Consider the following 115,343-nt stretch of genomic DNA (forward strand, 5'->3'; position numbering starts at 1 on the left):
GGTATTCACGTACGTCACCCCGGTTGTCGACGAGCTGCTCGGGGATTTTCTTCTGGCTGTTGAATGCCATGTGCCAGGAGAAGGAGCGGTACTGCGCGGCGGGCAGTTTCCGCCCCGGGAGGGGGTAGTCCATGTGTACGTAGGACTTGACCTGATCGGGGAATTGCGAGGCGTACTGGAATCCGACTCCGGCACCGAGGTCGTGCGCGACCAGGTCGAATTGCTTGAGCCCGATCCGGTCGCGCAGCAACCCGTGGACATACCGCGCCAGCGTCTTCTTGTCGAAACTCGGCGGGGCTCCCTCGCTGTCGCCCAGGCCGGGGAGGTCCAGTGCGTAGACCGTATGGTGCTTGGCGAGAGCGGGCATGATCTTGTGCCACTCGTACCAGGTCTGCGGCCAGCCGTGCAGAAGCACCAGGGCGGGGCCGCTACCGCCCGTGACGTAGTGCATGCGCACGTCGCGGACCTTCGCGAACGCGTGCTGGAACGTCTTGCCGACGTCTCGGCCACTCTTCGTGGCCGCGTCGTACGAAGTCGGCGAGGCGTTCGCGGAAGAGGCCGCGGCCGGGGGCGAGGCCGCGACGTCCGGGGCGTTCCATGCGAGGGCGCCGCCCGTGCCGACCGCCAGGACGAGTGCGCCGGTGCCGAGTACGCGATACCACGGGAGACGACGGCCGAATCGCTGTGTCTGTGTCATGCGCCGACAGTCGCACCCGCTGTTGCGCGACTGCGCGGTTTTTTGCAGGATTGCAAAACCCGCCCGGACGGAGAGGCCGGAATCGTGTTGGACGATGATGAGGCGGTGCTCCGGAACGTCGGCCCGAGATTGCGGTCGCTCCGCCGGACCCGTGGCGTGACGCTGACCGAACTGGCCGCGCAGACGGGCCTTGTCCCCAGCACCATCTCCCGGATCGAGCGCGGACAGACCCGCCCCACACTGGAACAGCTCCTCCCGCTCGCCCGCGCCTATGCGGTCCCGCTGGACGAACTCGTCTCGGCGCCCCCGACCGGCGATCCACGGGTGCATTTGCGCCCGGTCCGCAAACACGGGCTGACGTTCGTGCCGCTCGGCATGCCGACCGGCGGCCTACAGGCGTACAAAGTCCTCTACCCCCCGGTGTCGCAACTGCCGCCCCCGCAGTTCCATTCGCATCCCGGCCGGGAATGGTTCTACGTGCTGAGCGGGACGGTGCAACTCGTACTCTCCGGCACCCGCACGGAATTGACAGCCGGTGAGGCGGCGGATTTCAGCACGGATGAGCCGCACTGGATCGGCAATGCCAGAGACGACATGCCCGCCGAGACCATCGCCATCTACGGGAAGCAGGGCGAACGCGTACACATCACCGATGTCTGACGAGCCTCAATTCCTAGGGCCGATTCCGACGCCAGGGGGCCGGCCGCATACGAGGGCGCATCCATGAATGACAACGCCCCCGATACGGATACACCCCTCAAATTCCCGGATTCACCCCGGAGTCGACTGGTTACGCGGGGCGACCGAGAGCGCCTCATTTATCGTCGGGGCAGCGTTGCCCGTTGAACCAATTTCACCGACACCTCGTTGTACGGACCGAAGAGGTAAGTGGGGAGCCGCTCTGGCGGCCTGCCAGGCGAATACTCCACTGCCGGAACCCATTGGCGGCAAGGGGGCGACCAGCCGTGACCACTCCACAACAACCTCCCATCCCGAAGGACCCACAACCGGACTATTCCGACGTCGGATCCGATGGATATGTTTCGGATGACGCGGCCTCCTTCACGGAGGAGCCGGAGCACACAGACGCCACTGTCCCGGAAGCCGTAATACAACAGGCGCAGGATACGGGGCGGGCCACCACCTGGACCCCGCAGCCGGGGACGGGTTTCGGCTCCTCCAAGTACGGTCCTCCTCCGGACCAGCTTCCGGTGGCCAGAACCGGGCCTTTCGCAGGCGCCCCGCGCACCTACAGGGAGGACCAGGCGCCGCTGTACGACTGGCGTCCTCCGGCGGACCCGGCCATCAGTTTCAGCCAAGGGATCCCCGCCAAGAACGGTCTGGCTCCCCGGAGTCTCCAGCAGCACCAGAACCGGCCCTCGGATTCCGCGTTGGTCAGCCTCACCCGTAACCCGGATCCGAAGGCCAAGCCCTCCTGGGCCCAGGACCCGGTCTCGGGTGTCTCCCACCGGCGCACCGTACTCGGCCCCGGCGGCTACGACTTCGTGACCTCCCTTGCCGCGCCGAGCAAGGTCGAGCGGGGGGAAGTCGGCCAGTGGAAGGGGGTGAAGCCCGAATTCGTCGCCAGGATCGAGTCGTTCGACCGGAACAACAACCAACTCTGGACGAAGGACAACCCGAACGCCTCTGACAAGGTAAAAGCCAGACTCATGCAGCTGGACCACGAGGCGACGCCGGACCGCGTCCATCAGGCGGCGGCGCGCGCCATGCGCGGCCAGGCAACGGCATACGACCAGTTGCGCCACCTCTACGCAGAGGCTTACGCCGAGTTCTCCGAGAAGCGCGGCGAGCCCGCCGCGCACGGCGCGCGCGCCCAGGAGGACGGCAACATGCGTGCGTACGCCGAGTGGTGGCAGGCCCACCGTCAGGACCCGACCATCAAGGGATACGCCGATACGTGGAAAGCCAAGTACGGCCGGGACGACTCTCACTCGAATGTGGCGAGTGCCGCCTGGGCGTCCCGGAGGACACTGGGCCCATCGGGGCGACCGCCCCACGCCACCGCCTCGGGCGGCCTGCGCAGGGGTCCGCAGGGCGTCTCGACCGCCCAGCTCTTCCCGCGCGAGCGACCCCCGGTGTCGAACGCGAACCCGAACGCGAACCCGAACGCGAACAGCGGCAACAAGCGCAGGAGGCTCAAGTAGACGGTGCCGTCACCGGCGCCCCGACGCCCCGCGCCTGGCTGCTCCGGCGGGTCCACACCCGACGTGGCCGAAGCTCGCCCTGGCATGCCGCTTCCCCCTCAGGTTCTGAACCGTTCCCCCTCCACTTCCGTTGCACGTTGCGGGTCCGTATGAACTGAGCGACCGGACAGGAGAACTTGGCCATGGCGGGACATCCGACTGACGGGCAAGGCGACAGGCCGCCGAAGCCGACCGGCTTCCGAAAAGCCCTCAAGGGAATCTTCGGCAGAAGCAAGAAGGCCAAAAGAGAAGCGGCCACCGAAATAAAGCCGGCCACCCTGAGCCCGGAAGAAGTTCGGCGGATGGAGGAACTCGCCGAGGCGCAGGCAGGACCGTCACCGCGCGACAGCACAGAAAGTCAGGCGCCGGGCACCAACGCGCCCTACGATCGAAGTGCCCAATCCACTCCTGACCAACTCGCGGCGTGGAACGGATTCTCCGCGGCCTCGATGAGACCGGCTTCCGGCCAGGCGAACCCGCCGACTCAGGCCGCCGGCTCTTCGGCCGCAGCGGGGCCCCCGCCCAGGGCGAAGCCCCTTCACGGTGGCACGCCCTCGAAAGGCGCGAAGAGGTCGCGCTGAAAACCCTCGTCCGCATCGATCACACGGGCCGGGATCAGGCCGGGTCCGGTGCCGGGCGCAGCCGGGGAAATGAGGGGACGGCGGCCAGGAAGACCAGCGTGGTCAGGATGTAGGGCCAGGTGAGGGTGTGGCCGCCGAAGGGGGAGAAGAACGAGGTGACGGCGACGGTCAGCACCGTCGAGGCGGCGGCGCCGACGGCCGCGTACAGCAGGCTCCAGGCGCCCCGCTGAAGGAAGACCGCGCCCAGCGCCATGGCGACGAGCACCGCGTTGTAGCCCATCAGCCCTTCGCTGACCCCCGGGGTCGGCGCGCCCAGTGCCCACGCCGTGGCGATGCCGACGACGCTGCCCAAGCACGCGGTCAGCCCGGCCACCACGTCGGCGACGAAGATCCCCAGCAAGAAGAGCAGGCCCACGTACCACTGCGGCATCAAGAAGATCTGGCCGACGTTGGCGAAGAAGGCGTGCACCGCGTCGCCCCAGTCCAGCGTGGCGGGCCCGGAGGCGGAGCGGGGCAGCGCGGAGAGGGAGGAGCCCTCGTGCCAGACGCGGCGGAACCCGGGCGCCGCGATCGTCACCACGCTGGCTATCAGGCAGAACGGCAGCGTGAAGGTGGGCATCGACCACGGGCGGAGCAGGTTGACCAGCGCGCCGGTCACCACGGTCGCCACGGCCGCGCCCGCCACCGCCATCACCCACGTCGAGGCGTACCCGGGCCCGAGGAAGACCGCGAACGCGACCGCCACGAGGCACCCGTTGAACCCTTCGAGCCCCGCGCCGATCCGCTCCCGCTCGACACCCAGCGCGTACGCGGCGGCCGTGCCCACGACGGTGCCCACCAGCGCGTACAGCCCGTACTGCCATCCGGCGGCGAACAGCGCGGCGACGAAGAAGACGCCGCATGCGGCGTTCGGCATGAAGTCCACCTGCGCGATACCGCGCAGCACTACGTAGCCGAACCGGAGCGGTTGGCGGCGCCCGGCGGCGGGCACGGGGAGATCCCACGAGAGGACACGGCTCATGAATGTAACGTACATGTGTCTAGTACGGGGTCCAGCCCGGGGGTCCGACGGCGCCACAGGCGGGTGGCAAGCCCGGCAGGCCGTCGGCGGGGCTACGTCGGCCGCCGGGCACGGGCCGACGTGCCGGGCTCCGGGCGGCGGGCTCCGGGCTCCGGGCGGCGCGCGGCGCGCCCTCAGCGCAGGCCCAGGCAGGGCAGCCAGGTGCCGCTCGCGCCGGTTGACGTCAGGACCGCGGCCAGCGCACCGCCCACCCCGGTGAGCAGCCCGGTGCGCTCCCGCCCCAGTGCGCGCAACTCGTCCTCCGCGGCCAGCAGATGGCGCAGCATGCGGGCGCGCAGTTCGGTGGCGGCGCTCAGCGCGGCATGCCGGTGGAAGGCGTCCGCGACGGCCAGCACCCCGGCGGCGCCGTGGCACAGTCCGAGCCGGTCCCCGGGGTGGTCGCCGAAGAGGTGGAAGCCCTCGTGGTAACCGTCGGCCAGCGAGGTGAAGGCATCGGCCGCCCATCCGGCCGTCTCCCCGTCGCCCAGCGCGTCGGCCGCGTCCCACAGCGCCCAGGCGACTCCGGGCGTGCCGTAGCACCACGCCTGGCGGGCGTCCGCGCCCGCCAGCAGCGGGGCGTCGTCGAGTCCGGCGCCGCTCCAGGTGCGGATGTCCCGGGCGTCCTCGTAGGACTCGCGCCGCAGCCAGTGGCAGATGTGGACCAGCGCGCCGGCCAGTTCGGGGCGCGGCCCCAGCCGCCGTACGGCGGCGGAGAGCGCCGAGGCCACCCCGGCGACGCCGTGGCCCATCCCGGTGTTGATCCGCCCGTGCAGCCAGCCCAGCAGGGCGTGTCCGGGGTAGTGGGCGCGCAGTCCGGGCAGTTCGGCGGCGTCGCAGAGTGCGGCCAAGTGGGCGGCGAACGGGGCGAGTTCGCACGCTCTCTCCGCCTTTCCCGGGCCCGCCCCGGGGCCCGCTTCCGTACCCCCTCGCGGACCCGCTTCCGGGCCCTCGGTGGTGAGGGCGAGGAGCGTGCCCGCGGGGCCGAGGATCAGGTCGTAGTCCGGGAAGGTGACGGCGCCGTAGCGGCGCGGCTCGCCGACGGGACGGTCCAGCAGCCGCTCGTGCAGCCGGTCGGCGACGCCGCCGACTCCCGGGTGGAGCGCGGCCGAGGCCCGCAGCCCGACGAGCGTGCCCGACAGCCCGCCGTCATACAGCCCCAGGTGTCCGGGCCCTCGACCGGCCCCGCGTACCCAGACGGCGGTCGCGCGCGCTGCCACGGCCCGCTCGTCGGGCCCGCCCACCTCGGCGAGCAGCCGCGCCAGTACGGGGACCCCGGGGTCCCCGGGGTGTTCGAGATGCGCGGGATCGGGTGGGGACGGCGTGACGGGACGTTCGGATGGGTCCGGTGCGACGGGTCGTTCGGATGGGGCTGGTGCAACGGGGCGTTCGGATGAGGCTGGTACAACGGGGCGTTCGGATGAGGCTGGTGTGACGGGGCCGCCGCCCGTGCGGGCGTCGTCCGCACGCCCGCCGTCCACACGCCCGCCGTTCGCGCGGCCCTCGTTCGCACGGACCGCCAACCTCCCTGCCCCCTGGGCGAGTTGGCGGTGTTCGTGTTCCTGGTGCTCCCGTCGTACCCGGTCGGCCCACGCGTCCAGGGCCTCGACGGCGACGCGCACCGCCATCGCCCGCGCCCGGTCCCGCGTGCTCGTGTCCGGAAGGGCCTGCTGTGACATCGCGTTCCTCCCCTGACGTCCGTCGGTCGCGCTCTCGCGCGGGGGCCCGCCCCGGTGCGGGGCGCCGGGGCGGGCCGGCGAGCACGGTGAGGTCAGCAGATCACCGCGGTCTGGCAGATCACGATGGAGCAGAGGTTGCTACAGACCCCGCTGTCCACGGACGTTCCCGGCAGGTCGGTCTCCATGATCCTGGCGTCGAGGTCGTCGATGAGGCTGTCGAGGTTGATTTCGGTCGCGCCGAGCGGCTCGGGCATGGTGATCTCCTTTTCCTTGTCACTGCGGTTGTGGTGTCCACCCCGGCGCACCGTCGTCTGGCGGCCGTGGGCCGGAGGGGTCGGGCACGCCGCGCCAGGCGGCGTGAGCCAGGCACGCCAGTTCCGAAGCTGTGCGGTCGTGCGGCAGGCGCAACAGCAACTCCCCGGCCACACCTTCGAATGCGCGGCCTTCGTCGGTGCCGTCGTCCGTGTCGGCGTCGGCGTCTGGGTCCGGGCCACGAGCGGGGCCGGGACCACGGCGGCGGTCGCGCAGCGCGGGTGCGTCCGGGCCCGGCAGCGCCTCCTCGAAGATCAGGTCCTCACCTGGACTGGCCTGGCACAGCCGCTCCAGCGCCTGGAACACGGGCAGCGCGGCGAGGTCCACCGGGAGCGGCTTGGCGGCGGGCTCCGGCCGTACGTAGGCGAAGCGCGGCAGCCCGGCCGAACGGCGCAGCCTGGCGAGCGCCGTGACCTTGGCCGCCTCCGGCTCGCCGGGGCGCCACAGGTCCGCCCGGGGCACCCGCCACTGCGCGGGGCTGACGACCAGCACGCCGCCGACCGTCAGCCGGGGCACGCGCGGCGCCCGGGGGAACGCGGCGGCCAGCCCGTCGAGTTGTACCGCGTACGAGGTGGCCGGGTGGCCCGCCGCGGTCAGCAGCCGCAGGAGCCCGTCGTAGGGGGGAGCCGGGGTGCGGGTGGCGTGGTGCACAGGTAGGACCCGCACCCCGTCGGCCTCCGCGATCAACACATCACCCGCACTGCGGAGGGTGAGACGGTCGAGCGGGAGGTGTGTGGCGGCGGCCGGAAGGCCGGAGCGGGAGCCCGCCTCGGCCGGACCGCCGATTCCGGCGCGGGACTCGCTGCCGGTGCCGGGGTAGTAGAGCGCGGTGTTGGGGTCGCCCGTGCACCAGGAGGTGAGCACCGGGCGCCGTACGGCGTTGGCGGCGGCCTCGGCCAGCGGCGGCAGCAGCACCTCGACGAAGCGCACACCGGCCTTCCGCTCGAAGGCCGCCAGGAAGTCGCGGTAGACGGCGGGGTTGCGGTACGCGGCGGCGTCGGCGTGCCCGGCGCCGCTCCCCTGCTCTCCCCCGTGCAGCGCGGAGAGCGCCTCGGCGAACCGCGCGTCCACCATCCCCGCGGGCGAGACGGTCTCCAGCACGGCGAGCGGCCCCGCCCCGGCATGCGGGCCGGTGCCCGTACCGGGGCCGGTCGGCGCGGCTGAGGGGGCTGAGGGGGCTGACACAGCTGACGGGGTGGACAGGACCGGCGGGAGGGGCGGGAGGGGACGCAGCAGGCAGTCCGCCGGCCAGGCTTCCAGTACGCCCGGAACCCGGGGCGCACCCAGCGCGTCGAGCAGCGCGACGTCCAGATCGACCTCTTCCGCGTCCAGGTGTGCGCCGATGTGGGCCAGCAGCCGCCCGTACCCCGAGTCGGAGGTGCGCGCGGGCTCCCACCCGCCGTAGCGGGTCCGGCCGCGCGGGGCGGGTGCCGGGCCGCCGTCGCCCGGCAGGTGCTCGGCCATGATCTGTACGACGAAACGGGGTTCGGGGCCGATCGAAGCGGCCTCCTCCCACTCCCGCCATCTGGCGCCCGGGGGCCTGTCCCGGGTCCGCAGCGCCGCGAGCCGCCGGGCGAGCCGCACTCCTTCGGCGACCCGCGCCACGGCTCCGCGGCTCGGCCCGGCGCCTGCCGCCAGCCTCCGGTAGGAGTCCAGGAACCAGCCTCTGGGCTCCCGTTGGCCTCCGGTGACCAGGGGCGGCAGCGGCTGCGGGGCGTCGGCCCGGGGGCCGGGGACGGTCTCCGGGCGGGATCCGGCGGCGGCCTCCCCACGGGATCGCGGCGCGGCCGCGGGGCCGGACCCGGGCGCGGCCCCGGAGTAGCGGCCGGGCGCGGCCCCGGAGTGGCGGCCGGGCGCGGCCCCGGAGTGGCGGCCGGGCGCGGCCCCGGAGTGGGGGCCGGGCGGGGAGGACAGCTGCCGGAAGGAGGCGGGCTTGTAACTCCCTCCGGCAACCGTCCAGTCGAGCTGCCGGGCCTCGGGACCCGCGCAGACCTGGAGGGCACCCATTCGGTGCAAGTGGGCGAGGAAGCCGCGCAGTACGGTCCGCTCGGCGGAGCCGGTGAGGGATTCCTCCAGTCCGGCCAGGGCACGGGGCCCGGCCCGGAGCAGGCTGATGACCGCCTCCAGCGGCGGAGTGCGGCGCAGCGCGAGCCGGCGCAGCCGGGCGCCCTGCACGGTCGGGTCCACGACCCAGCAGTGGAGGTGTCCGGTGCCCGGCTCGCCCACGAGGTGGTGCAGCGGCGCGAGCGCGATCGATGTCCCGGGGCCGGCCGCGCGCAGATCCGCGTTCCGCAGGTCCGTCCACAGCAGATGGACGTTCTCCGTCATCCGCGCGGCGACCTCCTCCAGCGCCGGCGCACCGTGCAGCAGCGCGGCAGGACACTCCGCGTCCGGCGAGCGGGGCCCGGCGGTGGGCTCGATCGCAGACTCGGTGGCGGGTACGGTCGCGGGTTCGGCGTGTACGGGCACGACGGCGAGTTGCCCGATCCAGTCCCGGGGTGTCGTCTTGGCGGCGGCCCGGCCCAGCGCCCGCCACAGGTAGCCGGTTCCCTTGCGCTGCCGCTTGCCTTCCCACGGTTCGCCCGCCGCCGCGCGCCGCTCCAGGTCGGCGACGACGCGGGGCGAGGCGCGCTCCACGAAGTCCCGCAGTACGGGATCCGAGCGGAACAGCGTCACCAGCAGCGTCCCGGCGCGCTCGCGCTCGGCGGCGACGACGCGCTCGAAGCGGTCGTGTTCGCGGCACAACGAGGCGGCATCGCGGGCGAGTTCGTCCAGTTCGCGGGCCAGCGCGGGCGCCAGCGGCGCGATCCCCTCGCCCACCAGGCGCCGCGCGGCCGTGTCGCCAGGGCCCGCGGGGTTCTCGGGGGTTCCGGGGGTTCCGGGCGCGGTGCCCGCGTGCAGCGTACGGCGCAGCGCGAGCACGGCCCGCCGCTCCTCGACGGCGAGCCGGTCGTCCGGCACCACCTCTTCGCCGAGTCGTGCGCCCAACTCCCGTGCTCTGTCCGCGAGTTCTTCGTCCTGCTCACACAGGTGCAGGGCGCGCTCGAACACGCTCGCGTTCCCCACAGCCCCCCACACCCCCATCCCGGCCCCGCCCGCCCGGACCAGTCCGAGAGCCCCTACCGGCTCCGAGTCCACCCGTGCTCCGGCGCACAAGGCGGAGGAGTCGGACGGGGCGGACAGGGCGGGTGAGGCGGACGAGGACCGCGCGCCCGGCCCGGCGCGGGTCTCAACTCCGTGCGGCGACATACCGGCTCCCCTCGTCGGCGAGCGCGTCGGCCAACAGCCCTTGCCGGGCCAGGGAGACGAGGCCGCGGTTCCAGTGGAAGACGGTGAAGTACGCGGCGGCCACGCGGGGGCCGATCGTCGCCTCGCCCGCCTCGAAGTAGCCGGTGCGCCACCGGTCCGCCGCCAGCAGCATGGCCTCGGCATGACGGGCGAGGGTGGCTCCGCGCGCGGACGGGAAGTCCTTCAGCGCGTCCTCACGCGTCATCCGCCAGCGCTCCACGATGCCCTGGGCCGCGCGCTGCCGTGCGGACCGGTCCGTGTCGGCGAGCGCTGCGGGGCGCACGCCCCGGCCGGCCTGAGTGCGAATGATTTCCCACACGCCCCGGTGCTCCCAGCCGACGATGCCGAGGCCGGTGAAGACTTCCCGCAGCAAGAGCAAGGAGTGCCGCCACCCGGTCAACTGACCCTGCTTTCCCGGGTGCTGGAGGTGGTGGTCCAGCCAGGCGAGCGAGTCGAGCGTGAACAGGTCGTGTACATACGGCATGGAGGCGTGGCCGCCGAACAGATAGTGCTCGGGCTCGTAGACCACGCACACCGGCGCCGCACTCAGGCATTCACTGCGCGCGAACCGGCGCGACAGCGCGGAACGCAAGGGTTCCGCCTCACCTGTCGAAGCCTCGAAGCGCACGCGAATGCCGGGCTGTTTGTGCATGAAAAAGAAATTCCGCGCCCGTTCCGAACCGAGGAATTCCCGTGCCGTGGAGACGAGTTGGCCGTAGAGGAAATGGCGGGCCTCCGCTCCCGGCACCGGCCGGAGATTGAGCTGCACCCACGCCGCGGACCGTCCGGTGTCCCGTAGCGCGGCGCGTCCCCCGGCCAGAAAGAGCCGACCGCGCGCACGGGCCACCCGAATCCGGCCCGTGAGCAGGTCGTCGGCCTTCGTCAATTCCCGCCCCCTTCGTGGAAATTCTTCTCACGAAAGGCGTTCCCCGCATGAGCTTGGATGAATAACTGATCCGGGTTCTTCATATAATGGACGGGTGTGCGCCGGAGCACGGAATCCGGGAGTCCGGGCATCCGGGCCCGGGGGTCGGGGCGGGGGTCGGGGGCCCGGCAGCTACCGCGAGGCCGTGGACTCGCGGGGAGCGAGGGCGTCGCGGGCGGGCGCCGCCAGGGCCGCCGCCTTCGCACGTGCCGTCGCCGCGACGGCGGCCTCGCCCAGTTCTTCGGCCAGCCGCGCCCGCCCGAGCCAGTTGTAGGGGCTGCTGGGCCGCAGCTGGAGCCGCTCGCTGAGCAGGGTGCGCGCCAGCGCGCACCGCTTGGCGCGCAGCGCCGCCTCGACCAACGTGCGCTGTACGGCGTCCCGTTGGGCGTGACTGCCGCCGAACGTCTGGAGCCGGTGGCGAAGCGGCAGCAGCAGGTCAACGGTGTCTTCGTACCGCTCCTGCGCGAACGCGACCAGCGCCCGGCACACCGGCAGCCCGATCTGACCGGTCATGGCGTGGTTGGTGACTCCGGGCCGGGGCCGCGCCGCCCATTCGGCGCGCTCGTGGACCAGCGCCTCGGCCTCGCGCAGTCGGCCCGCACCGAGGTAGGCCATGACGGCGTGCGTGTCGTTGAAGGCGTAATGCGGGCCGTCGCCGCGCGCGGCCCACGCGTCGGCAAGCGGGCCCCACCGGTCCCCGATGGCCTCGTGCGCCCCGTCGAGGCCCAGCCGCCACAACAGCGCGGAGGCGTCCAGCAGTTCGAGGGCGAGTCCTTTGGAGTCGGCGTGCTGGAGGCTGGCGTCGTAGATCTCCACCGCACGGGCGGGATCCCCGGCCTCCAGCGCGTAGAGGGCGTAGTGCCACCAGTTGTGCACGGCCATCATGTTGCCCGCGCCCCAGTCGTGGACGCGGGCGTCGAGGTAGCAGATGCCCTCGGCGAACCGGCCCTGCATCTCCAGCGCGTGCACGACGGCGTGGATGCCCCACACGTCCCCCGCGTTCCGGGCGACGGCGGACAGCGCCACCTGCTCGGCCCGCGCGTACTGCCCCGACTCCTCCAAGCCGAAGCCGAACATGCCCAGCAGCGGCCCGTAGTGCGGATCGTCCTCGTCCCATGCGGACAGCGCCCCGGCGATACGGTCGCGCAGCCGGTCCGCGTTGCCGGTGAAGTAGTCGATCTGGTGTCCGACGACGAGCGCGAGGGTGTCGCACGGCCAGCGCACCGACAGTTCCCACAGCAGGTCCCCGGCGCGTGCCAGGTCTCCCGCGAGCCATACGGATGCCACCTGGAGGTGGGCCCGCTCGCGCGCGGTGAACGCGCTCTGGTCCGCGCCGGCCCGGAAGCGCGCGAACTCCTCCCGGGCCACGGCCGCCGGGCCGGGTTCGGTGCCCAGCAGTCCCATGTACGCCGCGAAGGCGTGCCCCATCGGGCTCTTCGGGGCCACCTCGCGCAGTGCCCGTACGGAGTCGGCGACATCGCCCCGGAAGAACAGCAACGAGTCCACCGCCCTCGCGTAGAGGCGAGCCGCCTCTCCCTCTCCGCCGCCGCAGCTCATCTCCGGCTCCCGCCGGTCCCGCCCCCGGCCCCGACCCCGACCCCGATCCCGTCGGCCGGGGTGTTCAGCCTCCCCCGCGCCCGCGTCCGCCTCGCCCGCGCCGTGCCCCTTGTCCGCGTCCGCCGCGCCCTGTGAACCCGCTGCGATCACTGCCGTTCCTCCCGCCGTCGCCGTCGTCGTCCGGGGTGGACTTCCCGTGCCGCCGCTCGCGCATGTGCCGCGCGGGCTCATGCTGCCCGGGCGGGTGACGGGCGGGCCAGTGGCCGGGGCGGGTCAGGTGCGCGGGCAGCGCCGTGGTGGAGTCGCCCCGCGCGGCGGCCAGTTGAGGCTGGGTCAGGAAGAGGGCGCCGGTCAGGTCGGCGCCGTGCAGCGCGGCGTCCCGCAGGTCGGCGCCCAGCAGGTCGGCCGTACGCAGGTCGGCGCCCCGCAGATCGGCGGCGATCAGCAGCGCACCCCGCAGCGCCGCACCCCGCAGCCCGGCGGCCCGCAGCCGGGCGCCCGCCAGGTCGGCCCGCCGCAGGTCCCGCCCTCCGAACGGTGCGCGTACCCGTGCGCTCACCGCCTCCAGCACCGCTCCGGCGCGGGCCCGCAGGGCGTCCACATCGACGGCCAGCAGCGCGTCCGCGTCCCCGTCCACCAGCGCGTCCACCTCGTCCCGCAGCTTCCCGGCGTCCTCCCCCGCCCTTCGCGGACTGCTGTCCGAGGCGCTGTCCGGACTGCTGTCCGAGGCGCTGTCCGGACTGCTGTCCGAGGCGCTGTCCGGGGTGCTGTCGGGGGAGAGGTCCGCGGCCTCGGTGAGGAGCCAGAGCAGTTCGTGGAGCCGGCGCGTCACCCGGAAGACCGCGAACATCTCCGGGCCCGGCGCGAGATCGGCGCGCCGGGTGAGCCGTTGGCCCGCGCCGTAGCAGTCGAAGACGGTGCACCCCTGGAAGCCGCTCTCGCGCAGCCGGGAGTGGATCCCGCAGCGGTGGTCCCCGGTCAGATGGGCGCACGCCCGGTCGGCGGGCTTGTTCACCGCGAAGTCCGCCGAGGCGCTGAAGGGCAGCGCCACACAGCACAGCCCCACGCACCGCTCACAATCCGCCCGCAGCCGCTCCATGCTCTCGCTCACACAGCCAACCTAACCCCGCCCCGCAGGCAGCCCCCGGTCCGGACGCATGGGCGCACCGGGCGCCAGAGGGACCTGGAAAAACGTCACCGGTTGAACCGGTGACGTTTTTCCAGCAGGGCCGGACGCCCGGCGCCCGGACCGAGGCGCGCGCCGCGATCTGCAAGCCCGATAAGGGCCCCTGCCTAGCAGATGCCGGGCGTAGTGCGCGATACTCCTGGTGATTGCCAGACCGGGAATCAGTCCGCCGTACGGCTGGGCGGGCGTTGGGGGTTTCTCCCACGCGGGCTGGCAATTGCCACAGAAAAGGAGGCAGCGCATTGCAGATGCGAGGGGCCGCCGCTTACGTTGACGCACATGCAGTCCTACACAATCGGCCAGGCCGCACGCCTGCTCGGGGTCAGCCCTGATACGGCACGCCGCTGGGCGGACGCCGGCCGGGTCACCACCCACCGCGACGAGAGCGGGCGCCGGCTCATCGACGGACGGGATCTGGCCGCGTTCTCCGTCGAGATCGGCCAGAGCGGGGACGACGACGAGGTCCCCTACACCTCGGCGCGCAACGCGTTCCCCGGCATCGTCACGGCGGTGAGGCTCGGCGACGTGGCGGCACAGGTCGAGATCCAGGCCGGCCCCCACCGGCTGGTCTCCCTGCTGACGCGGGAGGCCGTCGAGGAACTCGGGCTGGGGGTCGGCATGCAGGCCACGGCCCGCGTGAAGTCGACCAGCGTGCACATCGACACCCCCTCCCCCTGACGCTCCCTCCCGCCGGCACTTCCTCCCGCTGGCCTCCCCCACCGACCCCGCACCCGCTGGCCGCCGTCCGCTCTGTCTGGAGTTCCGCCATGCCGATGTCCCCGTTGATCCAGCGCCGCGCGCTCGCCACCGTCGCGGCCGGTGCCCTCCTCGTCACGCTCGCCGCCTGCGGCAGTGACGGCAAAGACGGCAAGGGGGGCAAAAGCAAGGCGCAGAGCAAGGGCGACAGGACCGAGCTGACCGTGCTCGGGGCCGCCTCCCTCACCGACGTGTTCACCGCGGCGGGCAAGGTCTACGAGAAGGAACACCCGGGCACGAAGGTGAAGTTCTCCTTCGCCGGGTCCCAGGAGCTGGCGGCCCAGGTCAAGCAGGGCGCACCCGCCGATGCCCTGGTCACGGCCGACACCAGGACCATGGACGGGCTCAGGGGCGAGACGGGCAAGCCGGCCGTCATCGCCAAGAACCGGCTCGTCATCGCCACCGGCAAGGGCAACCCGAAGAAGGTCAAGGCCCTCAAGGACCTGACCGACAGCAAGCTGAAGGTCGTGCTCGCGGCCCCCGAGGTGCCCGTCGGCCGCTACGGCAAGCAGGTACTGGACGCGCAGAAGCTGAAGGTCAAGCCGGTCTCCCAGGAGACGAACGTGCGCTCGGTCCTCAGCAAGGTCGAACTCGGTGAGGCCGACGCGGGCATTGTCTACAAGACGGACGCCGCCACCGCGCCCAACAAGATCGCGGCGGTCAGCATTCCGGACAGCCAGAACGCCGTCGCCTCCTACCCGGCGGCCACACTCAAGCAGTCCGAGCACGGCAAGGAGGCCGCGGCGTTCGTGAAGTGGCTCGGCACGCCCGAGGCCCAGAAGATGCTCCGCAAGGCCGGCTTCCAGAAGCCGTGAGCCCCGCGCCCCACAAGCCGCAGACGCGTGTGCCCCGTACACCCCGTACGCGCCCGCCCGTGGCGCTCGCCCTCCCCGCGCTGCTGGCGGTCGCGTTCTTGCTGATGCCGCTGCTGGGCATCCTCGCGCGCACGGAGTGGGGCGCCCTCGGCACCCATCTGACCAGCGACGGCGTCACCACGGCGCTGCGGCTCTCACTGCTGGTCTCCTTCAGCGCCCTGGCGCTCTCGCTGCTGCTGGGCGTGCCGCTGGCGTGGCTGCTGGCCCGGGTGGGCTTCCCCGGCAAGGCGCTGGTGCGCTCACTGGTGCTGTTGCCGATGGTGCTGCCGCCCACCGTGGGCGGTGTGGCGCTGCTGCTGGGGTTCGGCCGCCGGGGGCTGCTGGGTCCGTGGCTGGAGTCGGCCTTCGGGATCGTGCTGCCGTTCCACACCTCGGGTGCCGTGGTGGCGGCGACCTTCGTGTCGATGCCGTTCCTGGTCATCAGCCTGGAAGGCACGCTGGCCGGGCTGCGCCCCGCCTACGAGGAGACGGCCGCCTCCCTCGGCGCCTCGCCGGTCCGCGTGTTCTTCACCGTGACGCTGCCGATGGCCGCCCCGGGCCTGGCCGCCGGCGCGGCGCTCACCTGGGCGCGGGCGCTGGGCGAGTTCGGGGCCACCATCACCTTCGCGGGGAACCTCCCGGGGACGACGCAGACGCTGCCGCTCCAGGTCTATCTGCTCCTCCAGGACCAGCCGGAGGCCGCGACCTCCGTCTCCCTGCTGCTGCTCGTCATCGCCATGGCCGTACTCGTCGCGCTGCGCGGACGGTGGACCGGCGGGATGGCCCGCCCCGGCGGCGCAGGACGCGCCGCCATCCCCGCCGGCCCCGAGGACGGAGCCGGCACGCTCGATGACGCCCCCGCCCTCCCCGTCGAAGAACCCGCCACGCCGGTCGCCGACCCCGCCGGCCCCGCCGCACCTGCCCCGGAGGCGACCGCGCCCGCCCCAGGGGCGACCGCGCCCGCGCGCTGGCCCCTCCACGCGCGCGTCACCGGCTTCACCCAGCTCACGCTGGACGCCGAACCCGGGACCACCGTCGCCGTCGTCGGCCCCAACGGCGCGGGCAAAACCACCTTGCTGCGCGCCCTGCTCGGCCTCACCCCACGCGCCGGAGCGGAACTCACCCTCGGCGAGACGGACGTCACGGAGCTGCCGCCGCACCGGCGGGGCGTCGCCTGGGTGCCTCAGAACGGTGCGCTCTTCCCGCACCTGAGCGCGCTGTCCAACACGGCCTACGGGCTGCGCGTCCAAGGCGTCCCCCGCGCCGAGGCGCGCCGCGCGGCGGAGCGCTGGCTGGCGCGGCTCGGCGTCGGACACCTGGGCCACCGCAAACCCGCACAGCTGTCCGGCGGCCAGGCCCAGCGCGTCGCGCTGGCCCGCGCGCTGGCGGCCCGGCCCCGGCTGCTGCTCCTGGACGAGCCGCTCGCCGCGCTCGACCAGACGACGCGGGGCCAGGTGCGGCACACCCTGCGCCGCCACCTCGACGGTTTCGGCGGGGTGTGTCTGATCGTCACGCACGACCCCGTGGAGGCGGTCTCGCTGGCCGGCCGCGTGCTCGTACTGGAGGACGGCCGAGCCGTCCAGGACGCCGCACCGGCCGAGGTCACCCGGCACCCGCGCTCCCCCTGGGTGGCCCGGATGCTGGGGCGCAACGCGCTGGCCGGTACCGGGACGGGCGCGTTCGACGGCTCGCTCGCGCTGGCGGACGGCGGACGGCTCGTGGTCGCGGAGCCCGTGGCGGAGGGCGCGCGGGTTCTGGCCGTCATCGCACCGGAGGCCGTCGCCGTCCACCGGGAGCGCCCCGGCGGAAGCCCTCGCAATGTGTGGCCGGGGACGGTACGGGAGATCACCTCGGTCGGCAGCAGACTGCGGGTCCTGATCGCCCCCGGCCCGGCCGCCGGGCGCTCCGGATCACCGGCGCAGGAGGCACCGGTGCACGGCCCCGGCCTGGTGGCGGAGATCACCACCCAGGCGGCGGCCGAACTGGGCCTGTCGGAGGGCTCCGAGGTATTCACCAGCGTCAAGGCCACAGAGATCACCGTCGTGGCCGTCTGACCGCCGCCCCGGGCCCACCCGGCCGCGACCACCTCCCGCGGAGCGCGACGGCCGTCCCCGCCACGGCGAAGGCCACGCCCACCAGGAGAGCGCTGACCCACAGCGGACCCCGGTAGCCGAGGGAACCGCCGAGGGCCTGGCCACCGGCCCAGGGCCCGAGCGCGGCGCCCACGTTGAGCGCGGCAGTGGCGAAGCCTCCCGCGAGCGTGGGTGCCCGGCCGGCCGCGTACAGCACCTGCGAGATGAGTGTCGTACCGACCGCGAACGACAGCGTGCCCTGCGTCAGTACGAGGACGACGGTCGCCACGGCGCTCTGCGCGGCGAGCGCGAACACCGTCCAGCCGCCGAGGAGCAACGCCCCGCCGACGATCAGCACCGGCAGCGGACGGTGGTCCGCCAGGCGCCCGCCGAACGAGACGCCGAGGAAGGAGCCGACGCCGAAGAGCGCGAGCAGCGCGGGCACCCAGGCCGCGCCGAACCCGGAGACCCCGGTTGCCAGCGGCGCGAGATAGGTGAACGTGCAGAAGGTGGCACCGTTGACCAGCGCGCCCAGCAGCATGGTGACCAGGAGGCGCGGACTGCGCAGCGCGGCGAGTTCGTGGCGGACGCCGACGGCGGACACCGCACGTGCGCTCCCGGCACCCGCGTACGGCGCTCCCCCACCGGGCTCGTCAAGGGAGCGGAGCGCGAACACCGCCGGAAGGGAGACGAGCGCGACGGCCCAGAACGCCGAGCGCCATCCCCACGCCTGCCCCAGCAGCGCGCCCGCCGGCACACCCGCGACGCAGGCGAGGGTGACGCCGCTCAACAGGACGGAGGTGGCACGTCCCTTGGCATCCGGCGCGACCATCCCGGCCGCTGCCGTGAGGGCGACGGCGAGGAATCCGGCATTGGCGAGCGCTCCCACGAACCGGGTGCCGACGAGCACGGCGAAGCTGCTGGTGAGGGCCCCCAGAACGTGGACCAGCAGGAAGGTGACCAGAAAGCCCAGCAGCGCCCGGCGTCTGGGCCAGCGCCGGCTGAGCACCGCCATCAGCGGCGCGCCGACGATCATTCCCCCGGCGAACGCCGAGGTCAGCAAGCCGGCGGACGAGAGGGAGACCCCCAGGTCCCGGGCGAGGTCCGGGACGAGCCCGGACAACATGAACTCCGAGGTCCCCTGCGCGAACACGGCCAGCGCGAGGACGTACAGAACAAGTGGCATGAAAACTCCGCGAATTCCGCGATCACCATGGATCGCCGAGGAATGCGGCAGGCGCTCACGGCCAGGAGCAGGAGGAAGGACGGAAGCGGGATTCACTCACAGAGCCCACGCGACCGCGTACGTCTTCACGCGTACACACACGTCCACGGACATCCCCGCACGCCTTCGCGTCACGCGTGCCGCATCACGCAGCACACAGCACACATCAGGCATCACGCAGCACACGTGACACAGCACACGTCACAGATGACGAAGGGGCCGTCCGTCCGCATGTCATGCGAGGAGAAGTCGTCCAGCCGGGCAACGCGGCGCACCACCGCGGGAATCACGGCCCGTGCAGCGGGCCGAGGCAGACAGGCACGAAAGGGGCCACCGGATGACCGGTGGCTACCGTCTGGACGCCTCGGGACTGGACACGTCGCGCAGCCCATCACGTACCGCCCGGTCGTTCAAGTGGTTTCCCGGTGGCTACAGTGCCCGTTGCCATGACGGACTCGACGAACTTCCCGCACCCGCTCTTCGACTTCATCGCCTACACCGCCCGCCTCCGCGAGGTACGGCGGCACAACAACGCGACCGCACTGCGCAAGGAGTCGGTCGCCGAGCACTCCTGGCATCTGGCGATGGTCAGCTGGGTGCTGCACGCGGAGTTCGAGCGGGAGAGCGGGCTGTCGCTCGACCTGACCAGAATGCTGAAGCTGTGCCTGATGCACGACCTGGTCGAGATCGACGCCGGCGACCCCTCCGCCTGGTCCACGGACCCGGCGGGCACGGTGAGCCCCACGGACGCGGCGGACGCGACCGGCGGACCGGACGCGGCGAGCGCGAAGGCAGGCGCGACACCGGACACGACGGCGGACACGACAGCGGGCGCGACGGCGGACGCGGCCGACAAGGCCCGCCTGGAAGACGCCGTGGCGCACGAACGCTTCGGGGCACTGCCCGCACCGCTGGGGCCCGAACTGCTCGCGCTCTGGCGGGAGTACGAGGACGGCGAGACCCCCGAGGCCCGCCTCGTACGGGGCATCGACCGGCTGAACCCGGCACTGATGCGGCTGCTCACCGGGCAGGGCTGGGGCGATGTCGGCGCGGACGCCGCCGCGCTGGACCGGCTCCAACTGCCGCGCGTGACCGCGAGCGAGACCCTGACAGCGCTGTACACAGAGGTCCGCGAGGCCGCCGTCACCCGCGGCCTGCTCCCCCGCTGGCCCCCGCCCCCGCCCCCGCCCCCGGCCCCGGCTTCACGCGTCCGTCCGGGCGCCTCCGTCCGGGCGCTGCTGTCCGGTGCCGGCGTCCAGGTGCCGCTGTCCGGTGCCGGCATCCAGGTGCCGCTGTCCGGGACAGGCTCCGGCCACCCCGCCGACCTGCGAGGACGGTGAACGGCCGTCCGGGACAGCCCGTTCCGGTTCCTCTCTCGCCCGGCACAGCGCAGGATCGGCACCACGGGATCCGCCCGTCACCACGGCGGCCGGCCGTCCCTCACCGGCACGGGGGTGGGTGAGGGCAGGCCGGCCCCCGCAGGAGCCGTCCGGCCCCGTCGGCCCCGGCCCGACCGCGGCCACGCACGCGAACCTCAGCCGGTGACCGCTCGCGGACGTCGCTCACCAACGGGCTCACCAACAGTCGCGCCGATGTCGCGCGGCAGCGGGCTCGTGGCCGTCACTCACCGGCGGACTCGATGCGGAACCTCTGGTGGCGGCCGGACGCGCAGGGCTGTGCGACCGCCTCCGAGCCCTCGGCGGTGACGGGACGGGCGATGCCGACGCAGCGGCCGTCCTCGGTACGCAGCGTGAAGACCAGGCGGCCCTTCGCGCGGACGAGCCGGAAGACATCGGCGCGATTGCAGGTGTCCCAGGGCTCCAGCAGATCCTTGCCGGGCCCCGAGGTGAGGACCTTGAGGCAGCCGGTGCCGAACTCGGGGTGGTTCCACTCGACGCGGTGGCGGGCGGTGCCGGGCGCCGGGCGCAGCTCCGTCGTCTGCGGCGACGTCTGGCCGCATGGCCGCTGGACTGCGACCAGCGAGTCGTAGCGCCCGTCGCGGACCTTGCCGTCGGTCAGACACAGCCCCGGCGCGGTCAACGGACGCACTCGGACGGCGCCGCGCGGCACTTCGCCGTCGGCGCGCGCCGGCTCGGCGTCCGCCTCCCCGGACGACTCCCCCTCCGAGGACCCGTCCGCCGCGGGGGTGGTGCGGTCGGGCGGAGCGCCGGACTCGTCGCCGCGCACGCTGAGCACTCCCGCCGTGGCGGCGAGCAGGACGACAACAGCCGCCGGGACCAGCACCCGGGCCTGCCGAAGCCGCCCCCGTGCCCGCACCCGGGCCGGCCCCGTACCCGGACGGCGCGCGGACCCGCCGGCACCGGCACCGCCACCCCGGCCCTCCCCGCTCCGCCCGGCCTCTTCTTCCTGCCCAGCCCCTCCGGGGCCGCCACCGCCCTCCCCGGCGGGGTCGCCACCGCCCTCCGCGGCGGCACCGGCAGCGGCGACGGCCTGCCTCGCGCTGAGCCATGCCGCGACATCCTTCTCGCGCCCGCAGGCCCGGACGAAGGCGGTCAGCAGTTCAGGCCGGGGCAGCCGTCCGCCGCTGAGCATGTGGGAGAGCGTGCTGCGCGGCAGGTAGTCCCCCGCCGCGGTGGCCCGTTCTTCCAGCTGACGCAGGGTCAGGCCCGATTCCTCCTTCAGCTCCCGCAGCCGCTTCAAGAACGCGGGAACATTCCGTGCGGGGGGTGTGGCCGGTAAGTGGGGTGAGGCGGGGACGGGCTTCCCTTCGGCATCCATGCCGTACCCCTACCAGAACCACGCCCCGCCCGGCCACATGCCGTCGCGCCGCGTCCGAGACGACGGTCCGGCCCCGCCGCCTGCCTCAACGCGTGCTGTATGCAACGCTGTTGACGTGGAGTACCCGTGACGTTGAGCACCCGCGCGGTGATGTCGCGTGCCACCGGGGACGGGGAAGGCCACGGCGCCCGCCCCGTCAGGGTCCCCGGGGCGGCCGACGGGGGTCGCGGCGATAAGGGTGGAGCGGCGTTCGTCGGTCACGACGTCGCGGAGGAACTCGGTGTCCGCACCGGTCACACCGCACAAGGCCGCGCCTCGCGCCTGCATCTCCCGGGCGAAACCGTGCTGATGCCGTCATCGCGCACATTCGGGATACGGGCATATCCCCTTGGCAACATATGGAAGCATCAGTCACATCAGCCCCATGCGGGCTCCCCTGCAACACACGGAGCGGATATGACCGACATAGCCGACAACACACCTTCGGCCCTTCCGTTGATGCAACTCACCTCCGCCTTCTGGGGGTTCAAGACATTCGCCGCAGCAGTCGAACTCGGCCTCTTCACGCGCTTGGCCGACGGACGCGCCATGAGCTTGGAAGAAGCGGCAGACGAACTGGACATCCGGGAGCGGCCCGCGGACATGTTCCTGGCCGCCTGCGCCTCGCTCGGCCTGCTGGAAAAGGACGGCGAGAAATACCGCAACTCCGCTTTGTCGGAGGAGTTCCTCGTCGAGGGAAAGCCCCGCTACTTCGGGGGCTTCGTGCGCTACTGCGACCAGCGTGAATACCCGGTCTGGCACCGCATCGTCGACGCGATGCGCACCGACCGGCCGCTGACCTGGGACCCGGACTCGCATGGTTCGGTGTTCGTGGCCGAGAACCCCGTGATGATGGAGTTCTTCTGGGAGTCCCTGCACTCCATTTCGGCCTCCACCGCGCACGCACTGGCGGACGCCTACGACTTCGGCCCGCACAGTCGGCTGCTGGATGTCGGTGGAGGGTCGGCCGGGTATCCCGTACAACTGTGCCGGCGCTATCCGCATCTGTCGGCGACAGTGTTCGACCTGGAGCACGTATGCGCCATGGCCGAGCAGAAGGTCCGCGCGGCGGGACTGGAGAAGTCCATCGCCACGGTCGCGGGCGACTTCATGACGGATGAGCCGCTGCCCGGCGGGCATGACGTGATCCTGCTCAGCATGATCCTGCACGACTGGGATGAGACCACCAACCGCGCGCTGCTGCGGAAGTGCTGGGAGGCGCTGGCCCCCGGGGGCGCGATCGTGATCTGCGAGCTGCTGCTCAACCCGGAGCGCACCGGCCCGGCCTCAGCAGCGCTGATGGGCATGAACATGATCGTGGAGACGGAGGGAGGCAAGAACTACTCCGAGACCGAGTACCAGGACTGGCTCACCGATGCCGGGTTCGAGGAACCGCGTGTGATCCGGTTCGACACGGCGGGCGCCAACGGGGCCGTCGTAGCCCGCAAGCAGTGACCCCCGCCCTCGGCGCGCGGCCTCCCGCCACACCGCTCGCGCGGGCCACACCGCTCGGCGCGGCCACACCGCACGCCCGTGTCGCGCCGCGCCGCCACCCGCCCCGCGCGCCGAGGGCCCTGCCACTTCGGCCCTGCCGTGTCCCGGCCCGGTCATGCCCCGCCCCCGGGGGCCGTGTGCGACGCTGAGCAGCCGCCGGCCGGCCGGGACAGCGGCGCGAGCAACGGCGGTCAGCCGGAGAGACGGGAGCGGTCATGGCGTCAGAACAACGGTCCGGGCACCGGATCGAGGTCGAGCGGGGCAGCGAGCACGTGCGGGTGACGGTCGCCGGGCAGGTGCTGGCCGAGAGCAGCAGGCCGATGCTGCTCTCGGAGACGGGATACCCGGTCCGCTACTACCTGCCGCCCGAGGACGTGCGCACCGACCTGCTGACCCCGTCCTCGACGCACACCATCTGCCCGTTCAAGGGAACCGCCTCCTACTGGTCGCTGCCCGACGGCCCCGAGGACGTCGCCTGGGGCTACCCCGACCCCCTGCCTGCCGCGGCGGCGGTCAAGGACCACCTGTGCTTCGCGGACGTCGAACTGCTCTGACCCCGGAAGACCTCAAGGGAACAAGAGACTTCCAGTATTCCCGGAAAGGCGCGGCACTTCGCGTCGAATGCGCCGCCCCCGAAAGCCTGGACGGGACCCCTTCGCCCTCACCCGCATCTCCGGCCCCCAAAAGCCGGACGTCGCCGACGTCACAGCGTTCACGAAGAACTGCAGCAAGGGCGTCCAAGCCTCCAAGCAGTGCATCCGGCACTGGAACCCGCATCTCACACAGGGGTTGGAGACGTCGCCGCTGTGCGCGAACGGGTCGGGAGTCCTCGATGCTTCCGCTTCCGGGGGCCGGGGAAAGCGGGAAGGCGCTCTATCCGGTGAACGCGGTATCTGCCCATATGGGCCATTTCCTGTCTCTGAAAGAGGCGTGCTGGTTCTCGCCCCGGCGGGCGGCGCGGGGCCGCGGTGTTCAGTGAGGGCCTGGCCGCAGCGTGATCACGACCTTGCCGTGGACGTGGCGTCCGGCTTGCAGAGTCACGGCATCGCGGATCTCCTCGATCGGGAAGGTCGCGGCGATCGGCACGGTGATCGTCCCGGCGAGGAGCGCGTCGCAGATCTGCGTCATGGCGTCCGGGCTCGCGTCGAAACCACCGGCCGCGCGGACGCCGCCGGGGGGATGGGGGCCCGCGGCGATCGTCGAGATCCGCTCGGGCGGCACCCCGAGTGCGAGCGCGGTCTCGGCCGTTTCGGTGCCGAACAGGTCGGTTGCCGCAGTCACGCCCTCCGGGGCGAGGGTCCGCACCCGGTCCGCCAGTCCGGGGCCGTAGGCCACGGGCTCGGCACCGAACCGGCGCAGGAACTCGAACGTGCCCTGCGCGGCGGTCCCGATCACCCGGGCACCGGCGAGCTTCGCGAGCTGTACGGCGAACACGCCCACGCCGCCCGCCGCGCCGCCGACCAGGACGGTGTCGCCGGATCCCAGGCCGATCGCCGCCAACGCGGCGACAGCGGTCAGGCCGGCCACCGGAAGCGTCGCCGCCACCTCCTCGCTGATGCCCTCCGGCGTGCGCCAGAGCCACTCGGCCGCCTCCATGGGCGTCTTGACCACCACGAAATCGGCAACGGCCCGCCCCAGCGCGCCCCCGTGGACACGGTCACCCACGGCGAATCCCGTGGCCCCGGCGCCGACCTCGTCGACGACCCCGGCGAAGTCGTAACCGAAGCCGGAGGGCACGCTGATGCCGAACCGGGCCGCGGCCTCGGGCTGCGAGGCGATGCCCCAGTCCATGGGGTTCAGACCGGCGGCCGTGACGCGGACGCGGACCTCGTCCGGCCCGGCATGGGGTTCCGGAGCCTCCCGCAGCTCCAGCACTTCGGGGCCGCCGAACGCCTCGTAGACAACAGCTCGGCTCATGTGTACCTCCAGCAGACACAGTGACGGGACTTGGTCCCATCACCATACATGAGTGACGGCACCAAGTCCCGTGCCCGTACGATGGGGCCCATGGCCCGATGGCAACCCCACGCACCCGAACGACTGCTCGTCGCCGCCCTTGAACTGTTCGAGGAGCGGGGCTACGAGAACACGACGGTCATCGAGATCACAGAGCGCGCCGGGCTGACGAAGAGCACCTTCTTCCGGCACTTCCGGGACAAGCGAGAGGTGCTCTTCGGCGGAGGCGCGATGAGCGGACTGCTCGCCACCGGGATCGACACCGCACCCGCCGGGGCCGCCCCGCTCGAAGCGGTAGCGCATGCCCTGGAGGTGATCGGCAGGGAAGCCTTCACCTCCGATCGACGCGAGTTCAGCGCCCGGAGGTCGGCGGTGATCGCCGCCAACCCGGAACTGCGGGAACGCGAGGCACTGAAAAAACTCGGCCTCATCGCAACGATGACCGGCGCGCTCGAGCGCCGCGGCGTCCCCGACCTGACCGCACGCGTAGCCGCCGAACTGGGCGCGCTCGCCTGGGAGATCGCCTTCGAGCGCTGGAGGGGCACGGCCAGCCGCGACGACTTCGCCGAACTCGCGCGGCAGGCACTCACCCAAGTGCGAGCGGCCTGCGCCTTGTGCTGACGGCAGGGGCCGACGGTCCTGGCAGATCCCCCGCGGATCCCGCACCCGGGTCCGGCACCCGGGTCCGAAGCGCCGCAGGCAAACACGCGGCGCCCGCGTCTGTCCGGTCGGGGACAGCGGGCGCCGCGTCAGAATCCGTACTCCGTTGTACGGAAGCCAGGGAGGGAGCGGAAGTCAGGGAGCACGGGAGAGCCCCTGCTCCGCGGCGGGGGTCAGACCGTCAAAGAGCGGTCCGTGGGGCGGATGGGGGCGTGGAGGGTGCTGGGTTCGCCCGTGAGGTCGCGGTCCACGGCCTTGGCCGCCGAGCGGCCCTCGGCGATGGCCCAGACGATGAGGGACTGGCCGCGCCCGGCGTCACCGGCGACGTACACGCCGGGGACGTTCGTGGCGTAGGAGTCGTCGCGGGCGACGTTGCCCCGTGCGTCGAGTTCGACGCCGAACTGCTCGACCAGGCCGTTCTCGCGGTCGATGCCGGTGAAGCCCATGGCGAGGGTGACCAGTTGGGCGGGGATCTTGCGTTCGGTGCCGGGCTTGGGCTCCAGCTTTCCGTTCACCATCTCCACCTCGACCAGGTGCAGCCACTGGACGTTGCCGTCCTCGTCGCCCTCGAAGTGGGTGGTGTTGACGGAGTAGACCCGCTCGCCGCCCTCCTCGTGGGCGGAGGTCACCTTGTAGAGCATGGGGAAGGTCGGCCACGGCTGGCGGGCCGGGTCCCGCTCCTCGCCCGGCTTGGGCATGATCTCCAGTTGGGTGACGGAGGCCGCGCCCTGGCGGTGCGCGGTGCCGACGCAGTCGGCGCCGGTGTCGCCGCCGCCGATGACGATGACGTGCTTGCCCTCGGCGGTGATGGGCGGGGAGACGAAGTCGCCTTCCTGCACCTTGTTGGACAGCGGCAAGTACTCCATCGCCTGGTGGATGCCGTTCAGCTCGCGGCCGGGGACGGGCAGGTCGCGGGCCGTGGTGGCGCCCGCCGCGATGACGACGGCGTCGTAGCGCTTGCGCAGCTTCTTCGCGTCGATGTCGCGCCCGATCTCCACACCCGTACGGAACTTGGTGCCCTCCGCGCGCATCTGCTCGATACGGCGGTTGATGTGGCGCTTTTCCATCTTGAACTCGGGGATGCCGTAGCGGAGGAGCCCGCCGAGGCGGTCCGCGCGCTCGTAGACCGCGACCGTGTGGCCCGCGCGGGTGAGCTGCTGCGCCGCGGCCAGGCCGGACGGGCCCGAGCCGATCACCGCGACCGTCTTGCCCGACAGGCGCTCGGGCGGCTGCGGGGTGACGTCGCCGGTCTCCCACGCCTTGTCGATGATGGAGACCTCGACGTTCTTGATGGTGACCGGCGGCTGGTTGATGCCCAGCACGCACGCGGACTCGCAGGGCGCGGGGCACAGCCGTCCGGTGAACTCGGGGAAGTTGTTCGTGGCGTGGAGGCGCTCGGAGGCCGCCGTCCAGTCGCCCCGGTAGGCGTAGTCGTTCCACTCGGGGATGAGGTTGCCCAGCGGACAGCCGTTGTGGCAGAAGGGGATGCCGCAGTCCATGCAGCGTCCGGCCTGCTTGCTGATGATGGGCAGCAGGGAGCCGGGAACATAGACCTCGTTCCAGTCCTTGACCCGCTCCTCGACCGGACGGGACTGGGCGACCTCGCGGTCGGTGGTCAGGAAGCCCTTGGGGTCAGCCATTGGTCGCCGCCTCCATCATCTTCTCGTGGGTCTCGGACTCGGTGAGTCCGGCCCGCTCGGCGGCGTCCTTGGCGGCGAGCACGGCCTTGTAGGTGGCGGGGAGGACCTTGCTGAAGCGGGCGAGCGCCCCCTTCGGTCCTTCCCAGTCGGCGAGGAGCTTGGCGGCCACGGTCGAGCCGGTCTCCTCCTGGTGGCGGCGCACGGCCTCGTGCAGCCACGCCTTGTCCTCGTCGTCCAGCTCCTCGACGGCCGGACGCAGGCCCGCGTTGACGTTGGCCGGGTCCAGGTCGATGACGTAGGCGACACCGCCGGACATCCCGGCGCCGAAGTTGCGGCCCGTGGTGCCGAGGACGACGGCGGCGCCGCCGGTCATGTACTCACACCCGTGGTCGCCCACGCCCTCGGAGACGACCAGCGCGCCCGAGTTGCGCACGCAGAAGCGCTCTCCGACGCGTCCGCGCAGGAAGATCTCGCCGCCGGTCGCGCCGTAGGCGAGGGTGTTGCCCGCGATGGTGGAGAACTCGGCGAGGTGGTCGGCGCCCCGGTCCGGGCGGACGATCAGCCGCCCGCCGGACAGGCCCTTGCCGACGTAGTCGTTGGCATCTCCCTCCAGGCGCAGGGTGACGCCCCGGGGGACGAAGGCGCCGAAGGACTGGCCGGCCGAGCCGGTGAAGGTGAGGTCGATCGTGTCGTCCGGCAGTCCGGCGCCGCCGAACTTCTTGGTGACCTCGTGGCCGAGCATCGTGCCGACGGTCCGGTTCACGTTGCGGATGGCGATCTGGGCGCGCACGGGCTGGGCGGCCTCGGCGGTGTCCGCGTGCAGCGCGTCGGCGGCCAGCTTGATGAGCTGGTTGTCCAGCGCCTTCTCCAGCGCGTGGTCCTGGCCGACGGCCTGGTGGCGCACCGTGCCCTCGGGCAGGTCGGGGATGTGCAGCAGCGGGGCGAGGTCGAGGCCCTGGCCCTTCCAGTGGCTGACTGCGCGCGAGGTGTCGAGCAGTTCGGCGTGCCCGATGGCCTCGTCCAGGCTGCGGAAGCCCAGCTCGGCCAGCAGCTCGCGGACCTCTTCGGCGATGAACTGGAAGAAGTTGACGACGTATTCGGCCTTGCCGCTGTAGCGCTCGCGCAGCACCGGGTTCTGGGTGGCGATGCCGACCGGGCAGGTGTCCAGGTGGCACACGCGCATCATCACGCAGCCGGAGACCACCAGCGGGGCGGTGGCGAAGCCGAACTCCTCGGCGCCCAGCAGCGCGGCGATCACCACGTCGCGGCCGGTCTTGAGCTGGCCGTCGGTCTGCACGACGATGCGGTCGCGCAGCCCGTTGAGCAGCAGCGTCTGCTGGGTTTCGGCCAGGCCCAGCTCCCAGGGGCCGCCCGCGTGCTTGAGCGAGGTGAGCGGGGAGGCGCCCGTGCCGCCGTCGTGGCCGGAGATGAGGACGACGTCCGCGTGGGCCTTGCTGACGCCCGCCGCGACCGTGCCGACGCCGACCTCGGAGACCAGCTTCACGTGGATGCGGGCCTGCGGGTTGGCGTTCTTCAGGTCGTGGATGAGCTGGGCGAGGTCCTCGATGGAGTAGATGTCGTGGTGCGGGGGCGGCGAGATGAGGCCGACACCGGGGGTGGAGTGCCGGGTCTTGGCAACCCACGGGTAGACCTTGTGGCCGGGCAGCTGGCCGCCCTCGCCGGGCTTGGCGCCCTGGGCCATCTTGATCTGGATGTCGTCGGAGTTGACGAGGTATTCGGAGGTGACGCCGAAGCGGCCGGAGGCGACCTGCTTGATGGCGGAGCGCCGCGCCGGGTCGTAGAGCCGGTCGGCGTCCTCGCCGCCCTCCCCGGTGTTGGACTTGCCGCCGAGCTGGTTCATGGCGATGGCCAGCGTCTCGTGGGCCTCCTGCGAGATGGAGCCGTAGGACATGGCGCCGGTGGAGAACCGCTTGACGATCTCGCTCGCGGGCTCGACCTCGTCCACGGAGATCGGGTCCCGGCCGCTCTTGAAGCCGAAGAGGCCGCGCAGGGTCATCAGCCGCTCGGACTGCTCGTCCACGCGGGAGGTGTACTGCTTGAAGATGTCGTAGCTGCGCTGGCGGGTGGCGTGCTGGAGCCGGAAGACGGTGTCCGGGTCGAACAGGTGCGGCTCGCCCTCGCGGCGCCACTGGTACTCGCCGCCGATGTCGAGGGCGCGGTGCGCCGAGGCGATGCCGGAGGCGGGGTACGCCTTGGCGTGCCGGGCCGCGACCTCCTGGGCGATGACGTCCAGGCCCGCGCCGCCGATCTTGGTGGTGGTGCCGTGGAAGTAGGTGTCCACGAACGCCTCGTCCAGGCCGACGGCCTCGAAGACCTGCGCGCCCCGGTAGGAGGCGACGGTGGAGATGCCCATCTTGGACATCACCTTCAGCACGCCCTTGCCCAACGCGTAGATGAGGTTGCGGATGGCCTGCTCGGGCGCCATCTCGCCGGGGCCGGGCAGGAAGGTGCCGGCGCGGACCAGGTCCTCGACCGACTCCATGGCCAGGTAGGGGTTGACCGCGGCGGCGCCGTATCCGATGAGCAGCGCGACGTGGTGGACCTCGCGGACGTCACCGGCCTCGATCAGCAGCCCGACCTGGGTGCGCTGCTTGGTGCGGATGAGGTGGTGGTGCACGGCGGAGGTGAGCAGCAGCGAGGGGATCGGCGCGTGCTCGGCGTCCGAGTGGCGGTCGGACAAGACGATGAGCCGGGCCCCGGCCTCGATGGCGTCGTCGGCTTCCGCGCAGATCTGCTCGATGCGGGCGGCGAGGCCCTCCCCGCCTTCGGCGACCTTGTAGAGCCCGGAGAGCGTGGCGGACTTGAAGCCCGGCAGGTCACCGTCGGCGTTGATGTGGATGAGCTTGGCCAGCTCGTCGTTGTCGATGACGGGGAAGGGCAGGTTGACGCTGCGGCAGGAGGCGGCCGTCGGGTCCAGCAGGTTGCCCTGCGGGCCCAGCGGCGAGTGCAGCGAGGTGACCAGCTCCTCGCGGATCGCGTCCAGCGGCGGGTTGGTGACCTGCGCGAACAGCTGGGTGAAGTAGTCGAAGATCAGCCGGGGGCGCTCGGAGAGCGCGGCGATCGGCGAGTCCGTGCCCATGGAGCCGATCGGCTCGGCGCCGGCCCGCGCCATGGGGGCGAGCAGGACGCGCAGCTCCTCCTCGGTGTAGCCGAAGGTCTGCTGGCGGCGGGTGACCGAGGCGTGGGTGTGGACGATGTGTTCGCGCTCGGGAAGGTCGGCGAGCTTGATCAGACCGGCGTCGAGCCACTCCTGGTAGGGCTGCTCGGCGGCGAGGGCCGCCTTGATCTCGTCGTCCTCGATGATGCGGCGCTCGGCGGTGTCCACGAGGAACATCCGGCCGGGCTGGAGGCGGCCCTTGCGGACGACCCTGGCGGGGTCGATGTCCAGGACGCCGACCTCGGAGGCCAGGACGACGAGGCCGTCGTCGGTGACCCAGTACCGGCCCGGGCGCAGGCCGTTGCGGTCGAGAACCGCGCCGACCTGGGTGCCGTCGGTGAAGGTGACGCAGGCGGGCCCGTCCCAGGGCTCCATCATCGTGGAGTGGTACTGGTAGAAGGCGCGGCGTGCGGGGTCCATCGAGTCCTGCGACTCGGCGCTCTCCCAGGCTTCGGGCACCATCATCAGCACGGAGTGCGGCAGCGAACGGCCGCCGAGGTGGAGGAGTTCGAGCACCTCGTCGAAGGTCGCCGAGTCGGAGGCGCCCGGCGTGTTGACCGGGAAGATCCGCTCCAGCGTCTCGTGATCCCCGAACAGCCCGGAATTGAGCTGGGATTCGCGGGCGCGCATCCAGTTGCGGTTGCCCTGCACCGTGTTGATCTCGCCGTTGTGCGCGACGAAGCGGTACGGGTGGGCCAGCGGCCAGCTCGGGAAGGTGTTGGTGGAGAAACGGGAGTGCACCAGCGCGATCGCGGTCGCGAAGCGGCGGTCGGACAGGTCCGGGAAGAAGGGCTCCAGCTGTCCGGTGGTGAGCATGCCCTTGTAGACGAGGGTGCGCGCGGACAGCGAGGGGAAGTAGACGCCGGCCTCGCGCTCGGCGCGCTTGCGCAGTACGAAGGCGAGCCGGTCCAGTGCGATGCCGCTGCGCTCGCCGTCGGCGGCGGCCACGAACAGCTGCCGGAAGACCGGCATGGTGGCGCGGGCGCCGGTGCCCAGCAGCTGCGGCGCGACCGGCACCTCGCGCCAGCCGAGTACGCGCAGTCCTTCCTCGGACGCCAGCGTCTCGATGTGTGAGACGGCGTCGGCGGATGCGTGCTCTGCGGCGTGCTCGCCGTTCTCGGCCGGGAGGAAGGCGATCCCCACGGCGTAGGAGCCCGCCTCGGGGAGGGCGAAGGAGACGTTCTCGCGGAGGAAGGCGTCCGGAACCTGGAGCAGGATGCCCGCGCCGTCCCCCGTGTCGGGGTCGGAGCCGGTCGCGCCCCGGTGTTCGAGGTTGCGGAGCACCGTGAGGGCCTTTTCCACCAGCGTATGGCTGGCCTCACCGGTCAAAGTGGCCACGAAGCCGACACCGCAGGCGTCATGCTCGTACCGGGGGTCGTACATCCCCTGCTTGGCAGGGTGGTGGGCGGCCCAAGCCGCTGTCGGCACAGCACGCATTGGCGTCTCCCGTCGTCTCGTGGCAGGTGGTGCGTACCGAGGGACGACATTGGCCCTCACGTGGCAAAAAATTTTCACGCAGGTTACATGATGGCCGACTTCCCGAAAAGTGGATAGCCGCAGCTCAGCATGCGGACAAACGTACCGGACTCCCGGCACGGGGAAAGCGGCGCGAGGGGGCCCTTATGGGACCTGCGCGGAGCGGGGAGGGGGTGGGCCCCCGGTGATGAGCGGTGTTCTCAAGAAACGCCCCGGCGTCATTGCCGCGGCTTCACGGACTCCTGCCCAACGGCGCAACAAATGAAACCGTTGGGTAACACACGGATCATGCACCGCTCCGCGTACCGTGCGCCGTGATTCAGGTCACAGCGGGGGCGGCAGCACGCGGCAGATGTGCGTCTGCGCAGGTCACGGCGGGTGCGGTACGCGTGAACGGGCGCGCGGCCGGCCCGGGCGTGGGCCCGGCCGCCCCGGAAGAGCGCCTTCCGGCCGTGGGCCGGAGCGGCTCGGACTGGAGCGGGGCGGAAGCGGCTCGGGCGGAGCGGGGCCTCGTCCCAGGAGCACAGGCAGGGATTCCAGTTCGTTCTGGGTGAGCACCGGGCGGTTGCGGATACGGGCCGCGGGGACCGCCGGCCGCAGCCGGGGGAAGCGGGCGAAGAGCGCGGGCAGTGCGACCGACGCCTCCAGCCGGGAGAGCGCGGCGCCCGGGCAGATGTGCGGGCCGTGCCCGAAGGCCAGGTGCCGGATGGGGGCGCCGCCGCCCCGGCGGATGTCGAAGCTGTCCGCGTCCTCGCCGTGCTGCCCGCGGTCCCTGCCGATGGCGCGGTACGACATGACCACCCCCTCCCCCTCGCGCACGATCCGGTCGCCGACCTCGATGTTCTCCGTGGCGAACCGCATCAGCAGGTGCGTGGACGGCGACTCCCAGCGCAGGGTCTCCTCGATCACCGCGTCCCGGCCCAGCTCGCCGTCCAGCACGAGCGCGAGCTGGTCCGGGTGGGTGAGCAGGGCCCGTACCGCGCACAGGATGAGGCCGACGGTGGTCTCGTGACCGGCGGCGACCATCGCCTCCAGATTGCCGCGCACCTCCTCGGCGCTCAGCGGTTCGCCGCCGTCCTCCGCGAGGATGAGCGCACTGGTCAGGTCGTCGCCGGGGGCCTCGGTCTTCTGCTTGACCAGATCGTGGTACAGCTCATCCAGTTCCTGGAAGACGGTCAGCCGCTCGTCCTGGGGTGTCGTCGTCGAGAAGAACGCCTCGTACAGCTCGTGCAGCCGGGGCTCCAGCTCAGGGGCACCCGCGCCGCGATAGAGAGCGTGTGCGAAACGGCGGCGCGGTACGAGGACTTCGAGGAGGCGCTCCGGCCGCTGCGCGAGGCGGTGGCGCCGTTCGACACTGTCGGGCCCGACTACCGGCAGCCCTCACTGGGCGCCCGCCGCCCCTCGCGGCTGCACGCGATCGAGGAGTTGCCGATCGCGCTGGGCATGCTGCTGGTCGGCCGGGGCGACTTCCGGCACACGGTGCTCGGCTCGGTCAACTACGGGCGCGACTGCGACTCCATCGCCTCCATGAGCGGCGCGATCGCCGGCGCGCTCCACGGGGAGGGCGCCGTGCCCACCGAGTGGAGCGGCACGCTCGCCAGCGCCAGCAAGCTGGACCTGCACGCGCCCGCCGCCGCGCCCGCCACCGTCACCCGCGAGGTCTTCGCCCGCGACCTGGAGCGCCGCCAGGCCCACGAGGCGGCCTTCACCGCGCTGACGGGGGCGGCCCGATGAACGGGGGTCCGCCACACCCCGGCAGCGCCCCGGCGCGGGCGGAAGGAGGCGGCACCCCGCTGCGGCTCACCTGGGCGCAGCCCGAGGATCTGCTCGGGCACGAGCTGCGGCAGGCGGCGCTGGACGGCCGGGACGCGCGCGGTATCGAGCGCCGCTGGCTGGCCGCGGGCGGGCGCGCGGCGCCCGCGCGGGCCGGAGCCTCGCCCGTGGCCGCGAGCCCCGCGCTGCGCGCGCTGGCCGAGGAGCTGCTGGACGAACTGGCGGCGCTGCCCTCGCCGTTGGCGGCTTACGAGCCGACGGATCTGGACGCCGTCAAGGCGGCGTGCCCGGACTGGCCGGAGCGGCCGGACGGTCCAGTCACCGCGCAGGCGCCCTGGGCGAGCGCGCTGGCGGGGCGGCTGCACGCGGCCTGGCTGGGGCGGGCGGCCGGGTGCCTGCTGGCCAAGCCGGTGGAGAAGCTTCCGCTGGAGGTCATCCGGGCGCTGGCCCGCGCCACCGGCAACTGGCCTCTGACCGGCTACTTCACCGCCCGGGGCCTGGATCCGGCCCTCGCCGCCGCCCACCCCTGGAACCGGCGTTCGGCCACCACCTCGCTCGCCGAGAACATCGACGGGATGCCCGAGGACGACGACCTCAACTACCCGCTGCTGGGCCCTGCTGTTGCTGGAGCGGCACGGGCCGGGGTTCACCACGGGCGACGTGGCGCGGCTGTGGCTGGAGGAACTGCCGGCCGGGCGGACCTTCACCGCCGAGCGGGTCGCCTACCGCAACCTGCTCGCGGGCGTCGAGCCGCCGCACACGGGCGCGTACCGCAACCCGTTCCGCGAGTGGGTCGGCGCGCAGATCCGTGCCGACATCTTCGGCTGGACCCATCCGGGCGACCCGGCGGGCGCCGCCGGGGCGGCCTGGCGGGACGCGGTCCTCACGCACACGGCGAACGGCGTGTACGGCGAGATGTTCACGGCGGCGGCGCCGGCCCGCGCGGCGGGCGGCGGCCCAGGTGCGGACGTGGACGCGTGTGTGGCGGCCGGGCTCGCCGTCGTCCCGCCCGGCAGCCGGTACGCCATGGCCATCCGTACGGGCATCGCGGCGGCCCGCGAGGCGGCGAGCACCACCCCGGCCGGTTTCGAGCAGGTCGTCGACGGGCTCCACGCCGCGTACGGCGACCACCACTGGGTGCACGTGCTGCCGAACGCGGCCCTCCTGGCCGCCGCGCTCACCCACGCGGGCGGCGACTTCGACGGGACGATCCGCCGCGTCGTCTCCGGCGGCTGGGACACCGACTCCAACGGCGCGACGGCCGGCTCCCTGACGGCGCTGCTCGCGGGCACGCCCCGCGCGCTGCCCGCACGCCGGACGGCGCCCCTGAAGAACCGTCTGTCCACGAGCGTGGGCGGCATGAACGGCATCGGATTCGGCGAACTGGCGGCGCGCACCGCCCAGTTGTGCACCACACCCGCCGCCGGGGCGGCCATGCCCGCGCGGCCCACGGCCGGGGGCGCCCGGCCCGCATCCGCCGGGGGCGCCCGGCCCGCATCCGGGGGCACCCGGTCCGCATCCGGGGGCACCCGGTCCGCATCCGGGGGTGCCCGGCCCGCGCTCGCCGTCGTGAGCAGCGCCAATGTGGACCTGGTGGCGCAGGTCGCGGTGGCCCCGCGCCGGGGCGAGACCGTCGCGGGCCGGGGGTTCCGCACCGTGCCGGGCGGCAAGGGCGCCAACCAGGCCGTCGCGGCGGCCCGTTCGGGCAGCGCGGTGACGATGATCGGCGCCGTGGGCGAGGACGCCTTCGGCAGCGGACTGCGCGCGGCGCTCACCGCCTCCGGAGTGGACGTCACCGGACTGCGTACCGCCGCGGCACCCACCGGCACCGCGCACATCGTGGTGGACGGCGAGGGCGGCAACGCGATCGTCGTCGTACCCGGTGCCAACGCCACCGTCACCACCTTGACCGGTGACGACGAGCGGCGCATCGCCCGGGCGCGGGCCCTGCTCCTCCAGTTGGAGACGCCCCTCGAAGGCGTGCTGGGCGCCGCGTGCGCCGCCCGCGCCCACGGCGTGCGCACCGTCCTGACCCCGGCGCCCGTGCCCGCCGGGCCGCGGCCCCTGCCCGACGAGCTGTTCTCCCTCGTCGATCTGCTGGTCCCCAACGCGCACGAGGCCGCCGCCCTCTCCGGGAAGGAGGACCCTACGAGGCGGCGGGCGCGCTGCTGGAGCGGGTGCCGGAGGTCGTCGTCGCACTCGGCGCCGCCGGGAGCCTGTACGCGGCGCGGGGCGCCGAGCCGGTGACCGTACCGGCCGTGCGCGTGCGGGCCGTGGACACGACGGCGGCGGGCGACACGTTCGTGGGCGCGCTGTGCACGGCGTACGCGGAGGGCCGGAGCATGCCCGAGGCGATGGCCTGGGCCTCGGCGGCCTCCGCACTGGCCGTCCAGCGTCCGGGAGCCTCGTCCTCGATGCCGCGCCGCGCCGAGATCACCCGGTTCGCGGCGCGGACGGCGGACGCGGCACAGGGATGGCAGCGAGGCAGGCAGCGAGCGAGGCCCGTCAGCCCACCGTCACCCCGAACAGCGCCCCCAGCCCGTAGGTGACCGCGGCGGCGGCGCCGCCCAGCGCGAGCTGGCGGAGCCCGCTGTACCACCAGCTCCTGGCCGTGACCCGGGAGACGACCGCGCCGCACACGAAGAGCCCCACCAGCGCCAGCACCACCGCGGGCCACAGCACGGTGGCCCCGAACAGATACGGCACTACGGGCAGCACCGCGCCCAGGGAGAAGGACAGGAAGGAGGAGACGGCCGCGACGGTCGGGGAGGGGAGGTCGGCGGGGTCGATGCCCAGCTCCTCGCGGGCGTGTATCTCCAGCGCCTGCTCGGGATCCCGGTGCAGCTGCCGGGCGACCTCCAGCGCGAGCGCGCCGTCCACGCCGCGCGACTCGTAGAGCGCGGCCAGCTCCTGGACCTCCTCACCGGGGCTGCGCCGCAGCTCGCGCCGCTCCACCTCCAGTTCGGCCTGGACGAGTTCGCGCTGGGAGGCGACGGAGGTGTACTCACCGGCGGCCATCGAGAAGGCACCGGCCGCGAGCCCGGACAGCCCGGCGATGACGATCGTCTGCGAGGACGCCGAACTGCCCGCCACGCCGGTCATCAGGCCGAGGTTGGAGACCAGCCCGTCCATCGCGCCGAACACGGCGGGGCGCAGCCATCCGCCGTTGACGTCGCGGTGGGTGTGGTTGTCGCGGTGTGCGGCATGGGTCGGGTCTGAGACTCCGGCGTCGGACATGGCCGGTACGGCTCCTTCACGTCGGTCGGCGCTTACGCGATGACGCTCGCAGCCTAGGCACGAACATCTCTTTCCTGCCAGCAAGGAAGGCCGAACTTACCGCGCTGACCTGCCGCTTTACCGGATGGCGTGCGGCGGGCGTCCGGTGCGGCGGGCCCGGTCAGGTGGTGCGGCGGCCGGGCCAGGCGGGGCGGGCCTCGAGGTGGGCCCGCTCCCCTTGGCACCCGAAGAGGACGAGAAGTTCCACGGTCCTCTCGTCGTCGGGGCCGAGCCAGTGCGGGATGTGGGTGTCGAATTCGGCCGCCTCGCCGGCCTTGAGGACCACGCGCTGGTCGCCCAGGAGCAGCCGCAGCCTGCCCGCGAGGACGTAGACCCATTCGAAGCCCTCATGGGTCTTCATTTCCGGCTCCGTACCGGGCCTGGCGGGGATCAGCAGCTTGTTCGCCCGGACGCCGCCGGGGCGACTGAGCGGCACGTACGTCATGCCGTCGCGGGTGACCGGTTCGAGGTGGATGCGCGGATCGCCGGTGCGGGGTGCGCCGACGAGTTCGTCCAGAGGGACCGCGTACACCTCGGCGAGCGGCAGCAGCATCTCCAGCGTCGGCTTGCGCGTTCCGCCCTCCAGGCGGGAGAGGGTGCTCTCGTTGATGCCGGTCTCCTCGGCGAGTTCGGCCAGCGTTGTGCCGCGCCGTCGCCGCAGCTCCCGCAGGCGCGGCCCGACCGCGCCCAGGATGTCGCGTCTCGTCGTTCCCATACCCGCCGGATGCCGAAACGGCATGCGGCCTTGCAGCTTCGGCAGGGCAGGCGGCACCGTCCCATAAGCGGCGACCACACCGCCGCCAGGCCGGTGACCTGCCCCTTCTCCGCCCGGATCGAGGACTCCCGCGATGATCTCCGACGCCGAAACCGACTCAGCCACTCAAACCGACTCCGGCACCGGCACCGGCACCGGCAACCGGAAGGCGGACACGCCCCTCGTCGTCCAGCTCACGCACGCCGGGCGCATCTCGCACCCGGACAACAAGCACGGAGCGCCCACCCTCGCTCCCAGCGCGCTCGCCGCCGCGGGCACCATGCACACCCCGGCGGGGCCCGCCCCCTATCCGGTGCCTCGGGCCGTGCCCACCTCCGGAATACCGGGAGTGGTCGAGGAGTTCGCGCACGCGGCACGTGCCGCACGCGGCACGTGCCGCACGCGGGGCGGGCGTGGACGGCGTCGAAGTGCACGCCGCCAACGGGTATCTGCCGCACCAGTTCCTCTCCCCCGCCACCGACCACCGCACCGACGCCTACGGAGGCGACCCGCTCGCACGCGTCCGCTTCGTCACCGAGGTCGCGGACGCCGTCGGCAAGGCCATCGGCGCGGACCGCGTCGGCATCCGCGTCTCTCCCGGCATCAACCTCCACGGCGCCCTGGAAGAAGAGCCGCACGAGACCGCCGGCACCTACCAGGCCCTCGTCGACCAGCTCTCCGCACCGGGCCTGGCCTATCTGCACACCATCGGCGATCCCGGAGAGCCGCTCGTGAAGGACCTGCTGGACCGCTTCACCGGCAGCACCCTCGTGAACACCGGCTGGGAACCGGTGACCGATCCGGCCACCGCCACCGAGTTGACCGGCCCGGGCCGGGCCGATGTCATCGCCGTGGGCCGCCCGTTCATCGCCGACCCGGACCTCGTCACCCGCTGGCGGAACGGCCGGCCGCTCGGCAACGCCGATCCCGCCACCATCTACGGCGGCGACCCCCGCGGCTACACCGACCATCCCCGCTACGACCAGCCGGGCCACGCGGCACCCGTGTCCTGACGCACCGCGGCCGGGGCCGCCTACTCGTCGTCGCGCTCGCCCGCCCGCAGGGCCTCCTCCAGCTCGTCGAGGACGATGTGGTCCCGGTCCATGCGCCCGGTCCGGTAGGCGGCCCTGCCCACCATGTGCGCGGCGACCGGCGAGGTCAGCAGCTGGAAGACGCCGACCAGTAGCAGGGTGCTCAAGTCGATGATGTTGCGCAGCCACAGCCCGGCACCGATCAGGACGAGCAGCAGGCCCAGGGACTGCGGCTTGGTGGCCGCGTGCATCCGGGTGAGGACGTCGGGGAGCCGCCACAGCCCGATCCCCGCCAGCAGACACAGCACGGCGCCGCCCAGCATGAACGCGGCACCCGCCCCGTCCGCCACCTCGGTCCACCTCATGACGCCTCCCCCGTCGCCCCCGTCGCCCCGGCCCCGCCGTCCGCTGCCTTCGCTCCGTCCGCGCCGCTGCCGGTCTCCTCGCTCTCATCGACGTCCTCCGTGCCGGCCTCGTCGCGCAGCGCCATGAAGCGGGCGACGCCGACCGATCCGGTGAAGCCGAGGAAGGAGAGCACCAGCAGCGCGGGCAGGTAGTAGGCGTTGTGCCGCAGCGCCGTATGGACGCCGATACCGGCCATGACCACCGAGATCAGCGCGTCGAGCGCGACGGCGCGGTCCAAGGTGGTGGGGCCGAGCGCCAGCCGGAGGGTGAACATCAGCCCTGCGGCGAGCAGCAGTCCGGCGATCACGGCGAGGATCACCTCCACCGGCCGAACACCTCCTCGGCCGCCTCCGAGGCCCGGATCGCCGTCACATCGGCGGCGGTACCGAACGCGCGGACCACACGGGCCTCCAGCCGCAGCGCGTCCCGCCGCGCCCGCTCCCGCTCCGACTCCTTTCCGGCGCCGAGCACATGGAGATAGAGCGTGCCCGACCTGCGGTGCACCTCCAGTACGGTGCTGCCGGGCACGGCGGAGACGGCCACCGCCGTCGCGGTGAGCATCAGATCGCCGGGGCAGCGCATCTTGACGCCGAGCACCGCGCAGGGCGGTTTGCCGGGGGCCAGGATGTAGCGGTTGAGCCGCCAGCTGGAGATCAGCATGTCCAGCGTGAACCGCCCCGCGAACAGCAGGATCCCGACCGGGTGGGCGCGCGCCTGCTTCTCGATCGGCGGCAGCGGGAAGACGAACACCACCAGCAGCGCGACGAGCACTCCGGTGACCACGTTCGCCAGGGTGAGCGTGCCCCACAGCAGCATCCACAGCAGGGTGAGGCCGAGCACCATCGGCCACTGCGTCGCCCGCAGCCTGCTGGCCTCGGGCAATCGCTGAGGTGCCGTCATCTGTCCAACACCGCCTTCACATAGGGAGTACGGGCGATCAGTTCCCCGGCGGCCCGGTCGGTCAGCCCGAACATCGGTCCGGCCAGCACCGTGAAGGCGAGCCCGAAGACGACCAGCGCGAGGGTCGCGCCGGTCATGGTCACCGGCAGCACACTGCTGGTGGTGATCTCCTGGCCGCCGAAGGTCGCCGAAACCCTGCGCCGCGTCAGCCCGGCCGCGGCCCGCACCCCACCGCCGGGCCGGTGCCCCCGGTGGTGACCCCGGGCCGTACGGGGACCGCCCGGTGTGCGGCCCCCCTTCGCCGTCCCGCCCGCGTCACCGTCGCCGCCCGCGTCGGCACCGGCATCGCCGCCCGCGTCGGCGCCCCCACCCGCACCCGTATCCGCGTCCGCGTCCGTGTCCGCGTCGGCACACTGTCCCTCGGCCGCCGCCCGCCGGGCAGTACGCTCCGCCCGCTCCTCCGGCACGCCCCGCGCCCCCTCTTCCTCCGGGGAGTCGCCCTCCGCCGTGTCCAGGACCGTGCCCACCGCGCACATCTCGGGGGTCGCCGCGCGCCAGAACGCCAGGTTCCACGCCTTGGCCAGGGCGTAGAGGGTGAGCAGGCTGGTGACCGTGCCGCCCCCGACCAGGATGTAGGCCAGCGCACCCCCGTCGCCCACGCCGGCGCGCAGCAGGCTGAGCTTGCCGAGGAAGCCCGACAGCGGCGGGACACCGGCCAGATTCATCGCCGGGATGAAGAAGATGACCGCCAGCAGCGGCGAGAGTGTGGCGAGGCCGCCGAGGCTCTGGAGGTCGGTGGTACCGCTGCGCCGCTCGATGAGCCCGGCCACGAGGAAGAGCGTGGTCTGCACGGTGATGTGGTGCGCCACGTAGAAGACAGCGCCCGCGATGCCGCCGTGCGAGGCCAGCGCCACCCCGAACACCATGTACCCCATGTGGCTGACGAGGGTGAAGGACAGCAGCCGCTTCAAGTCGGTCTGGGCGACGGCGCCCAGGATGCCGACGAGCAGCGACAGCAGCGCGAGCACCATCAGCACGCCCCCGATCCGGTCGCCGGGGAAGAGCAGCGTCTGGGTGCGGAGCATGGCGTAGACGCCGACCTTGGTCAGCAGCCCGGCGAACACGGCGGTCACCGGGGCCGGTGCGGTCGGATACGAGTCGGGCAGCCAGGCGGCGAGCGGGAAGACAGCGGCCTTGATACCGAAGACGCCGAGCAGCGCGATCTGGATGACGGTGCTCACGTTCGCGGGCAACGCGTCCAGCCGCTCGGGCAGTTCGGCCATCGTGACGGTGCCGGTGGCCGCGTACACCATGCCGACGGCCGCCATGAACAGCACGGACGACAGCAGCGAGACGACGGCGTACGTCGCGCCCGCGCGGATCCGCGCGAGGGTGCCGCCGATGGTCAGCAGCACATAGCTGGCCGTCAGCATGATCTCGAAGCCGACGTACAGATTGAACAGATCTCCCGCCAGAAAGGTGTCCGAGACCCCGGCGACCAGCACCAGATAAGAGGGGTGGAAGACCGACAGCGGCGTCGTCTCGTCGTTGTCGGCCATGCCCTGGCCCACGGAGTAGACCAGCACGCACAGCGTGACCGCCGAGGAGATCACCAGCATCAGCGCGGAGAGCCGGTCCGCCACCAGCACGATGCCGACCGGCGGCGGCCAGCCGCCCGCGTACATCACCTGCGGGCCGTGCTCGTCGGCGGCGACCAGCAGCAACAGCGAGAACACCAGCACGGCCAGCAGCACCACCGCACTGATGATGCGCTGCACGCCTTCCAGCCGGGCCCCGATGGCCAGCTTCAAGCCTGCGGCGCACAGCGGCAGAATCACCGGCAGCGGCACCATGGAGGAGCCAACCGCCGCCACGGCGGCCGGGTCCGCTCCCCCGCTCATCGCCGCCCCGGCGAGCAGAGCTCGCTCTCTTTCCGCCGCGGGGCACCCTCTTCCCGCCGCAACGGCGGAGAACAGGCGAGCCCCGCTCGCCACCGCGGCGGAAAAAAGACAAGCCGCGCTCGGCGGGTCATCGGTCGGCCCCCAGGATGGTCTGCCACGGGTCGTCCTCCCCTTGGGTCTCCTCCGCCGTCTCTTCCGCGCGCGCCTGCCGCGCGCGGAACGCGCGAGCCTCCACGCGGGCCTCGGCGCGGGCCCGCCTCCGCATCTCGCGGTACTGGTCGCGAGCGCGCCCCAGCTTCTGGTACGCGAGTTTCTGGTGCGCGAGCCTCTGGTGCGCGCTGTGTTCCAGCGCCTCCCGCTCTTCCTCGTCGTGCGCCAGCGCACGGTATTCGTGGCGCCGCGCGCGATACGTGGCGCGCAGCCGTTCGCGTTCCTCGGCGTACTCGGCCCGGCGTACGACGCGCACGTCCTCGGTGTCGTCGGGCACGTCGTCGCTGCCGGACAGCTGCCAGGAGCGGTAGGCCATGGTCACCAGGAACGCGGTGAGCGCGAGGGTGATGACGATGGCGGTGAGGATGAACGCCTGCGGCAGCGGGTCGGCCACCTTGGCCCGGTCCGTGCCGGGGTAGAGCAGCGCCGCGTCCCCGGCCGGGCCCGAGGTGGCCAGCACAAGGAGGTTGACGCCGTTGCCGATGAGGACGGCGCCCAGCAGGATGCGGGTCAGGGGGCGGGTGAGCAGCAGGGCCGTGCCCGAGGCGAACAGCACGCCGCCGCAGGCCACCAGGGCGACGGTGCCCGTCATGTTTCCCCGTCTCCGCCCCGGGGGCCGGGCCCGGAGGGGTCCGGGGAGAGCTGGTCGTCCTGGCGTGCGCGAGCCCGCTTCTCGCGCTCGCGCTCCATGCGCCGGTCGATCTCGGAGCCGAGGCTGCGCAGGACGTCCAGGACGACGCCGAGCACCAGCAGGTAGACGCCGCTGTCGAAGAGGACGGGACTGGCCGCGTGGATCTTCCCGGCGAGCGGGAGATGGCCGTGCACGGTTCCCGAGGCCAGGACGCTGCCGCCGAGGAAGAGCCCGGCCAGCCCCGTTCCGGTGAGGATCAGCAGTCCCAGGCCGAGCAGGAAGCCGGCGTCCACAGGCGCGGCGGCGGCCAGTTCCAGCCGTCCGCCGGCCAGGTAGCGCACGGCGAGCGCCAGCCCGGCCACGAGTCCTGCCGTGAAGCCGCCGCCGGGCAGGTTCTCCGCGCAGAACAGCAGGTAGAGCGAGAGCACCACGATCGGGTGGAAGACGAGCCGGGCCATCACCTCGAACATCACCGAGCGGCCCTCGGGGGCCAGTGTGACGCTCGCCGCGAGCCAGGTGCGCCGGGGTGCGACGGGCGAGTGGCGCAGGGCGTGCCCGGCGGGTTCGGCGGGGAGCTTCCAGGCGTCCCTGCGTCCGACGGTGTGCCGGGCGGAGGCGTCGCCCAGTGCGACGCTCGCGGAGCCGGCGCCCTCTCCCCCGGCCGCGCCCGCACCGGCTCCGGTGCCCTCGGAGCCGGGCACCGGCAGTGCGACGGGCACGCGGGCGCGGCGGCGCAGGTAGACGAGGCTGGTGACGCCGATGGCGGCGACGGCCAGGACAGCGGATTCGCCCATGGTGTCCCAGGCGCGCAGGTCCACGAGGGTGGTGGCGACGATGTTCTTGAGGCCCTCGTGGGAGGTGGCGGCCAGCAGCCGGGGCCCGGTGGGGTCGGCGACGCGCGCGACGAGGGTGAGGTGGATGAGCCCGGCGACCAGCGCGCCCGCCGCGACGGAGAAGAGCAGTTGGACGGCCCGCCGCAGCCGCCACACCTGCGCCCCGTCGGGGAAGCGGGCGGGGAGTCTGCGCAGGACGAGCACGAAGACGATCAGCGAGACGGTCTCGACGGCGAACTGGGTCAGCGCCAGGTCGGGCGCCCCGTGGAGGACGTAGAGCACCCCGGCGCCGTATCCGGTGACGCCCGCCAGCACGGCCGCCTTGAGCCGCTGCCGGGCCATCACGCACAGCACTCCGACGGCGGCCACACCGATGGCGACGACGAGTTGGGGCACCGAGTCGTACCAGCGCGGCGGCGGCAGGTCCGACCAGGGCTTGCCGACCGCCAGCTGTACGCCTTCGAAGCCGAGCAGTACGACGAGTGCCGTACCCAGGTACACAGGCAGCGAGCCGCGCTGTACGAGGCCGGTCAGCTGGAGGGAGAGCCGCTCCAGGCTCCACAGGGAGCGGGCGAACACCTGATCGCCGTCCACCTGTGAGAGCGTGTCGCCGAGCGCGGCGAGGGGCCGGCCGGCGAGGAAGAGGGCGGCCCCCAGCACCCAGGCGAGGGCCGAGAGCCCGAGCGCCGGGCCGATGCCGTGCCACAGCGCGAGGTGGGAGGCGGGGCCCGTCGGGGGAAAGGTGTCGGCGTAGCGGGCCAGCAGTGGGTCGAGCGCCGCGACGCCGGGCCCGAGCGCCAGCCCGCACAGTGCGCACAGTGCGGGCGGCAGGAAGGTGAGGGCGCTGGTGCGGGCGCCGGGCGGCGCGGTCACCGGCTCCAGCGGCGGCGAGCCGCCCTTGCGGGCGAAGGCGCCCCACAAGAAGCGGAGCGTGTAGGCGGTGGTGAGCGCCGAGCCCGCGACCACCGCCGCCGGCGCGGCATACTCGGGGGCCCCGGCGGCCCCGCCGTGCAGGAGCGAGGAGATGGCCGCCTCCTTCGCGGCGAACCCGAGCAGCGGCGGCAGGCCCATCATGGAGAGCCCGGCGAGCGTGGCGGCAGCGCACAACCACGGCAGTGAACGTCCCAGTCCGGAGAGCCGGTTGAGGTCACGGGTGCCGGTGGCGTGGTCGATGACGCCGACGACGAGGAAGAGCGGCGCCTTGAACAGCGCGTGCGCCAGGATCATCGCCGTACCGGCCAGCGCCGCCTCCCGGGTGCCGTCGCCGACGAGCAGGGTGAGGAAGCCCAGCTGGCTGACCGTCCCGAAGGCCAGCAGCAGTTTCAGGTCCGTTTCGCGCAGTGCCCGCCAGCCGCCCAGCAGCATGGTCACGGCGCCGAGCACGAGGACGAGCGCCCGCCAGGGCACCACGTCGGCGAAGCCGGGGGCGAGCCGCGCGATCAGGTAGATCCCGGCCTTGACCATGGCCGCGGCGTGCAGATACGCGGAGACGGGGGTCGGCGCGGCCATCGCCCCCGGCAGCCAGAAGCTGAAGGGCCACACGGCGGACTTCGACAGCGCCCCCACCAGGACGAGCACCAGCCCGGCGGCGACGAGTCCGGAGGGGGGCGGCGGGTCGGCCAGCATCCGGGAGATCCGGTAGGTGCCGGCGGCGCGGCCCAGCATCAGGAAGCCGACGAGCATCACCAGCCCGCCGAGCGTGGTGACCAGCAGGGCCTGGAGGGCGGCGCGCCGGTTGGTCCTGCGTTCGGAGCCGTGGCCGATGAGCAGGAAGGAGAAGACCGTGGTGAGTTCCCACAGGACGTACAGGGCGATCAGGTCGTCGGCGAGGACGAGCCCGAGCATGGCTCCGGCGAACGCGGTCAGCGTCCCCGCGAACTCTCCGAGCCGCCGCTCGCCGGGCGCGAAGTAGCCGGCGCAGTAGACCATGACCAGCGCGCCGATGCCGCCCGCGATCAGCACCATGAGCAGCGCGAGCGCGTCGCACCGCAGTGCGAGGCCGACGCCGAGCGACGGGATCCACGGCCAGTGCGCGGTGAGCGCTCCCCCGTCGGCCCCGCCTGCCCCCTCGGTGAGGGAGCCCCATTGCGCCGCCGCCCACACCGCCGCCGCGCCGGGGGCCGCCGCGAGCAGCACGAAAGCCCGCGGGCCGAGCCACCGCACCAGCGGCCCGGCACCGCAGGCACCCGCGAAGTGGACGACGATCAACCACAGCACGCACAGAGAATTGCACACATAAGGTGTCAATTCGGACAGGCGACAGGCGGCCCGGGAGCCCCCCGCAGCGCGAACGCCGCGCACGGCGGGCCGCCATCGGCCGGACACCGCCGGGTTCCCGCCCGGCTCACCCGCCGTCGCGGCGAGGCCGCAGACCACCCACCGACGTCACACACACGAGCGGGGAGGGCCGTCGAAGTCCGACGACCCTCCCCGGCGGCAGTCCCGCAACAGCGTCTCGGCGCCTACGACTTGGGCCCGCCCACAGCCTCGTCCCCGGACTTGGCGCCGGGCCCGGGGACGGACGACGACGACTTCTTCGCTCCAGCGCCGGAGCCGCCGTCCCCGGACGCGGAGCCACCTGCCGACTCGGCGCCCTTGGCGGACTCGCCGGTCTTGGCAGACTCGGCACCCTTGGCGGAGTCGCCAGTCTTGGCGGACTTCCCGGACTTCCCGGACTTCCCGGACTTCGGCGCCCCCGCATCCTTCACGGGCTTGTCGGTCACATCCGGGGCCGCCCCCGCCGCCTCGCCCTCGACAGCGGCGTCGTCGTCGGCCGCGCCGGGCGGCACCGGCTCGACGATCTCCTCGCGGCCGGGCCGCTTCTTCGCGGAGATCACGATGGCGGCGACCGCGGCGAGGAAGACGACGATCGCCGTCCAGTTGTTCAGCCGCATCCCGAGCACGTGGTGCGCGTCATCGACCCGCATGTACTCGATCCAGAAGCGCCCTACGGTGTACGCCGCGACATACAGCGCGAAGGCCCGCCCATGGCCCATCTTGAAGCGCCGGTCCGCCCAGATCACCAGCAGCGCGACACCGACGCACCACAGCGACTCGTACAGGAACGTCGGGTGGTACGTCGCCAGGTCCGGGGTGTCGAGGGGGCGGTGCGCGGGGTCGATCTTGAGCGCCCAGGGCAGATCGGTGGCCCGGCCGTACAGCTCCTGGTTGAACCAGTTGCCCCAGCGGCCCAGCGCCTGCGCCAGCGCGACCCCGGGGGCGACGGCGTCGGCCCAGGCGGGCAGCGGGATACCGCGGCGGCGGCAGCCGATCCAGGCGCCGAGCGCACCGAGCGCGATGGCCCCCCAGATACCGAGACCGCCGTCCCAGATACGGAACGCATCGACCCAGTTACGCCCCTCACCGAAGTAGAGCTGGTAGTCGGTGATGACGTGGTACAGGCGGCCACCGATCAGGCCGAACGGCACGGCCCACACGGCGATGTCGGCGACGGTGCCCGGCCGGCCGCCGCGGGCGATCCACCGGCGCCCGCCGAGCCAGACCGCGGCGAACACGCCGAGGATGATGCAGAGCGCATAGCCGCGCAGCGGGAGCGGCCCGAGGTGAATCTCACCGGCCGACGGACTGGGAATAAAGGCAAGGGTCTCCATGGCCCCTCTGACGCTACCGTGCCCGGGCATGCCCCCGGCAATCAGCCCGCACAACGGCTCCATAACGTCCCCCTCCGCACACCGCGCGTCAGCTCTTCCGCTCGACCATCTGCTTCAGTTTGTCCGGGGTCAGCGGGTTGGACTGATCGCCGTAGACATCCTTGCCGTCCAGCAGGACGGTCGGCGTCGCCTGGTGCTTGGAGGCGCGGAAGTCGTCGTTGGAGCGCTTGACCCACTTGTCGTGCTTTCCGGTGGTCACGCACTTCCTGAAGGCCGCGCTGTCCAGCCCCTGGACCTTCCCGGCCAGTTGGAACAGCCGCTTGGTGCTGGCGAAGGTGTCATCCTGCTCGGCGGGCTGGTTCTGGTAGAGCACGTCGTGGTACTGGGAGAACTTCCCCTCGTCCCGCGCGCAGGCCGCCGCGTTGGCCGCCTCGCGCGAGCCGCTGCCGCCCATGTTGCCGTCGATGAGCGTGACCAGGTGGTAGTCGGCCTTGAGCTTGCCCGCCTTCTCCAGGCTCTTGACCGTGCCCCGGTACGTGTTCTCGAACTGGCCGCAGGCGGGGCAGCGGAAGTCCTCGTAGACGGTCAGCTTGGCGGGCGCGCTCGCCCGGCCCACGCTGATCGGCTTCGCCGACTGCCCGTCCGCCTCGCCGCCGCCCGTCTGGCTGGCGACGGTCACCCCCACCACGGCGGCGACCACCAGCACTCCCACGACAACGGCGCCGACCTTGAGGGTGCGGCGCCGCTTCTCCGACGTCTTCTGGCGCTCCTGCTCAACTCGCAGCCGCTCGCGGGCGGAGCGCTTGACTTCACTGTTCTTCTGGCTCATCACACCCGGAGCCAACGAGAGCGCCTCGCGCACGCGAGCCCGCCCATGCGCCATTTCACCCGAAAAGGGGAGACGGAGGAGACTGCGCTGCTCCGCCGGACGCCGGACGGTGACCGTCGTACCGGCGCCCGACCCGACGGAGACCTGGCCGCGCGGAGTGATGCGAGGGAGTGGGCCTCCGCAATGGCGCGGGCGCGGGCCGGCCCGGCTGCGTCACGAGCCGGCCCCGGCCCCGCACCACGGCTGAGCCCGCCCGCCGGGCGGGACCGAAGCGTACCCGGGCGGCCCGGCCACAGATCCGGCCGCGAAGATCCGCTCCGAAGCGGGCCCGGTACCGGCCGACGTGCTCGAAAACCGCCGTAACCGGCACCGGACCGCGACTGACTACCGCAACTCCCGAGGACCGGTCCGTCTTCCCGGCCCGGGGCTACACCCTTCGCACTCCGGCCGCCAACTCACCGGCGAGGGCCCGCACTTGGGCGAGCCCGGTCTCCAGGTCGTCGCCCGCGTCGAGCAGCCGCTTCACGAACGCGGAGCCGACGATCACGCCGTCCGCGAACTGGGCGACCTCGGCGGCCTGTGCGGGGTTGGAGACCCCGAGGCCGACGCACACCGGCAGCTGCGTCGTGGTGCGCGTGCGCGTGACCAGGTCGCGGGCCTCGCGGCCGACCGACTCCCGGGTTCCGGTGACGCCCATCAGGGAGGCGGCGTACACGAATCCGCTGCCCGCCGCCGTGATCCGCGCGAGCCGGGCGTCCTGGCTGCTGGGGGCGACCACGAACACCGTTGCCAGTCCGGCCCGTTCGGCCGCCTTCCGCCATCCTTCCGACTCTTCCACGGGAAGGTCGGGCAGGATGCACCCGGCTCCGCCCGCGGCGGCCATCTCCTCGGCGAACCGCTCGGCGCCGTAGCGGTCCACGGGGTTCCAGTAGGTCATCACGAGCACCGGTTTGCCGGTGGCCGCGTGTGCCTCGCGGACCGTGCGCAGTACGTCCGCGATCCGCACGCCGCCGCGCAGCGCGATGTCGTCGGCGGTCTGGATGACGGGCCCGTCCAGTACGGGGTCGCTGTGCGGCAGCCCGACCTCGACCACGTCGCAGCCGCTCTCCAGCAGCGCCGTGCAGGCGGCGATCCCGCCGTCCACCGTGGGGAATCCGGCCGGGAGGTAGCCGACGAGCGCGGCCCGGTTCTCGGCCCTGGCCTGCGCGAGGGCCGCGTTCAGAAGTTCGACGTTGCCGCTCATTCGCTCTTCCCCTGCTCCGCGTCGCCGCCCTTGCCGTCGTACAGGCCGAAGTAGCGCGCGGCCGTGTCCATGTCCTTGTCACCGCGTCCCGACAGGTTGACGAGTACGAGGCCCTCGGGACCCAGCTCCCTGCCCAGGTCGAGCGCGCCCGCGAGCGCGTGTGCGCTCTCGATGGCCGGGATGATGCCCTCGGTCTCCGAGAGCAGCCGCAGCGCGCGCATGGCCTCCTCGTCGGTGACGGGCCGGTACTCGCCGCGCCCGCTGTCCTTCAGATAGGCGTGCTCGGGGCCGATGCCCGGGTAGTCGAGTCCGGCGGAGATCGAGTACGGCTCGGTGATCTGGCCCTCGTCGTCCTGGAGGACGTAGGAGCGCGAGCCGTGCAGGATGCCCGGCTCACCCGCGGTCAGCGTCGCCGCGTGTTCGCCCGAGTCCACGCCGTGACCGGCGGCCTCGAAGCCGACCAGGCGTACGGACTCGTCGCCGAGGAAGGCGTGGAAGAGGCCGATCGCGTTGGAGCCGCCGCCGACGCACGCGGCGACGGCGTCCGGCAGCCGACCGGTCCGCTCCAGGATCTGGCGGCGCGCCTCGACGCCGATGACCCGGTGGAAGTCCCGCACCAGCTGCGGGAACGGGTGCGGGCCCGCGACGGTGCCGAACAGGTAGTGGGTGCGGTCCACATTGGCGACCCAGTCGCGGAACGCCTCGTTGATGGCGTCCTTGAGCGTCCGGCTGCCGGAGGTGACGGGGATGACCTCGGCGCCGAGCATGCGCATGCGCGCGACGTTCAACGCCTGGCGCTCGGTGTCGATCTCGCCCATGTAGATGGTGCATTCGAGCCCGAACAGGGCGCAGGCGGTGGCCGTTGCCACGCCGTGCTGGCCCGCGCCGGTCTCGGCGATGACGCGGGTCTTGCCCATCCGCCTGGTGAGCAGGGCCTGGCCGAGCACGTTGTTGATCTTGTGGGAGCCGGTGTGGTTGAGGTCCTCCCGCTTGAGGAAGACGCGGGCCCCGCCCGCCTCCCGCGCGAAGCGGGGCACCTCGGTCAGTGCGCTGGGGCGGCCGGTGTAGTTGACGAGCAGCTCGTCCAGCTCGGCGGCGAAGGCGGGGTCGGCCTTCGCTTTCTCGTACTCGGCGGCGACCTCGTCCACGGCCGCGACCAGTGCCTCGGGGATGAACTTGCCGCCGAAGGCGCCGAAGTACCCGGCGCCGCTGGGGATCTGACCCTCCGGGTCAGGGATGAAGTAGTCGGATGACATGCCGACCTCTCGGAAGAAGAGTGGTGAGGGGACGCTGACACGGCAGATCCTGACCCCGGCCGGGCCCCTTGAACGCACGCCACAACGGCCGGAGAGCCGACATCAGGGGCGAACAGGGGCAGGCAGGCAAACAGACAGACTGGCTGGCTGGCTGGGGTCAGATCGGCCTCAGCGCCATCGCGCGCCGCGCACCACGCCGGGCTCGCACCCGATGTGGTAGCGCACGGAACGCCCCCGCACGCGTCGCGCGGGCGCCCGGCACCCGCGCGGCCGGCACCCGCGTGCCAGCCCCGCGTGGGCGAGGGCGCAGAGAGGAGAGGTCACCACGGAACGTCAGCCCCTGCCGTGGCGGATGGCCGGATGGGTGCCGGCGGCGACGAGGTCGGCGACCGCGCTCTTGGGGTCCTTGCCGGTGACGAGGGATTCCCCGACCAGCACGGCGTCGGCACCGTCGTTCGCGTAGGCGATCAGGTCGTGCGGCCCGCGCACCCCGGACTCGGCGATCTTCACGATGTGGTCGGGGATCTCGGGCGCGATCCGCGTGAAGTTGCCCCGGTCCACCTCCAGGGTCTTCAGGTTCCGCGCGTTCACCCCGATGATCTTGGCTCCGGCGGCGACGGCCCGCTCGGCCTCCTCCTCGTCGTGCGCCTCGACCAGCGGGGTCAGACCGATGGACTCGGCGCGCTCGATCAGGGAGACCAGCGCCTCCTGCTCCAGCGCGGCGACGATCAGCAAGGCGACGTCGGCGCCGTGCGCGCGCGCCTCCCAGAGCTGGTAGGAGGAGAAGATGAAGTCCTTGCGCAGGACGGGGATGTCCACCCGGGCGCGGACGGCCTCCAGGTCGGCGAGCGAGCCGCCGAAGCGGCGCTGCTCGGTGAGGACGGAGATGACGGCGGCGCCGCCCGCCTCGTAGTCCGCGGCGAGCCCGGCCGGGTCGGCGATCGCGGCGAGCGCGCCCTTGGAGGGGCTGGAGCGCTTGACCTCGCAGATCACCCGCACCCCGGCATCGCCGCCGCCCTTGAGGGCCGCGAGGCCGTCCTTGGCGCTGGGCGCCTTGGCGGCGCGCTCCTTGAGTTCTTCGAGGCTGACGCGCGCCTGCCGCTGGGCGAGGTCTTCACGCACGCCTTCGATGATCTCGTCGAGCACACTCACCGAGCGGCCCCCTTCTTGGCTGGGTGCTGACCCCCACGAACCGTGCGGGGGATGGTCATGTACCGCACTGCGATGGTATCCGCCGAGGGACGGAGGACTCGCATCCGGTTGCCCGTAGTCCCACATCGCGGGACAAATCGCCGGGACGGTGAGCCGGCGGCCACGCTCCGGTCAGGGGGCCAGGGCCGCGCCGACGGGCGTGTTCCGGACAACCGTGAACGCGAGGAGCAGGGCGCCCGCCACCCACCCGTGCCAGGCGGTGAGCCGTACCGGGAAGGTGTAGCCGACGCCCCGTACGGCGGCGGCGAACCAGTGGACCCAGAAGGCGGCGAAGGCCGCGAACAGCAGCACGGCCGCCGCGTTGGCGCCGAGCGCGGCGGGCAGGTCCCCGTGCGCCACGGCGTGCGCGCTGCGCAGCCCGCCGCAGGCCGGGCAGTACAGGCCCAGGGCGCTCAGGAAGGGGCAGACGGGGTAGTGGCCCGGCCGGCCAGGGTCCACGGCGGCCACATACGCGAAGGCCGCGCCGACCCCGGTGAGAGCACCGAGGGGCGCGGCCGTGCGCGACGCCGCGTGCCCCAGCCGGGACAGCCGGTGCCGCAGCGCCGTGGCGTTCCGCCGTCCGGTCAGGAGTGCGCCTTGGCGTGGGCCTGCTTGTACGCCTGGAGCTCCTCGGCGGTCATGCCGTTCGACTTCTTCTGGCCCAGCCCCGCGGCGCGCATCAGGCCGCCGACGACAGCTCCGGCCAGCGTCAGGGCCAGCCCCGCGATCACACCGACGGGCTGCGCCACCACCATGAAGGCCGAGCCCACGCAGAAGCCGACGAAGGCGATGATCGAACCGGTCCAGGCGGCCGGGGTGTGTCCGTGGCTGTGCGCCATGAATGCTCCTTGATGAGTCACAACGTGAGGTGGGGCCACCCGGCCCGCGCAGTGCCCATTCTCCCCCTCCGGCGCCCGCACCCCGGCACGGGGGTCGCCCGTACGGGCTGCGCACCGGACGGTCGGCAGGTGCGGGGCGGGCCGTCGTACGCGTACGCGGCGCCCCGTCCGGCGCCGCGTGCCCCGTCGGTCGGTGCCGTGTGCCGCGTCAGGTGCCGTGTGCCGCGTCAGGCGGTGCCGTGGGTCGGGTCCTCGCCGCGGTCGAGGGCCTTCCACAGGTCCTCGGGCCGGTCGGGGTCGAAGCGCTGCGGCCGGGTGGCGCGCTGCCGCAGTGGCGTGCGCTCGTAGCGGGCGCTGCCCGACATGGACGGCCACACCCGGCTGTAGCGCAGCGCCAGCAGCCCGGCGACCAGCAGCAGCGCGCCGCCGACGGCCGAGATGTAGGGCCAGGCGGTCAGCTCGACGGCGCCCACGGTGCTGCCGGTCAGACCGCTGGTCTTGGCCGCCTCCTCGGTGAGCGCCCCGGTGTCGTCGGCGCCGAGCAGCGCGGAGGCGATGACTCCGGCGCCGGAGAGCGTGAGCAGCGAGGCGACGACGAAGCGGGTGGCGCGGCGTACGGCGAAGACGGCCACGAGCGCGGCGAGTCCGACCAGCGCGAGTGCGCTGGGCAGCCCCGTGACGTCGCCGCCCTTGGCGCGCACCGGTACCTGGCCCTGCGCGAACTCGGCGGTCGACTCGCTCCAGGTCTGCCCTGCGGCGACCAGCGCCAGCGCGGCGCCCACCGCGCCGCACAGCAGCGCGATGCCGAGCGCGGTGCGGGGGGCGCGCGAGCGTGCCGGGGCTTGCGCGTCAGCGCCCTCGGCGCCGTGCGCGCCGTCCGCGTCGGGAGCGGGGGTTGAGGAAGTCACCCCACCACGCTACCGCCCCCGGGCCCTACGCCCCTTGGGCAGGTGCCCCCAGCCGTCCGGCGGTGTGGACGGCCCGCAGCACGGCCGCGGCCTTGTTGGCGCACTCGGTGTCCTCGGCGGCCGGGTCGGAGTCGGCGACGACGCCCGCGCCGGCCTGGACGTAGGCGGTGCCGTCGCGCAGCAGCGCGGTACGGATGGCGATGGCGGTGTCGGAGTCCCCGGCGAAGTCGAGATATCCGACACATCCGCCGTAGACGCCGCGGCGGGTGGGCTCCAGCTCCTCGATGATCTGGAGCGCGCGCGGCTTGGGCGCCCCCGAGAGGGTGCCGGCGGGGAAGCAGGCGGTGAGCGCGTCGAAGGCCGTACTGCCTTGGGCGAGGCGGCCGGTGACGGTGGAGACGATGTGCATCACGTGGCTGTAGCGCTCGATGGACATGAAGTCCACGACCTCCACGCTGCCCGGCTCGCACACCCGTCCCAGGTCGTTGCGCCCCAGATCGACGAGCATCAGGTGTTCGGCGCGCTCCTTGGGGTCGGCCAGCAGCTCCTCGGCCAGCGCGTTGTCCTCGTGCGGGGTGGCGCCGCGCGGCCGGGTGCCGGCGATGGGGTGCATCATCGCGCGCCCGTCCTCGACCTTGACCAGCGCCTCGGGGCTGGAGCCGACGATGTCGAAGTCGTCGAAGCGCAGCAGGTACATGTAGGGGCTCGGGTTGGTGGCGCGCAGCACGCGGTAGACGTCGAGCGCGCTCGCCGTGCACGGCGTCTCGAACCGCTGCGAGGGCACCACCTGGAACGCCTCTCCGGCGCGGATGCGTTCCTTGATGTCCTCGACCCAGCCCTGGTAGGTCGCACCGGCCGACCGGGCGTCGGCGTCGGGGAGTTCGGAGGGCGGCAGCGCGACCGGCGGCACGGGGGCGGGGCGCGCGAGGTCGGCGGCCATGGCGTCCAGGCGGCGCACGGCGTCCGCGTACGCCTCGTCCACTCCGGTGTCCAGGTCGTTGTGGTTGATCGCGTTGGCGATGAGCAGGACCGTGCCGTCGCGGTGGTCCAGGACGGCCAGGTCGGAGGTGAGCAGCATCGTCAGCTCGGGAAGCCGCAGGTCATCGAGGGTGCCGCTGTCGCGGCCGACCTTCTCCAGGCGCTGGACGATGTCGTAGCCGAGGTAGCCGACCATGCCGCCGGTGAAGGGCGGCAGATCCACGCTGTGGTGCAGGTCGCGCGGGGTGTGCAGGGCCTCGACGGTCGCGCGCAGCGCTACGAGGGGGTCGCCGTCGGTGGGGACGCCGACGGGCGGGGTGCCCAGCCAGTGCGCCCGGCCGTCCTCGACGGTCAGCGCGGCGTCGCTGCGTACGCCGATGAAGGAGTAGCGCGACCAGGTGCGGCCGTTCTCGGCCGACTCCAGGAGGAAGGTGCGGGGGCGTTCGGCGGCCAGCTTCCGGTAGAGGGCGATGGGGGTGTCGCCGTCCGCCAGCACGCGGCGGGTCACGGGGATGACCCGCCGGTCCTTGGCCAGGGCACGGAAGACGTCGAGGTCGGGCGCGCAGCTCATGGCCCGTCACCCTACTTGCCCCGGGCCCCTCCTCCGCTCGGGCGGAAGTCAGCTCCCCCGCTCGGGCGGAAGTCAGCCGCCGAGCGGCAGCCGGTCCTCGTCGAAACACGTGCGCGCCCCTGTGTGGCAGGCGGCGCCGACCTGATCGACCTTGACGAGCACCGTGTCCGCGTCGCAGTCGAGCGCGACGGACTTCACCCACTGCACGTGCCCGGAGGTGTCCCCCTTCACCCAGTACTCGCGCCTGCTGCGGCTCCAGTACGTGGCGCGCCCGGTGGTGAGCGTGCGGCGGAGCGCCTCGTCGTCCATCCATCCGAGCATCAGCACCTCCCCGCTGTCGTACTGCTGGGCGATCGCGGGGATCAGGCCGTTGGCGTCGCGCTTGAGGCGCGCCGCGACGGCCGGGTCGAGGGGGGTCTCCTGGGCCATGCCCGCCATTGTCCCGCACCGGCCCGCGCACGGGACGAACAGCGGCCACGAACAGCGCCAAACACCGGAGAAAAACAGAACAAAACCAAACAAAGCGGTACGGGACAATCAGGCCCGGCACACGCCGCGCACAGACGCGCACTCCCCGCTCCGGCGCCGTACTCTTGCCGCATGTCTACCCATGCCAAGCGAGAACGCCTGCTGCTCGCAGACCTGTTGGAGACCCGAGGCCCCGATGCGCCGACCCTGTGCGAGGGGTGGACGACCAAGGACCTCGCCGCGCACCTCGTCGTGCGGGAGCACCGCGCGGACGCGGCGGGCGGAATCCTGATCAAGCCGCTCCAGGCCCGACTGGAGCGCGTGCAGGCCGAGTTCGTGGCCAAGCCCTACGACGAGCTGGTGCAGTTGGTGCGCAACGGGCCGTCGAAGATGTCGCCGTTCGCGCTCAAGCAGGTGGACGAGGCGGCGAACACGGTGGAGTTCTTCATCCACGGCGAGGACGTGCGCCGGGCCGGGCCGGACTGGTCCCCGCGCGAGCTGGACCCGGTCTTCGAGGACGCGCTGTGGCGCCGGCTGGAGCGGGGCGCGCGGATGTACGGGCGCAAGTCCCCGGTGGGGCTGGTGCTGCGGCGGCCGAACGGGCAGACCGCCGTCGCCAACCGCGGCACTCCGGTGGTGACCGCCGTCGGCGCGCCGTCCGAGCTGCTGCTGTTCGCCTCCGGACGGCAGGAGCAGGCGAAGGTAGAGCTGGACGGCGAGAAGCCGGCCATCGCCCGCGTCCAGGAGGCGAAGCTCGGCCTGTAGCCACCGGGGTCTGTAGTCGCCGGCCTTGCCCGCCCCGGTGTGCCCGGGTGCGCGCCGCAGCGCGCCTGCCGCGCCCCGGGTCGCACGCCGGAGCCGCCCCCGATGAGCCGCCCCGGGTCCACCCCGAGAAGCCTCGGGCGGCGCTGGGGGCGGCTTCAGGGTCTTCCCGGATGGAGCCGGGGCGCGGCGCCGGGAGGGTGGAGGTATGACTTCGCCGCCGCTCTCCCCCAGCCGCAGGATCCTGCTCACCGGTGTCGCCTCCGGTGCCGCGCTCGCCGCCGTGGGCACACCGGTCGCCGCGCACGCTTCCTCCCGCCGTACGGGAGGCGGGGCGCTCCCCCCGCCGGACGCCGGGGCGCTGCGCGCCGCGATCGACGAGTGGGGCGACCCCCGCTCCAGCGGGGCCCAGCTGCGGGTCAGCGGCTCGGCCGGGCGGTGGTACGGCACCTCCGGGGTCTCGGATCCGGCGACCGGACGGCCCCTGGGGCTCAACGACAAGGTGCGCGCGGGCAGCATCACCAAGGCGTTCGTGGCCACCGTCGCGCTCCAGCTCGCCGACGAGGGGCGGCTGCGGCTGGAGTCCCCGGTGCGCCACTGTCTCCCCGAGCTGCTGCCCGAAAGCTTCGGTTCGATCACCGTCGCGCACCTCCTCGACCACACCAGCGGCATGCCCGACCATGTGGGGCTGCCGGAGATGAGGACGACCGGGCAGATACTGCGGCACCGCTTCGACCGGTGGACACCGCGGCAGATCGTCGCGACGGCCACGCGCGGCCCGCTGAAGTTCGCCCCCGGCACCAGGCAGGAGTACCGGGGCATCAACTACGTCCTGGCCGCGCTGGTGATCGAGCAGGTGACGGGCCGGCCGTACGGCATCGAGGTGCGCGATCGGCTGCTGCGGCCCCTGCGGCTGGGCCACACGTCCTTCCCGTCGTCCTCCGGCTACGACCGCCGCATCCACGGGCCGCATGTGCACGCTTGTCTGGAGGCGGCGGACGGGTCGCTCGCGGATGTGACGGAGTTCGACATGTCCAGATCGTTCGCGGACGGCGAGATCATCTCCACCACCGGCGACCTGCACCGCTTCTTGTCCGCACTGTTCTCCGGGGCGCTGCTGCCCGAGCGGCAACTGCGCAGAATGTTCACGCTGCCGCCGAAGCACGTGACCATGCTCGACGGCACGCCCGCCCGCTACAGCACGGGGCTTCAGACGGCCACGGTGGGCGGGGTCACCTGGTGGGGCAAGACCGGCGAGCAGCACGGCTACGCCTCCGCGATGTTCGCCACCCGCGACCAGCAGCGCCGCCTGGTCTGGTCCTTCAGCCCGACAACGCCGGGCGCGGACCCGTCCCCGATGAGCGAGCGGATCGTGGGGGCGGCGAGCGGAGTTCCGGGGCGGTGACGATTCACCCGGTGAGGCCGCCGTCCGTCCGGTGAGGCCCGTCAGCCGTTCCGGGTGGCTGTCAGGCGTTCGGTGAGGCCGTCAGCCGTTTCGGGTGGCGCTCAGCCGTTCGGTGAGGATGCGCTGGAGTTCGCGGGCCGCGCGGGGCGGGGAGACGTCGCCGCGGTGCGCGACGGAGATGGTGCGGTGCAGGCCGGGCGCGGCGAAGCGGGTGACGCGCAGGCCGGAGCGGGCCGCGACCATGCTGGGGACGACGGCGAGGCCGAGGCCCGCGCGGACGAAGCCGAGTACCGCGTCCATCTCGCCGCCCTCGATGCCGAACACCGGCTCGAAGCCCGCCTCGCGGCAGGCGGCGACGGTCAGTTCGCGCAGGTCGTAGCCGCGCCGGAACATCGCCAGCGGGCGGTCGCGCAGGTCCTCGACGCGGATGCGGGCGCGGCGCACGGGCGCCGGGTCCTCGGGGGAGGAGACCACGACCAGTTCCTCGCGCAGCAGCTCGGACGTCGTCAGGGCCGGGCCTCCGGCGAGCGGGGTGATGATCAGGGCCAGGTCCAGCTCGCCTTCGGCCAGCACGCGCACCAGGTCCTGGGAGCCGTCCTCGTGCACCACCAGATCGACGCCGGGATAGCGGTCGTGGAAGGCGCGCAGTACGTCGGGGACGAGGCTGGCGCACAGGCTGGGCGGGGCTCCGAGCCGCACCCGGCCGCGCCGCAGCTGGGCGACCTCCTGCACTTCGCGGCGGGCGGTCTCGGTGTCGGCCAGCACGCGGCGGGCCAGCGGCAGCAGGGCCTCTCCGGCGTCGGTGAGGGAGATGTGGCCGCGCGCCCGGTGGAACAGCTCGGCGCCCAACTCCCTCTCCAGCGCCCTGATCTGCTGGGACAGCGAGGGCTGTGCCACATGTTCGCGCTGTGCTGCGCGGGTGAAGTGGCGGGTGTCGGCGACGGCGGCGAAGTAGCGGAGCTGCTGGAGCTGCATGGAGCCAGCATAGACAGCCGATAGCCGTCATCTATCGGATGCAGCATTCCTATGTCTTGGACTGATGCATCCCTCGGTACCTACCGTCAGGGACATGGCGACGGCAACGCGCACTCCGCGCTCCTCCCCCCGTACCCGCCCCCCAGCAGGGCGCGGCGGCGTGCTGCGCACCCTGTGGGGCTCGACGATCGGCAAGAAGGCGGTCATGGCCGTCAGCGGCCTGATGATGCTGATCTATCTGCTGGTCCACATGTTCGGGAACCTGAAGGTGTTCTTCGGGCCCGCCGAGATGAACGGTTACGCGCACTGGCTGCGCACCTTCGGCAGCCCCGTCCTGCACTACGAGTGGTTCCTGTGGGTCGCCCGGGTCGTCCTGCTGGCCGCCGTCGTCCTGCACGGGGTCAGCGCCTACCAGCTCAGCAGGCGGGACATCGCCGCGCGGCCCGTGAAGTACCGGCGCCGCCGCACCGACTACGCGACCCGCACCATGCGCTGGGGCGGCATCATCCTCGCGCTGTTCATCGTCTGGCACGTGCTGGACCTGACGACCGGCACCGTCAACCCGCGCGGCCAGGCCGGGCACCCGTACGAGAACATCGTCGCCGGCTTCCAGAACTGGTACGCCAACGCCATCTACATCGTCGCCATGCTCGCCGTCGGACTGCACATCCGGCACGGCTTCTGGAGCGCGGCGCAGACCCTCGGGGTGACCCGGCCGGGCGCGGCGCGCCTGCTCAAGGCCACGGCCACCGTCCTCGCCGTGGTCATCACGGCGGGCTTCCTCTCCGTACCGATCGGCGTCATGACGGGAGTGGTGAAGTGAGCACCCTCGACCAGGACGGCCGCGACGGCCGCGACGGCTATCAGGACTACCGCGACGGCGAGCCGCTCGCCGACACCCGGGCGCCCGGCGGGCCGGTGGCCGAGCGCTGGAGCCGGCGCCGCTTCGAGGCCAAGCTCGTCAACCCGGCCAACCGGCGCAAGCACACCGTCATCGTCGTCGGCACCGGCCTGGCGGGCGGCTCGGCGGGCGCGACACTGGCCGAACAGGGCTACCACGTCGTGCAGTTCTGCTACCAGGACTCCCCGCGCCGCGCCCACTCGGTGGCGGCGCAGGGCGGCATCAACGCGGCGAAGAACTACCGCAACGACGGCGACTCGGTGCACCGCCTCTTCTACGACACGGTCAAGGGCGGCGACTTCCGCTCCCGCGAGTCCAATGTGCACCGGCTGGCGGAGATCTCCACCGCCATCATCGACCAGTGCGTCGCCCAGGGTGTGCCCTTCGCCCGCGAGTACGGCGGCCTGCTGGACACCCGTTCCTTCGGCGGCGTCCAGGTCTCGCGCACCTTCTACGCGCGCGGCCAGACAGGTCAGCAACTTCTGCTGGGCGCCTACCAGGCGCTCTCCCGGCAGATCGCCGCCGGGAACGTGGAGATGCGTCCGCGCACGGAGATGCTGGACCTGATCGTCATCGACGGGCGGGCCCGCGGCATCGTCGCCCGCGACCTGCTCACCGGCCGCATCGACACCTACCTCGCGGACGCGGTGGTGCTGGCGACGGGCGGCTACGGCAATGTTTTCTACCTTTCGACCAACGCCAAGAACTCCAATGCGACCGCGATCTGGCGGGCCCACCGCAGGGGCGCCCACTTCGCCAACCCCTGCTTCACCCAGATCCACCCCACCTGCATTCCGCGCTCGGGCGACCACCAGTCGAAGCTGACCCTGATGAGTGAATCGCTGCGCAACGACGGCCGGATCTGGGTGCCCAAGGAGGCCGGCGACGCCCGCGCCCCGCAGGACATTCCCGAGGACGAGCGGGACTACTACCTGGAGCGGCAGTACCCCTCCTTCGGCAACCTCGTCCCCCGCGACATCGCCTCGCGCGCCGCGAAGAACGTCTGCGACGAGGGGCGCGGCGTCGGCCCCGGCGGCCAGGGTGTCTACCTCGACTTCGCGGACGCGCTGGCCCGGCTGGGCCGGGCGGCGGTCGAGGAGAAGTACGGCAACCTGTTCGAGATGTACGAGCGGATCACCGCCGAGGACCCGTACACCCGGCCGATGCGCATCTACCCCGCGATCCACTACACGATGGGCGGGCTGTGGGTCGACTACGACCTCCAGACCACCGTCCCCGGCCTGTTCGCGATCGGTGAGGCCAACTTCTCCGACCACGGCGCCAACCGGCTCGGCGCCTCCGCGCTGATGCAGGGCCTGGCCGACGGGTACTTCGTCCTGCCCGCCACCCTCGGCGACTACCTCGCCCGCCACCCGGCCCCGGCCACCGCCCAGGAGGCCATCGGCCCGGCACACCCCGCCGTACGCGAGGCGGTGGACGCCGTGACCGGACGGCTCGACGCGCTGCTGGCCTGCGACGGGGACCGCACCCCCGACTCCTTCCACCGCGAGCTGGGCGAGCTGCTGTGGAACGAGTGCGGCATGTCGCGCGACGAGTCCGGGCTGCGCAAGGCGCTGGAGCGCATCCCCGAACTGCGCGCGGAGTTCTGGGAACGGGTCAAGGTGCCCGGCTCCGGCGAGACGCTCAACCAGTCGCTGGAGAAGGCCAACCGGATCGCCGACCACCTGGAGCTGGCCGAACTGATGTGCCTGGACGCGCTGCACCGCACCGAGTCCTGCGGCGGCCACTTCCGCGAGGAGTCCCGCACCCCGGACGGCGAGGCGGCCCGCCGGGACGAGGAGTTCTCCTACGTCGCCGCCTGGGAGTTCACGGGTGCGGGCGAGGCGCCCGTGCTGCACAAGGAAGCGCTCGACTTCGAGTACGTACACCCCACCCAGCGGAGCTACACGTGAGTGACCCGAGCACGATCCCGAGTACGAGCACGGTCCCGAGTACGAGCAGGAGTACGAGTACGAACTCCGGCATGCGGCTGACCCTGCGGATCTGGCGGCAGCGGGACGCCGACGACGACGGCGCGATGCGGACGTACGAGATCGAGGACATCTCCCCCGACATGTCGTTCCTGGAGATGCTGGACACGCTCAACGAGACGCTGATCCTGCGCGGCGAGGAGCCGGTGGCCTTCGACCACGACTGCCGCGAGGGCATCTGCGGGGCCTGCGGCATGGTCATCAACGGCCAGGCGCACGGCCCCGAGCGCACCACCGCCTGCCAACTGCACATGCGGCACTTCGCCGACGGCGACACCATCGACATCGAGCCGTGGCGGGCCGCGGCCTTCCCCGTCGTACGGGACCTGATGGTGGACCGCTCCGCGTTCGACCGGGTGATCGGCGCGGGCGGCTACATCACCGCGCCGACCGGCGCGGCGCCGGAGGCGCACGCCACGGCCGTACCGAAACCCGCCGCCGACGCGGCCTTCACCCACGCCGAGTGCATCGGCTGCGGCGCCTGCGTGGCCGCCTGCCCCAACGGCTCGGCGATGCTGTTCACCTCCGCCAAGGTCAACCACCTGAACGTGCTCCCGCAGGGCGCCCCCGAACGCGAGAGCCGGGTGCTGGACATGGTGGACCAGATGGACGCGGAGGGCTTCGGCGGCTGCACCCTGACGGGCGCGTGCGCGACAGCCTGCCCGAAGGACATCCCGATGCCGTCGATCGCCGCGATGAACAGGGAGTACCTGCGGGCTGCCGCGAAGCACCGGTGACGGGTGGGAGTCATGGGACGGCAGCGACTGGGCGGGGCCTAGACTCGGGCGACGATGAGCAGCGACCGCCCCACCCTCCCCGAGCTGGCCCGCCAGGCGCTCTCCTCCGTCCAGCACGGCTACGACCTCCTGGCCCCGAAGTTCGACCGGACCCCGTACCGCACACCCGCCCCGGTACTGGACGCGACGGCCCGCGCCCTCGCCGATGTCGGCCCGTTCGCGGACGGGCTCGACCTGTGCTGCGGGACCGGCGCGGGCGCGGGGGTGCTCCGCGAGGTGTGCACGGACCGGGCGGTGGGCCTCGACTTCAGCGCGGGCATGCTCGCGGAGGCCCGGCGCCGGACGGCGACCACACCAGCTCCCGTACCGGGCCCCGCTCCGAGGTGGGTGCGCGGCGAGGCGCACGCGTTGCCGTTCCGCCGCGCGGCCTTCGATCTGGTCGTCAGCTTCGGCGCGTTCGGCCATTTTCTGCCCGCCGAGCGACCGCACCTGTTCGGGCAGGTACGTGATGTTCTCCGGCCGGGCGGCAAGTTGGCATTTCCGATGGCGGCCCCACCCCGTCCGGGCACGGTCGCGTACTGGACACTGCTCGGCTTCGATACGGCGATGCGCGTGCGCAACGCTGTGTGGCGGCCCCCGTTCGTCATGTACTACCGCACCTGGCCCCTGGCGGACGTACGCCGTGACCTGCGCGAGGCGGGCTTCGATGTCACGTTGCGGGCCCTGCCCGAGCTGGGCTTCCGCGAGGACGGCTCCCCGCGCTGCCGCCTGCTGGTGGCGACGCGGCGCGGTTGATTGTTCTGCCTGGTCGGGGTGTTGGCTACTTGCCGTGATCCGGGTGCCGCCGCAGCAGGACGGCACAGTCGGTGACCCGACTCCAGTCCCCCGCCGTACGCGCCGCCTCCCGCTCGCGCTCCAGCCGAGCGCACTCCGCGCAGTTCGCGTCTGCCGTCGTCACGACGTCGCCTCCGCCTTCCCGCGCGCCGCGCCGCACGCTTCCTCCAGTCGGCGGGCCATCGCACATGGCCCCTGGTATGTGCAGTCACCGCACTCTTGACGGTGCATCAGGTACACCCACTCCAGCTGCGCGACATCGGCCCAGCTGGGTGGCGACGAGACCTCGGCGGTCCTCCTGATCGCCGCCGCGCAGAGGGGACAGTCGTCCATCACGGGCGCGGACTCAAAAGCTTCACTCGTCGAAGCCGTTCTGCTGCTCATCCGCGCAACCTCCGCATCAGACCGGACTCAACTTCCCGTAGCAGGGCAGGCGTTGGCTGCGCGTAGCCCGCACGCGGCACCCACGCGGGGGCGAGCCGCCAGAACGCACGGGCCTCCGCGAGCGCGGCAAGCTCCGCTGTGGCCTCGTCGGCCGGACTCGCGGGGGGCGGTGGCCGTTTGCCCCGCACCCCTTCTCCCCGATCGCGCCCCACGTCCGTTTCGGACACGGCATACTCCTCTCCGTAGCGCTGTGACTACCAAGGGGATTCAGCGTGGCGGGAAGCAGGGAACCATTCAACCTGCCTGAGCGGGCGGACGAGGAGGCGACGGGCCGTTGAACCGCAAGGAATTGGACCCGGACAGCTCGCCGCAGGCGGCCTTCGGCGCACGCCTGCGCAGCATGCGGGAGGCACGCGGCTGGACGCAGGACGAGCTTGCGGTACGGATGGGGTATTCCAGTACGCACATCTCGTCCATCGAAACTGGTCGGAAACTCCCGACCTTGCGCCTCGCGCGCAGTGCGGATGTTGCCTTCGGCATCGTGGGCACCGTGGAGACGTTCGAGCGGCAGTGGCGGGAGATCCACCACGGGAGCCTGCTGGAAGGCTTTCCGCAGTACGTGGACTTCGAGAGCCGGGCGGCGGAGATCCGGGTCTACGAGGTGGGAGTCATCCCGGGCCTGCTCCAAACGCCGGAGTACGCAAGGGCCCTGGAACACGGCAGCGTCAAGCGGGGAGCAATCTCCGTCGAGCAGGCCGAGGAGCGGGTCGCTCTCATCGCGGAGCGGCAAGCGGCGCTCATCCGGACGCCGCCACCGCTGGTCTTCGCCGTACTGGACGAAAGCTGCATCAGGCGGCCCATGGGCGAACCCGCCATCATGAAGGCCCAGTTGGACCGCATCATGGAGTTCGCCGAGCAGCCGAACACCGTGCTTCAGGTCGCCCCGTTCGCCATGGGTGCTCGGCGTCCGTTCAATCTGCCGATAACGGTGCTGACGATGGCGGACCGCTCACTCATGTCATACGCAGAGTCCGCACAACGGGGCCATCTGGAACGGGACAACAGGTTCGTGCTGCCGATACTGACCGCCTACCATCAACTACAGGCTGAAGCGCCCTCGCAGGCGGAATCCATGGCCATCATTGACCAGTTGCGAAAGGACATCCAGTGACGACCGAGACTCCCCGCTGGCTCACATCCTCCTACAGCGGAAACGGCGGCCAATGCGTGGAGGTCGCCACCAACCTCGCCACCACCCACGGCACCGTCCCCATCCGCGACTCCAAAAACCAGACCGGCCCCACCCTCAACCTCCCCGCCCCCGCCTTCACCACCTTCATGGCGAGCGTCAAGGCCGGCGACTTCGGAGGCACCCAGTGACGACCGAGACCCCCCGCTGGTTCACATCTTCCTACAGCGACAACGGCGGCCAATGCGTGGAGGTCGCCACCAACCTCGCCACCACCCACGGGACCATCCCCATCCGCGACTCCAAAAACCGGACCGGCCCCACTCTCAACCTCCCCGCCCCCGCCTTCACCACCTTCATGGCGAGCGTCAAGGCCGGCGACTTCGGAGGCACCCAGTGACGACCGAGACCCCCCGCTGGCTCACATCTTCCTACAGCAACAACGGCGGCCAATGCGTGGAGGTCGCCACCAACCTCGCCACCACCCACGGGACCATCCCCATCCGCGACTCCAAGGACCGGACCGGCCCCACTCTCAACCTCCCCGCCCCCGCCTTCACCACCTTCATGGCGAGCGTCAAGGCCGGGGAAGTCGGAGCCGTCTGACGGGCGCGGCCCGTCCCATACCGCGAAGTTGCCCCACCGTGCGGACCACGGTGGGGCTTCTCGTTCTCCGAACCCGAGGGGGCGCCCCACCGGCCCGGCACGGACCAAGGCATGCCGAGACATGACTGGGACATGGACAATCCTTGCCCCTTGCCCGATGCAACTGCAAACTTGTGGACGCAAGGGACGCGCGGAGGGGCACGGCCGCGAAGACGGCCGTGACCTGCTCAACCAGCTGTTCGGCAAGTGGTCCTTGCTCGTCCTGGACGCACTGTGCGCGCCCCCCGGCGCTTCAACGAGCTCCGGCAACAACTGCCCGCCGTCACACCCAAGTCCTTGACCGCATGCCTGCGACGGCTGGAGCGCAACGGCATGGTCGAGCGCGTGGTCGTCTCCACGGAGCCGGTGGCGATCGAGTACGGCGTCACCCACCTGGGACGGACCCTGCAGTCCCCTCTGGAAGCCATGCTGGGATGGTTCGTCGAGCACCTCGCCGAAGTCGAAGCCGCCCGCTCCGCCTACGACCAGCGACATCCCTCCGGCTGACATTCCCGGTACGTCGCCGCGCGTACGGGATCCGCGTCACAGCCCGGGGCGCCAGGCGTCCACAAAGTCGTCCACCAGGGGGTGGGCCTCGGCCGGGCGGGTCGCCAGGACGACGCGGACCGGGTCGATGCCCTCGATGGGCACGGTGGTCAGGCCGGGGCGCAGTTGGGGCCGCCGGTCGCCGGCGGCCAGAATCAACACCGTCCGCTCCTCGGCCACCAGGTCGAGCTTGTCCTCGAACGACTCGTAGTCGATCGGCGCGCTGCGAGCCGGAACGCCGTCCGGGCGCGGCTCCAGGCGGGCGAAATCGCTCCATTCCGGAACCGCGCTCGGGCACTGCGGCAGAGCTTCCTCGCCAAGGTCCTCGACGGTTACCGACTCCATTCCGGCCAAGCGGTGGTCGGTGGAGACCACCAGAACCCGCGGCTCGGTCCACAGTTCGGTGAGGCGCAAGCGGTCGGCGGGAAAAGGCAGGGGAGCACGGGCGACCAGGGCGTCCACGCGGCGGTCGGTGAGGGCGTGGGCGTCGTTCCACTCCAGGTGGCGGGTGCGGACGCGGGCCGTGGGGTGCTGATGCCGCAGCCTGCGCACGGCGTGAGTGATCACCAGGTCCTCGACGTACCCGATGGTGAACTCGCGTGGAGTGGCGCCGTCGCGGGCGGCCAACTCGGCCTGGTGGGCCGCCTGGAGCAGCGCCACGGCCTGCGGCAGAAAGGCGCGACCGGCTGCTGTCAGCCGGCTGCCCTGCGGGGTGCGGTCGAAGAGGCGCACACCCAGATGTTCCTCAAGACGCTGGATCTGACGGCTCAAGGACGGCTGCGCGACGTGCAACGCCGTGGCGGCGCGGCTGAAGTTGGCGTGCTCCGCGACGACCGTGAAGTAGCCGACAAGCCGCATATCGAGGTCCGACCCGGGGATGTGCACGCTTCGAGCGTACCGACATGCACTGAACGCATGACGGGTTGCATAGTGAGTCTTGGACACCGTCGCCGGTCCGGGATTTGAATCAAGGCATGGAAAAGTACAAAGGAAAGCGCGCCCTCATCACCGGCGGCAGCAGCGGAATCGGCCTGTCGATCGCACGCATGCTGGCCGCCGAGGGCGCCCAAGTGATGGTCACAGGCCGCAATGAAGCCCCGCTCGAAGCGGCGAGCAAAGAGGGATTGATCGCGGTGCGCAGCGACGCCGCTTCACGTACCGACATCGACGCCTTGGCCGGGAAGGTCGAGGAGGCTTTCGGCCTGCTGGACGCGGTGTTCCTGAACGCGGGCATCACCGAATCGGCGTCGTTCGAGGCGACGACGGAGCAGACATACGACGCCGTTTTCGCAGCCAACACCAAGGGGCCCTACTTCACTTTGCAGCGACTGCTTCCGCTGCTCGCCGAGGGCAGCGGTGTGGTACTGACCACCTCGGTCTCCAACGTACTGGGGCAGCTGGACCACAGCGTCTACGCGGCGAGCAAAGCGGCCCTCCGGTCGATGGCGCGCACCTGGGCCCGCGAACTGCTGCCGCGCGGCGTACGCGTCAACGCGGTGAGCCCGGGGCCGATCGACACCGGAATTCTGCTGAAGAAGCTACCCGCAGAGGTGGTCGACAAAATGCGGGAGGATTTCGCCGCCCAGATTCCGATGAAGCGGATCGGACATCCGGAGGAAGTCGCGCGCGCCGCCCTTTTCCTCGCCTTCGGCGCGACCTACACCACCGGCGCCGAACTCGCGGTGGACGGCGGCGGCATCCAATTGTGACACCGCCTGCTTGAACGGCTCAGCCACGCAAGAGGATCTTGAACGGCTCAGCTACGCGGGATGCAGTCGGGGCCCAAAGCCGAGGGATCAGCGGGCGGAGGTGTACCTCCATATGCGCTGACCTCACTCGCCCCTCGTTCGGCAACGGCTTTGGGCCCTCCGCGTAGTCGCGCGGGGGCGTGTGCGGGCATGTGCGGCCATGCGCGGCCGTGTCGCAGCAGGCGTCGCGGCGGGGCACGGCCGACTGGAGTTCCCCCTCTTCCGGAGGCCGGCGGCCTCGGTCCGCGGAACGATCACGCCGCGACAGGCGCCCTGGCCCTGGTCGCCACCCCGGGCCGGTTCACAGCGCGATCACGATTTTGCCGTGAACATGCCTCTCGGCCTGCGTGGTCACGGCTTCGCGAATCCGCTCGGCCGGGAAGGTCGCCGCGATCGGCACCGTGATCTCGCCGGAGTGGATCGCGTCGGCGATCCGTTCCAGGGAACCCGGGCTCGCGTCAAGGGCGCCCGCCTTGCGCACACCGGGGGGCGGGGCGGGACCGTCGGCCACGACGGTGATCCGCTCGGGTGCCACCCCGAGCTTGAGGGCGGCCTCGGCCGCTTCCCTTCCGAACAGGTCTGCCGCGGCGGTGATCCCCTCGGGTGCCAGGGCCCGCACCCGGTCCGCCAGGCCGGGACCGTACGCCACGGGTTCGGCGCCGAGCCCGCGCAGGAATCCGGACGTGCGCTCCGAGGCGGTGCCGAGCACCCGGGCACCCGCGAGCTTCGCCAGTTGCACGGCGAAGATGCCCACGCCGCCCGCCGCCCCGCCGATCAGGACGGTGTCCCCGGTGCGGAGCCCGATCGTGGCGAGCGCGGCGGAGGCCGTCAGGCCGGACACCGGAAGCGTGCCCGCCACCTCGTCGCCGACGCCCTCCGGGGTGGGCCACAGGTTCGCCGCGGGCTTCTTGACCAGCACGAAATCGGCGACGGACCGGCCGATCGCGGCCCCGAACACCCGGTCGCCGACCGCGAATCCGGTGGCTTCGGCGCCCACCTCGTCCACCACTCCGGCGAAGTCACTGCCGAACCCGGCGGGCAAGGTGATGCCGAACCGCGCCGCCATGTCGGGCTGCGTGGTGATCTGCCAGTCCATCGGATTCAGCCCGGCGGCCGTGACCCGGACGCGCACCTCGTCCGGTGCGGCGTGCGGCTCGGGTATCTCCTCTACTTCGAGCACTTCGGGACCGCCGAATCGCCGGTAACGGACAGCTCTGCTCATCGGGACCTCTCTCGGCCAGTGACAGGACTTGGTCGCATCGACTCTACGTCAAGTGATGGGACGAAGTCCCGTACACTGCTTCCATGGCTCGCTGGCAACCCGACGCACCAGGACGACTCGCCGCCGCCGCGCTCGGCCTCTTCGAGGAGCACGGCTACGAGAACACGACCGTGATCCAGATCGCGGAGCGCGCGGGGCTCACCAAGAGCACGTTCTTCCGGCACTTCCCGGACAAGCGCGAAGTGCTCTTCGGCAGGCGCACGGTGGCCGATCTGCTCGTCGAGGCGATCACCTCGGCGCCGCCGGAGACCGGGCCGCTCGACGCGGTGGCGGAGGCCCTCGACGCACTCGGCCGGACGTTCTTCACCGTCGAACGCCGCGAGTTCAGCGCTCGGCGCCAGGCCGTGCTGAACGCCCACGCGGAACTGCGTGAACGCGAAGCCCTGAAAAGAATCGACCTCACCGCCTCGATGATCGAGGCCCTCGACCGCCGCGGAGTCCCGGACCTGACCGCGCGCGTGGCCGCGAAACTGGGCGCACTCGCCTGGGAGAGGGCCTACGACAAGTGGATCGGCACCGACAGCAGTGAGGGCTTCGGCGCGCTGGCACGGCAAGCGCTCGCCGAGGTTCGCGCGGCCTGAGCCGTGCGCCGAGGCGCGCATCGCGTCGTACGCAGACGTGCGCGTCGCACTCAGACGTGCGGAGTGGGACGGCGCCATGTGGCCGCCGCCCGCCCGGCCCCGGTCACTTGACCTGCACCGAGGTCCAGGACCGAGGCTTTGGCATGAACGAGGCAGAGGAGCAGTTCGGCATCGCGGATGTCGGTGAGATCCAGAGTGACGCGCAAGGATGCGGAGATCCGATCCACCGCCCCTGCGTCGACAGCGCCGAGGAACTCCTCTCGTCCACCGCAGCGCCAATCTCCCCCCACTCCGGACCCGGCCGCCCCCGCGGAATTCGTCACCGGTTGAGCCAGTGACGAAAAGACCCCCTGACGTCCGAGGCTCCGCGCAGGCTCAAGTCCTCCTACAGCGATACCGGCGGCCAGTGCGCGAGGTCGCCGCCTCCGACGGCAGGACCCACGCCCTTCCTTACCCGATTCCCGAACCCCCGGTATGAACCAGCCCGGTCAGGCAGCCGCGACGGTCAGGGCCTGGCCCGGCGGCTGGCAGCCCCTCTCGCATCCTCCCGGGCAGAGGCCGCAGAGCTACGGTGGTCCGGCTCGATACGGCCAGGGACAAGCCCCCGCGAGTCCAAAAAGGCGTTGAAGAGGAGGCCCCGCCCCGGGGGTGTCGTCCCGGCTCGTCGAGGACGGGACGGAACAGGGCGACGAGGACGCGTTCACGGCCTGCCATTCCGCCGGAAGAGTCTTGGTCGTCGCTGACAGCGTGCTGGAAGCCTGCGACGGCAACTCTGGAGAAGCCACGCCAAGTCTTTCTGGGAACGGCCGTGCCTCTGCCCGAGGTGTTCGGGCAGAGGCACGGGGAGTCAGCCCGAAGGAGCGGCGCCGGTACGCAGAAACCAACCGTCAAGCATCACGGGCGACCTGATCGCCCATCAACCCGCATGCTCTACGCGAGCGACGGATCCCCACGGAGGAACTCCCGGTGGTTCCGCCGTGGTTCGTAGAGTTCGTTCACCACGTCGAACAAGTCTATTGATTTCTGCCGGGCATCGGCCACGATGCGGTCCGGGGCATGTTGGTAGGTTCCCAGCGGACTGATCGTGTTCTTGATGAAGAACCTCTGGAGCGGGTACAGCCCGACCATGGGAAAGCTCAGTTCTGGGTGCTGCTGCTGAATGTGCTTGGCCACCTTGTTCGCGCGCTCGAACAGGACCCGCTCGGAATAGTTCTCCACCATGATTCCCAAGTGGCGGAATCCTGCCATGGCGGAGGAGGAGTGCCCTGCTCGCAGTTCCTCGACCAAGTAGGACAACCCCGCGAGTTCCAGCAGATCGCGGGGACGTGTCACCCCGAGCACCAGCGTCCACACCGGATCGTTGCCGGACGCGATCAACGACACCAATTCGGTAAGGTCGGGAACGCGGCCCGATGCCACGGCGGAACGGATAAAGCCGGCCAACTCTCCGAGCCCGGCCGAGTGTCGCACGGTCGGCGACGATATGGCACCGTCAACGAGGATCCGCGCGCGGCTGAGATCGGCGATGCGCTCATGACGCTCGTCCACGTGGTCAAACCATTTCAACACCAGCCGTGGGGTGATGAGTCCATGCCGCATCCACTCCAGTGGATAGAAATAATACTGCACGCGGGGAATGTCGATGGTTATCGATATCGGCACAGAATCGGGCATCGCACTGGCCAGATCGCTGACCGCGCCGGTAAGTCGCGTGATGGCCTCGTGTTCATAAAGGGAAATCTCGTCGTTGACAACGATGTCGCACACTTTTTGGGTGCAATGGTTTACTCCGTCCAATCGGACGATCGGCTGCCGTCCGTGATCGAGCTCGATGACCGCTGCTGCCGCACTGAACAGGCAAAGTCCGGTCACCAGGTTGACCTGGTCCACTTCGGTCATCCTCTGAGGCAGGTTGGCGGTTCCCTTGAGGTGCAGGTGGTGATCACGACGAGGGAACCTTGCCTCGGCAAAGGGCTGGATGTTGGGTTGACCCGACTTGAGCGTGTAGTGATAGAAGGCACTGTCCCCGGGCTGCACACTGTTCCCGCCCAGAAGCTGACCTATTGCATTCAGTCGATTTCGCGCCCTGGCAACACATTTGGACACTGAAGCCGGTACTGTCGTGGACCCCTCCGCGTGTGAATACCCCAGACCATCCAGCCCGGCTATCCGGTGGCTGACCACGGTGGAATCGAACCGCTGCCGGTGAAGCACGGGGCGCAGGCCGAGCCCATCGGCCGGGGCCGGATCGAGGATGGCGACAGAATGGCCCGGTCTTTCGGTGAAACCCTGGCCGGAGCGCCCCCCGGTATCGCTGTCCTCCACGCCGGAGGGCAGTCGAAATGCTTCCCAATCGGTCATTTGCATCACCCTGAAAAGGAGAAGGTAGACCGCACTTGTAGCGCAGCCTTGATCGGTAGACATTCACATGGTATTCGGACCGCGATCGCGAAAGGTCCTGGACGGCCCCGTTCTCCCGAGGCTGAGCCCGCGTCAGTTCAGCAAGCGCATGACCGCGCTGCGGCGCGAGGGCGCAGACCCCGTCCGGGCCGACCGCTGGTCGGTCGAGACCCGCTTGTGGAACAGGTTCGCCACCGAAGGGCCCCTTCCGTACGGAGGATCCAACCCTGTCTGTCGTCAAACGACCGGTTGACGAGACATAGCTGAGCGTCGGCGTACTCGCGGTGGGCGCGGACGGGTACCGGGCGCTGGTCTCCTACGGTGAGATCGCCCCGGGCTCCGGCAACCGGGGCGCGATCCTGGCCGTCGAGCGGGACGGGGCGCCGCCGGCCCGACCCCGGCCGGGCCGTGACCGGCGAGGTGACCGGTGGGCGCGACGTCAACGACGTCGTCGAGCTGGATGTGGTGCGCGCGTCGAGCCCGCCGGCTAACCCCGAGCGACCTCAGCGGTGTGCGCGGGGGTGTAGCGCTCGCCCCTCACCTGGTCGCTCAGCGGGTCCAGCGCGGCCAGCGCCTCGTCGTCCAGGGCGAGTTCCAGCGCGGCGGCGTTCTGCTCCAGCCGGGCCGGGCTGCGGGTTCCCGGAATGGTCGCCACCGCCACCCCGAGCCGCTCGGCCTGGGCGTACACCCAGGCCAGCGCCACCTGGGCCGGGGTGGCACCCAGCCGGGCGGCCACCTCGCGCACGGTCTGCGCGATCTTCTCGTTGGCCTCGCCCGCCTCACCGGCGAAGCGGGGGTTGGTGCGCCGGAAGTCCTTCTCGCCCAGCGTGGAGCGATCCAGGGTGCCGGTCAGGAACCCCCGCCCCAGCGGCGAGTACGGCACCAGCCCGACCCCCAGCTCGGCCATCACCGGCGTGACCGCCTCGACGTCGCGGGTCCACAGCGAGTACTCGCTCTGCACCGCGGCGATCGGGTGCACCGCGTGCGCCCGGCGCAGCAGCCCGCCATCGACCTCGGACAGCCCCAGATGGCGGACCTTGCCCGCCTCGACCAGCTCGGCCATCGCCCCGACGGTCTCCTCGATCTCCACATCCTGGGGCGGGCGGTGGGCGTAGTACAGGTCGATCGCCTCGACGCCCAGCCGCAGCAGCGAGGCGTCGCAGGAGCGCAGCACGTAGTCGCGGGCACCGCGGATGCGGCGTGCCCGGTCACCGGCGCTGCGGTCGATGCCGAACTTGGTGGCCAGCTGCACCTGGTCCCGGCGGCCGTGGACGGCACGGCCCACCAGCACCTCGTTGTGCCCGGTGCCGTAGGAGTCGGAAGTGTCCAGGAACGTGATGCCCAGCTCCAGGGCCCGGCCGATGGTGGCCAGGCCACCGTCCCAGTCGGCGGCGCCGTAGCTCTCGCTCATCCCCATGCACCCCAGGCCCATCGCGCTGACGGTGAGACCGGGCGAGCCGAGCGTGCTTCTGGTGATCATGCGCGGATACTCCTCCTGCCCGGCGGACCGGGCGGTATGTTGAGCCCTGAAGAACGCCTCCCACGCTAGGACTTGGAGCGCGCTCGAAGTCAACGCGGAGGACCGGCCCCGCCGACGGGTCAGGCGCGGCGGGCGCGGGCGAGGGTGGGAGTGAGGGCGAAGCGGTCCACCGGCAGCAGGTCGTCACAGGGCCCGGACACCGCGTACTCCCGACCGTCTTCACCAGCGGGTGCAGCGGCCCGGCGGCCCGCACTCCGGCACCACCAGCAGCTCCGCCAAGGCCGGCGCGAGCGCCGTATCCGCCCGGACGGTCGCCCTGGCCACCGCCTCGTACAGGCGCCGCTCGGCCGCTGTACGGGCCTCCGACAGCTGCCGGGCCGGCATCGAGACACCCGGCAGCGGCGCCCGGTTCTTCCGCAGCCACGTCACCGCGTGGTTGGTCAGCGCCACCGGCCCCTCGGCGCGCGCGTCCACGCCCGCCCGTACAGGAAGCTTGGACCTGCCCGAAGAGGCGCCTTCCCTTCCCCCGCCGGCCCCGCGCGACGCCGGCCCCGCGTGCCGCCGGCACCTACGCGACGCCGCCGGCACCTCCGCGCAGCACCGTCTTGCTGCGCATCAGGAACTCCGCCAGATGCCCGTCGTGCGGCAGGCCGGGGGCCATGTGGTGGGTCGGGCGGTCGCCGACGTGCACGTTCGAGATCGACGGCTCCTCGACCAGTTCGGAGACGAGCGACTCCTCCCCCGTGACCACCGTCAGGGTGAGGGTGTCACGGAGCGGGCCGAGGCCGTCGGAGGACGGGGACCACGGGGCCACCCACACGCAGGGGAACGGCATCTCCGTCTGCGTCCGCTCGGTGTCGATGGCGTTCAGCCGGATGACGGCGGGACGCAACACGGCGCCGCCGTCCGGGAGTTCGTGGACGAGATCGCGGCCGGAGAGCAGTTCGCCGTCACCGGCCTTGGCAAGCAGGTGCGCGGCCAGTTCCTTGGCCCTGGCGAGCGGCAGCACCGGCAGCACGGCGCTCTCGTCCTCCGGCGGCAGCGGAGGGAGCGTCGCCAGTTCCGCGGCGAGGCGCCGGGCGAAGGCGTCGCTGTCGGCCCGGGTGCCCTGGACGAAGACGGCGGACGCGTTGACGCACGCGGTGCCGCCGTGCCCGGCGACCGAGTCCACCACCATGGACAGGTGGTCCTCGGGCGCTCCGTCGGCGAGCAGGATCTTGGAGCGGCCGGGGCCCTGGACCAGGACGTCCGAGCGGGACGCGTAGCGCCGGGCCATCTGGTCGCCGCCGTACACCAACGACAGGTCGGCGGCGCGGATCAGGTCGTCGGCCAGCGCGTGTTCGGTGGGCAGCAGGACGACCTGGTCGGTGCCGAAGCCCGCCGCGCGCAGGGCGCTCACCAGGCGGTGCGGGGTGAACGGCTCGCGGCTGGAGGGCCGTACGGCCACCCGGTAGCCGAGCGCGAGGGCCTCCAGCCACACCGTGTGCGTCCCGGGGTGGTTCGCGGGCGCGTGGACGGCGAACACCTCGCCGCGCCGCGCCCACACCGCGCCTTCCGATGCGATCCGGTGCCATGCGGTGACCGCACCCCCGGGCCGCGCGGCCGACACGCTGGCGGCGGCCGAGCGTGCGCTGTGCGCCAGCGCGCGGGAGGCGGCCCGCACGACCGGGGCCGCGACCCCGGAGGCCCGGGACACCTGCCGCTCGTGCTCGGCCAGTGGGACGCCGTCGAGGTCGCCGAGGAACAGCTCACCGGCCCGCGCGAGGGCGGCCACACGCCGCTCGGTGGGCATCGGTGCGGCCCGGCGCAGAGCAGCCATGCTCCTGGTGACGAACAACCTTGGTACGAGGCTCAGTTCGGCCAGCATGGAGCCGTCCACCGCGGTGACCTGGTGGCGGTTGACGGACGAGAAGGGGCCGGAGGCGCCAAGGGCGTCCAACCGGCGCGGCGCGTCCATCCGCGGCGCGCCTGTCTGCGGCGCGTCCACCCTCGGCTCGGCCATCAGTAGACCCCCTCGATGACGGTGGAGTCCTCGAAGGCCGCCACGGGGGCCACGTCGGCCACCGACGCACCCAAGGCTCCCGCCGGGGCCGCGACGCTGGTCGCGGAGTCCCGTTCCAGATTATTGGGCAGCAGCATCGCCTTGCTGATGTGGTGCATCACCACCTGCCCGCGCTGCCCCTCCGCCACGTTCTGACCGGTGGCGGGATCGACCACCGAGAAAGTCGTGTAGGGAGAGAAGGAGTCGAATACGCAGGAACGCGGGTCGGGATGGTTCGCGCGTTCCATGCTCCCGCCCAGAATCATGGTGCTGCCGTACTGGCCGAAGAGCTGGACGCCGGGGAAAACGTCCTGCTGGAGCAGGAATCGCGTATCGGGATCCAGGTGGGCGCCGCCCCACATGATGGCGCCCACATTCTTGCCGATGTTCTCGACGAGCGCGTCCCGGGCCGCCATTCTCTCCAACAGCGGCGGGGTCGCCACCAGTACGCCGATCCGCTGGCTCTCCAGGATCGTCTCGACCTGATCGACAATGTGCTCCGCGTACCGGTCGGCCTCTTCCTGGCGGCCTTCGCGCAGGCAGGTGCGTACCCACCGCGGATCCAGGTCCACCGTGAACGGGACGCCCCCTCGTATGCGCGTGAGGTCGGTCATCAGACGGCCGAATATGTGCGGCCCGGTGGGTGCCACCAGCAGCCAGTTGACGTCGGTGGGAAACCCGGCCGCGTCCAGCCGGTCCGATTTCCAGGCCAGCGACCGCTCCAGCCAGTCCGGGAAGAGCAGGACCCGCTTCGGGGCCCCGGTGGTGCCTCCGCTGTCGAACGCCGCGATCACCTCCGCGCGTTCCCCATAGCCGCGCGGTACGAGGTCGCCGATCGGTACGCCGCGAAGTTCGTTGACGACGTTGGGGAATTGGGCCAGGTCTGCGTGGGTGCGTATGTCGCGCACCGGGTCGAAGCCCAACGAGGCGGCCCTGTCCAGCCAGAATTTCGAACCGGTTTCCTCCGAGAAATGCCAGCGCATTGCCATGCGGAGGAAATGCTCCTCATCGACCGTGGCTGTTTCGTCGGCCCATTCCCAGTCCATGCTCACCTCCGGCAGGGTTCCTGGGACACAGGAACCGAAATCTGGCGTTGTCGGCCGAGGGCAGGCGTCGGAGTGGATCAGACAGTGAGCGTCGTCGCGGACTGCGATCGGGAACCAACCAAGCCCGAATACAGGACTGTTGCACGGGAGTTCAATGCGCCCTGGTGCCAGCCTCGACACAAGTAGTATTACTACCTCTGATCATGGTGACAAGGTCTTGCGTGTAGCGACGCGGAATGTTATTGGAGCTCAGACTCGAGCGGGTCCCCCGTTACGCTCTCCGCGTGCGAACAGCCTTTACCGGCACCGGCGTTGAGGCCGGGCGGGTGCTGGGCCGAGAGGGGATACCACTACGCTCCCCCTGCGCCGAATCCGGCTGCATGCGGGCGGGGGCGGACGCCGCGTACTGCCGGGGTGCCGCGATGGCGACCGCGCCGGATACCGCCGATACGGCCGGATCGAAGACCTCCGGCGCCATCGGTACGGAAGTCCCCGCCGCCGGGACCGGCACCGCCGCAACCGGCCCGGAGACCACTGTCCCCGGACGGGATACCGCTGACTTCTCCGGACGAGGCACCAACGGCTTCTCCGCCCGGGAAACCATCGGGGCGGCCGGAGTGAACGCCTCCGCCGCCACAGGCACGGGAGTCTCCGCCCCCGGCGCGGGCACCGCCGCCACCGACACGGACACCTGCGAGTTCTTCGGGCGGGAAGCCGTCGGAACCGCCGAATGGAGCGCTTCCGCGACCGGGTTGGCAGGGAGTCGGAGGCTCACCTCAGGCGCGGGGCCGACCGTGGAGTCGCCGCCGGGTACGGGAGCCGGCTCGCTGCCGGACTGTTTCGGAGCCGCTTCGGCCGAGGATGTCTCCGCCCACCTTTTTTTGACCGCGTATGCGAGCCGCCCGGTCTCCGCGAACGCCACGAACCCTGCCCCGACAGATTCGACCGTGTCGGACTTCCGCACAGCCCCCAGAGCCCACGCACTGGTACCGAATCCGTGCGGGATCATTCCTTTGTCCTGCCTGGCGTCCCAGAAGTGCCCCACTGTTTCGCTCGCGAAGGCCATCATGCGAACCGGTGGGCTTCCCGTGTACTCCGAGATCGAGAATGCGGTCCTGTTGGCCACGTCGACCAATTTCCTGGACCAGTTCTTGTCGCCCCGGTAGTACTGCACCCCTGCGGAAACGAGATTCACCGCAGCACAAAGAGCCGGACCTGCTGCTTTCGCGTACGGGTTGCGGGCGGCTATCCCGGCTGTCCATATAGCGGCACCAGTCGCATCGACCAGGTTTATTACGCCTGCGACGCGATCCTTGGGCCAGACCTCCGCCGACTTCTCCCCGCAGAGGACAGAGAGAGCGCCGATGCCGACTGCCTTGAGATCGTCGTTTCTCACCCCGAAGCCAGCGGACAACCACCCCATGGTGTTCATCAGGGTGATTTTCTTGGCCACATCCCAGTAGAAGTTCTTTTGCGAGTTCGCATCGGGCTGTGCCTCGTCACCGGATATGAGCTCCGGAGGCCCACCCTCCTCCATGCGCCTCAATTCGACATCTGTGTCGCCTCTGACGTGAGAGTGTTCTTGCGGTCGGTCAACCGAGTCAGGCATGTGAGCGCCTTCCGTTCAGGCCTGGAAATCTGGAAGTTGCACTGTCCGCGCTGCACATGGTGCGCGCCCAAAGGTTTTTCCGTGCGGATCAAGTCAGCGTGATACGCGAATGCCGCCGGAAGAGCTTCAATGCGCTGTCATATGGGCCCGTGCCGTAATGACTGGTGACCAGTGATCCGTTTCCAGCCGACGTAGCCGGCACTGAGTCTCACCCGAGGAAAAGGCATCCGGTGCTGGACTTGCCGCAACCCGCTCACCGCTCAGGAGCCGCGAAGCCTTCATCACACCCCTCCATCCCCGACCTTGCCGACGCGATTCGTCATCTCGCGTCCAAGACGGAAGGAAGCCGACAGGAGATCACCCATCACCCCATACCGGAGTGACCAAACCAAGAGTTCAACCACTACCCCATCCCTGTCAACCATCCGGTTTCCTGAAAGTTCCGGGAGGCGCGAGCGGAACGGTTGTGGGAACGGGTCGGGCCTCCGCCGGAAAGGGCGGAATGCGGGCGCCGGCGTTTCATTCCGCTCTTCCCGCGCCGCGAGCGGAGGTGCGCGAGGAGCGTGCGCGGGGTGCGGGCGGCCCTTCGAGCGGGCCGCGGGCAGTCCTCCGTACGGACCGGGATTCCGCAGGTCGTCCGGCCCGCGATCGGGCTCGGAAGAGTCCGGGCCGACCGGCACCGGCCCGTTCCCGCAAGACCGCGGGCACGCGCGCCGCACGGGCCCGACAGCGGTCAACAGACGGCCAGGAGTCGGTGAAGAAACGGTCAGGAGACCGGGCTCGACGACAACGAGAAATGCCGGGCCCGGCACGGCCAGGGCCCGGCATTCCGTCGGTCGGGTATCAGCGCACCGCGCATCCCGCGTCGCGAAGCGTTTCCTTCACCTCGCCGATGCGCAGGTCGCCGAAGTGGAAGACGGAGGCGGCGAGTACGGCGTCGGCGCCCGCGTCGATGGCGGGCGGGAAGTGGTCGAGCTTGCCCGCGCCGCCCGAGGCGATCACGGGGACGGAGACGTGTCCGCGCACTGCGGTGATCATCTCCGTGTCGTAGCCGTCCTTGGTGCCGTCCGCGTCCATGGAGTTGAGCAGAATCTCCCCGGCCCCCAACTCGGCCGCGCGGTGCGCCCATTCGACCGCGTCGAGGCCGGTACCGCGCCGTCCGCCGTGCGTGGTGACCTCGAAGCCACCGCCCTCGCCCGTGCGCCGCGCGTCCACGGACAGGACCAGCACCTGGCTGCCGAACCGTTCGGCGATCTCCCGGATCAGCTCGGGCCTGGCGATGGCGGCCGTGTTGACCCCCACCTTGTCGGCGCCCGCGCGCAGCAGCTTGTCCACGTCGTCGGCGGTGCGCACGCCGCCGCCGACCGTGAGGGGGATGAAGACCTGTTCGGCGGTGCGGCGCACCACGTCGTAGGTGGTCTCGCGGTCGCCGGAGGAGGCGGTGATGTCGAGGAAGGTCAGCTCATCGGCGCCCTCCGCGTCGTACACCTTCGCCATCTCCACCGGATCCCCGGCGTCGCGCAGGTTCTGGAAGTTGACGCCCTTGACGACCCGGCCGCCGTCCACGTCCAGGCAGGGAATGACTCGGACCGCCAGGGTCATGCGGTATCCGCTCCTTCGGGGGCCGCTGGGGCTTCGGGAGCCTCGGGGGCCCGGTACGCCTCGACCTCGACCTCCACGACCAGGCTGGGGTCGATGAAGCCGGAAACGATGATCATGGACGCGGCCGGGCGGACCGCGTCGAAGAGTTCCTTGTGGGCGCGGCCGACCTCCTCCACGTCCCGCGCGTGGGTGACGTACATCCGCGTACGCACCACGCTGTCCGCGCCGAGCCCGAGCCCCTTCAGCGCCTCCAGGGCCACCCCGAAGGCATTGATCGCCTGCTCGTAGGGGCCGCCCTCGGTGATGATCCCGTCCACCACGGAAGTGCAGCCCGCCACCAGCACCAGGCCGTTGGGCAGTTCCACCGCGCGGGAGTACCCGTAGGTCTCCTCCCACGGCACATCGGACGCAACCCGGTGTATACCGGTACCGGCCATCAGCCCACCGCCTCCAACGCCTCTTCCAAGGTGAACGCCTTGGCGTAGAGGGCCTTGCCGACGATGGCGCCCTCGACGCCCTCCGGTACCAGGGTGGCGATCGCCCGCAGATCGTCAAGGGAGGAGACGCCGCCGCTGGCCACCACAGGCCGGTCGGTGGCCGCGCACACGTTGCGCAGCAGCTCCAGGTTGGGGCCCTGGAGAGTGCCGTCCTTGGCGATGTCGGTGACGACGTAGCGGGCGCAGCCCTCCTCGTCGAGCCGGGCCAGGGTCTCGTACAGGTCGCCGCCGTCCCGCGTCCAGCCGCGTCCGCGCAGCGTGGTGCCGCGTACGTCCAGGCCGACGGCGATCTTGTCGCCGTGCTCGGCGATGATCTTCGCGACCCACTCGGGGGTCTCCAGCGCGGCGGTGCCCAGGTTGACCCGGGTGCAGCCGGTGGCGAGCGCGGCGGCCAGCGAGGCATCGTCGCGGATGCCGCCGGACAGTTCGACCTTCAGGTCCATGGCGTCGGCGACCTCGGCGATGCGCCGCCGGTTGTCGCCGGTACCGAACGCGGCGTCCAGGTCCACCAGATGCAGCCACTCGGCGCCCGCACGCTGCCAGGCCAGCGCGGCCTCCATCGGGTCACCGTAGGAGGTCTCGGAGCCGGACTCGCCGTGCACGAGGCGTACGGCCTGGCCGTCGCGCACATCGACGGCGGGGAGCAGTTCGAGCTTGGTGTCGGCGGCGTCGCTCACAGCACTCACAGCATCCTTTCGTTCGCTTCTCCGCCCGCGCGGCAGCGCACCGGCTTCGTTGTCAACTGCGGCCCGGCAGCCGCACATGCGTCGCTCACAGCGTTCCGATCCAGTTGGAGAGGAGTTGCGCTCCGGCGTCGCCGGACTTCTCGGGGTGGAACTGGGTGGCCCACAGCGGGCCGTTCTCCACTGCGGCGACGAACGGCTGCCCGTGCGTCGTCCAGCTCACGGTGGGCGCCCGCATCGCGGAGTTGCCCGTCTCCAGCTCCCAGTCGTGTACGGCGTAGGAGTGCACGAAGTAGTAGCGCTCGTCGGCGGGCAGACCCGCGAAGAGCCGCGAGCCGTCGGGAGACTGGACGGTGTTCCAGCCCATGTGCGGGACGACCTCCGCCTTGAGGGGGCCCACCGTGCCGGGCCACTCGTCCAGGCCCTCGGCCTCGTCACCGTGTTCGATGCCGCGCGAGAACAGGATCTGCATCCCGACGCAGATCCCCAGCACGGGGCGCCCGCCCGCCAGCCGGCGGCCGATCACCCAGTCACCGCGCGCGGCGCGCAGTCCCTCGATACAGGCCGCGAACGCGCCGACGCCGGGCACCAGCAGCCCGTCGGCGGCCATCGCCTTGTCGTAGTCGCGGGTGATCTCGACCTGGGCGCCCGCGCGTTCGAGCGCACGCTCGGCGGAGCGGACGTTTCCGAAGCCGTAGTCGAAGACGACGACGCTCTTGCCCGTCCCGGCGCTCATGACCACCACTCCAGCCGCAGGATCCCGGCCAGCAGCGCCAGCACCGAGCCGAAGCCGAGCAGCACGATCACCCCGGTGGGCAGCTTCTGCTTCCAGAAGGAGACGGCGCCGCCGGCCAGAAAAAGCCCGACGAATATGAGGATCGCCGACAGGCCGGTCATAGGGCGCCCTTCGTGGACGGGATTCCCGTCTGCCTCGGGTCGATCTCACTCGCGTAGCGCAGCGCCCGGGCCAGGGCCTTGAACTGGCACTCGACCACGTGGTGCGCGTTGCGCCCGTAGGGCACGTGGACGTGCAGCGCCACCTGGGCCTGCGCGACGAAGGACTCCAGGATGTGCCGGGTCATCGTCGTGTCGTAGGCGCCGATCATCGGCGCCAGCCCCTCGGGCTCGGTGTGCACCAGGTACGGGCGGCCCGACAGATCGACGGTGACCTGGGCCAGTGACTCATCCAGCGGCACCGAGGCGTTGGCGAACCGTACGATGCCGCGCTTGTCGCCGAGCGCCTGCTTGAAGGCGGCGCCCAGCGCCAGCGAGGTGTCCTCGATGGTGTGGTGGCTGTCGATGTGCAGATCGCCCTCGGTCTTGACCGTGAGGTCGAACAGGCCGTGGCGGCCGAGCTGGTCGAGCATGTGGTCGTAGAAGCCCACTCCGGTCGATACATCGACCTGGCCGGTGCCGTCGAGATCGATCTCGACGACCACCGAGGTCTCCTTCGTGGTCCGCTCCACGCGGCCCTTGCGGGTCATCAGTCGCTCTTCTCCTTCAGCTCCTTCGTCACGGCTCGCACCGCGCCGAGGAAGGCGTCGTTCTCCTCCGGCGTCCCCGCCGACACCCGCAGCCAGCCGGGCACTCCGTTGTCCCGGACAAGGACACCGTGCGCCAGCAGCGCCTCCCACACCGCGTGGGAGCCGGCCGCGTCGCCGAAGTGGCCGAACTGGACGAAGTTCGCGTCCGACTCGGTGACCCGGCAGCCGAGGGACCGCAGCTCGCTCACCAGTCTGTCGCGCTCGGTCTTGAGCTGCTCGACATAGCCGAGCAGGGTGTCGGTGTGCTCCAGCGCGGCCAGCGCCGTGGCCTGGGTGACGGCCGAGAGGTGGTAGGGCAGCCGTACGAGCTGCACGGCGTCCACCACGGCGGGCGCGGCGGCCAGATAGCCCAGCCGCAGCCCCGCGGCGCCGAACGCCTTGGACATGGTGCGCGAGAGCACCAGCGCGGGCCGCCCCTCGATGAGCGGCAGCAGCGAGGGGCGGTGCGAGAACTCGCCGTACGCCTCATCGACGACCACCAGCGCGCCGTGCTCGTCCGGGCCCGAGCGGGCCGCCTGCGCCGCCTCGTACAGCGCCAGCACGGTCTCTTCCGAAACGGCGGTGCCCGTGGGGTTGTTGGGCGAGCAGATGAACACCACCTCGGGGCGGTGCTCGGCGATGGCGGCGCGGGCCGCCTCGACATCGATGGTGAAGTCCTCGTTGCGCGGCCCGGAGATCCAGCCGGTGCCGGTGCCGCGCGCCAGCAGGGCGTGCATCGAGTACGAGGGGTCGAAGCCCAGCGCCGTGCGGCCTGGACCGCCGAACGCCTGGAGGAGCTGCTGGAGCACCTCGTTGGACCCGTTGGCCGCCCACACCTGCTCGCGGCCGACGCGGTGCCCGGCCGTGTCCGAGAGGTAGTGCGCGAGCCGGGTGCGCAGCTCGACCGCGTCCCGGTCCGGGTAGCGGTTGAGCCCGCGCGCGGCCTCGGCCACCCGCTCCGCGATACGCGCGACGAGCGCGTCGGGCAGCGGGTAGGGGTTCTCGTTCGTGTTCAGCCGTACGGGCACGTCCAACTGGGGCGCGCCGTACGGGGACTTGCCGCGCAGTTCGTCGCGGAGGGGCAGCTCGTCCAGGCCGACGACGGCACCCGCGCTGGTGCCGGGGGTGCTGGTAGTGCTGGTGGTACTCACGAGCCTTCCGGGACCTTCCAGTCGAACCTCGCGCGCAGTGCGTCGCCGTGCGCGGGCAGGTCCTCCGCGTCGGCGAGGGCCACCACGTGGTGGGTGACGTCGGCCAGCGCTTCCTTCGAGTAGTCCACGACGTGGATACCGCGCAGGAAGGACTGCACCGACAGCCCCGAGGAGTGGCAGGCGCAGCCGCCGGTGGGCAGCACGTGGTTGGAGCCGGCCGCGTAGTCGCCCAGCGAGACCGGCGAGTAGGGGCCGACGAAGACGGCGCCCGCGTTGCGCACCCGGGCCGCCCAGGCGGCGGCGTCCGCGGTCTGGATCTCCAGGTGCTCGGCGGCGTACGCGTTGACGACGGCGAGGCCGTGGTCGAGGGAGTCGACCAGCACGATGCCGGACTGCCGGCCGCCCAGCGCCTCGGCGACGCGCTCGCTGTGCTTGGTGGCGGGCGCCTGCGTCTTCAGCTCGGCCTCGACCGCCTCGGCCAGCGCCTCGGAGGGCGTGACGAGGACGGCGGCGGCCACCACGTCGTGCTCGGCCTGGCTGATCAGGTCGGCGGCCACGTGAGCCGGGTCGGCGGTGTCGTCGGCGAGGACGGCGATCTCGGTCGGGCCCGCCTCCGAGTCGATGCCGATGACGCCCTTGAGGAGGCGCTTGGCGGCGGCGACGTAGATGTTGCCCGGCCCCGTGACCAGCTGGACGGGGGCGCACTCCTCGGTGCCGTACGCGAACATCGCCACGGCCTGGGCGCCGCCCGCCGCGTAGACCTCATCGACGCCCAGCAGGGCGCAGGCGGCGAGGATCGTGGGGTGCGGGAGGTTGCCGAAGTCGGCCTGCGGCGGGGAGGTGACCGCCAGGCCCTCGACACCGGCCTCCTGCGCGGGCACCACGTTCATCACCACGGAGGACGGGTAGACGGCCCGGCCGCCCGGTACGTAGAGGCCGACCCGCTCGACGGGCACCCAGCGCTCGGTGACCGTACCGCCGGGGACGACCCGCACGGTCGAGTCGGTGCGCCGCTGGTCGCGGTGGACGAGGCGGGCCCGGCGGATGGACTCCTCCAGCGCCGCGCGTACGGCGGGGTCCAGCTCCTCCAGCGCCCTGCTCAGCGCCTCGGCGGGCACCCGCAGGCGCTCCTGCCGTACGCCGTCGAACTTCTCCGTGGCCTCGATCACGGCGGCTGTGCCACGATGCCGTACGTCCTCGCACAGGGGCCGCACCTTCTCCAGGGCGGCCTCGACGTCCAGCTCGGCACGGGGCAGCAGGTCGCGGTCGATCCCGGCCGCCGTCGGCAGAGATGCCGGGCCGGAAGGGGAGGGGTGTCCGTCCGGCCGGGGGCCGGCGGAGGGACCACGCAGATCGATTCGGGAGATCACACACCCAAGTCTCTCAGACCTGCCCGGCGCACCGGCGCCCGTATCAGGGGCTGATACGGGTCACACCAGACGATCGTCGCCTCGCGCGTTCATCCGGTCACGGAGCGGGAATGGGAAGCGGTACGACCATCACGTTCGAACATGTCCGGCACATCCATGGCGCCGAGGGGGAGGAAGCGTGAGCGAGCCGGGGGACACTGGCGAACCGCCTTCGGGCTTGCGTCTGACCACCGCCGAGTGGGGCCTGTGGCAGGCGTTCCGCAACGGCAGCGAACACGATCTGCGCAGCCGGGAGCCCGAGCTGGACGACCCGAACGGCGACCACGTGTGGGGCCCCGAGCGCTCCGTACGTGCCCGGATCATCGCGCTCCTGCTGCTGCACGGCCCGCCCCCGCTACTGGGCCGCGTCGCCTCGCTGCACCTGACCGGCGCCTACGTCACCGGCTGCCTCGACCTGTCCGGCGGCGCGGTCGAGCCCTACTTCGAGCTGCGCCAGTGCCGCTTCGAGCAGGAGGTGCGGATACCGGAGGCGCGGGTGAACACCGCGCGCTTCGTCGACTGCTACCTGCCCCGGCTGGAGGCCGCGCGGCTGACCACCGAGGGCGACCTTCACCTCCCCCGGTGCAGCCTGCCCGAGGGCATCAAGCTGACGGACGCCACGATCGGCACGGACCTGCTGCTCAACGAGGCGACGGTCGGCAGCGGGCGCCGCCACAGCGCCATCGCCGCGGACGGGATCACCGTCTCCCAGGAGCTCCAGGCCAGCTTGCTGGTCACCGACGGCCAGGTGAGCCTGCGCGGCGCGACGATCGGCAGTTCGCTGCACATGTTCGGCACGGTGCTGCGCAACCCCCGGGGCCGCTACGCGCTGTACGCGCCGCAGATGACCGTCGAGCAGGTCGCCAGCTTCGCCGACGCCGGGCGCGGCAGCGCCCCCCAGATCTACGGCACCACCCCGCCCGCCGGCACCCGCTACGACTTCGGCACCACCGCCGGGGCCCGCGCCGGCGCGGGCCCCGGCGGTGGTGCCCGAGGCCACGCCCCCTCCCCCGGTCTCCGGCCGGGCGGGGCCGCCAGAACGGGGTGGTACCCCCACCGCACCAAGCACTTCGAGTGCACGGGCGGGATGGTGCTGGACGACGGCCGGTTCGGCTCCTCGCTGGTGATCGAGAACGCCCGGCTGGACATGCAGCGCGACCAGGAGCTGTCGCTGCGCCGTATCACCACCCCGGAGCTGTCCTTCACACCGCAGCTGCCCGAGCGCGGCCTGGTGGTGCTCTCGGGCGCCTCCGTGGAGAAGCTGATGGACCGCGCTTCGAGCTGGCCGCGCGACCACCGGCTGTGGATGGCGGGCTTCACCTACCAGCACGCCATCCCCAAGGAGGGCCACTTCAACGTCCGCGAGCGCCTCCAGTGGGTCACGGCGGCGACGGCGGAGTACGCACCCGAGCCGTACGAGCAGCTCTCGGCGATGTACCGCAACAGCGGCGACGACACCAACGCGCGCCTCGTCCTGCTGGCCAAGCAGCGCCGCCGCCGCGAGACGCTGCCGCTGCCCGGCAAGCTGTGGGGCGTCATCCAGGACTGGACGGTCGCCTACGGCTACCGCCCCGGGCAGGCCGCGCTGTGGATGGCCGTGCTGTGGCTGACCGGCTCGCTGCTGTTCGACACCCACCGGCCGCCCGCGCTCAAGGGCGACGAGGCCCCGCAGTGGAACGCGGCGCTGTACGCGCTGGACCTGCTGCTGCCCGTCATCTCCTTCGGCCAGGACACCTCGTGGAATCCGGTGGGGGCCTACCAGTGGGTCGCGGCCATCATGATCCTGCTCGGCTGGGTCCTCGCCACCACCGTCGCCGCGGGCGCCACCCGGCTGTTGCGGCGCCAGTAAGGCGCACCGGGCCGCACGGTGGCGCCCGGAGGCTTTAGGCTTACCGGTTGTGACGACCGCGCTTCCACTCTTCCCGCTCAACTCGGTGCTGTTCCCTGGCCTGGTGCTGCCGCTGAACATCTTCGAGGCGCGCTACCGCGCGCTCATGCGTGACCTGCTGGAACTGCCCGAGGACGCGCCCCGCCGCTTCGGCGTCGTGGCCATCCGCGACGGCCGCGAGGTGGCACCCACCGCCACCGGCATGCCGGATACGGCACCGGCACCGGGCGGCGATCCCACCGCCGGATTCGGGCCCGACCCGATCAAGTCGTTCTACACGGTGGGCTGCGTTGCCGACGCCTCCACCATCCGCGAGCGCACCGGCACCCCCGAGGCCGCCGACGAGCCGCCGGAGGGCACGGCGAGCGCCGACGCCCGTACGAGGACCAGCGGCTACGAGGTGCTGGCCACCGGCACCACCCGCTTCCGGCTGCTGTCGGTGGACGCCTCGGGGCCGTATCTGACCGGCGAGATCGAGGAGTTGCCCGAAGAGGAGGGCGACGGCGCCGGAGCGCTGGCCTCCGGGGTACTGCGGGCCTTCCGCGCCTACCAGAAGCGGCTGGCGGGCGCCCGTGAGCGGACCCTCGCCGCGGGCCAGGAGCAGGACCTGCCCGACGATCCGTCCGTGGTCTCCTACCTGGTGGCGGCGGCAACCGTGCTGGACACCCCCGCCAAGCAGCGGCTCCTCCAGGCGCCGGACACGGCCACGCGGCTGGCGGACGAACTGAAGGTGCTGCGGCGCGAGACCTCCGTCATCGGCAAGCTCCCCTCGCTCCCGGCCGCGGACCTGACCCGCAAGCCCACCAGCCCCAACTGAGGCGCCGGGGCCCTGGACACTGGGGTCCCAGGGCGCCGGAGCCCTGGGGCGTACGGACAGCGGGGCGCTGAGACAGCGGGGCGACGGCAGGGGCGTTGAGACAGCGGGGCGCTGCGGGTCCCGGCGGAAGAAGGCGGTGCAGGGGACGTTGGCGAAGAAGAGCAAGCAGAAGACCGGCTCGGCGACCCCCGCGATCGTCGCCGCGCGCGAGGCCGGCGTGGAGTACACCACGCGCGCCTACGAGCACGATCCGGCCGCGCCCTCCTACGGGCTGGAGGCCGCCGAGGCCCTCGGGCTGGCACCCGAACAGGTCTTCAAGACCCTCGTCGCCGAGGTGGACGGCGCCCTGACCGTGGCCGTCGTGCCGGTCTCGGCCTCCCTCGACCTGAAGGCGCTGGCCTCCGCCGTCGGCGGCAAGCGCGCCACGATGGCCGACCCGGCGGCGGCCGAGCGCACCACGGGCTATGTGCGCGGCGGCATCTCCCCGCTGGGCCAGCGCAAGAAGCTCCCCACGGTGCTGGACGCCTCGGCGCGGGAGCACCCGACGGTCTGCGTCTCGGCCGGCCGCCGCGGCCTGGAGATCGAGCTGGCTCCGGGCGACCTGGCGGCCCTCACCGACGCCACCGTGGCCCCCGTCGCGCGCGGTTAGCGGGGCGACCAGCGGGCGGCGGGCCCGGTAGGCCGCCCGGTGCGGCGGGGCTTCCCGGCTTCGCCGTACGGCGCTATGACTGGCCCATGTCGAAGCGCACCCGCAAGCGGAAGTGGCGCGTCAAGAAGCGACGCGCCAACCACGGAAGACGACCCGCCTGACCCGGCCCGGACAAGGGCCCGTTCAGGGACCGAGCAGCACCGGGCAGGGACCGAACAGCGCCGGCAGGGACCGAGCAGCCCGGGCCCGGCCACAGAACCGGGCCCGGCCGGAGCGAGCGCCGTCGCGACCGGATCCCCGTCACAGCGCAGCCCGGTCCGCGGCTCACCACAGGGGCTGTTGCGGCTCCGGCTCCGGATCGCGGGGGCCGAAGAAGCCCGTCAGCACCAGATGGACGACGATGGCGGCCAGCGGCCAGGCCAGCAGCGCGCCCTTGGCCTGGAGCTTGAGCGGCGCATCGAACGTGGCGTTCTTGCCCGCCGCCTTCGCCGCGGCGATCAGATCCGTCTCGGGACCGAGCCAGACGCCGATCCGCCAGGCCAGCAGCGACCCGAGCAGTCCGCCCACCGCCAGGCCGACGACGAGACCGACGCCGCCCTTCTTGCGGCACAGGAACACGACGACCCCGGCCACCAGGCCGAAGGCGAGGCCGAGCAGCGTGAAGGTGCCATCGGCGCCGATGGACTCCTCGCCCTCGGGGTCCTTGAGGTAGACGGCCTTGCCGTCCGTGAAGAGCGGCACGCGCGGCGCCAGCCACAGCCACAGCAGCCCCAGCAGCACGCCCACGACGGCGACCGCCACGGCACAGACGGCGGCCTCCCGCAGTTCCCGGCGCACGAGCGGCCCACCCTCCTGCCCGTAGCCGTCGCCGTGGCCGTGGCTTTGGACTGGGCCTTCGCCTTGGACTCGGGCCTGGCCTTCGCCCTGGCCGCCCGCGTGGCCGGGGTCCGCCGCTCCCGGCTGCGGGGCCGGCGGCGGCGGCGAGGACGGCGACGAGTGCGAGGGGTCCGGATTGTGTGGGGAGGGCGTCGGTACGGTCACTCCGCCATCGTGCCAGGCCCGCACCGGGGCCCGGGCCCCGACCCTCTCAGCGGACGGTCTCTGAGCGGGTGGCGGCTCAGCGGGTGGCCGCCCAGCGGTAGGCGCGGGTGGCCACGGCGAGCGAGAGCACGCCGACGGCGGCACACACGCCCAGATCGAGGACGACCACGCCCCAGTCGGTGTGGGCGGCGAAGGTGTGGGCGAACGCCTCCACGCCGTAGGTGGACGGCAGCAGATCGCGCGCCCACTGAATGGGCAGCGGCATGCCCCCGGCCGGCAGTACGCCCAGGAGCAGCGCGGCCGACATGCCCAACTGGCCGCCCAGGGTCGCCAGTTCGGGACGGGGCGCGAGCAGCCCGAGCGCCGCGCCCAGTCCGGCGAGCGCCGCACCGGCCAGCGGGATCACGGCGACCAGCACCCACAGCCCGCCCATGGGCAACTGGAAGAGCACACTTCCCGCGACCGCCGTCACCACCACACCCGGCGCGGTGAAGGACGCGTACGCGGCGGCGGCACCGAGGACGACGGACGCCGCGGGGACCGGAAGCGTGGCGTAGTGGTCCAGGCCCCCGCCGGCCCGGAGCTGGCCGAAGTACTGGGCCAGCAGATTGAGCGCGACGAAGGCGACCACGAGCACACTCGACCCGGCGACCACGGCCCGCGCCTCGGCGCCCCCGTCCACGACGCCGCGCAGCAGAACCATGATCCCCAGCGACTGGAAGGTCGCCACGAACAGCAGCGGGATCCGCGCCACCCGGGCCCGGGAGAGCTGGGCCCGGTAGACGGCGCACAGCGAGGGCCACAGCCGCGCCCTGGGCGCCAGCGGAGCGGTGCTCCCGCCGCCCTCGCCTTGTCGGCCGCTCTGGCCGCCCTGTGCGTCCTGTGCGTCCTGGGGAGCCGCGTCCGCGACGGCCGCCATCTCCCGTGTGCGCGCCCGCGCGCCGGACGGGGCCGCCACGACCGCCGTGCTTCGCTCCGCCGCCGTACTCACCCGACTCCGCCCCTCACCAGGTCCCGCGCCCCGGCGCCACGGCGCGCCCGCATCCGGCCGCGCCCGTCCGCTCCGTCCCGCACCGTCTCGCCGCCACGCACCCGCGCTCCGTCCCGCACCGCCACACCGTCGCACGCCCGCGCCACGGCCCATGACCTCGCCACGTCCCACGGCCTCGCGCCGTCCCGCGACGCGTCGCCGTACGCCCTCCCGTGCTCGCGCACCCTCACGTCTTCACCAGGCCCTCGGCGCCGTCCGTACCGAAGGCGCGTCCGCCGAGGGCCACATAGACGTCCTCCAGGCTGGGGGTCGCCAGCCGGAAGTCGTCGAGCGCCGCGAAGGCGGGGCCCTCGGTGACCAGGGCCACCGCCTCCCGCGCCTCTTCGGGTGCGAGCCGCAGTGTCCAACGGCGGCCGGTCGCCCCGGCACGGGCGGCGAGCGCGGCGATCCGCGGGACGTCCAGGGGGGCGCGCTCGCGCCAGACCAGCTCCAGCCGGACCTCGTCGCCGACCTGCGCCTTCAGCCCCCCGGGGCTGTCGCAGGCGATGACCCGGCCCCGGTCCAGGACGGCGACCCGGTCCAGCATGGTCTCGGCCTCGATCACGTTGTGCGTCACCAGCAGCACCGTCGTCCCGCGCTCGGCGCGCCTGCGGTCCACGGCGGCCCACACGGCGCGGCGCGCGTGCGGGTCCATGCCCGTGGTCGGCTCGTCCAGGACCAGCAGCGGACGGTCGCCCACCAGGGCCGATGCCACACACGCCAGGCGCCGCTGGCCGCCCGAGAGCTTCTTCAGCGGCCGTCCCGCCAGTTCCTCCAGCCCCAGCTCGGCCAGTACCTCGTCGCGGGCCGTGCGGGCCGCCGCCGTCTCCATGCCGCGCAGCCGCGCCGTGGTCTCGGCGGCCAGCGCCACCGTCAGCTCGTCCAGCGCGCTCGACTCCTGGCCCAGGTAGGCGAGCAGCCGTGCGGCGCGCTCGGGGTGGCGCACCACGTCGTGGCCGAGGATCTCGACGGTCCCGGCATCGGGGCGCAGCAGCCCGGTGAGCTGGCGTACGAGGGTGGACTTGCCGGCGCCGTTGGGCCCGAGGAGGCCGAAGATCTCGCCTCGGCGTACATCGAGGCTGATGGCGTCGCTCGCGCGGACGGCGGGCGCCGCCGGGGTGCCGCGCCGGGCGCGGGCGGGCGGGTAGCTCTTCACCAGGCCCTCGACGCGCACGGCGCGTGCGGCGGCCCGTGCGGGTGTCTCCACACTGTCCACCGAGCTGTCCACCGCCTGCCGAGTGCCCGTTCTCACGAACTATGAGGGTACGCGTCCGGCTTCGCCTGCCTGAGTCTGGGCCCTGCCCTCACCCGCCGTGGCGTCCGCGTCGGCCGTCCGACCCTCGGGGTCCGCGACCGCCCGCCGCGGCGGGTCCGGTCACCCGCGGGTGCGGGGCCGCCGCCACCGGCCGGCCCTCCGACGGGGCGGGTCCGCCGGTCTCCGACGGGGCGGGCCCGCCGGTCTGCGCCGGACCAGGTCCGTCAGTGGGCGCGGGGCAGGCCGTCAGTGGCCCGCGGGGCCGGGCGGGCCGTCAGTCACCCGCCGGGGCGGGCTCGGCGGAGGAGCCGGTGCGCGCGTCCACCTCGCGCCAGAACCCGGCGCGGATCGCGTAGCGGTCGTGCTCGTCGATCTGGTCGTCCTTGTGCGCCAGCAGCCCGAACCGGGCGGCGTAGCGCAGCAGTTCACCGTCGATGCGGTGCGGGATGCGCGGGTATTCGCCGGAGAGCTGGCCGAGATGGACATCGGTGGTGAGCCGCTCGATCCAGCGCCTGGCGAAGACCTGGCCGACCTCGAAGGGGTCGCCGCTGACGGCGGTGATGTCCTCCTCGCGGTCGGCCCAGCGCTGCTCGGCGGTGGTGAGCTGGGCGAGCATCGGCAGCGAAGCCGTCTCGGGCGCCTCGCCGGTGGCCGTGCGCTCGACCCAGCCACGGTCGGAGGACCAGCGCAAGGTGGCACCCGGCGGCCCGGCGGGGGCGACGGCCCCGGGGCCGGGGCGGCCCAGCCCCGCCAGGTCCTTGGGGGTGGGCACCCCGGCGCCCTCGGCACGTGACGCGGGGGCGCCCTGGGCGCCTCTCCCGGACGGCCCGTCCTCGCCCGCGCCGTCCTCGCTCCCGGCGCCGGGGGCCGCAGGTCCGGGAGCCGGTCCGGTGCGGGTGTCCGCACCGGCGCCCGCGCCCGTGCCGTCGCCGGGCCCGTCGCTGTCACCGTCGGGTGGGGAGTGCGCGCCCGGAGCAACCCGTCCGGCCGGGCGGAGGGGCTGCTCCGGGGGCCGGGCCGGGCCGTGCTGGGTGGCGCCGTCGCCGTTCTTGGCGGTCTCGGGCAGGGGCGCCGACAAGATCGCGGCGATCTCGGGGCGGGGGACGGGCGCGGGCGGGCAGACACCGCTGAGATCCTTGGCGCGGACGACCGGGGTGATCCACGCGCGGTCGAGGACGCGGCGCTCGTCGGCCTCGGCGACCAGGTCCTCGGACTGGTTGTAGTCGCCGTCGGCGGCCTGGACGGCCCACAGGTGGACGGCGACGCCGTGCTCCTTGGCGGACATCAGTCCGGGCAGCAGATCGCCGTCGCCCGTGACGAGCACGATGTCGGAGCATGCGCGGTTGCGGGCCAGTTCGGTCAGTTCGGCGTGCATGGCGGCGTCCACGCCCTTCTGCGCCCACCGGCCGTCGCTGCGGGTCAGCGCGCCCAGGCGCACCGTGACCCGGGGCATCACGCGCAGCCTGCGGTGCTCGGGCTGGGGTACGCGGTCGGGCGCGCCGTCGAACCAGTAGATCCGCAGCAGGGAGCGTCCGGTGTCCTCCTCGGCCTGACAGCGCAGGGCCTGGATCAGACCCGCGTGATCGACGGTGATGCGGGAGCGGGTCGGCTCCCCTGCCAGCAAGCTGGCGGCGGCGCCCAGCAGGTAGCCGGCGTCCACAAGCACGACGCAGCGGTCCACGACGTTCCACCCACTCTCGGTCCTCACGTACAGCCGAGGCTGTGCCCTCGCGTGCCGGCCGTTGTTCCCCGTTTATTCCCCGTGTCTTTCGAGTCTGCCCGACCGGGCGTGGGTTATCAGCCCGAACTCGATCATCGGCGTGGCGCCCCGCCGATACCCAGCACGCTACGGCCACGAAGACGGCTTGGCCGCCTACTTACGGTAACTACCCGAAATGCGCGCTATGTCCAGTCATGACAGTCTGATCGCGGCCAGTGGATCCGACGTGTCCCCCAGGAGGCGATCATGGCCAAGAACAAGCACAAGCGCGACAAACAGCGGCAGAACCGCTCAGCTGACGAACAGACCCAACAGCGCGAACAGGCCAAGGGCGCGGCGGCCGAGCAGCGGATGGCCGGCCCGGCGGACGTCGCCCGCAAGGGCCGCGAACGCCGCTTCGGCCACAACTAGCCCCTACCGTCAGGCCCTACGGTCGGGCCCTCGCCCGTCGCGCGCGGCAGTTCGTCCCTCCCCGCCGCGACGGCCCCGCGCCCCGAGGTACGTGAGCGGCGGCACCGAAGGGCCCGGCGGACAGCAACGCCTGTGGGGGCGCCCCCGGATGGGAGCGCCCCCACAGGCGTGCGGGCTCCGCGCGAGTGTCAGCTCGCCAGGCAGGCGGGCCCCAGCAGTTCCTTCAGGTCTCCGAACAGCGCGGGATCCGGCGTCACGCGGTGCCGGTCCAGCCGCAGGACCGTGGTCTTACGGGCACCCTGCAAGCGCACTCTCACCTCGCTCGCGCCCCGGTGCTGCGTCAGCACATACCCCAGCTGCTCCACCAGGGGCGGAGTGATCTTGACCGTGGGGATGGTGATGGTGACCGGCGCGTTCGAGGACGCCTCGCTCAGGTCGGGGATCATCAGCTCCATCGCGACCAGCCGGGGCACATCCTCGCGCTTGTCGAGGCGGCCCTTGACGAAGACCACGGCGTCCTCGACCAGCTGGGTGGAGACGAGCTGGTAGGTGGCGGGGAAGAACATGCAGTCGATGGAGCCGGCCAGGTCCTCGACGGTGGCGATCGCCCACGCGTTGCCCTGCTTGGTCATCTTCCGCTGGAGGCCGGAGATGATGCCGCCGATGGTGGTGATGGAGCCGTCCGAGTAATCGCCGCCGGTCAGCTGGGCGATGGCCGCGTCCGCCTTGTCGTTGAGGACGTGCTCCAAGCCGAAGAGCGGATGGTCGGAGACGTAGAGGCCGAGCATCTCCCGCTCCTGGGCGAGCAGGTAGGTCTTCTCCCACTCCTCCTCGGAGAACTGCACATCCAGGCCGAATCCGGGCCCCGAGTCGGCCGCGTCGTCCCCGCCGAGGTCCCCGAAGAGGTCGAACTGGCCCTCGGCCTCCTTCCGTTTGACCTGGACGACGTTGTCGATCATCGGCTCGAACTGGGCGGTCAGGCCCTTGCGGGTGTGCCCCATCTCGTCGAAGGCGCCGGCCTTGATCAGGGATTCGACCGTGCGCTTGTTGCAGACGACGGCCTCGACCTTGTCCAGGAAGTCGGGGAAGGAGGTGTACTTCCCCTTCGCCTTGCGGCACTTCACGATCGAGTCGACCACGTTCTGGCCGACGTTCCTGACCGCCGTGAGACCGAAGACGATGGTGGAGTCGTCCTTCGAGGTGAAGTTCGCCTCCGACTCGTTCACGTTCGGCGGCAGGACCTGGATGCCCATCTTGCGGCACTCATTGAGGTAGACCGCCGACTTGTCCTTGTCGTCGCGCACCGAGGTGAGCAGCGCGGACATGTACTCCGCCGGGTAGTTGGCCTTCAGATACGCGGTCCAGTAGGTGACCAGGCCGTACGCGGAGGAGTGCGCCTTGTTGAACGCGTATCCGGCGAACGGCACCAGCACGTCCCACACGGCCTGGATGGCCGCGTCCGAGTAGTTCCGGTCGCGCATGCCCTTCTGGAAGTTCACGAACTCCTTGTCGAGAACCTCCTTCTTCTTCTTGCCCATCGCGCGCCGGAGGAGGTCGGCCTGGCCCAGCGAGTATCCGGCCAGCACCTGGGCGGCCTTCTGGACCTGCTCCTGGTAGACGATCAGGCCGTGGGTGATGTCGAGGACGTCCTTGAGGGGCTCCTCCAGCTCCGGGTGGATCGGCGTGATCTCCTGCTGGCCGTTCTTGCGCAGGGCGTAGTTGATGTGCGAGTTCATGCCCATCGGGCCCGGCCGGTACAGGGCCGAGACGGCGGAGATGTCCTCGAAGTGGTCGGGCTTCATCATGCGCAGCAGGGAGCGCATCGGCCCGCCGTCGAACTGGAAGACGCCCAGCGTGTCGCCCCGGCACAGCAGCTCGAACGTCTTGGGGTCATCCAGCGGCAGATCGAGGAGCTTGAGGTCGACGTCCTTGTTCTTGCGGATCATCTTGACCGCGTCGTCCATGATCGTGAGGTTGCGCAGGCCCAGGAAGTCCATCTTCAGCAGGCCGAGCGACTCACAACTGGGGTAGTCCCACTGCGTGACGACCGTGCCGTCGTTCTTCGGCGAGAAGATCGGGGCGTGGTCGATGACCGGCTCGCTGGACATGATCACGCCGGCCGCGTGCATGCCCATCTGGCGGACCAGGCCCTCGATGCCCATGGCCGCGTCGATGACCTTCTTGACGTCCGGCTCGTTCTCGTACATCGCCCGCACCTCGCCCGCCTCGCTGTAGCGGGGGTGCTTGGGGTCGGTGATTCCGGAGAGCGGGATGCCCTTGCCGAGCACATCGGCGGGCATGGCCTTGGTGATGCGGTCGCCCATCGCGTACGGGTAACCCAGCACGCGGGAGGCGTCCTTGATGGCGGCCTTGGCCTTGATGGTGCCGTAGGTGCCGATCATGGCGACCTTGTCGGAGCCGTATTTCTCCGTGACGTAGCGGATCACGTCGCCGCGCCTGCGCTCGTCGAAGTCGATGTCCACATCCGGCATGGAGATGCGCTCGGGGTTGAGGAACCGCTCGAAGATCAGCCCGTGGGTGACGGGGTCGAGGTCGGTGATGCCCATGGCGTACGACACGATCGAACCGGCCGCCGAGCCGCGCCCCGGGCCCACGGCGATGCCGTTGTCCTTGGCCCACATGATGAAGTCGGCGACCACGAGGAAGTACCCCGGGAAGCCCATGTCGATGATGACCTTCATCTCGTAGTCCGCCAGCTCCTGGCGGTCCTGCGGGACGCCGCCGGGGTAGCGGCGGGCCATGCCCCGGCGCACCTCCTCGCGGAACCAGGACACCTCGTCGTACCCCTCGGGCACGTCGAACTTCGGCATCAGGTTCTTCGGCTCGAACATGCCCTCCGTCTCGACCCGCTGGGCGATCAGGAGCTGGGTGTTGCGGCAGCCCTCCTGCCAGGCGTCCGAGGAGTCGATGGCGTACATCTCCGCGGCCGACTTCAGGTAATAGCCCGCGCCGTCGAAGCTGAAGCGGTCGGGGTCGGAGAGGTTGCTGCCGGTCTGGATGCACAGGAGGGTGTCGTGCGCCGCGGACTCGCGTTCGTAGGTGTAGTGCGAGTCGTTGGTGACCACGAACGGGGCGTTGATCTTCTTCGCGATGCGCTCCAGGCCGTCGCGCGCCCGCTTGTCGATGTCGATGCCGTGGTCCATCAGCTCGACGAAGAAGTTCTCCTTGCCGAAGATGTCCTGGTACTCCCCCGCCGCCTTGAGGGCCTCCTCCTCCATGTCCAGGCGGATCTTGGTGCTCACCTCGCCCGAGGGGCAGCCCGTGGTGGCCATCAGCCCGTCCGCGTACTCGGCCAGCAGCTCCCGGTCCATGCGGGGCTTGCGGAAGAAGCCCTCCAGGCTGGCCCGGGACTGGGCGCGGAAGAGGTTGTGCAGCCCCGTCGCGTTGCGCGCCCACATCGTCATGTGGGTGTACGCGCCGTTACCCGAGACGTCGTCGCGCTTCTGGTGGGGGGTGCCCCACTTGACCGGCCGGGTGTTCCTGCGGTGGTCGGGCGCCAGATACGCCTCGATGCCGATGACCGGCGTGACCCCGGCGTCCTTCGCGGAATGGAAGAAGTCGTACGCCCCGTGAAGATTGCCGTGGTCGGTCATCGCGATATGCGACATGCCCATCTCATTGCAGGCGTTGAACATGTCCTTGAGCCTCGCCGCTCCGTCGAGCAGCGAATACTGCGTGTGCACATGCAGATGCGTGAAGGGCTGCTCACTCACGACGAAGGCCACCTCCGGGCGCGGATCTTCAGGGCGAATCAGGAGTCTACGACCCGCCACCGACAACCACCGGACACCCGCCGCCCCGCTCCCCGCGGCCGACCCGGCCCTGGCACCACCGCGCAGCGGCGTACGTTAGGCACGCGTCACGCCTCCCGCACGACGCGCCACACCTCCTGACCCACCGCAAACACCGCACGCCGAACACCGCACGCCGCACGTCGAACACCGAACGCCGAACACCGAACGCACAACGGAGCGCCCACATGACCAAGGCAGGCCCGGACCAAGAGCGCGGCGAGACCATCCTCCAGGTCTTCGACACCGCCTTCGGTGACCTCCTCGCCGCCGACCCGGCGGCCTTTCAGACGAAGTTCCGCAAGATGGCCGCCTCGGCCTTCGCCTTCTACCGGGGCACGGCCTGCCTCTTCTACGCGGACCTCGACGGAGAGCGCGACACCGGGCCCTTCCAGGACGAGCGCACGAGCCGGGTATGGATACACGGCGACCTGCACGCCGAGAACTTCGGCACGTACATGAACGCCAACGGCCGTCTCCTGTTCAACGTCAACGACTTCGACGAGGCGTACGTCGGCCCGTTCACCTGGGACCTCAAGCGCTTCGCCGCCTCCGTCGCGCTGCTCGGATACAGCAAGGCGCTCAGTGACGAGCAGATCACCTCGCTGGTCACCACCTACGCCACCGCCTACCGCGACCGCATCCGCGCCCTGGCATCCGGTGCGCCGGAGACCGAGCCGCCGACGCTCACCCTGGACACCGCGCGGGGCCCCGTGCTCGACGCGCTGCGCGCCGCGCGGGCCAACACCCGCTTCGGGCTGCTGGGCACCATGACGGAGATCCGCGGCTGGGAGCGCCGCTTCACCTCCGGCGGCGGCTCCATAGAGCTGGACGAGAAGACCCGGGCCACCGTCCTGGACGCCTTCGACGCCTACCTGGGCACCCTCCCGCCCGGCGAGGGCCGCGAGCGGCACGGCGCCCACCGGGTCAAGGACGTGGTGGGCCGGCGCGGGATCGGCATCGGCAGCGCCGGCCTGCCCTCGTACAACATCCTGCTGGAGGGCCACAGCGACGCGCTGGAGAACGACCTGGTCATCTACATGAAGCAGGCACAGACCCCGGCCGTCTCGCGGCACATCACCGACCAGGCCGTGCGCGACTACTTCCGGCACGAGGGCCACCGGACCGTCATCTCGCAGCGCGCCCTCCAGTCGCACGCCGACCCCTGGCTGGGCTGGACGGAGCTGAACGGGGCCGGTCAGCTGGTGGCCGAGGTCTCCCCCTACGCCGTGGACCTGGACTGGAGCGACCTGGCGGACCCGCAGGAGATAGCGCAGGTCACGGCCGACCTGGGCCGGGCGACGGCCACCATGCACGCGGCGGCCGACGAGGAGAGCGGGCACAGCCTGGTGCCGTTCTCCACCGAGCGTGCCATCGACGAGGCCATCTGCGCCGACGAGGACGGCTTCCGCGCGATGCTGGTCGACTTCGCGCACTCCTACGGCGCCACCGCCCGCCGGGACCACCAGATCTTCGTCGACCTGTTCCGCAATGGCCGGATCGCCGGGGTTTAGGGGGATACGAGAGGTACGGGTGGCACGGGAGGTGTCACGGGCTGCCCCGGGGCATCGGTTCGGCCCCCTTTAGGGACCACTTACGCCGACCCATGGCAGACTCGGGCCGCGAACAGCCATACGACCAACACGCGGCAGGCACCCGGCCAAGGCCGCCCTGACGGCACAGCCACGGCGACACGACCCTGACGACACCGCCATGGCAGCCCGGCCACGGCAGCCCGAACCAGCACCGACGGGCGCGCTCGGCAGAGCACGCCCGCCGAGGCACTCCACCCAGCGACCAGGAAACGGCAGGACATGGGAGCGGCAGGCATACGGACAGCGAGGGCGGCGGTCTTCACCGCGCTCTGCGTCACGCTGTCCGCCGGCGCGCATGTCCTGCTGTCCGGCTCGCCCGTGCCGCTGCCGCCGCTCGTCGCGATCTCGGCGGGCGTCTTCCTGCTGGCGTTCGCGCTGGCGGGCCGGGAGCGCGGCTTCGCACGGATCGCCTCGCTGCTGATCCCGCTGGAGCTGGCCGCCGATACCGTCTTCACCACCGGCCAGCACGCCTGTTACGGCCGCGCCGGGGGCCCGGTCGCCGGGCCGCTGCGCTCGGTGGGCTTCGACCTGCTGTGCGGCGGCGGCAGCGTCGGCACCCCGCTGGCCCGGATGGCGGCGCGCGGCGGCGAGTCCGGCACGCTCTCGCTGAGCGCGCACGGCGCACTGGGGCCGGCCGTGCCCTGGCTGCTGCTGGCCGGGCACATCTGTGTGGGGCTGCTGGCCGCCGCCTGGCTGCGGCGCGGCGAGGCCGCGCTGGCCGGACTGCTGCGCGCCGTCGCCGCGTCGGCCTTCCGCCCGCTGCGGCTGGCGGTCGCGGTCTGCCGCCCCTCCCACGGCGCCACGGGCCCCGCGCGGGCGCCGCGCGCGCCGGCGGTCCGTACGCCTGCCGCGCTGCCGCTGCTGACGCACTCCGTACACCGTCGCGGTCCGCCCGCGCTCGCCGTTCCCGCGGTCTGAGCACGGTCCGAATTCGCGTACGCAACAACGGAGAAGACAGTCATGAGCAAGCGCAACAACCAGGAAGCCAAGCGTGCGGCCCGTGAGCGGCTGCGCGCCGAGCGGGAGAAGCAGGCGAAGAAGGAGCGGACCCGGCGGCAGCTTCTCGTCGGAGTGTCCGTGGTGGCGGTACTCGCCGTGGTGGGTGGTATCGGGGTCGCCGTCGCGAAGATGAACGACAAGGACTCAAGCGGCAAGGACATGGCCGTCACCACCGGCGGCGCCGGGGCCAAGAAGACCATCGACGTCTACGAGGACCTGCGCTGCCCCGCGTGCGCGCAGTTCGAGCAGACGATGGGCGCGGCCCTCCAGAAGGGCGCCGACGACGGCAAGTACAAGCTGCGCATCCACCTCGGCTCGATCATCGACGACAACATGGGCGGCAAGGGCTCCAAGAACGCCGCCCGCGCGCTGGGTGCCGCCAAGTCGGTGAGCGTCAAGGCGTTCACCGAGTACCACAAGCTGCTGTACTCCACGAAGTTCCACCCGCCGGAGCAGGACGACAAGTTCGCCGACAACGCGTACCTGCTCAAGGTGGCGGACGAGGTGGACGCGCTCAAGGGCAACGCCGAGTTCGAGAAGGCCGTCAAGGGCAACAAGTACAACAAGTGGGCCAAGGACATGATCGCCAGCTTCAACGGCGCCGAGATCCAGGGCACCCCCACCATCAAGATCGACGGCAAGAAGACCGAGCCGCAGGAACTGGCCACCCAGCTCGACAAGATGGGCGTCAAGCTGGACGCCGGCAAGAAGGAAGAGAAGAAGTAGCGCGCTCCCCCGCGACGCGCGGCTGACCACACCCGACGGGCGGACCGGATCCCTCTCCGGCCCGCCCGTCGGCGATTCCGGCCCCTCGGCGTTTCCGGGCGGCCGGACCCTCCTGCAAGGTCTCCAGGCCGCCCTGCAAGGTCTCCAGGCTGCCCTACAAGTTCTCCAGGCTGCCCTACAAGGTCTCCAGGAAGGCCAGCGCCGTGCGCCAGGTGCGCTCGGCGGCGTCCTCGTCGTAGTCGGCCAGCCCGGCGTGTGTGTAGAGGTGGCCGGCGGCGGGATAGCGGTGGATCTCCGCGTCGGCGCCCGCGCGGCCCATCCGCAGGTACCACGCCGTCAGCCAGTCGTGCGGCTCGAAGGGGTCCGGGTCGGCGACGTGCAGCTGGACCGGCAGTTCGTCCACGGCGGCGTCCTCGGCGATGTCGGAGGTGCCGGAGAACAGCAGCAGTCCCCGTGCCTTCGCGTCCGCCAGGGCGAGGTTCTGCGCGACGGCGGCGCCGAAGGAGAAGCCCGCGTAGACCAGCCCGCGCTCGGAGAGCGGCGCGGCGGCGGTGACAGCCCGCCGCAGCAGCTCGTCGCGGTCGAACTCCTCGCGCAGCTTCATGCCCTCCTCGACGGAGGCCGCGGTGCGCCCGTCGAACAGGTCGGGGGTGTGCACCTCGTGCCCGCCCTCGCGCAGCCGCTCGGCGGCGGAGCGTACATCGGCCGTCAGTCCGCACACGGAGTGGAACAGAACGATCGTCACCGGTGCCACTGATGTCACATCCTTCACAATGAGCCCCCGCGAATCCCCTGGAGCCGGTCCCTCCATATGGTGCCAGGTACGGTCGTCCCTGGCCCCGGGCGGCCCTGGGAAGGGCCCGACCGGGAAGAAGTCCTGAGAAGAGAGGCGACCATGGAGAACGTGCTGCGGCCGGTCATCGTGTTCGGCGGCGCGATCCTGATCTCGTACGTGCTCGCCTGGGCAGTGGACCGGCTGCTGGTACGCCTGGATGTCCGGCACCCGGAGACCCCGATGTGGGAGCTGCTCCGGCGCGGTCGCGTACCGCTGCAAGCCGTGCTGTTCGTGGCGCTGGTCAGCGGATTCTTCGGCCAGACCCACCTCGCCAAGGACCACAGACAGGGCGTGGACCTGTGGCTGTCGATCATCTTGATCTGCGCCTCGGCCTGGCTGATCCTGCGGCTGGTCGCCGCCGTGACCGAGACACTGGCCACCCGCTACGCCGGCGCCACCCACGACCCCGCGCGCGGCAGGCGGGTGCGCACCCAGCTCACGCTGATCCAGCGGCTGGTCACCGCCGTGGTCACGGTGATCGCGGTCGCCGCCGTACTGCTCCAGTTCCCCGGCATGAAGACGTTCGGCACCTCGATGCTGGCCTCGGCCGGTGTGCTCGGCATCGTCGCCGGTGTCGCCGCCCAGTCCACTTTGGGCAACCTGTTCGCCGGGCTGTCGATCGCCTTCGGCGACATGGTGCGCATCGGGGACGAGGTGGTGGTGGACGGCGAGTCGGGCACGGTGGACGAGATCACCGTCTCCTACCTCGTCCTGCTCACCTGGGACGAGCGGCGCATCACGATGCCCGTCTCCTACTTCACCAGCAAGCCGTTCGAGAACTGGTCGCGCGGCGGCCCCCAGCAGACCGGCACCGTCTACCTCCAGCTCGACCACTGCGCGCCCATCGAGCAGCTGCGGGCCAAGACGGAGGAGCTGGTACGGGCCAGCGACGAGTGGGACGGGCGGAGCTGGAGTCTGCTGGTGACCGGCAGCACACCCAGCACGATCGAGGTGCGCGTCGCGGTGACCGCGCGCTCCTCGGACGACCTGTGGACCCTGCGGTGCGCCCTGCGCGAGCAGCTGTTCACCTGGCTCAAGCACCAGCACCCCGAGGCACTGCCGCGCATCCGCGTCAACCAGCCGGAGGACAAACCCCTCTGAGCCGGAGCCGCCGTCCGCCCCGCTTACCGAACCGGGGACCGGCGGCTGCCGCGCCAGAGGCCCGGCGCCGCCCCACCCGGGCTCGGCGCTACCGCACGGGGGGCTCGGTCCCCGGATAGCTGCGCAGGTCGAGCTGGTGCAGGATGCGGTCCACCACTTCCGGGTCCACCCCCGGCTCGCCCCGGGCCGCCAGCACCTCGTGCCGGGCCGCCGAGAGCAGCTCGCCCTGGAGCCTGCGCATCTTCTGGAGCCGGGCCACGCGCTGGGAGTGCGCGGCCCGCCGCTCGTCGCTCACGATGTCGGGGGAGATCCGCGCGCCGACGTCCCAGGCCCTGCGCAGCAGCGCCTCGGAAACCTCCTCGGGCAGCTCCTCCACCTCCTCGATCTCCTTCAGCCTGCGCCGCGCCGCCTTGGCCACCCGTACGGCCAGCTGCCGCTCCAGCTCCCGCTCGGCGGCGCTGTCCACCTGTACGTTCAGCCGCCTGACCAGCCAGGGAAGCGTCAGCCCCTGGAAGACGAGGGTGACAATCACCACGGCGAAGGCGATGAAGATGATCGCCTCCCGGCCGGGGAAGTCGCCGCCCCCGGCCTCGGGTTCGACGGCCAGCGGCACGGCGAGCGCCAGCGCGACCGAGGCCACCCCGCGCATCCCCGACCACCACACGACGACCGTCTCGCGCCAGTTGCGCGGAATGTCCTCGTCCAGGTCCTTCTTCTTGTGCAGGCGCTGCGCCAGCCAGGCGGTCGGCAGCAGCCACAGCAGCCGGACGACCACCACGACGCCGACCACGGCGAGCGCGGCGGGCAGCAGCTGCTGCCACTCGTGGCGCACGGTGCCGAAGATGGTGTGCAGCTCCAGGCCGATCAGCCCGAACGCGATCCCGGTCACCAGGGTGTCCACGATCGACCAGAAGGTCTGTCCGGCCAGCCGCCCCTGCACGTCGTCGGCGTCCACGGCGTGCCCGGAGGCGAGGTAGAGCGCGGTGGTCAGCACGGCCAGCACGCCGGAGCCCATCAGCTCCTCGGCCAGCACGTACGAGGCGAACGGCACCAGCAGCGTCAGCCCCGTCTGGAGCGTGGCGTCCCCGAGGTAGCCCATCAGCTTGTTGGCCAGCCAGCCCAGCCCGAGCCCCACGGCGACGGCCACCACGGCGGACAGCACCAGCTCGCCCGCCGCGTGGGGCATCGAGAAGGTTCCGGTCACGGCGGCGGCGATGGCCACGTGGTAGAGGGTGATCGCGGTGACGTCGTTGAACAGGCCCTCGCCCTCCAGCGCGGACACCAGCCGCCGGGGCAGCCCGACATTGCCCGCGACGGCGGTGGCGGCCACCGGGTCGGGCGGCGCCACCAGCGCGCCCAGCGCCACGGCACCCGCCACACCCAGGCCCGGCACCAGCGCGTTGGCGACGACGGCCACCACGGCGCTGGTCACGAAGACGAGCGCGACCGCCATCAGGAAGATCGGCCGCTTGTTCGCGGCGAACTGCCGCCAGGACGTCCGCTGCGCCGCCGCGTAGATCAGCGGCGGAAGCACCAGCGGAAGAATGAACTCCGGCGGCAGCGAGACATTGGGGACGGACGGTATCAGCGCCAGCACACCGCCGAAGATGGTCATCAGAACGGGCGCGGGCAGCCCGAACTTGTCCCCCAGCGGAACCATCAGAACAGCGGCCAGCAGCAGGGCGAAAAAGAGCGCGAGCTGGTCCATATATCAGGCGCTCTCCCCGCGCACCGTATCCAGCGCCCGCTGGAGATCCTGCGGGTAGGCGCTCTCGTACTCGACCCAGCTGCCGTCCCCGGGGTGTTCGAAGCCGAGCCGCATGGCGTGCAGCCACTGCCGCTCCAGCCCCAGCCGCTTGGCCAGCTTCGGATCGGCCCCGTAGGTGAGGTCCCCGACGCAGGGGTGGCGGTGCGCGGCCATGTGCACCCGGATCTGGTGGGTGCGGCCGGTCTCCAGCTTGATGTCGAGCAGGCTGGCGGCGCGGAACGCCTCGATCAGGTCGTAGTGGGTGACCGACGGCTTGCCCTCCGCGGTGACCGCCCACTTGTAGTCGTGCTGCGGGTGCCGCCCGATGGGCGCGTCGATGGTGCCGCTGAGCGGATCGGGGTGGCCCTGGACGAGCGCGTGGTAGCGCTTGTCCACGGTGCGCTCCCGGAACTGCTGCTTGAGCAGGGTGTAGGCCCGCTCGGACTTGGCGACGACCATCAGCCCCGAGGTGCCCACATCCAGTCGGTGCACGATGCCCTGGCGCTCGGCGGCGCCCGAGGTGGCGATGGCGTACCCGGCGGCGGCCAGCCCGCCGATGACGGTCGGCCCGCTCCAGCCGGGGCTGGGGTGGGCGGCCACCCCGACCGGTTTGACGATCACGACGATGTCGCCGTCGTCGTGCACGATCTCCATGCCCTCGACGGGCTCGGCCACGATCCGCACGGGCTGTGGCTGCCCCGGCATCTCGACCTCGATCCACGCGCCGCCCTGGACCCGGTCGGACTTGCCCGCGGGCTCCCCGTCCAGCAGCACCTTCCCGCCGGTGGCCAGTTCGGCCGCTTTGGTACGTGAAAAACCGAACATGCGGGCGAGTGCGGCATCGACGCGCTCGCCTTCAAGGCCGTCCGGTACGGGCAGGGTGCGGGTCTCAGGAAGCGTGCTCACCTGATCGAGTATGCCGGACGCACGCTTTCCGGCCTCACCCGCGCGGCCCACCCCGGAGTGCGACGCCCCCTCCCCCACCCGACGGTGTGACTACCCCCGGGGGGAGAGCCAGAGAGCGGAGGGACGCCGAATGACGCCGCGCCGAACACCGCAGGAGCCGCCGCGAGGCCCGCGCCACCGCTGCCCGCACCCCGCGCGGCGCCCCCGTCCGGCCCCGCCCGCCCGCCGCCCCACCACGCACAGCCCCGCCCTCGCCGTGGCCACCGCGCTGGCCACCGCCTGCCTCACCCTCGCGCCCGTCAACGTGGCGGCGGCCGAAGGCATAGCCGGCCCCTGCGCCATAGCCTCCGGCGCCGGCACCGACGAGGGCCCCATGAGCCCGGCCTACGTCCGCCCCCAGGGCCACAAGCGGGCGCTCATGCTGATGGTCGACTTCAGCGACCTGCCCGCCACCACCCGGGCCGCCGACCGCGCCGGCTTCTTCTCCGGCTACGGCGACCACTTCCTGAACCGGGCCTCCTTCGGCAAGTACCGCCTCGACATCCAGCCCAGCGACGACTGGATACGCATGCCGCGCCCCTGGACCTCCTACCGCATCAGCCGCGGCATCCCCACCAGCGTGATGCGCGGCTACGTGCGGGACGCGCTGGAGGCCGCCCAGCGGCAGGGCACCGACGTACGGGGCGCGGACTTGATCTTCGTCGTCGCCGACACCAACGTCCCCGCGCCGCCGACCGTCTCCCAGGCGCACACCTTCGAGGGGCTGCGCGCGGGCGGCACCCGGGTCGGCGGAGCGGCGCTGATATTCGGCCGCGCGGCCGACTCGGCCCTGTGGCAGCGCGGCAACTTCGTCCACGAGGCCAATCACCTCTACGGCCTCCCCGACCTCTACAACGTCGCCGAGGGCGCCTCGGTCGAGTACGCGGGCGGCTGGGACACCATGAGCATGGCCGGCATCTCCGACCTGCTCGGCTGGCACAAGTGGAAGTTCGGCTGGCTCTCCCGTACCAACGTCAGCTGCGTCACCGCACCGGGCAACACCGAGCACGCCCTCTCCCCGGTCAGCGCCGAAGGCGCGAACATCGCCGTCATCCGGACGGGCCGGCACCGCGCGATCGTCGCCGAGGCCCGCGCCCGCTCGGGGCTCGACCGGGACATCTGCGCGGAGGGAGTGCTCCTGTACACCGTCGATTCGCGCGTCCCCACAGGCGGAGGCCCGGTCCGCGTCGTGGATTCCCGGCCCCGCAGCAGCGGCGGCGCCGCGTGCGCCGACCGGCTGCCCGGCGAACTGGCCGAGATGTCGGACGCGCCGTTCGGCCCCGGCGAGAGCCACACCTTCCGGGACGGCGTCCACGTCGAGGTGGACCGCGGCGAGGGCGCCGGATACCGCGTCCGGGTCCACATGCCCGAGAAGCACCGCGCGGACGGCCGCCACTCGCCCGGAAACGCGGGCCGGGACTGAACCGGACGCCCGCCCGCCAGGCAGTCGCCCCCGAGCGGTTCCGGTGGATCAGTCCCGCTGGGGGATCAGTCCCGGTCAGTCCCGGTGGACGGTCCCGTCCGGGTCGAGGCCCCGGAAGGAGAGCAGCACGATCAGGATGCCGCCGCACACGATCGCCGAGTCCGCGAGGTTGAAGACCGCGAAGTGCTTGGGCGCGATGAAGTCGACCACCGCGCCCTGGAAGACACCCGGCGTGCGGAAGATCCGGTCGGCCAGGTTCCCGCAGGCACCCCCCAGCAGCAGCCCGAGCGCGATCGCCCACGGGGTGCTGTAGAGCTTGCGCGCGATCCGCGCGATCACGATGACGACGGCGGCGGCGATCGCCGTCAGCAAGATCGTCAGCGCTTCACCGAGGCCGAAGGCCGCCCCCGGATTGCGGATCACGTTGAGCCGCAGCCAGGAGCCCATCAGGTCGATCGGCGCGTGGTCCTCCAGCTGCGCGACGACGATCAGCTTGCTGACCAGGTCCAGCACGAACGCGAGACCGGCGACCGAGATCAGCACACTGATCCGGCGCCGCCTGCCCGCACCGGCCGCCGGTTCACCGGGCGCCGACTCACCGGCCCCCGGTCCGTCCGCGGCGGGTTCGCCGGTCGCCGGCTCGTCCGCCGCCTGTTCGTCCTCGGTCTGCGGACCGTCCCCGGCGCGCTCCCCCCCGGTGCCCTCGGCACCCGAAGTGCCGTCCTTGCCGTCCGCACCGTCATCGGGGGTGCCGATGGGCCGCTCCACCTCAGTCACGCCTTGAGGGTACGACACACCTGTACGGCATGGTTCACCGGCGGTCAGCGGCGCTCCTGCTTCTGCTTGCACTCGACGCACAGGGTGGCCCGGGGAAACGCCTGCATTCTGGCCTTTCCGATCGGATTGCCGCAGTTCTCGCACAGCCCGTAGGTGCCGGCATCCAGCCGCTCCAGCGCCCGTTCGGTCTGGTAGAGCATCTCGCGAGCGTTGGCGGCCAGCGCCATCTCGTGCTCCCGCGTGATGTTCTTGGTCCCGGTGTCGGCGTCGTCGTCCCCCGCGCCGTCTCCCGAGTCCCGCATCAGGCCGTTGAGGGCCTCCTCCGAGCTGGCGATCTCCGCACGGAGCCGTTCGACCTCCGCGTGCAGCCCCGCACGGGCCTCCTCGGCCTCTTCCGGAGTCCAGGGGTCCTCGCCCGGACGCACCGCCAGTTCACCGGCGGGCACCGGCTCTCCGGCGGTCCGCGCCGGGGGTACTGCCTCGGCCTTCGCCGCCGCCGGAGTCTTCTTCGCAGCCACCGTTTTGGCTCCCGTCGTCTTCTTCGCCGCTTTCCGCTTCCGGGGCGGCCTTGCCGTCTGTGACGCCGAGACCGCCTCCCGCACCTGCCCCGGCTCCGCCTCCCGGGCCGCCCCGCCGGACCCCGTCGCCCCTGCGGACGTCACGGCCCCCTCCACCCCGGCGACCTCCTCGGCCGGAGCCTTCCCGGCCGCCGTCTCTTTCGCCACCGCCTTCTTGGCCGGTGCCGCCTTGGGGGCGGTCTTCTTGCCCGGCGCCGCCTTGCCGGGGGCCTTCTTCGCTTCCGCGGCCTTGTGTGTGGTCTTCTTTTCCGCGGCCTTGTGTGTGGTCTTCTTTGCTGCCGTCTTCTTCGCGGCGCTCTCTCTCGCCACCATGACCGCGGCCCCTTCACATTTTGTGATCTTGCTCGCGAAACGTGTCCGGAACGATAAATCGACTTCAGGCGCTCGGCAACGGGGCACGCCGGTCTGCAAGCGTTGTGCCCCGCCCGGCCGCTCGAAAACCGCTCCGCCGCGCCCCGCGCAGCCCCGTACACTGGGGGCGGCGAGAGGCGTTGAAGGGGACGAGTAGCGTCCGTATGCGGCCATGAGCGACCCGGGGGCGGTGGAAGCCCGGGGGCGAGCGCGACGTGAAGATCACCCCCGAGCCGCCGGAAGAAAGCTCCCCCGAGCGAGTAGACCCGGCAGCGCTGTCCCAATGAGGGGGCGGAGGGCACGGCCCGCCGCCAAGGAGGGTGGTACCGCGGGGTCCGCTGCCGTCAGGGCAGCCGCCTCGTCCCTCCGACGGAAGACGAAGACCAGCCTCTTCTCGATGTCCGCCGGAGGAAGCCCCGACGATGCAATACAACCAGGTGCCCGCCCAGGTCGACCTGCCAGCGCTGGAGCGCGCGGTGCTCGACTTCTGGAGCGAGAGCAAGGTGTTCGCCCGCAGCCTCGAACAGTCCGAGGGCCGCCCCGAATGGGTCTTCTACGAGGGCCCCCCCACCGCCAACGGCATGCCCGGCGCCCACCACATCGAGGCCCGGGTCTTCAAGGACGTCTTCCCCCGTTTCCGCACCATGCGCGGCTACCACGTGGCGCGCAAGGCGGGCTGGGACTGCCACGGCCTCCCGGTGGAGCTGGCGGTCGAGAAGGAGCTGGGCTTCAACGGCAAGCAGGACATCGAGAACTACGGCATCGCGGAGTTCAACGCCAAGTGCCGCGAGTCGGTGACCCGGCACACCGACGCCTTCGCCGAGCTGACGACCCGCATGGGCTACTGGGTCGATCTGGACGACGCCTACCGCACGATGAACCCCGAGTACATCGAGTCGGTCTGGTGGTCGCTGAAGGAGATCTTCAACAAGGGCCTGCTCGTCCAGTCCCACCGCGTCGCCCCCTGGTGCCCCCGCTGCGGCACCGGCCTGTCCGACCACGAACTGGCGCAGGGCTACGAGACGGTCATCGACCCCTCCGTCTATGTGACGATGCCGCTGACCTCCGGCCCGCTGGCGGGCGAGGCGTCGCTGATGATCTGGACGACCACACCCTGGACCCTGGTCTCCAACCTCGCCGTGGCCGCGCACCCCGAGGTCACCTACGTGGTCGCCACCGACGGCACCGACAAGATCGTCGTCGCGGAGCCCCTGCTGGAGCAGGCGCTCGGCGAAGGCTGGCAGGCCACGGACCAGCGCTTCACCGGCGCCGAGATGAACGGCTGGACCTACCAGCGCCCCTTCGACCTGGTGGACATCCCCGGCGCCCACTTCGTCGTCAACGACACCTACGTCACCACCGAGGACGGCACCGGCATGGTGCACCTGGCGCCCTTCGGTGAGGACGACTTCCGGGTGGCCAGAGCCAACGGCATCGAAGCGGTCGTCCCCGTACGCCCCGACGGCACCTTCGAGGCCGACATCCCCCTCGTCGGCGGCCAGTTCTTCAAGAAGGCGGACGAAGCCCTCGTCGCCGACATGGACGCGCGCGGCATCCTCTTCCGGCACGTGGCCTACGAGCACAGCTACCCGCACTGCTGGCGCTGCCACACGGCCCTGATCTACTACCCGCAGCCTTCCTGGTACATCCGTACGACCCAGATCAAGGAAGCCCTCCTGCGGGAGAACGAGGCGACCAACTGGTTCCCCGACTCGGTCAAGCACGGCCGCTTCGGGGACTGGCTGCACAACAACGTGGACTGGGCCCTGAGCCGCAACCGCTTCTGGGGCACCCCGCTGCCCATCTGGCGCTGCGAGGACGGCCATCTCACCTGCGTGGGCTCCCGCGCCGAGCTGAGCGAGCTGACCGGCACCGACCAGTCCGGCCTGGACCCGCACCGCCCCTACATCGACGCGGTCACCTTCGGCTGCCCCCAGGACGGCTGCGAGCTGACGGCCCAGCGCGTCCCCGAGGTCATCGACGCCTGGTACGACTCGGGCTCGATGCCCTTCGCACAGTGGGGCTACCCGTACAAGAACAAGGAGCTGTTCGAGGGGCGCTACCCCGCCCAGTTCATCTCCGAGGCCATCGACCAGACCCGCGGCTGGTTCTACACGCTGATGGCGGTCGGCACCCTGGTCTTCGACAAGTCCTCCTTCGAGAACGTCGTCTGCCTGGGCCACATCCTCGCCGAGGACGGCCGCAAGATGTCCAAGCACCTGGGCAACATCCTGGAGCCCATTCCCCTCATGGAGCAGCACGGCGCCGACGCGGTGCGCTGGTTCATGGCCGCGGGCGGCTCCCCCTGGGCGGCCCGCCGGGTGGGCCACGGCACCATCCAGGAGGTCGTCCGCAAGACCCTGCTGACGTACTGGAACACGGTCGCCTTCCAGGCCCTCTACGCCCGTACGTCCGGCTGGGCCCCCTCCGAGTCCGACCCGGCGCCGGGCAAGCGCCCGCTGCTGGACCGCTGGCTGCTGAGCGAACTGCACGCCCTGGTCGACCAGGTCACCATCGCCCTGGACGGCTATGACACCCAGCGCGCCGGCAAGCTGCTGTCCACCTTCGTGGACGACCTGTCCAACTGGTACGTACGCCGCTCCCGCCGCCGCTTCTGGCAGGGCGACCCCGCCGCGCTGCGCACCCTGCACGAGGTGGTCGAGACGGTCACCAAACTGATGGCCCCGCTCACCCCGTTCATCACCGAGCGCGTGTGGCAGGACCTGATCGTTCCCGTCACCCCGGGCGCGCCCGACTCGGTCCACCTGTCCGCCTGGCCCGAGGCCGACCTCGGCAAGATCGACCCGGAGCTGTCCCAGGACATGCTGCTGGTGCGCCGCCTGGTCGAACTGGGCCGCGCGAGCCGTGCGGAATCCGGTGTCAAGACCCGGCAGCCGCTGACCCGCGCGCTGATCGCGGCCCAGGGGTTCGAGACCCTCTCCCCCGAGATGCGCACCCAGATCACCGAGGAGCTGAACGTCGCCGAGCTGGCCTCGCTCTCCGAGGTGGGAGGCTCGCTGGTGGACACCACGGCCAAGGGCAACTTCCGCGCGCTGGGCCGCCGCTTCGGCAAGAACACCCAGTCCGTCGCCAAGGCCATCGCCGAGGCGGACGCCGCGGCGCTGTCCATCGCCCTGCGCGAGGGCACCGCGTCGGTCGAGGTGGACGGCGGGACGGTGCCGCTCTCCCCCGAGGAGGTCATCATCACCGAAACGCCCCGCGAGGGCTGGTCGGTGGCCTCCGACCCGGGCGCCACGGTAGCCCTCGACCTGGAGATCACCCCCGAGCTGCGGCGTACCGGCCTGGCCCGGGACGTCATCCGCCTCATCCAGGAGGCCCGCAAGAACTCGGGCCTGGATGTGGCCGACCGCATCACGCTGCGCTGGCAGTCGGCGGACGAGGAGGTCTCCCAGGCCCTGAGCGAGCACGCGGCTCTCATCGCCGAGGAGGTCCTGGCAGCGGACTTCGCCCAGGGCGCCCCCGAAGAGCTGGCGGGGCCCACCTTCGAGGACGAGCCCCTCGCCTTGAAGTTCCGCCTCCGCAAGCAGTAGCGGGGCCGACGGCGCGGCAGGCCCAGCACCCCGAGCGGGCGCCGGGCGGGGGGCCCTTCACACCCCGCCCGGCCCCCGACGGGCGGGAGCGGAAGCGCGGAAGCCGAAAACGGGCCGGGCCCGAGAGCGAGAAGCTCTCGGGCCCGGCCCGTTGAACTGCGTCGGCGTCAGCGTCAGCTGTCGTCCTCGTCGATGAGGAAGCCCCGCATCGGCGAAGGCGCCTGCTGCGCCGGCTGCGGGCCGCCCTGGGGCCGCACCGGAGCCATCGGCTGCGTCATCGCGGGCGACATCTGCTGCTGCCCGCCATAGGACTGCTGCCCGCCCTGGGTGTGCGGAGCACCGGCAGGACCGCCGTGGCCGCCCATCGAGTGCCCGTTGCCACCCATCGACTGGTGCCCGCCCATGGTCCCGGCACCGGCACCCGCGGGAGCCGGTGCGCCGGCCGTGGCCATCGAGGGCGACGGCGGCAGCGAGGCGGTCGCGGGCGTCCGCGGCGGGGCCAACGAGTCGTCCGCCTGGTTCTCCAGCTGACGCAGCTGGCTCTCCAGGTAGGACTTCAGTCGCGTGCGGTACTCACGCTCGAAGCCGCGCAGGTCCTCGACCTTGCGCTCCAGCGTGGCGCGAGCGGACTCCAGCGAGCCCATCGCCACGCGGTGCTTCTCCTGTGCGTCCCGCTCCAGTGCGTCGGCCTTGGCCCGAGCGTCGCGCTCCAGGCCCTCGGCGCGGCTGCGTGCCTCGCCGACGATCTTGTTGGCCTCCGAACGGGCCTCCGCGATCGCCTGGTCGGCGGTCTGCTGCGCCAGCGACAGCACACGAGCGGCACTGTCGTTGTTCTGGCCGGGCATCTGGGGCGGACCGCCCTGCGGGCCGGGTCCACCGGGTCCACCGGGACCGCCAGGACCCATCGGACCACCCTGCTGCGGGTGGCCACCGGGAACCATCGGGCCGCCCTGCTGCGGGCCGGGCCCACCGGGGCCGCCAGGGCCACCGGGACCGGCGGGCAGCTGAGGCTGGCCACCGGGAAGCTGCGGCGGACCGCCCATGCCCTGCTGCTGGGGCGGGACGGGCTGCGGTCCGGATATGGCGGCGGGCACAGGGGCCCCGCCTTGCTGCTGCCGATCCTGATGAGGTTCAGGAGGCTTTCGCATCCCGCCTTGTTGCTGATTCTGTGCGGCTGCACGGGTCGCTGCTGCCAGCTTGGCACGCAGGTCCTCGTTCTCCCGCAGCAGACGGGTCAGCTCTGCTTCGACCTCATCGAGGAAGGCATCGACCTCGTCCTCGTCATAGCCTTCACGGAGACGGACGGTCGTGAACTGCTTGTTCCGCACGTCCTCGGGGGTCAGGGACATCTCTTCACCTCAACGTAAGTCGTCGGCATATCGGCAAGACCGTTCCGATCGTTCACAGCCAGCCCATGACGTTGATCAGGAGGTAGACAATGATCATGAGCACGAAGAAGGACAGGTCGAGCGCCACGCCCCCGAAGCGCAGCGGTGGGATGAACCGCCGCAGAAGCTTGAGTGGCGGATCGGTGACAGTGTAGGTGGCCTCCAGAACGACCACCATCGCCTTGCCGGGTTGCCATGAGCGGGCGAACTGAAAGACGTAGTCCATCACCAGCCGGAAGATCAGCACGAGCAGGAAGCAGTACAGCGCGACTTGGACCACGTCCAGTGCGGTTCTCATCTGCGCGTCCCTCTCCCCTGGGTGCCACGTGCGGCCTCACGGCCTGTTCCTCGGTCCTGCGTCTCAGCTCTGGTTGAAGAACCCGCCCTCTGCGATGCGGGCCTTGTCCTCCGCCGTGACATCGACGTTAGCAGGAGACAGCAGGAACACCTTCTGCGTCACCCGCTCGATACTGCCGTGCAAACCGAAGACCAGACCAGCCGCAAAGTCGACAAGTCGCTTCGCATCGGTGTCGTCCATCTCCGTCAGATTCATGATCACCGGAGTGCCCTCACGGAAGTGTTCCCCGATGGTACGGGCCTCGTTGTAGGTCCGAGGGTGCAGCGTGGTGATCCGATACGGCTCCCGCTCGGATACGACCTTGGGCATGATCACCGGCGCACTCTTCTCCACGTTCTGACGTTCAGGTGTGATGGATGACACCGGAGCAATTCTCCCGGCTCGTCCGCTTTCAGCAGCAACCGCGACAGCCGGCTCCTGCTCCCGCTCACGCTGCGCCGGGGGGTGAACGACCCTCACCGGCTCGTCGGGTTCGGTCTTCTGGAGGGAGTGGTGTGACTGTTCCGACGGGTATCGCCGTCGGTCCCGTTCGGGCTCCGGCTCGGGCTCGAACTCGTCGTCGGGGTCGAATCCCCGGCCGTCGTACCCATCGTCCTCCACGAGGCCGAGGTAGACCGCCATCTTGCGCATCGCGCCGGCCATTCTCTGCGTCCTCCGCTCTGTGGTGGATCGACTCCGTCACCGTCACCGGTGGCCCTGGATCCACGCAGCCTCTCCGACCGGCCGTTCCCGGCGGAAATGACCATATATTCTGCTGTGGTCCAACTTGCTTGGCGACGTTACCCGAGCCGGGGTCGGTCTCCGAGCACCGCGCTGCCGACGCGCACATGTGTCGCACCGGCCCGCACCGCCTCTTCCAGATCCGCGCTCATCCCAGCCGAGACCATGGTGGCAGCAGGATGCGCCGCTCGCAGGCTGGTTGAGATTTCCACCAGCCGCTCGAAAGCCTCGCCGGGACGGCCCGCGAGGGGCCCTTCCAGCGGAGCCACCGTCATCACTCCGTCCAGCCGCAGCCCTTGGGCATCTGCGACCGCCTCCGCGAGTGCCGCCACCCCGTCGGGCGCTGAACCACCCCGGGCCGCGACCGAACCTGACTCTGCGTCAAATGCCACCTGGATCAGGCATCCCAGTTCGCGTTCGGCGCGCAGCGCCGCGGCGGAGAGCGCCGAGACGAGCCGGACCCGGTCCACGGAGTGCACGAAATCGGCATAACCAGCAACGGAACGGGCTTTGTTGGTCTGGAGCTGTCCTACGAAGTGCCATGTGAGCGGCAGGTCCGCGCAGGCCGCCGCCTTGGGCGCGGCGTCCTGGTCCCGGTTCTCCGCGACGTGCCGCACCCCCAGCTCGGCCAGCAGCCGTACGTCACCGGCGGGGTAGGTCTTGGTGACCACGACGAGGGTCACATCCTCGCGCTTACGCCCCGCCGCGACGCAAGCGCTGCCGATGCGCTCCTCCACCCGGGCGAGGTTCTCGCTCAGCTCCGCCTTGCGAGCCGCCTCGGAGGGCTCGGGCACCGCTTCCGTCATCACGGCTCAATCCCCCTCGATCCAGACATAACTCGCAAGCCTCCCCGTCGTCTTGTCCCGCCGGTACGAGAAGTGATCACCCGATTCCAGGGTGCATACGGAAGACTGTTCCCATCTTGTGACACCCGCTTGGGCGAGCTGAGCGCGCACTCCAGCGGCCATGTCCACGGCCGGAGTGCCCTGCCGCGTCGTCGCGTACGCCTCGGGAACGGCGGC

General features: G+C 71.7%; 98 protein-coding genes and 5 pseudogenes (2 of these 103 only partly in view). 37 read left to right on the top strand and 66 right to left on the bottom strand.

The genetic code is table 11. The annotated features are described in order from the left end of the window. On the bottom strand, positions 1-697 hold the 5' portion of the coding sequence (locus tag ABD339_RS05040) for an alpha/beta fold hydrolase (RefSeq protein ID WP_344562581.1). It extends 377 nt beyond the left edge of the window; the window shows 697 of its 1,074 coding nt (coding positions 1-697); it begins with the start codon at positions 695-697; its stop codon lies beyond the left edge, outside the window. A 42-nt stretch (positions 698-739) separates the two neighbouring features. Between ABD339_RS05040 and ABD339_RS05045 the strand changes: the two genes are divergently transcribed. Beyond that, a complete protein-coding gene (locus ABD339_RS05045) occupies positions 740-1,357 on the top strand; it encodes a helix-turn-helix domain-containing protein (protein ID WP_425575885.1) in 618 nt (205 codons plus the stop codon). 551 nt (positions 1,358-1,908) lie between these two features. Beyond that, complete coding sequence (locus tag ABD339_RS05050) at positions 1,909-2,862, top strand: hypothetical protein (RefSeq protein ID WP_344562585.1); 954 nt, start codon at positions 1,909-1,911, stop codon at positions 2,860-2,862. 654 nt (positions 2,863-3,516) lie between these two features. Here ABD339_RS05050 and ABD339_RS05055 read toward each other — a convergent pair. The 7 genes from ABD339_RS05055 to ABD339_RS05085 form a co-directional block, all read right to left on the bottom strand. After that, positions 3,517-4,503 carry an urea transporter gene (locus ABD339_RS05055; RefSeq protein ID WP_344562587.1) on the bottom strand — a complete coding sequence of 329 codons (987 nt, stop codon included), beginning with the start codon at positions 4,501-4,503 and terminating at the stop codon, positions 3,517-3,519. Between the two features lie 173 nt (positions 4,504-4,676). Beyond that, the gene (locus ABD339_RS05060; protein ID WP_344562589.1) at positions 4,677-6,218 is read right to left on the bottom strand and encodes a lanthionine synthetase LanC family protein; all 1,542 of its coding nucleotides are present in this window, start codon (positions 6,216-6,218) and stop codon (positions 4,677-4,679) included. A 92-nt stretch (positions 6,219-6,310) separates the two neighbouring features. Further along, complete coding sequence (locus ABD339_RS05065; protein WP_344562591.1) at positions 6,311-6,472, bottom strand: hypothetical protein; 162 nt, start codon at positions 6,470-6,472, stop codon at positions 6,311-6,313. Positions 6,473-6,491: 19 nt separating this feature from the next. Next, on the bottom strand, positions 6,492-9,581 hold the full coding sequence (locus ABD339_RS05070) for a lantibiotic dehydratase (RefSeq protein WP_344562593.1): 3,090 nt from the start codon (positions 9,579-9,581) through the stop codon (positions 6,492-6,494). Positions 9,582-9,759: 178 nt separating this feature from the next. Beyond that, positions 9,760-10,704, bottom strand: a complete 945-nt coding sequence (locus tag ABD339_RS05075; protein WP_344562595.1) for a thiopeptide-type bacteriocin biosynthesis protein — start codon at positions 10,702-10,704, stop codon at positions 9,760-9,762. Positions 10,705-10,875: 171 nt separating this feature from the next. Further along, positions 10,876-12,300, bottom strand: coding sequence for a tetratricopeptide repeat protein (locus tag ABD339_RS05080; RefSeq protein WP_344562597.1), 1,425 nt, complete (start codon positions 12,298-12,300; stop codon positions 10,876-10,878). 64 nt (positions 12,301-12,364) lie between these two features. Continuing rightward, on the bottom strand, positions 12,365-13,411 hold the full coding sequence (locus ABD339_RS05085; RefSeq protein ID WP_344562599.1) for a pentapeptide repeat-containing protein: 1,047 nt from the start codon (positions 13,409-13,411) through the stop codon (positions 12,365-12,367). Positions 13,412-13,765: 354 nt separating this feature from the next. On the opposite strand from ABD339_RS05085, the gene ABD339_RS05090 reads away from it, so the two are divergent. The 3 genes from ABD339_RS05090 to ABD339_RS05100 all read left to right on the top strand — a co-directional run bounded on the left by ABD339_RS05090 (position 13,766) and on the right by ABD339_RS05100 (position 17,150). Further along, on the top strand, positions 13,766-14,164 hold the full coding sequence (locus ABD339_RS05090) for a TOBE domain-containing protein (RefSeq protein ID WP_344562601.1): 399 nt from the start codon (positions 13,766-13,768) through the stop codon (positions 14,162-14,164). Between the two features lie 95 nt (positions 14,165-14,259). Next, a complete protein-coding gene (gene modA, locus ABD339_RS05095; RefSeq protein ID WP_344563062.1) occupies positions 14,260-15,057 on the top strand; it encodes a molybdate ABC transporter substrate-binding protein in 798 nt (265 codons plus the stop codon). Positions 15,058-15,161: 104 nt separating this feature from the next. Continuing rightward, positions 15,162-17,150: an ABC transporter permease gene (locus tag ABD339_RS05100; protein ID WP_344563063.1), complete on the top strand. Its 1,989-nt coding sequence runs from the start codon at positions 15,162-15,164 to the stop codon at positions 17,148-17,150. Here the strand turns inward: ABD339_RS05100 and ABD339_RS05105 are convergent. After that, a complete protein-coding gene (locus tag ABD339_RS05105; protein WP_344562603.1) occupies positions 17,131-18,354 on the bottom strand; it encodes a Cmx/CmrA family chloramphenicol efflux MFS transporter in 1,224 nt (407 codons plus the stop codon). The genes ABD339_RS05100 and ABD339_RS05105 overlap by 20 nt on opposite strands. Before the next feature lie 485 nt (positions 18,355-18,839). On the opposite strand from ABD339_RS05105, the gene ABD339_RS05110 reads away from it, so the two are divergent. Next, positions 18,840-19,733 (top strand): HD domain-containing protein, encoded by an 894-nt coding sequence (locus ABD339_RS05110; RefSeq protein ID WP_344562605.1) that lies wholly within the window; start codon positions 18,840-18,842, stop codon positions 19,731-19,733. A gap of 280 nt (positions 19,734-20,013) precedes the next feature. On the opposite strand, the gene ABD339_RS05115 is transcribed toward ABD339_RS05110, so the two are convergent. Further along, a complete protein-coding gene (locus tag ABD339_RS05115) occupies positions 20,014-21,132 on the bottom strand; it encodes a helix-turn-helix domain-containing protein (RefSeq protein WP_344562607.1) in 1,119 nt (372 codons plus the stop codon). 456 nt (positions 21,133-21,588) lie between these two features. Here ABD339_RS05115 and ABD339_RS05120 point away from each other — a divergent pair, with 456 nt between their 5' ends. Together ABD339_RS05120 and ABD339_RS05125 are read left to right on the top strand one after the other, a co-directional pair. After that, a complete protein-coding gene (locus ABD339_RS05120; protein ID WP_344562609.1) occupies positions 21,589-22,626 on the top strand; it encodes a methyltransferase in 1,038 nt (345 codons plus the stop codon). A gap of 254 nt (positions 22,627-22,880) precedes the next feature. Next, positions 22,881-23,219 carry a DUF427 domain-containing protein gene (locus tag ABD339_RS05125; RefSeq protein WP_344562611.1) on the top strand — a complete coding sequence of 113 codons (339 nt, stop codon included), beginning with the start codon at positions 22,881-22,883 and terminating at the stop codon, positions 23,217-23,219. 418 nt (positions 23,220-23,637) lie between these two features. Here ABD339_RS05125 and ABD339_RS05130 read toward each other — a convergent pair whose 3' ends face one another. Further along, positions 23,638-24,582 (bottom strand): NADP-dependent oxidoreductase, encoded by a 945-nt coding sequence (locus ABD339_RS05130; RefSeq protein ID WP_344562613.1) that lies wholly within the window; start codon positions 24,580-24,582, stop codon positions 23,638-23,640. A gap of 90 nt (positions 24,583-24,672) precedes the next feature. Between ABD339_RS05130 and ABD339_RS05135 the strand changes: the two genes are divergently transcribed. Then, positions 24,673-25,242 (top strand): TetR/AcrR family transcriptional regulator, encoded by a 570-nt coding sequence (locus tag ABD339_RS05135; protein WP_344562615.1) that lies wholly within the window; start codon positions 24,673-24,675, stop codon positions 25,240-25,242. Positions 25,243-25,454: 212 nt separating this feature from the next. On the opposite strand, the gene ABD339_RS05140 is transcribed toward ABD339_RS05135, so the two are convergent. From ABD339_RS05140 to ABD339_RS05150, 3 genes and pseudogenes are all read right to left on the bottom strand, one after another. Beyond that, positions 25,455-26,921 carry a glutamate synthase subunit beta gene (locus ABD339_RS05140; protein ID WP_344562617.1) on the bottom strand — a complete coding sequence of 489 codons (1,467 nt, stop codon included), beginning with the start codon at positions 26,919-26,921 and terminating at the stop codon, positions 25,455-25,457. Next, entirely contained in the window at positions 26,914-31,536 is a 4,623-nt protein-coding gene (gene gltB / locus ABD339_RS05145; RefSeq protein WP_344562619.1) for a glutamate synthase large subunit, read from the bottom strand. Before gltB ends, ABD339_RS05140 begins: the two co-directional genes overlap by 8 nt. A 552-nt stretch (positions 31,537-32,088) precedes the next feature. Then, positions 32,089-32,796 (bottom strand): annotated as a pseudogene (locus tag ABD339_RS05150) (cytochrome P450); the annotation flags it as partial. A 30-nt stretch (positions 32,797-32,826) separates the two neighbouring features. Between ABD339_RS05150 and ABD339_RS05155 the strand changes: the two are divergent. From ABD339_RS05155 to ABD339_RS05165, 3 pseudogenes are all read left to right on the top strand, one after another. Next, positions 32,827-33,309: pseudogene (locus tag ABD339_RS05155) on the top strand (ADP-ribosylglycohydrolase family protein); the annotation flags it as partial. Next, positions 33,306-34,767: pseudogene (locus ABD339_RS05160) on the top strand (ADP-ribosylglycohydrolase family protein); the annotation flags it as partial. The pseudogenes ABD339_RS05155 and ABD339_RS05160, both read left to right, overlap by 4 nt. Positions 34,768-34,917: 150 nt before the next feature. After that, positions 34,918-35,897: pseudogene (locus ABD339_RS05165) on the top strand (ribokinase). Here the strand turns inward: ABD339_RS05165 and ABD339_RS05170 are convergent. Both ABD339_RS05170 and ABD339_RS05175 read right to left on the bottom strand, forming a co-directional pair. Continuing rightward, complete coding sequence (locus ABD339_RS05170) at positions 35,854-36,585, bottom strand: VIT1/CCC1 transporter family protein (RefSeq protein ID WP_344562621.1); 732 nt, start codon at positions 36,583-36,585, stop codon at positions 35,854-35,856. The pseudogene ABD339_RS05165 and the gene ABD339_RS05170 sit on opposite strands and share 44 nt — an antisense overlap. A 160-nt stretch (positions 36,586-36,745) precedes the next feature. Next, positions 36,746-37,339, bottom strand: a complete 594-nt coding sequence (locus tag ABD339_RS05175; protein ID WP_344562623.1) for an XRE family transcriptional regulator — start codon at positions 37,337-37,339, stop codon at positions 36,746-36,748. Positions 37,340-37,755: 416 nt separating this feature from the next. Between ABD339_RS05175 and ABD339_RS05180 the strand changes: the two genes are divergently transcribed. Then, complete coding sequence (locus ABD339_RS05180; protein ID WP_344562625.1) at positions 37,756-38,391, top strand: oxidoreductase; 636 nt, start codon at positions 37,756-37,758, stop codon at positions 38,389-38,391. Between the two features lie 20 nt (positions 38,392-38,411). On the opposite strand, the gene mnhG is transcribed toward ABD339_RS05180, so the two are convergent. The 17 genes from mnhG to hisI form a co-directional block, all read right to left on the bottom strand. Next, positions 38,412-38,774: a monovalent cation/H(+) antiporter subunit G gene (gene mnhG / locus ABD339_RS05185; protein WP_344562627.1), complete on the bottom strand. Its 363-nt coding sequence runs from the start codon at positions 38,772-38,774 to the stop codon at positions 38,412-38,414. Continuing rightward, positions 38,771-39,139 (bottom strand): MrpF/PhaF family protein, encoded by a 369-nt coding sequence (locus ABD339_RS05190; protein WP_344562628.1) that lies wholly within the window; start codon positions 39,137-39,139, stop codon positions 38,771-38,773. The genes mnhG and ABD339_RS05190 overlap by 4 nt, the downstream gene beginning before the upstream one ends. Continuing rightward, entirely contained in the window at positions 39,130-39,714 is a 585-nt protein-coding gene (locus tag ABD339_RS05195; protein WP_344562630.1) for a Na+/H+ antiporter subunit E, read from the bottom strand. Before ABD339_RS05195 ends, ABD339_RS05190 begins: the two co-directional genes overlap by 10 nt. Further along, positions 39,711-41,615 (bottom strand): Na+/H+ antiporter subunit D, encoded by a 1,905-nt coding sequence (locus ABD339_RS05200; protein ID WP_344562632.1) that lies wholly within the window; start codon positions 41,613-41,615, stop codon positions 39,711-39,713. Before ABD339_RS05200 ends, ABD339_RS05195 begins: the two co-directional genes overlap by 4 nt. Before the next feature lie 127 nt (positions 41,616-41,742). Continuing rightward, on the bottom strand, positions 41,743-42,417 hold the full coding sequence (locus ABD339_RS05205) for a Na(+)/H(+) antiporter subunit C (protein ID WP_344562634.1): 675 nt from the start codon (positions 42,415-42,417) through the stop codon (positions 41,743-41,745). Further along, on the bottom strand, positions 42,414-45,506 hold the full coding sequence (locus ABD339_RS05210; protein WP_344562636.1) for a Na+/H+ antiporter subunit A: 3,093 nt from the start codon (positions 45,504-45,506) through the stop codon (positions 42,414-42,416). The genes ABD339_RS05205 and ABD339_RS05210 overlap by 4 nt, the downstream gene beginning before the upstream one ends. A 245-nt stretch (positions 45,507-45,751) precedes the next feature. Beyond that, positions 45,752-46,900, bottom strand: a complete 1,149-nt coding sequence (gene lgt, locus ABD339_RS05215) for a prolipoprotein diacylglyceryl transferase (RefSeq protein WP_344562637.1) — start codon at positions 46,898-46,900, stop codon at positions 45,752-45,754. Between the two features lie 88 nt (positions 46,901-46,988). Next, a complete protein-coding gene (locus ABD339_RS05220) occupies positions 46,989-47,729 on the bottom strand; it encodes a DsbA family protein (protein WP_344562639.1) in 741 nt (246 codons plus the stop codon). A gap of 427 nt (positions 47,730-48,156) precedes the next feature. Then, on the bottom strand, positions 48,157-48,972 hold the full coding sequence (gene trpA, locus ABD339_RS05225) for a tryptophan synthase subunit alpha (RefSeq protein ID WP_344562640.1): 816 nt from the start codon (positions 48,970-48,972) through the stop codon (positions 48,157-48,159). Next, positions 48,969-50,228 carry a tryptophan synthase subunit beta gene (gene trpB / locus ABD339_RS05230; protein ID WP_344562642.1) on the bottom strand — a complete coding sequence of 420 codons (1,260 nt, stop codon included), beginning with the start codon at positions 50,226-50,228 and terminating at the stop codon, positions 48,969-48,971. The genes trpA and trpB overlap by 4 nt, the downstream gene beginning before the upstream one ends. Before the next feature lie 168 nt (positions 50,229-50,396). After that, a complete protein-coding gene (trpM, locus tag ABD339_RS33700; RefSeq protein WP_425575886.1) occupies positions 50,397-50,555 on the bottom strand; it encodes a tryptophan biosynthesis modulator TrpM in 159 nt (52 codons plus the stop codon). A gap of 6 nt (positions 50,556-50,561) precedes the next feature. Further along, positions 50,562-51,380, bottom strand: a complete 819-nt coding sequence (gene trpC, locus ABD339_RS05235) for an indole-3-glycerol phosphate synthase TrpC (RefSeq protein ID WP_344562644.1) — start codon at positions 51,378-51,380, stop codon at positions 50,562-50,564. Between the two features lie 171 nt (positions 51,381-51,551). After that, entirely contained in the window at positions 51,552-51,980 is a 429-nt protein-coding gene (locus ABD339_RS05240; RefSeq protein ID WP_344563065.1) for a DUF2752 domain-containing protein, read from the bottom strand. Positions 51,981-52,003: 23 nt separating this feature from the next. Continuing rightward, the gene (locus ABD339_RS05245) at positions 52,004-52,258 is read right to left on the bottom strand and encodes an HGxxPAAW family protein (protein WP_344562646.1); all 255 of its coding nucleotides are present in this window, start codon (positions 52,256-52,258) and stop codon (positions 52,004-52,006) included. Between the two features lie 227 nt (positions 52,259-52,485). Beyond that, positions 52,486-53,166 carry a TIGR02234 family membrane protein gene (locus tag ABD339_RS05250; protein WP_425575887.1) on the bottom strand — a complete coding sequence of 227 codons (681 nt, stop codon included), beginning with the start codon at positions 53,164-53,166 and terminating at the stop codon, positions 52,486-52,488. Positions 53,167-53,191: 25 nt separating this feature from the next. Beyond that, positions 53,192-54,715 (bottom strand): anthranilate synthase component I, encoded by a 1,524-nt coding sequence (locus ABD339_RS05255; RefSeq protein ID WP_344562648.1) that lies wholly within the window; start codon positions 54,713-54,715, stop codon positions 53,192-53,194. A gap of 72 nt (positions 54,716-54,787) precedes the next feature. Next, complete coding sequence (hisI, locus tag ABD339_RS05260; RefSeq protein WP_344562650.1) at positions 54,788-55,144, bottom strand: phosphoribosyl-AMP cyclohydrolase; 357 nt, start codon at positions 55,142-55,144, stop codon at positions 54,788-54,790. 171 nt (positions 55,145-55,315) lie between these two features. Between hisI and ABD339_RS05265 the strand changes: the two genes are divergently transcribed. Together ABD339_RS05265 and ABD339_RS05270 are read left to right on the top strand one after the other, a co-directional pair. Continuing rightward, entirely contained in the window at positions 55,316-55,948 is a 633-nt protein-coding gene (locus ABD339_RS05265) for a TIGR03085 family metal-binding protein (RefSeq protein WP_344562652.1), read from the top strand. A 205-nt stretch (positions 55,949-56,153) separates the two neighbouring features. Further along, entirely contained in the window at positions 56,154-57,350 is a 1,197-nt protein-coding gene (locus ABD339_RS05270; protein ID WP_344562654.1) for a serine hydrolase domain-containing protein, read from the top strand. Between the two features lie 81 nt (positions 57,351-57,431). Here the strand turns inward: ABD339_RS05270 and ABD339_RS05275 are convergent, their stop codons facing one another. Beyond that, positions 57,432-58,325 carry a LysR family transcriptional regulator gene (locus ABD339_RS05275; protein WP_344562656.1) on the bottom strand — a complete coding sequence of 298 codons (894 nt, stop codon included), beginning with the start codon at positions 58,323-58,325 and terminating at the stop codon, positions 57,432-57,434. A gap of 94 nt (positions 58,326-58,419) precedes the next feature. Between ABD339_RS05275 and ABD339_RS05280 the strand changes: the two genes are divergently transcribed. The 4 genes from ABD339_RS05280 to ABD339_RS05295 all read left to right on the top strand — a co-directional run bounded on the left by ABD339_RS05280 (position 58,420) and on the right by ABD339_RS05295 (position 62,749). Then, positions 58,420-59,148 (top strand): succinate dehydrogenase cytochrome b subunit, encoded by a 729-nt coding sequence (locus ABD339_RS05280; protein ID WP_344562657.1) that lies wholly within the window; start codon positions 58,420-58,422, stop codon positions 59,146-59,148. Beyond that, a complete protein-coding gene (locus ABD339_RS05285; RefSeq protein ID WP_344562658.1) occupies positions 59,145-61,139 on the top strand; it encodes a fumarate reductase/succinate dehydrogenase flavoprotein subunit in 1,995 nt (664 codons plus the stop codon). Before ABD339_RS05280 ends, ABD339_RS05285 begins: the two co-directional genes overlap by 4 nt. A 71-nt stretch (positions 61,140-61,210) precedes the next feature. Beyond that, positions 61,211-61,954 carry a succinate dehydrogenase/fumarate reductase iron-sulfur subunit gene (locus tag ABD339_RS05290; protein WP_344562660.1) on the top strand — a complete coding sequence of 248 codons (744 nt, stop codon included), beginning with the start codon at positions 61,211-61,213 and terminating at the stop codon, positions 61,952-61,954. 54 nt (positions 61,955-62,008) lie between these two features. Continuing rightward, positions 62,009-62,749, top strand: a complete 741-nt coding sequence (locus tag ABD339_RS05295; protein ID WP_344562662.1) for a class I SAM-dependent methyltransferase — start codon at positions 62,009-62,011, stop codon at positions 62,747-62,749. A gap of 25 nt (positions 62,750-62,774) precedes the next feature. On the opposite strand, the gene ABD339_RS05300 is transcribed toward ABD339_RS05295, so the two are convergent. Next, positions 62,775-62,912 carry a hypothetical protein gene (locus ABD339_RS05300; RefSeq protein WP_344562666.1) on the bottom strand — a complete coding sequence of 46 codons (138 nt, stop codon included), beginning with the start codon at positions 62,910-62,912 and terminating at the stop codon, positions 62,775-62,777. 594 nt (positions 62,913-63,506) lie between these two features. Here ABD339_RS05300 and ABD339_RS05305 point away from each other — a divergent pair. From ABD339_RS05305 to ABD339_RS05325, 5 genes are all read left to right on the top strand, one after another. Next, positions 63,507-64,343 (top strand): helix-turn-helix domain-containing protein, encoded by an 837-nt coding sequence (locus tag ABD339_RS05305; RefSeq protein WP_344562667.1) that lies wholly within the window; start codon positions 63,507-63,509, stop codon positions 64,341-64,343. Next, entirely contained in the window at positions 64,340-64,552 is a 213-nt protein-coding gene (locus ABD339_RS05310; protein WP_344562668.1) for a DUF397 domain-containing protein, read from the top strand. Before ABD339_RS05305 ends, ABD339_RS05310 begins: the two co-directional genes overlap by 4 nt. Next, a complete protein-coding gene (locus ABD339_RS05315; protein ID WP_344562669.1) occupies positions 64,549-64,761 on the top strand; it encodes a DUF397 domain-containing protein in 213 nt (70 codons plus the stop codon). Before ABD339_RS05310 ends, ABD339_RS05315 begins: the two co-directional genes overlap by 4 nt. Continuing rightward, positions 64,758-64,967 (top strand): DUF397 domain-containing protein, encoded by a 210-nt coding sequence (locus ABD339_RS05320; protein ID WP_344562671.1) that lies wholly within the window; start codon positions 64,758-64,760, stop codon positions 64,965-64,967. Before ABD339_RS05315 ends, ABD339_RS05320 begins: the two co-directional genes overlap by 4 nt. A 273-nt stretch (positions 64,968-65,240) precedes the next feature. Continuing rightward, a complete protein-coding gene (locus ABD339_RS05325) occupies positions 65,241-65,513 on the top strand; it encodes a winged helix-turn-helix transcriptional regulator (RefSeq protein WP_344562673.1) in 273 nt (90 codons plus the stop codon). A gap of 36 nt (positions 65,514-65,549) precedes the next feature. Here the strand turns inward: ABD339_RS05325 and ABD339_RS05330 are convergent, their stop codons facing one another. Further along, entirely contained in the window at positions 65,550-66,410 is an 861-nt protein-coding gene (locus tag ABD339_RS05330; protein WP_425575903.1) for a LysR family transcriptional regulator, read from the bottom strand. Positions 66,411-66,526: 116 nt separating this feature from the next. Between ABD339_RS05330 and ABD339_RS05335 the strand changes: the two genes are divergently transcribed. Beyond that, entirely contained in the window at positions 66,527-67,261 is a 735-nt protein-coding gene (locus ABD339_RS05335) for an SDR family oxidoreductase (RefSeq protein WP_344563067.1), read from the top strand. Between the two features lie 340 nt (positions 67,262-67,601). Here the strand turns inward: ABD339_RS05335 and ABD339_RS05340 are convergent, their stop codons facing one another. Beyond that, positions 67,602-68,522 carry an NADP-dependent oxidoreductase gene (locus ABD339_RS05340; RefSeq protein WP_344562677.1) on the bottom strand — a complete coding sequence of 307 codons (921 nt, stop codon included), beginning with the start codon at positions 68,520-68,522 and terminating at the stop codon, positions 67,602-67,604. Positions 68,523-68,605: 83 nt separating this feature from the next. Between ABD339_RS05340 and ABD339_RS05345 the strand changes: the two genes are divergently transcribed. Beyond that, entirely contained in the window at positions 68,606-69,163 is a 558-nt protein-coding gene (locus ABD339_RS05345) for a TetR/AcrR family transcriptional regulator (protein ID WP_344562679.1), read from the top strand. A gap of 930 nt (positions 69,164-70,093) precedes the next feature. Here ABD339_RS05345 and ABD339_RS05350 read toward each other — a convergent pair. Then, the gene (locus ABD339_RS05350) at positions 70,094-71,524 is read right to left on the bottom strand and encodes a hypothetical protein (protein ID WP_344562681.1); all 1,431 of its coding nucleotides are present in this window, start codon (positions 71,522-71,524) and stop codon (positions 70,094-70,096) included. Positions 71,525-71,613: 89 nt separating this feature from the next. On the opposite strand from ABD339_RS05350, the pseudogene ABD339_RS05355 reads away from it, so the two are divergent. Continuing rightward, a pseudogene (locus ABD339_RS05355) lies at positions 71,614-71,729 on the top strand (IS5/IS1182 family transposase); the annotation flags it as partial. A 321-nt stretch (positions 71,730-72,050) separates the two neighbouring features. On the opposite strand, the gene ABD339_RS05360 reads toward ABD339_RS05355, so the two are convergent. From ABD339_RS05360 to hisD, 13 genes are all read right to left on the bottom strand, one after another. Continuing rightward, positions 72,051-73,043, bottom strand: coding sequence for an aldo/keto reductase (locus tag ABD339_RS05360; protein ID WP_344562683.1), 993 nt, complete (start codon positions 73,041-73,043; stop codon positions 72,051-72,053). A 219-nt stretch (positions 73,044-73,262) separates the two neighbouring features. After that, positions 73,263-73,517, bottom strand: coding sequence for a hypothetical protein (locus tag ABD339_RS05365; protein ID WP_425575888.1), 255 nt, complete (start codon positions 73,515-73,517; stop codon positions 73,263-73,265). 94 nt (positions 73,518-73,611) lie between these two features. Continuing rightward, positions 73,612-75,045, bottom strand: a complete 1,434-nt coding sequence (locus tag ABD339_RS05370; RefSeq protein WP_344562685.1) for an aldehyde dehydrogenase family protein — start codon at positions 75,043-75,045, stop codon at positions 73,612-73,614. Then, on the bottom strand, positions 75,045-76,130 hold the full coding sequence (locus ABD339_RS05375; RefSeq protein ID WP_344563069.1) for a phenazine antibiotic biosynthesis protein: 1,086 nt from the start codon (positions 76,128-76,130) through the stop codon (positions 75,045-75,047). The genes ABD339_RS05370 and ABD339_RS05375 overlap by 1 nt, the downstream gene beginning before the upstream one ends. A gap of 271 nt (positions 76,131-76,401) precedes the next feature. Further along, positions 76,402-77,739: a hypothetical protein gene (locus tag ABD339_RS05380; RefSeq protein WP_344562687.1), complete on the bottom strand. Its 1,338-nt coding sequence runs from the start codon at positions 77,737-77,739 to the stop codon at positions 76,402-76,404. A gap of 843 nt (positions 77,740-78,582) precedes the next feature. Further along, on the bottom strand, positions 78,583-79,341 hold the full coding sequence (gene hisF, locus ABD339_RS05385; protein WP_344562689.1) for an imidazole glycerol phosphate synthase subunit HisF: 759 nt from the start codon (positions 79,339-79,341) through the stop codon (positions 78,583-78,585). Beyond that, positions 79,338-79,778 carry a Rid family hydrolase gene (locus ABD339_RS05390; protein ID WP_344562691.1) on the bottom strand — a complete coding sequence of 147 codons (441 nt, stop codon included), beginning with the start codon at positions 79,776-79,778 and terminating at the stop codon, positions 79,338-79,340. Before ABD339_RS05390 ends, hisF begins: the two co-directional genes overlap by 4 nt. Continuing rightward, on the bottom strand, positions 79,778-80,524 hold the full coding sequence (gene priA, locus ABD339_RS05395) for a bifunctional 1-(5-phosphoribosyl)-5-((5-phosphoribosylamino)methylideneamino)imidazole-4-carboxamide isomerase/phosphoribosylanthranilate isomerase PriA (RefSeq protein ID WP_425575889.1): 747 nt from the start codon (positions 80,522-80,524) through the stop codon (positions 79,778-79,780). Before priA ends, ABD339_RS05390 begins: the two co-directional genes overlap by 1 nt. Before the next feature lie 85 nt (positions 80,525-80,609). Next, the gene (hisH, locus tag ABD339_RS05400; RefSeq protein ID WP_344562696.1) at positions 80,610-81,257 is read right to left on the bottom strand and encodes an imidazole glycerol phosphate synthase subunit HisH; all 648 of its coding nucleotides are present in this window, start codon (positions 81,255-81,257) and stop codon (positions 80,610-80,612) included. Next, the gene (locus ABD339_RS05405) at positions 81,254-81,418 is read right to left on the bottom strand and encodes a hypothetical protein (RefSeq protein ID WP_344562698.1); all 165 of its coding nucleotides are present in this window, start codon (positions 81,416-81,418) and stop codon (positions 81,254-81,256) included. The genes hisH and ABD339_RS05405 overlap by 4 nt, the downstream gene beginning before the upstream one ends. Then, positions 81,415-82,005, bottom strand: a complete 591-nt coding sequence (gene hisB, locus ABD339_RS05410) for an imidazoleglycerol-phosphate dehydratase HisB (protein ID WP_344562700.1) — start codon at positions 82,003-82,005, stop codon at positions 81,415-81,417. The genes ABD339_RS05405 and hisB overlap by 4 nt, the downstream gene beginning before the upstream one ends. After that, positions 82,005-83,195, bottom strand: a complete 1,191-nt coding sequence (locus ABD339_RS05415) for a histidinol-phosphate transaminase (protein WP_344562702.1) — start codon at positions 83,193-83,195, stop codon at positions 82,005-82,007. Before ABD339_RS05415 ends, hisB begins: the two co-directional genes overlap by 1 nt. Then, positions 83,192-84,565 (bottom strand): histidinol dehydrogenase, encoded by a 1,374-nt coding sequence (gene hisD / locus ABD339_RS05420; RefSeq protein ID WP_425575890.1) that lies wholly within the window; start codon positions 84,563-84,565, stop codon positions 83,192-83,194. The genes ABD339_RS05415 and hisD overlap by 4 nt, the downstream gene beginning before the upstream one ends. A gap of 178 nt (positions 84,566-84,743) precedes the next feature. Here hisD and ABD339_RS05425 point away from each other — a divergent pair, with 178 nt between their 5' ends. The 3 genes from ABD339_RS05425 to ybaK all read left to right on the top strand — a co-directional run bounded on the left by ABD339_RS05425 (position 84,744) and on the right by ybaK (position 87,958). Next, the gene (locus ABD339_RS05425; protein WP_344562704.1) at positions 84,744-86,453 is read left to right on the top strand and encodes an oxidoreductase; all 1,710 of its coding nucleotides are present in this window, start codon (positions 84,744-84,746) and stop codon (positions 86,451-86,453) included. A 49-nt stretch (positions 86,454-86,502) separates the two neighbouring features. Continuing rightward, complete coding sequence (locus ABD339_RS05430) at positions 86,503-87,309, top strand: LON peptidase substrate-binding domain-containing protein (protein WP_344562706.1); 807 nt, start codon at positions 86,503-86,505, stop codon at positions 87,307-87,309. 148 nt (positions 87,310-87,457) lie between these two features. Then, entirely contained in the window at positions 87,458-87,958 is a 501-nt protein-coding gene (ybaK, locus tag ABD339_RS05435; protein WP_344563075.1) for a Cys-tRNA(Pro) deacylase, read from the top strand. A 324-nt stretch (positions 87,959-88,282) separates the two neighbouring features. On the opposite strand, the gene ABD339_RS05440 is transcribed toward ybaK, so the two are convergent. The 4 genes from ABD339_RS05440 to ABD339_RS05455 form a co-directional block, all read right to left on the bottom strand. Continuing rightward, positions 88,283-88,999 carry a hypothetical protein gene (locus ABD339_RS05440; RefSeq protein WP_344562707.1) on the bottom strand — a complete coding sequence of 239 codons (717 nt, stop codon included), beginning with the start codon at positions 88,997-88,999 and terminating at the stop codon, positions 88,283-88,285. A 76-nt stretch (positions 89,000-89,075) separates the two neighbouring features. Beyond that, positions 89,076-89,918: an ABC transporter permease gene (locus ABD339_RS05445; protein WP_344563077.1), complete on the bottom strand. Its 843-nt coding sequence runs from the start codon at positions 89,916-89,918 to the stop codon at positions 89,076-89,078. Between the two features lie 298 nt (positions 89,919-90,216). Next, positions 90,217-91,281 (bottom strand): ABC transporter ATP-binding protein, encoded by a 1,065-nt coding sequence (locus tag ABD339_RS05450; RefSeq protein ID WP_425575891.1) that lies wholly within the window; start codon positions 91,279-91,281, stop codon positions 90,217-90,219. A 277-nt stretch (positions 91,282-91,558) separates the two neighbouring features. Then, positions 91,559-92,965, bottom strand: coding sequence for an NYN domain-containing protein (locus tag ABD339_RS05455; protein ID WP_344563081.1), 1,407 nt, complete (start codon positions 92,963-92,965; stop codon positions 91,559-91,561). Between the two features lie 285 nt (positions 92,966-93,250). Between ABD339_RS05455 and ABD339_RS05460 the strand changes: the two genes are divergently transcribed. After that, positions 93,251-93,415: a hypothetical protein gene (locus tag ABD339_RS05460; RefSeq protein WP_344562709.1), complete on the top strand. Its 165-nt coding sequence runs from the start codon at positions 93,251-93,253 to the stop codon at positions 93,413-93,415. A gap of 188 nt (positions 93,416-93,603) precedes the next feature. On the opposite strand, the gene dnaE is transcribed toward ABD339_RS05460, so the two are convergent. After that, positions 93,604-97,149, bottom strand: coding sequence for a DNA polymerase III subunit alpha (dnaE, locus tag ABD339_RS05465; RefSeq protein WP_344562711.1), 3,546 nt, complete (start codon positions 97,147-97,149; stop codon positions 93,604-93,606). A 266-nt stretch (positions 97,150-97,415) separates the two neighbouring features. Between dnaE and ABD339_RS05470 the strand changes: the two genes are divergently transcribed. The 3 genes from ABD339_RS05470 to ABD339_RS05480 all read left to right on the top strand — a co-directional run bounded on the left by ABD339_RS05470 (position 97,416) and on the right by ABD339_RS05480 (position 100,547). After that, positions 97,416-98,741 (top strand): DUF2252 domain-containing protein, encoded by a 1,326-nt coding sequence (locus tag ABD339_RS05470; RefSeq protein ID WP_344562713.1) that lies wholly within the window; start codon positions 97,416-97,418, stop codon positions 98,739-98,741. Positions 98,742-99,041: 300 nt separating this feature from the next. Continuing rightward, on the top strand, positions 99,042-99,740 hold the full coding sequence (locus ABD339_RS05475) for a hypothetical protein (RefSeq protein WP_344562715.1): 699 nt from the start codon (positions 99,042-99,044) through the stop codon (positions 99,738-99,740). A gap of 42 nt (positions 99,741-99,782) precedes the next feature. Further along, positions 99,783-100,547, top strand: a complete 765-nt coding sequence (locus ABD339_RS05480; RefSeq protein ID WP_344562717.1) for a thioredoxin domain-containing protein — start codon at positions 99,783-99,785, stop codon at positions 100,545-100,547. Between the two features lie 175 nt (positions 100,548-100,722). Here ABD339_RS05480 and ABD339_RS05485 read toward each other — a convergent pair whose 3' ends face one another. Next, complete coding sequence (locus tag ABD339_RS05485; RefSeq protein WP_344563083.1) at positions 100,723-101,292, bottom strand: dienelactone hydrolase family protein; 570 nt, start codon at positions 101,290-101,292, stop codon at positions 100,723-100,725. A gap of 150 nt (positions 101,293-101,442) precedes the next feature. On the opposite strand from ABD339_RS05485, the gene ABD339_RS05490 reads away from it, so the two are divergent. Then, positions 101,443-102,483, top strand: a complete 1,041-nt coding sequence (locus tag ABD339_RS05490) for a mechanosensitive ion channel family protein (RefSeq protein WP_344562719.1) — start codon at positions 101,443-101,445, stop codon at positions 102,481-102,483. A gap of 88 nt (positions 102,484-102,571) precedes the next feature. Here ABD339_RS05490 and ABD339_RS05495 read toward each other — a convergent pair whose 3' ends face one another. Both ABD339_RS05495 and ABD339_RS05500 read right to left on the bottom strand, forming a co-directional pair. Continuing rightward, positions 102,572-104,191, bottom strand: a complete 1,620-nt coding sequence (locus tag ABD339_RS05495; protein ID WP_344562721.1) for a Na+/H+ antiporter — start codon at positions 104,189-104,191, stop codon at positions 102,572-102,574. 3 nt (positions 104,192-104,194) lie between these two features. Beyond that, positions 104,195-105,136, bottom strand: coding sequence for an RluA family pseudouridine synthase (locus tag ABD339_RS05500; RefSeq protein ID WP_344562723.1), 942 nt, complete (start codon positions 105,134-105,136; stop codon positions 104,195-104,197). Positions 105,137-105,266: 130 nt separating this feature from the next. Between ABD339_RS05500 and ABD339_RS05505 the strand changes: the two genes are divergently transcribed. Continuing rightward, entirely contained in the window at positions 105,267-106,598 is a 1,332-nt protein-coding gene (locus tag ABD339_RS05505) for a metallopeptidase domain-containing protein (protein ID WP_344562725.1), read from the top strand. Between the two features lie 75 nt (positions 106,599-106,673). Here the strand turns inward: ABD339_RS05505 and lspA are convergent, their stop codons facing one another. Together lspA and ABD339_RS05515 are read right to left on the bottom strand one after the other, a co-directional pair. Continuing rightward, positions 106,674-107,375 (bottom strand): signal peptidase II, encoded by a 702-nt coding sequence (lspA, locus tag ABD339_RS05510; RefSeq protein WP_344562727.1) that lies wholly within the window; start codon positions 107,373-107,375, stop codon positions 106,674-106,676. Between the two features lie 44 nt (positions 107,376-107,419). Next, on the bottom strand, positions 107,420-108,265 hold the full coding sequence (locus ABD339_RS05515) for a TraR/DksA family transcriptional regulator (RefSeq protein ID WP_344562729.1): 846 nt from the start codon (positions 108,263-108,265) through the stop codon (positions 107,420-107,422). Between the two features lie 461 nt (positions 108,266-108,726). On the opposite strand from ABD339_RS05515, the gene ileS reads away from it, so the two are divergent. Continuing rightward, on the top strand, positions 108,727-111,855 hold the full coding sequence (gene ileS, locus ABD339_RS05520; RefSeq protein ID WP_344562731.1) for an isoleucine--tRNA ligase: 3,129 nt from the start codon (positions 108,727-108,729) through the stop codon (positions 111,853-111,855). A 173-nt stretch (positions 111,856-112,028) separates the two neighbouring features. On the opposite strand, the gene ABD339_RS05525 is transcribed toward ileS, so the two are convergent. The 5 genes from ABD339_RS05525 to pgeF all read right to left on the bottom strand — a co-directional run. Next, on the bottom strand, positions 112,029-113,204 hold the full coding sequence (locus ABD339_RS05525; protein WP_344562733.1) for a DivIVA domain-containing protein: 1,176 nt from the start codon (positions 113,202-113,204) through the stop codon (positions 112,029-112,031). A 52-nt stretch (positions 113,205-113,256) separates the two neighbouring features. After that, complete coding sequence (locus tag ABD339_RS05530; protein WP_344562735.1) at positions 113,257-113,541, bottom strand: YggT family protein; 285 nt, start codon at positions 113,539-113,541, stop codon at positions 113,257-113,259. A gap of 63 nt (positions 113,542-113,604) precedes the next feature. Beyond that, positions 113,605-114,243 carry a cell division protein SepF gene (locus tag ABD339_RS05535; RefSeq protein WP_344562737.1) on the bottom strand — a complete coding sequence of 213 codons (639 nt, stop codon included), beginning with the start codon at positions 114,241-114,243 and terminating at the stop codon, positions 113,605-113,607. Positions 114,244-114,380: 137 nt separating this feature from the next. Further along, on the bottom strand, positions 114,381-115,127 hold the full coding sequence (locus ABD339_RS05540) for a YggS family pyridoxal phosphate-dependent enzyme (RefSeq protein WP_344562739.1): 747 nt from the start codon (positions 115,125-115,127) through the stop codon (positions 114,381-114,383). Positions 115,128-115,133: 6 nt separating this feature from the next. Next, a protein-coding gene (pgeF, locus tag ABD339_RS05545) for a peptidoglycan editing factor PgeF (protein ID WP_344562741.1) crosses the window boundary here: on the bottom strand, positions 115,134-115,343 show its end. The gene runs 522 nt beyond the window's last position; only the last 210 of its 732 coding nucleotides appear in the window; the start codon falls outside the window, past its right edge; the stop codon is at positions 115,134-115,136.

The sequence above is a fragment of the Streptomyces axinellae genome, assembly GCF_039532135.1.
GTDB lineage: Bacteria > Actinomycetota > Actinomycetes > Streptomycetales > Streptomycetaceae > Streptomyces > Streptomyces axinellae.

Bases quoted from the DNA above. Each gene is read 5' to 3' on its own strand.
- ABD339_RS05205 (WP_344562634.1), bottom strand. From the start codon at position 42,417: ATGACGGGCACCGTCGCCCTGGTGGCCTGCGGCGGCGTGCTGTTCGCC.
- ABD339_RS05495 (WP_344562721.1), bottom strand. From the start codon at position 104,191: ATGGACCAGCTCGCGCTCTTTTTCGCCCTGCTGCTGGCCGCTGTTCTG.
- ABD339_RS05140 (WP_344562617.1), bottom strand. From the start codon at position 26,921: ATGGCTGACCCCAAGGGCTTCCTGACCACCGACCGCGAGGTCGCCCAG.
- ABD339_RS05505 (WP_344562725.1), top strand. From the start codon at position 105,267: ATGACGCCGCGCCGAACACCGCAGGAGCCGCCGCGAGGCCCGCGCCAC.
- ABD339_RS05055 (WP_344562587.1), bottom strand. From the start codon at position 4,503: ATGAGCCGTGTCCTCTCGTGGGATCTCCCCGTGCCCGCCGCCGGGCGC.
- ABD339_RS05475 (WP_344562715.1), top strand. From the start codon at position 99,042: ATGGGAGCGGCAGGCATACGGACAGCGAGGGCGGCGGTCTTCACCGCG.
- hisF (WP_344562689.1), bottom strand. From the start codon at position 79,341: ATGACCCTGGCGGTCCGAGTCATTCCCTGCCTGGACGTGGACGGCGGC.
- ABD339_RS05390 (WP_344562691.1), bottom strand. From the start codon at position 79,778: ATGGCCGGTACCGGTATACACCGGGTTGCGTCCGATGTGCCGTGGGAG.
- ABD339_RS05345 (WP_344562679.1), top strand. From the start codon at position 68,606: ATGGCTCGCTGGCAACCCGACGCACCAGGACGACTCGCCGCCGCCGCG.
- ABD339_RS05405 (WP_344562698.1), bottom strand. From the start codon at position 81,418: ATGACCGGCCTGTCGGCGATCCTCATATTCGTCGGGCTTTTTCTGGCC.
- ABD339_RS05490 (WP_344562719.1), top strand. From the start codon at position 101,443: ATGGAGAACGTGCTGCGGCCGGTCATCGTGTTCGGCGGCGCGATCCTG.
- ABD339_RS05275 (WP_344562656.1), bottom strand. From the start codon at position 58,325: ATGCAGCTCCAGCAGCTCCGCTACTTCGCCGCCGTCGCCGACACCCGC.
- trpB (WP_344562642.1), bottom strand. From the start codon at position 50,228: ATGTCATCCGACTACTTCATCCCTGACCCGGAGGGTCAGATCCCCAGC.
- ABD339_RS05255 (WP_344562648.1), bottom strand. From the start codon at position 54,715: ATGAGCTGCGCGCCCGACCTCGACGTCTTCCGTGCCCTGGCCAAGGAC.
- trpA (WP_344562640.1), bottom strand. From the start codon at position 48,972: ATGAGCGGCAACGTCGAACTTCTGAACGCGGCCCTCGCGCAGGCCAGG.
- ABD339_RS05540 (WP_344562739.1), bottom strand. From the start codon at position 115,127: ATGACGGAAGCGGTGCCCGAGCCCTCCGAGGCGGCTCGCAAGGCGGAG.
- ABD339_RS05525 (WP_344562733.1), bottom strand. From the start codon at position 113,204: ATGTCCCTGACCCCCGAGGACGTGCGGAACAAGCAGTTCACGACCGTC.
- ABD339_RS05245 (WP_344562646.1), bottom strand. From the start codon at position 52,258: ATGGCGCACAGCCACGGACACACCCCGGCCGCCTGGACCGGTTCGATC.
- ABD339_RS05115 (WP_344562607.1), bottom strand. From the start codon at position 21,132: ATGGATGCCGAAGGGAAGCCCGTCCCCGCCTCACCCCACTTACCGGCC.
- ABD339_RS05535 (WP_344562737.1), bottom strand. From the start codon at position 114,243: ATGGCCGGCGCGATGCGCAAGATGGCGGTCTACCTCGGCCTCGTGGAG.
- ABD339_RS05125 (WP_344562611.1), top strand. From the start codon at position 22,881: ATGGCGTCAGAACAACGGTCCGGGCACCGGATCGAGGTCGAGCGGGGC.
- ABD339_RS05170 (WP_344562621.1), bottom strand. From the start codon at position 36,585: ATGTCCGACGCCGGAGTCTCAGACCCGACCCATGCCGCACACCGCGAC.
- ABD339_RS05080 (WP_344562597.1), bottom strand. From the start codon at position 12,300: ATGAGCTGCGGCGGCGGAGAGGGAGAGGCGGCTCGCCTCTACGCGAGG.
- ABD339_RS05195 (WP_344562630.1), bottom strand. From the start codon at position 39,714: ATGACGGCACCTCAGCGATTGCCCGAGGCCAGCAGGCTGCGGGCGACG.
- ABD339_RS05290 (WP_344562660.1), top strand. From the start codon at position 61,211: ATGCGGCTGACCCTGCGGATCTGGCGGCAGCGGGACGCCGACGACGAC.
- ABD339_RS05515 (WP_344562729.1), bottom strand. From the start codon at position 108,265: ATGGTGGCGAGAGAGAGCGCCGCGAAGAAGACGGCAGCAAAGAAGACC.
- ABD339_RS05175 (WP_344562623.1), bottom strand. From the start codon at position 37,339: ATGGGAACGACGAGACGCGACATCCTGGGCGCGGTCGGGCCGCGCCTG.
- ABD339_RS05480 (WP_344562717.1), top strand. From the start codon at position 99,783: ATGAGCAAGCGCAACAACCAGGAAGCCAAGCGTGCGGCCCGTGAGCGG.
- ABD339_RS05220 (WP_344562639.1), bottom strand. From the start codon at position 47,729: ATGAGCCAGAAGAACAGTGAAGTCAAGCGCTCCGCCCGCGAGCGGCTG.
- ABD339_RS05100 (WP_344563063.1), top strand. From the start codon at position 15,162: ATGCCGCTGCTGGGCATCCTCGCGCGCACGGAGTGGGGCGCCCTCGGC.
- ABD339_RS05135 (WP_344562615.1), top strand. From the start codon at position 24,673: ATGGCCCGATGGCAACCCCACGCACCCGAACGACTGCTCGTCGCCGCC.
- ABD339_RS05065 (WP_344562591.1), bottom strand. From the start codon at position 6,472: ATGCCCGAGCCGCTCGGCGCGACCGAAATCAACCTCGACAGCCTCATC.
- ABD339_RS05200 (WP_344562632.1), bottom strand. From the start codon at position 41,615: ATGAGCGGGGGAGCGGACCCGGCCGCCGTGGCGGCGGTTGGCTCCTCC.
- ABD339_RS05445 (WP_344563077.1), bottom strand. From the start codon at position 89,918: ATGGCGGCCGTCGCGGACGCGGCTCCCCAGGACGCACAGGACGCACAG.
- ABD339_RS05060 (WP_344562589.1), bottom strand. From the start codon at position 6,218: ATGTCACAGCAGGCCCTTCCGGACACGAGCACGCGGGACCGGGCGCGG.
- ABD339_RS05340 (WP_344562677.1), bottom strand. From the start codon at position 68,522: ATGAGCAGAGCTGTCCGTTACCGGCGATTCGGCGGTCCCGAAGTGCTC.
- ABD339_RS05375 (WP_344563069.1), bottom strand. From the start codon at position 76,130: ATGGACTGGGAATGGGCCGACGAAACAGCCACGGTCGATGAGGAGCAT.
- ABD339_RS05280 (WP_344562657.1), top strand. From the start codon at position 58,420: ATGGCGACGGCAACGCGCACTCCGCGCTCCTCCCCCCGTACCCGCCCC.
- ABD339_RS05130 (WP_344562613.1), bottom strand. From the start codon at position 24,582: ATGAGCCGAGCTGTTGTCTACGAGGCGTTCGGCGGCCCCGAAGTGCTG.
- ABD339_RS05110 (WP_344562605.1), top strand. From the start codon at position 18,840: ATGACGGACTCGACGAACTTCCCGCACCCGCTCTTCGACTTCATCGCC.
- ABD339_RS05530 (WP_344562735.1), bottom strand. From the start codon at position 113,541: ATGAGAACCGCACTGGACGTGGTCCAAGTCGCGCTGTACTGCTTCCTG.
- ABD339_RS05120 (WP_344562609.1), top strand. From the start codon at position 21,589: ATGACCGACATAGCCGACAACACACCTTCGGCCCTTCCGTTGATGCAA.
- ABD339_RS05370 (WP_344562685.1), bottom strand. From the start codon at position 75,045: ATGGCCGAGCCGAGGGTGGACGCGCCGCAGACAGGCGCGCCGCGGATG.
- mnhG (WP_344562627.1), bottom strand. From the start codon at position 38,774: ATGAGGTGGACCGAGGTGGCGGACGGGGCGGGTGCCGCGTTCATGCTG.
- ABD339_RS05265 (WP_344562652.1), top strand. From the start codon at position 55,316: ATGTCTACCCATGCCAAGCGAGAACGCCTGCTGCTCGCAGACCTGTTG.
- ABD339_RS05350 (WP_344562681.1), bottom strand. From the start codon at position 71,524: ATGACCGATTGGGAAGCATTTCGACTGCCCTCCGGCGTGGAGGACAGC.
- modA (WP_344563062.1), top strand. From the start codon at position 14,260: ATGTCCCCGTTGATCCAGCGCCGCGCGCTCGCCACCGTCGCGGCCGGT.
- lgt (WP_344562637.1), bottom strand. From the start codon at position 46,900: ATGGAGACCCTTGCCTTTATTCCCAGTCCGTCGGCCGGTGAGATTCAC.
- ileS (WP_344562731.1), top strand. From the start codon at position 108,727: ATGCAATACAACCAGGTGCCCGCCCAGGTCGACCTGCCAGCGCTGGAG.
- ABD339_RS05360 (WP_344562683.1), bottom strand. From the start codon at position 73,043: ATGATCACCAGAAGCACGCTCGGCTCGCCCGGTCTCACCGTCAGCGCG.
- hisB (WP_344562700.1), bottom strand. From the start codon at position 82,005: ATGACCCGCAAGGGCCGCGTGGAGCGGACCACGAAGGAGACCTCGGTG.
- ABD339_RS05270 (WP_344562654.1), top strand. From the start codon at position 56,154: ATGACTTCGCCGCCGCTCTCCCCCAGCCGCAGGATCCTGCTCACCGGT.
- ABD339_RS05380 (WP_344562687.1), bottom strand. From the start codon at position 77,739: ATGCCTGACTCGGTTGACCGACCGCAAGAACACTCTCACGTCAGAGGC.
- ABD339_RS05105 (WP_344562603.1), bottom strand. From the start codon at position 18,354: ATGCCACTTGTTCTGTACGTCCTCGCGCTGGCCGTGTTCGCGCAGGGG.
- ABD339_RS05470 (WP_344562713.1), top strand. From the start codon at position 97,416: ATGACCAAGGCAGGCCCGGACCAAGAGCGCGGCGAGACCATCCTCCAG.
- ABD339_RS05295 (WP_344562662.1), top strand. From the start codon at position 62,009: ATGAGCAGCGACCGCCCCACCCTCCCCGAGCTGGCCCGCCAGGCGCTC.
- ABD339_RS05460 (WP_344562709.1), top strand. From the start codon at position 93,251: ATGGCCAAGAACAAGCACAAGCGCGACAAACAGCGGCAGAACCGCTCA.
- gltB (WP_344562619.1), bottom strand. From the start codon at position 31,536: ATGCGTGCTGTGCCGACAGCGGCTTGGGCCGCCCACCACCCTGCCAAG.
- ABD339_RS05330 (WP_425575903.1), bottom strand. From the start codon at position 66,410: ATGCGGCTTGTCGGCTACTTCACGGTCGTCGCGGAGCACGCCAACTTC.
- ABD339_RS05335 (WP_344563067.1), top strand. From the start codon at position 66,527: ATGGAAAAGTACAAAGGAAAGCGCGCCCTCATCACCGGCGGCAGCAGC.
- hisI (WP_344562650.1), bottom strand. From the start codon at position 55,144: ATGGCCCAGGAGACCCCCCTCGACCCGGCCGTCGCGGCGCGCCTCAAG.
- hisH (WP_344562696.1), bottom strand. From the start codon at position 81,257: ATGAGCGCCGGGACGGGCAAGAGCGTCGTCGTCTTCGACTACGGCTTC.
- ABD339_RS05090 (WP_344562601.1), top strand. From the start codon at position 13,766: ATGCAGTCCTACACAATCGGCCAGGCCGCACGCCTGCTCGGGGTCAGC.